Source organism: Varibaculum vaginae (assembly GCF_900604285.1).
Classification (GTDB): Bacteria; Actinomycetota; Actinomycetes; order Actinomycetales; family Actinomycetaceae; genus Varibaculum; species Varibaculum vaginae.
The window spans coordinates 1,094,589-1,209,931 of the sequence record NZ_UWNY01000001.1; the positions used below are offsets into that span (position 1 = coordinate 1,094,589).

A 115,343-nucleotide genomic window follows, 5' to 3' on the forward strand; every position below is an offset into this window, starting at 1 on the left:
GCATCTACCAGGGCAACATATGCACCGGTAATCGAGGTAGTGCGGGTACCGCCGTCAGCACTGAGCACATCACAGTCCAGCACGATGGTGTTTTCTCCCAAGGCGCTCATATCTACAATCGAGCGCAGCGAGCGGCCGATTAACCGGGAGATTTCGTGCGTTCGGCCTCCGATTTTTCCGCGTACAGATTCGCGTCCTGAACGGGTTGCGGTGGCACGCGGGAGCATCGCATACTCGGCAGTCACCCATCCTAGACCGGAATCTTGCCGCCAACGGGGCACTCCCTGAGTTAGGGAAGCATTGCAGAGTACACGGGTATTTCCGCAGTCAATCAACACAGAGCCTTCGGCCTGCTGTGCCCAGTTACGGGTGATTTTTAACGGGCGCATCTGGTCAAAAGCGCGTCCATCGGCGCGCACAAATTTTTCACTACTCACGATGCCGATTATATGATGAGGCTCAACTTAGGCGACATTTAAGCACGTAAATCAACCTTCGCCGCAAATTTTGCCGCCTCCTTTTATTAATTTGTTTATACGCTAAGTTAAAGGGGTTTATCAGGGAAAATAACATTTGGATGGTTAGGTAAAAATGAATATGGATGCTACCGAGGCCTAAAGCCGATAGGTTAGAGGACATGGATACTCCTGCGCTTTCCCGTTTTCGCCTCGATCTGGATACTGGGTGTCGCCAGTTTGTAAACGTCCCCAGTCTCTTACGCGAGGGCGCCACGGAAGTAGTTGCGGTCGCTGATCGTCGCCGGGTGTTGCTGCCGCTTACGAAGGGAGTTAGTGCGGGGCCCGAAATGGCTGCTTCGCGTTCTCATGTAGATGCCCCCGCAGGTAGCGGACGTCTTTATCGCCTGGGCAGCGCGGAACGACAAATGTTAGGACAAATTGAGTCCTGGGACGAGCGCTATCAAGCAGGTAAAGCCTGGTATCTGGGCAGAGATGGCGCTACTAGCCGGGTTGCCCTATTTGTTAGTGACCATGAACTGGCGGGAATCGCCGAACATACCACCACCTCTCTGGGTTTAATCCCGCTGCGTCAAGTAGGGGCATTTCTAGGGGGAGAGGATGCAGCTATCGCCACCCATGCGGTTTGCCTCGCGGTCTGGCATGGTGATACCAGCTATTGTTCCCGTTGTGCCACCCCACTCAGTGTCGCTGCCAGCGGTTGGGAGCTGCATTGCCCAGAATGCTCGAATATCTTCTACCCGCGTCAAGACCCCTCGGTTATCGTGGCTATCAGGGATGACTCTGATCGTTTGTTATTGGCGCACAACACTGCTTGGGAGAGTAATTTTTACTCCTTGATTGCCGGATATCTGGAAGTCGGGGAGTCTTTAGAGGCAGCTGTACAGCGCGAAATTGCGGAAGAAGTCGGACTGGAAGTCGAGGAAGTGCGTTACCTGACCTCCCAGCCATGGCCGTATCCTCGTTCGTTAATGCTGGGTTTTTTTGCTCGTTCTCACAGCCCTTATTTTATATTGGATGAAACCGAGATTGACCGTGCTATGTGGGTAACGAGAACCGAGTTTATGCAGCTAGTGGTGGGAAAAGAAATTAGTCCTCCCGGGCCGGCCACTATTGCCGCCAATCTGATCGAAAGGTGGCTGGGACAGCCAATCGTTCGTCCCGAAGACCGTAACCTTTAAGGTAAGTAATGTGGAGCAGGCAGAAGAATTACTGAAATATTTAGATCCTGATCAGGCCAGTGCTGCGCAGGCTTTGCGTGGACCGGTATGTATCAGAGCGGGGGCAGGTACTGGCAAAACCCGGGCAATTACCTATCGCATTGCCTATGGGGTGCGCAGTGGTATCTATATACCTACTTCGGTATTGGCAGTTACTTTCACTGTCAGGGCGGCCTCGGAAATGGCGGCAAGGCTACGCATCCTGGGAGTCGAAGGAGTGCAGGCACGCACCTTCCACTCGGCAGCTTTACGTCAACTGAGATATTTTTGGCCCACTGCCATCGGGGGCGAGTTACCAAAAATCATGAAAACAAAATCTTCCCTGATAGCGGCGGTAGCTTCGCGTCTGGGATTGCCTCATGATCGAGCCGCTTTACGCGACTATGCGGCAGCTATCGAAATGGCCGCGGTGAGCATGGTTGAACCCGACAACTATGGTAAGTGGGCAAAAGGAGGCGGTCAGCAACCTCCAGCGGGAATATCAACTTATGATATGGCAGATATTATGCGCGGATACGCCGAGGCTAAACGGGAACGTTCTGTTATAGATTTTGAGGATGTGCTCGCTTTGACCTGCGGGATGATTGAGGAACGTCCGGATATAGCCGGACAGATTCGCTCTCAATATCGTTTCTTTGTAGTTGATGAGTATCAAGATATTTCTCCCCTGCAAAAGCATCTGCTAGACCTGTGGCTGGGGCCGGGGAATCGGGATCTTTGCGTAGTCGGGGACGCGGCACAAACCATTTATTCTTTTGCGGGAGCGAGCCCTCAGTATTTAAGCAACTTTGCCCAGGAGTATCCCGGGGCGCAGGTGGTGACCCTTTCTCGGGATTATCGTTCTACTCCACAGATAGTGTCTTTAGCTAATGGCATCGTTACCCGCGATAAAGAAACCAAGAAGCAGTCAGTACGACTCACTTCCATGCGTGAATCCGGGAAAGCGGTGCATTTTGCTCGCTACCCAGATGATGAGGCCGAAGCATGTGCGATTGCAAAAATGATTAAAGAACGAATTGCGGCTGGTACCCGCCCTAGCGAAATCGCGGTACTGTTTCGCACTAATGCGCAATCTAGCCAATTCGAGGCAGCGTTGGCGCATCTGGAAGTGAAATATTGCGTGCGCGGAGCAGAAGGGTTCTTTAAACTTCCTGAAGTTTCTGCCCTGGTAAAACAGGCAAACGCGCTGGCTCAGCGGGGAGCCAAAGGAGATATTGGAGAAATCGTTAGTGAACTAGCCCGTCCTCTGGGGTGGTCAGTACAGCCTCCAGCTACTCAGGGGGCGATCCTAGAACGTTGGGAGTCTCTTAATACCCTGGTAGAACAGGCACAATTGAAACAGGCTGCGGGATTATCCTTAATCTCTTTAGTGCGCGAGTGGCAAGAGTTGGCCGAGGCGCAACTAGACCCTTCGGGTGGGGGAGTTACCTTGGCTTCTATTCATTCGGCAAAAGGCTTGGAATGGAAAACTGTTTTTTTGGCGGGGGTTAGTGAGGGGTTGCTGCCAATTGCCCAAGCTAAATCTCCTAAGGACTTGGCAGAAGAACGCCGTCTTGCCTATGTGGCAATTACCCGAGCTCGTGATGAACTCTTGGTTAGTTATGGGGAGAAACGATCCCTAGATCGTAAAGCTACCCGTACTTGTTCACGGTTCTTCTCTCCATTTTGGCCCCGAAAGTCTGAGGCCGCGAAAACTGCGCGCACCCCCAGCGTGCGCGGGGAAACTAAGCGTTTCTTACTGGAGGCCAGCCGGGAAGAACAAGAACTTTTTGAGTATTTGCGGCACTGGCGACTAGAAGTTGCTAACGGGCTGGATAAACCGGCCTATACGGTGTTTTCGGATACTACTTTGCGCGATATTGCCACCGTAGCTCCCAAAAATCTCAAGCAGCTTTCATTACTGAGAGGGATAGGGCCGGTAAAGCTAGAAAAGTTTGGAGCCGCAATTTTGAGAATCATCGACGGGGCGGATCCGGTACAGGTAGCTGCGGATAACTTGCAGATTTTAGAAAATTAGAGGCTTACGCAACCACATTGGGGATGGGGCTGCCATTGACGCACCTGGGGTAAGGGGTCGGCAGGATTGAAAACCCAAGAGGCTCCCACCAAGGAGACTGGCAGACCAGCTAGGTAGCTTAATATCTCTCGAACTGCAAAAGCAGTGGCGTATTCAGATAAAGAAGTATCTGCCATTACCGGATCGGTGCAGGCCAGTTGGGCAGCAATCTGCGGCCATTCCGGATCGGCATCGCGTTTTGCTAAATGTTGACAGTGTAGGCAGCAGGTGCGTCCCGGAATGAACAGGGGGCCTACCTCGATTTCAGTTTCCCGTTTGATAATTGGAAGGTGGGGAAGTCCCTGCTTGATACAGGCTTTTGTCCAGGTTGGGTTCGTAAGGTAGGAACAGATGGCGATTTCCAAGGTGACCGGCCGGTTAAGTAGCTGCCTATTCACTCCTAGCACCAAGGGGGCAACATCCTGGCGAACTGCTCCTAACTGCTCATCGCTATAGACGCAAAGGTCACGGGTTTTTACTTGCTCCCGATCTCGCAGAATCAAAGATTTTATACCGCAGGCTACTAGTTTACGGGATAAGGTGATTCCTAAAGGACCCAATCCGTTGACTCCGATGAGGGCTTCTTTACGGGCTTTGATCGGCGCATCCGATCCGTATAGGTGGAAGGCACAAGCGCAGTCCCCATCCATTATCTGATGCTTCGCGGTTAAACCCCCATCAGAGAGCATTTTTAGGATATCGTTGATCTCTTTTTTATTGCCGGGGAAACGACGCTCTAGGTGGGAGTTGTACCAACTTTGTTTCTCAAATAACCATTTCAGGATAGCGATATGGGCTGGGCTTAATCCTTTTACGAGGAATCCGTTACGTTCGCCGGTACCAAACTGGGCTTTTCCTCCAGAGCGCAGCAACATTACTGAACCGTTTATTAGTCGCATAAAAATAAGCATCCCAGGGTGTCTCTGGTATCACTAGAGCGATTTTAGATCTGTGGATAACCTATTATAAAAACTTGTTTACCTGCCGCTTTGTTGGGTAATCGTTTCCATTATGGTTCATCTGAGGTAGATGAATCTGGGTTGAAGTCCTCGGGGGGAAATTTCTTTTCTTCACCGTGGTCTTGATTGCCCATCAGTTGATCTCCTTGAGAATCAACTTCTGGCGTTAATCCTTTTGCCCAACCTAAAGTGCCGGAAAGTAAAGAATCTAAATCCTGATCTACCTGGTCTTTTACTGGTTCTTCTCCGCTTTGGGTCGCAAAGTTTTCCGGGTTAGCTAAATCTTGCAAGGTAGGAATCATATCTGGATGTGACCAGAGCAGGTCTCGTTTTCCCATTCCTTGCTGGCTAAGCATTGCTGACCATAGATTTGCAGCCTGCCGAGAATACTTGGGGCTAAGCTCCATTCCAATCAGCGGTTTTAAAACTTTTTCAATTGGGGAAGTAGTTGCGCGCCGCCTGCGCATCAACTCGCGCAACTGTATAACGTGCGCCAGATTGGGCATGCATGCCCTGGTGGAAACTTCATCTACCCAACCTTCAATAAGTGCCAACACGGTTTGTAAATCTTCCATTGCTTGACGCTGGGTAGTAGTTTCGTCAGCGGCAAAAATATTGGCAGATATTCCGATTCCCAGGTTCGAGGGGTCGAAGTTACCGAGCGGGAAACCAATCGCACCTTCTCCCTCTCCAAATTGTTCTTGGAGTCGATCTTGTAGATTTCTTACCGAACGATCAATAGCCTCCCCATCGACACGAATCTCTTGTGCATAGCGACCAATAAGCTGCGACAACTTGTGGCGTAGCCAAGGTACAGAGTGGAATAAGCGCGCATGAGCCGCCTCCCGCACCGCAAGATATTGACTGACCTCGGATGCAGAAATATCTAAATCCTTAGCAAAGGCTGTGATATTTACCGGCACTAACCCCATGATTTTTTCTTTCGCCAGGGGAATCCCAATATCGGTTGAGCCAAAAGCCGCTTGTGCTATTTGTCCCATGGCCTGTCCGATCTGTACCGCGAATAGTCCAGCTGCCAAATTTTTTAATAAAGAATCGGGATCCATGGGGCCGATAATCTGCCCGATGCCCGGGATGGCGGCAGAAGCCTTCATCTCTTCACGATCAATGCCCTGGCGTTCGAGCTGTTCCCCAAGAGCCTCGGTAAATGCGCGCACTACGTTAGTAATCACCGGCTCGGTAAGGCGTTGCCATGCTGGTAACGTTGCCTGAATCCATTCTTTAGGGGTCCAGGCAACTCGAGTGGTGGCAGTCGGGCTCAAAGTTGTAACCGTGTCAAGCCATAAATCTGCCACTGAAAGTTGTTCGCGAATCCTTTGGGCTTGGGCGGCGCTGGTGGGGATACTACTGGGGAGACGAGAATAAGCCACTTCCATAGCTGCCTGCCAGTTTACGGCACCTTCCCGAGGGGAAAAGAAATGCTTTAGCTGGTTGACAGGATTGGAGGTACCAGTGAAGAAGGGAAATGGAATAGTACCTCCCGCAAGTTTTTCGGGGTCGATGCCCTGATTTTGTAGTTGGCGATAGGCGTCCTCTGCAGCCTCTTCTCCCAGCATCTGCTTAAGCAGCTGGAACCATTCCGGTCGCTGCTCGTCACCGCGGTGTTCCTCCAAGTGCTGCACACCCCCTGAAAATTGACTACTGTCTTTAAGGGTATCGGTATTGCTGGCTGAGGACTAGGTGGCAGTGCGAGTTTCGCCTTGGGCGGAGCATAATTGAGACCTAAAGAAGGAGAATTTGTGGCCAGGAAGCAGTCAAAAAAATCTCGCCTACAGGGAAAAATCGGAACAGCCCTGATGGCTTTATCTTTGCTTGGTTTCCTGATTCTTGGTTTCGCTATTCGTGCCCCCTTCATAATCGAATCCCCTGGCCCAACCTTTGATGTTCTCGGTTCCCAGTCGGGGCAAGGGCAGATTATCAAAGTCGAGGGGGCGAAAACCTATCCCACCAAAGGTCAACTGCGGATGGTGACGGTTTCGATGCGGGGAGGCCCGGGAACCCATGTGAGCTACGTGGAAGTGTTGCTGGCAAAAATGCGTTCTTTTACCGAGGTTTTACCAGAATCTGCGGTTTATCCGAAAGGGGCGACTGAGAAACAGGTAGAACAGGTTTCTCAAGCGCAGATGGAGGACTCACAGCTTAGTGCGAAAGTGGCGGCACTTAGCGAACTGGGGTACAAGGTTCCGGCAAGATTCAAAGTAACCGGGATAGCTGAGGACTCCGATTTCTCGGGCAAATTGAAAGAAAATGACGTGTTACAGACGGTCACTTACCGAGGGAAAACTCGGCAACTAAACCTGGCTAACTCACTTTTTGATGTTTTAGAACAGGCTCCGCCGGGAAGCTCGCTGACCTTCAGCGTTCGCCGGGCAGGCCAAAATCTCTCTATCAGTGGGAAAACCCGCAAACCTAATGATGGCCGTCAGGGATCCCAATTGGGAATTTTCTTGAACCCCCAGGCGAAACTGCCGGTAGATATCAAAATCGCGTTGCAGGAAGTGGGAGGGCCGTCGGCGGGAACTATGTTTGCCCTGGGAATTATTGACCGCATGAGCGAGTCCTCTTTGACTGGCGGGAAAGAGATAGCGGGAACTGGAGCTATTTCCTACGGGGGACAGGTGCTGGAGATTTCCGGAATTCCCCAAAAAATGGCGGGTGCCAAGAAGGATGGCGCACACTGGTTTTTATTGCCTAAAGCGAATTGTTATGAGGTGCAACCCATGTCGGGAATCCGAGCGGTTCCGGTGGAAAATCTGCATCAGGCGCGCCAGGTAAGTGCGCAAATCGCCGCTAATCAGCTGGAGAAGCTTCCGTGTTGTCCGGCTCGCTAGCCAGTTCCGCTAATTCCGCGTCACTGACCAGCATGGCTTTTAGTACCTCTAAAAGCTCGGGGACAATCTTTTCCCCTTGCGCCACCATCTCATCGCTATCTTCGGCACGGGCACGGCTCGCGCACCAGGTGTTGCCATCGCGGGTAGCCCCGGCCACGATTCGTACATCCTGGCGGGAGGGATGAGAAAGCAAAAACTTTTCACGCTCGCTGGGGTCTGTAGGGGCTTCAGAGTCAGCTTGTGGAGAAACCAGGAAACGTTCCATAGAGACCGCGACTCCCGCCACATCCTCGCCAAAAACTAAATGTCCTAAAGTGTCCATTAAATCGCTTGGGGGCAGGTGATCTTGGAGGACTGCAGTGAGGTGGAGTGGGTTTTCGGATAATGCTGCCTGCAGTTGCTTAGCTTGGGTCGGTTCCATTTCCGCTTCTAGCTGCGGGAAAATCGACTGGGTGTAAACCAAGGCGAAAAGGCTAGGGGTCTTATCCCATCCCAGTTGAGCTACGTCTTTTTCTAAAGAGGAAACCGCTAGTCGCAGCGATAGCTGTGCGGCAGATAAATCCGGTGAAGTACTCATGGTGTTATGTTGCCATCTTCTGCAGAGTAGCGGCTAGTTTAACTCTTTGGGGGTGAGTAAAAACCCTAAACGTGAAAGAATGCCTAGAGGCAGATATAGAGAAAAACCCGGAGGGGCTCGTGAGTAACGATCTATTTGGAAATCTTGGCTTTGGCGGCGGTAAAGGCGGTGGCTTCCGCGGCTTTCCTGGCGGATTCGGAGCCGGTAGGGGCGGCGGAAATAGCCGTGGCGGCTCTACCGGAAGCGAGGGCGAGGGGCGTGTGCCCTTGCCGCAAATTAAGTTGAAGAAACCGGGGCCGCTGGCTATCGCTATTGGCGTAATCGTGGCGCTAGTGATTTTATTACTGGTGGCTTCACGAGTATGGACGGAGATTCTCTGGTATCGCCAGACCGGCTATTTGCGGGTACTGCTTACTCAGTGGATTGCGGCGGGGGGCATGTTTGTTGCATCTTTCCTTCTCGCCTGGGTGATTGTGGCGTTAAACTTGCAGATTGCGTACCGTAATCGGCCGGAGATGGGTACTATCACAGCCTCTATTCGGTCGTATCGCACCACTCTTACCCGGCGTCGTCGGGGAATCCTTTGGGGGATTCCTGCCTTAATCGCTTTATTCCTGGCAACGGGAATGGCGGCTAGTTGGCGTCAGGTGCTGGTAGCGATTACCGGAGGCTCCTTCGGGAAAAAAGACCCTCAGTTTGGTTTCGATGTTTCTTTCTTTGTGTTCCGTCTGCCGCTAATCGATATGGCGGTAACTTTCCTGCTTACTTTGTTGGGAATTTCTTTGGTGGCCTGCTTGATTGCATACTACCTACTGGGTTCGATGACAGTAACTCCCAAAGCGAAAGCTACTAAGCCCGCGCGTATTCATATGGGTATCTTGTTGGCGATTTCTTCGGTGATGGTAGGGGTTACCTATTTCGTTGACCGCTGGACCATGGTTTATGGGCAAAATTCGCCTACTGATGGAGCCATGTATACCGATGTGCACGCGATTATTCCGGCTCGCACGATTTTGGCGGTTATTGCTCTGATAGTGGCAGCACTATTCGTATTTGCATCCTTTAGAGGTGGCTGGTATTTGCCGGCAGCGGGCATTGCGGTAACCGTGGTTTCTGCCCTGGTGATTGGGGCGGGCTACCCGTTTATTATTCAACAGTTCCGGGTACGTCCTAATGAGCGAGAATTAGAAAGCCAATATATTGACCGGAACATTAAGGCTACTTTGGATGCGTTCGGAATGAAGGATTTGGATCTGATTTCCTATGATCAGGTTACTAATGAAGCCAGTGCTAATCAGCTGCGTCAGGATGCAGATTCCACCCAACAGATTCGTTTATTAGATCCCGAGGTAATATCTCCCGCGGTGCGGCAGATGAAACAGTCACGTCCTTACTATTCATTCCCAGATCAGTTCGCGGTTGACCGCTATAACTTTCCAGATAAAGACGGGAAGATGGAAAAGCGGGACACCGTGATTGCGGTGCGCGATATTAACTTGAACGGTTTGGCTAATTCCCAACGTAACTGGGTAAATGACCATACGGTTTACACTCACGGTTTCGGGGTAGTGGCTGCCTACGGTAATCAGGTAACTTCCGAGGGTTTGCCTTCCTATTGGGAATCTTCCCTGTCAGCTAAGGAATATGGAGAAATTGGCGATTACGAGAAACGGATCTACTTCTCGCAGGCCTCCCCACTGTATTCCATTGTGGGTGCCCCCAAGGGCTCGGATCCTAAAGAACTGGATTACCAGGATGCTAAGAATAACCAGCAGGTTTATACCACTTTCGATGGTAATGGTGGTCCCCAAGTTGGAAACTTCTTGAACAAGGTGCTCTATGCCTTGAAATTCCGCTCTACTGACCTGTTCTTCTCTGACCAGATCAACGCTAACTCCCAGATTCTCTATGACCGTGATCCAGCGCTGCGGGTAGCCAAAGTAGCTCCCTATCTAACCCTGGATTCGCGGGTTTATCCTGCGATTGTGGACATGGATGGCAAGAAGGGCGCCAAGAAACGGCTGGTGTGGATCGTGGATGCCTATACCACTACCGATTCCTATCCCTATTCCCAGCACATTAACCTCACGGATGCCACCGCAGATACCGCAACCGCTAAAACCGCCCAGTTCGCGGTGCAAAATAATGTTAACTATATGCGCAACTCGGTTAAAGCCGTGGTGGATGCATATGACGGTTCGGTTCAGCTGTATCAGTGGGACAAACAGGACCCGATTTTACAAGCCTGGCAAAAAATTTACCCCGGTCAGATCAAACCACTTTCAGAGATTAGCGGGGATCTGATGAGTCACTTGCGCTACCCCGAGGACTACTTCAAAGCCCAGCGCTCGTTGCTAGCTAACTATCACGTCACCAACCCTTCCGAGTTCTATACTGGCGGTGACCAGTGGAAACTTTCTGAAGATCCCACAGCTACCTCGCGTGATTTGGAGGGCTCAGGTAAGCTGCAGCCTCCCTATTACCTGACGATGAAGATGCCTACCGGTAAGAACACCGATCAGGGGAGTGCCGAGTTCTCCTTGACTTCGGTGTTTATTCCTGGTGGCGAGGGCCGGCGCGCAGCTATGGCCGGCTTCCTGGCGGTGGATTCCGAAACTGGCAATGAGAAAGGTAAAGTCCGGAAAGGCTACGGCAAGATGAGGCTTTTAGCCTTGCCTTCGGACACCACTGTTCCCGGTCCTGGGCAGGTGCAAAACACCTTCAACTCGGATCCGGAGGTCAACCGGGAGCTAAACTTGCAAGACCAGCAAGGATCCCGAGTTATTCGCGGTAACCTGCTGACTTTGCCAGTAGGGGGCGGGCTACTCTACGTACAACCGGTTTATGTACAATCTACCGGTACCACCCAGTATCCGCAGTTGAGAAGCGTATTGGTTGGCTTTGGTGACAAGGTCGGGTTCGCACCTACCCTTAAAGAAGCCTTGGATCAGGTCTTTGGGGGAGATTCCGGGGCGGTTACTGCCTCCAATGATGGCAATAAGAATGCCTCAGAGAGTAACGATAAGCATGCCAAGGGAGCAGAAAAGGCTCCTAATGCGCAAGAGAAACTAAACTCTGCACTGCAGGATGCTAAGAAAGCAATGGCGGATGCGAATGCCGCGATGAAGGCAGGGGACTGGACGAAGTACGGTGAAGCTCAAAAGTCCCTAGATGACGCGATTTCTCGGGCGGTTTCCGCCCAAGATGAGGGCGCCAAGACGGCGAAGTAACCGTTAGCAGTGTAAACGCCATAGCTTAGGGGCTAGGACGCCAGGTAAAACTGGCAGCCTAGCCTCTAAGTATTGGGTTTCGGTAGCTGCGGAGCTACTCCTCGCTAGCGGTTATCTATCGCAAGCTGGCTGTAACTACACCAAAATCTTGAATATCTGCGAGGAAGGATCTATCTCTTGCACCTGCAGGGGAGAGGCCGCCATCCGACGCCGCAGCCCCTTAATGTCGGTGGGATCTGGGAGTTCAATCCCCACCAAAGCCGGTCCGGTGTCCCGGTTATTCTTCTTGGTGTACTGGAAGTAAATAATGTCTTCACCTTCGCTAAGCACATCATTTAGGAATGAACGCAAAGCCCCTGGCTCCTGGTTGAAAGTCACCAAAAAATAGTGACGCAAACCTTCGTAACGTCCGGATCGCTCGGTTACTTCCGCGTAGCGCGACAGATCATTATTTCCACCCGAAACCAGGCAGACCACGGAGCCATTGGGGATTTGCGGCAAGAAGTTACGTGCCGCCGCCGAAGCTAAGGCTCCGGCAGGCTCGGCAATTACTCCCTCGGAATGGTAGAGGTCGAGCATCTCGGTACAAACCGCGCCCTCGGGAACTACCACAATGTCATCGACCAGGTCCCGCACAATCTGATAGGTCAAATCCCCAGCTCTGCCGACAGCAGTACCATCTACGAAGGAATCTACCCGATCCAGGGAAACCGGATTCCCGGCCTCCAATGCTGCTTTCATTGAGGCTGCGCCGGCAGATTCCACCCCCACGATCCGGATTCCGGGGCGATGAGCTTTGAGCCAAGTGGCCATGCCAGCGATCAATCCGCCGCCACCCACCGGAATCAAAATCATATCGGTATCTTCTGGCAGCTGGGAATCTAAATCCACTGCGATACTGCCTTGACCAGCAATTGTGTAGGGGTCATCATAGGGGTGTACATAGACTTTTCCCCCATCTTTAGCCGCCTCCCCGGCCACCCGATTGGCTTCATCAAAGTCCCCAGCTACGATCACCGGCTCTACCCATTCACCGCCGATAGTGGCGATGCGTTTGCGTTTTTGCCGCGGAGTGGAGGCTGGTAAGAAAATCGTGCCCTTTATTCCTAGGTGTGCACAGGCATAGGCGACTCCCTGGGCGTGGTTACCCGCCGAAGCACATACCACCCCGGCCGCGCGCTCGTCCTCATCCATAGCTGCCATGCGCACATAGGCGCCCCGTACTTTAAAGGAGCGGCAAATCTGTAGATCTTCACGTTTTAAATAAACCGGACGTCCAACTTCCTGGCTTAAACGCTCACTTTTTTGTAGCGGAGTTTTCGTAGCTACCTTGGCTAGTACCCCGGCAGCTACCTCTATATCTTTTGCGGTAACTGTGGTCATTGCTCCTCCTAAAATCGATAGTTAATAACCTATCGGGATTTTTCTGACGGGTGCGTCGCCCTTTCGGTATCTGGTATCTAAAGCTTGATGGATTAGGCTAAAGGTATGACGAATAACCTGAAAGATCCGTTAGTGTGGATCGATTGCGAAATGACTGGCCTGGATTTAGAGCAGGATTGCCTGGTAGAGGTGTCAGTGATTATCACCGATGGGCAAACCAATATCGTAGACGAGGGGATCGATCTGCTGATTAAACCTAAAGCGGGCGCCCTAGAACACATGGGGGATTTTGTGCGGCAGATGCACACCAAGTCCGGTTTGCTGAAAGAACTGGAATCTCCGGAGGCACTCGATTTGGCAGAGGCCGAAAAACAGGTTTTGGAATATATCAAACGGTTTGTGCCAGGGCAGGGACAGGCGCTTTTAGCCGGTAACTCGGTAGGTACTGATAAGCAGTTCCTGGAAAAGGAAATGCCACAGGTAATCTCACATTTACATTACCGTATAGTGGATGTTTCTTCTGTGAAAGAACTGGCAAAACGTTGGTATCCACGCGCCTTCTACCATGCGCCCGAAAAGCATGGGGGACACCGCGCCCTCGCCGATATTCGCGAATCCATCCAAGAGTTGCGTTATTACCGCAAGGTGCTCTGGCCGGCCGGGGAAGGACCTTCTAGCGAGGAATGTGAGGCAGCCGCAAAAGAGATTCTGGCGCAAGGACTGGGTGCCTAGCCGAATTCGGGGCTAAGTATCTTAAATACTGGACACTTGTAAGCTTTAAAAATCCAGGATTTAACTGCCACAAATTTTGCAGGTAAACCATGTTTACCTGTATCTTGGCGCCCCCGACAGGAATCGAACCTGCAACCTCGGGATTAGAAGGCCCTTGCTCTATCCTTTGAGCTACGGGGGCTGGTTGTCCCTCAAGTTTATCGAGAAATCCCCCGGGTGCTAATTCCTTGTCCCCAGGGGCAGATAATCCTCCTTTTCCCTGGTGGCATGGATTTATTTTTAGAAAATCCTGCTATTGCTTTGCAACATGGTGAGGTAAGCAACACTAGGAGGAATCATGAGCAAAGCAAATATCGAGGTTACCTTTACCGGCTGGGTAGCAACTGCCCCTACTTTTCACCGTCCCGACCCGACTAAACCCGAAAAGGCGCTCAGTACCTTCCGGGTTATGCATACCCCTTTTTCCCGCGATAATCAGGGTAATTGGCAAAAAGGTGAGTCGCTCGCGGTTCGGGTAAAAGTTTGGGGGTGGGGTGCGCACTATGTGTCCCGCTCGATTCGGGTGGGGGATCCGATTATCGCTTGTGGACGTTTGATCCGCTCTAAATGGCAGGATAAAGAGCAGGTTACTCACTATGGGTTAGAGCTAACGACCTCTTCTCTGGGGCATGACCTGACTATGGGGGAGTCTAACTTTGTGCGGATGGTAGGTGCGCTGCCTAAAAGGGGAAATTACACTTCCCCGGGAAATGAAAGTACCACTTCACTAACTGATCCCGAAGGTGAGTTTGAGACCTCTCCGACAACAGAGTCTGCGCAGGCCTCACCGGTGGGGGTAGAGGGTAAAGTGGTAACTGATCCTTCCACCGGCGAAATCATTCCTGCCGAGGCAAAAAGCGTCCTGGGGAATAACGTATCTACCTCCTCGGAAGAAAATGCTACAGAGCCTATCCTCGACCCGGAAGGGGAATATATTTTAGAGACCACTTTTAGCGGAGAAGCCCTCTAGTCGCGCGGGGGTTCGCTTTGCGTTTTTAACTCCACTATTCTGGGTATTAGAACAATACCGTCTGGCAGAAAGTGGCAGCAGTGGCAGAATTCATTTACCAAATGATCCACACCCGCAAGTCTCTAGGTGACAAGGTCATTTTGGATGATGTAACTATGGCTTTTCTCCCGGGAGCCAAAATCGGCATGGTCGGCCCTAATGGTGCCGGTAAGTCCTCGATCCTCAAAATTATGGCCGGTCTTGATGAGCCCTCCAACGGGGAGGCGCGGCTTTCGCCCGGCTATACCGTAGGAATCTTGATGCAAGAGCCGGAATTAGACGATAACCTCACGGTCAAGGAGAACGTAGAGCAAGGGGTCGGTCCGTTAAAGGCAAAACTTGACCGCTTCAACGAGATCTCCGCGCAAATGGCGGATCCGGATGCGGACTTTGATGCTCTAATGGAGGAAATGGGGACTCTGCAGGCAGAGATTGACGCTGCCGATGGCTGGGACGTTGATTCGCAACTAGAACAGGCGATGGACGCCTTGCGCTGCCCGCCCCCGGAAACTCCGGTGTCGGTGCTTTCTGGTGGGGAGCGTCGTCGCGTCGCCCTCTGCCAGCTGCTGCTAAAAGCCCCTGACCTGTTGCTACTGGATGAGCCTACTAACCATTTGGATGCGGAATCTATCCTCTGGTTGGAAAAGCATCTACATACCTATAAGGGAGCGGTTATCGCCATTACCCACGACCGTTATTTCTTGGATCATGTGGCGGAATGGATTGCGGAAGTCGATCGTGGGCGTTTGTACCCTTACGAGGGCAACTATTCAACGTATCTGGAAAAGAAACGGGAACGCCTGGAAATCCAGGGACGCAAGGACGCAAAACTAGCCAAGCGCTTGAAAGAAGAACTGCAATGGGTGCGTTCGTCAGCAAAGGGACGGCAAGCTAAATCTAAGGCTCGTTTGCAGCGCTACGAAGAAATGCAGGCAGAGGCAAAACGCGCCAAGAAATTGGACTTTGAAGAAATCCAGATTCCGCCCGGGCCCCGTCTGGGAACTGTGGTGTTGCGTGCCGAGAACCTTTGTAAAGGGTTTGGTGATCGTGAACTGATCAAGGATCTTTCCTTCAATCTACCTCCGAACGGAATCGTGGGGATTATTGGCCCCAACGGGGTCGGGAAAACCACTTTGTTCAAGACGATCGTGGGGCTAGAGGAACTAGATTCGGGCACTCTCGATATTGGGGAGACCGTAAAAGTCAGCTATGTAGATCAAAACCGGGCTGGCATTGATCCCCATAAGACCCTTTGGGAAGTGGTATCCGACGGTCTGGACTTCTTGGACGTGGGGGGAGTAACGATTCCTTCGCGTGCCTATGTGGCTTCCTTTGGTTTTAAAGGTCCGGATCAGCAAAAACCGGCCGGAGTGCTCTCTGGTGGGGAGCGCAACCGTTTGAACCTGGCGCTGACCTTAAAGCAGGGCGGAAACTTATTACTGCTGGACGAGCCCACGAACGACCTCGACGTAGAAACCTTGGCCAGCCTGGAAAATGCGCTCCTAGAATTCCCAGGTTGCGCCGTGGTAATTACCCACGATCGCTGGTTCCTTGACCGGGTTGCCACCCATATTCTGGCCTGGGAGGGAACTGAAGAAAATCCGGCGAACTGGTATTGGTTCGAGGGTAACTTCGAATCCTACGAAAAGAATAAAGTTGATCGCTTGGGTGCGGAGGCTGCGCGTCCGCACCGGGTAACTCACCGCCGTTTACGCCGCTCTTAGCGGATGCAAAACCGTCGATAAAAGGCCTACAAGAACAGGGGTAGCAAATGAGCGAGAGCCAAGATCAGTTGCAAGAACTGGCAAGCGCCTATGGGGTTGCCATTGACTACTGGGATTATTCCGGGGTGCACCGTATAGTTTCCGATGAAACTTTGCGTGCAGTCCTCAGAGCTATGGATATCGACGCCGATACGCCAGCGCAGGTAGCAGCCTCGCTAAAAATGGTTGAGGAGCGTCCCTGGCGGCGGGTGCTGCCCGAATGTGTCGTTACCCGCAATGATGATAATTATTGGGTGCGGGTACACGTACCGCACGGTAAATCCGTAAGCGTGACTATGCATTTTGAGGAGGGCGGCTCCTGGGATTTGCCCCAACTAGATGTGTTGGTGGCTCCCCGCGAAATTAACGGGGTACTAACCGGGGAGGCAACTTTCAATATTCCCCCGGGGCAACCTTTGGGCTGGCACCGATTGACTGCCCAGGTCGAGGGGGATGAACGCCCCTATACCTGCCCGGTAGCGGTTACTCCGGCTCGGTTGGGGATGCCTAATTTGCGTGATGGGCGTGCCTGGGGGGCAATGAGCCAGTTCTATGCGAACCCTTCGCGGGAGTCCTGGGGGATTGGGGATGCGGCAGATTTGGCTACTATCTGTAAGTGGACGGCCTCCAAGGGGGCAGATTTTTTACTGATCAACCCGGTGCATGCGTCGCAGGTATCTTTCCCCTTGGAAAACTCTCCTTACTTACCCTGTTCGCGTCGTTTTTGGAATCCGATCTATATTCGTCCCGAAGCGATTTTAGAGTACAAGAGACTTTCAGATAGGAAACGTAGAAAAATTGCGGAACTACGGGGTAAAGCGCAGTCATCGCTCAGGGAAGCAGTTTCGGCTGATCATCCGGGAGTTTCCGGGGCTGGTGCCCAATTTTTTAGTGGTGATTTAATTAAACGCGACCCCGTGTGGAAGCATAAACTGCGCGCTTTAGAAATCATTTATCAGGTTCCCCGCTCGCAGGAACGTGAAGCCGACTACCAGCAGTTTCTGGAAGAACAGGGATCGGCTTTGGAACAGTTTGCCACCTGGTGCGCTTTAACCGAAAAATACGGTTTAGAGCTGCCTGAAAAATGGCAAACCCCAGATAGCCCTCAGTTTGAAAAATCCGGCGGCAAACTGCGGCAGCGGCGCGATTTCTTTAAATGGTTGCAATGGCTCTGCTACCGGCAGCTGCGGCAGGCACAACAGGTAGCCCTGGATGCGGGCATGAAGATTGGGGTCATGCACGACTTGGCGGTGGGGGTACACCAATTGGGAGCTGACCACTGGAGCAACCCGGAAGTTTATGCACACGGGATTTCGGTGGGTGCCCCTGCAGATATGTATAACCAGTTGGGGCAGAATTGGACGCAGCCACCCTGGCGTCCGGATCGCCTGGAACAGCAGGCCTATGAGCCCCTGCGGCGTACGGTAGCAGCGGCCGCTAAAATGGGGGGCGCGCTGCGCATCGACCATATTATGGGGCTGTTGCGTCTGTGGTGGATTCCCGAAGGAATGCTGCCGAAAGATGGCACCTATGTGCGCTACAACCACCAAGCGATGGTGGGGGTGCTGCTGCTAGAGGCATACCGGAACAACCTGGTGGTAGTGGGCGAAGATTTAGGTACCGTGGAGCCTTGGGTGCGCGACTACCTACGTTATCGGGGGATTCTGGGTACCGGGGTGCTGTTCTTTGAATTCGATGCGCCTGACCATTTAGTGCCGCCCGCAGATTATCGAAGCGAACAACTGGCAGCGGTTAATACCCATGATATGCCGCCAGTGGCTGGCTATCTTACCGGCGAGGACCTGCGGATACGCGAATCGTTGGATCTTTTGGATTCTACTCCTGAGGAAGCGGAGGGTAATCAGGAACGGGTTTTTGGGGCAGTGCGTCGCGCGCTGATTGAACATGCGGGTCTAGCTGAGGATGAACGCGATATGGGCGAGATTATCCGCGCTCTGTATCGTTATGTAGCTGCTACCCCGGCCCAGCTGGTGGTGTTGACCCTGGCAGATGCGGTACAAGAACAGCTCACCGAAAATCAGCCGGGTACCGAGTTTGAATACCCGAATTGGTGTGTTCCTTTGCGTGATCAAGAGGGAAACACCCGCTTCTTAGAGGATGTTACCGCTGACCAGTTCGCTAATCAGCTTTTGGAGATGCTAGAGGAAGCAGTTCACCCCGCCTAGGGTATTCCGGCTATGTGCTCCGGCAGTTAGCAGGCGTTTTCTTCGCAAAGATAGGGCAGTAGTTCTTGCAAACTGTCGGCGACCAGGTCGGCTCCTGCTTCCGCTAGTGCCGCGCGTTTTTGGCTGGTGGTAACCGCGTAGATTCTGCCGGCTCCAGCCTTGCGCGCCGAGATAACTCCACTGGTGGTATCTTCGATGACGATGCAGGAGGACGCAGGTAGACCCAGGGTTTTCGCTCCCACCAGGTAGGGTTCCGGTGCGGGTTTGCCGGCACGGATGTCTTCTTGGCTAATCACTTTTAGACTAGCCGGGGCGTCTAGTAGCTGGGCGGACAACTGCGCCCACTGTCTCCACGCGGAAGTAACTAAACATTTCGGCATCTTTAGCTGCATGATTTCGCGGGCTCCAGCAAAAATACGTGGGGGATCGCGGCGAATATCAACATAAGAGCGAGCTTCTAACCCCAGTTTTTCGGGGTCGAGGCCGGACCAGGGACCGGGTTCGCTTTGGAATACTTCCGGTCCGGGGCGCCCCTTAAAGATCTCCATCTCGGATGCTGCTACCTGCCATCCTTTGGCGGTAAACATTCTGCGGTAGGCGGCTAGGTGCGTGTGTTCGGAGTCGATTAGGGTGCCGTCCAGATCCAGCAGTAGACCTTTGAATATGCTTTGAGGTCGCTGTTTCGGGGTGAGGGTGCTGTAGCAGGTTTTTATGGTCATCTTGTTGTTTTTGGTGTTATCGTATTTTGTGTTTTTGCGTGCGGCAGGTATCTACATTTGGCTGCGGTAGTGGGCGTGAAAATTGCTCGGTAGTGCTTTTGCCGGGCAGGGAACCGGAATAGCAGCTAACGCAGCTTTTCTATGTCAGCTGCAAGTTCATCGGCGACCGGCCCCACCACTACTTGAATGCAGCGGCCGGTTTTTACTACCCCAAAGGCTCCGCCAGCAGCTAGCACTTCCTCGTCTACCTTTAGCGGGTCTTTTACCTCTACCCGCAGACGGGTAATACAGGGTTCAATCTCAGTGATATTTTCGGTTCCCCCCAGCCCTACTAGCAACTGTTTTACCTGTTCCAAGCGATCCTCCCGCACAAAAACTTCTAAGAATAACCGTCAATAGTGAGATTACCATCAATCTGCAAAAGCTTAGAGTAAAGCCTGGTGGGGTGGTTTAAATCATGGTGATTGGGAAAAAAAGTCCCTAGGGCGTTCTACAGCATTGATGATAGGATCATTAAGTAAAAGTCATGAGTAACAGCAAGTTACGGGAAGGCCTTATGCTTAACTTAAATAATAAACCGGGAACTTTGTTAGCGGTGGAATCTGGCGGAGCGGTGCGCAAGACTGTCAGTTTCCTCAAAAGAGCGGTGGTTATCGCCTTGTTTTGCGCGCTGGGATTTACCCTATCTGCCCCCACGCTAGTGCAGGCAGAGGATCTGCAGGAGGGGACGCTGGCGGGGCAACCAAGCACTAATGTGCAGCCAGTCAACACCGCAGACCCTGCAGAGCTTAAAACCAGCGCAGCATTGGAAAATAAAGCAGCTACTAAGGCGAATACCCGTTCAAGTGATGGCCTAGAGATCAGCCCGGAGTATGTTGAGCGGGCTGTAGGTGCCGGAGAAGTAAAAGCACCGACAATTAACAAAGTGTTTTACGATGCCACAACTATTTCCGGCGGTAAGGTACACAAAGTTAGAGTTAAAGTTGGTAAAAATTGGGTAACTGAAATAGCAACAGTTCATGTAACATTAAAAGCTAAAGACGGCACTGTTAAAGCCAATCTTTCCGTTACCCCTAAAAGTGGAAACACCTGGAAAGTAGATCTACCTGCTGGAAAAAAAGTTGAAGAAGGAGATACAGTTACTGTTTATCAACAACTAGGTGAAGATACATCACCGGAAGTAACTGCAAATGCTCAGCCATCAAAAGCATTAGAGAATAAAGACAAATTGCAGATGCCCTCCGGTGAAATCTGGATTGAACTAACGAGCTCCAGCCTTGTAACTGAAGATGAGCAAGCAGAAGCTATTGAAATGTTTAAGAAGGTAAACACAGAAATAGCTGGGGATATTGAATCCGTTAAGTTTTCTATCAATGGCACTGAACATGCTTACTATGAAGTGACCTATACCGATAAATCAACCTCCGGAAAAATTGAAGCTACGAAACTTAAAATCAAAGAGGTAAAGGAATACTCTGCTGCTCCGACAATACAAAAAGTCCAGGTAACAGACGGACAGATCATCGTTACACTTGAAAAAGAGGTTTCCTCAGGTACGAAGTATTATTTTATCAGTGATTTTAAGGATGGGGAGGACAAGAATTTTAACCCAGGTGGAAAATGTAAAGTGGACAAATCTACTGTAAAAGAGATGTCTCAAGCAGTATCCGTTGACGGCACAAAAGTTACTTTCTCAATCAAGGATAACGATTTAAAACTCGCAAGAGAGTTCGGTATCACCGTCAAAGAGCCACATAAATTCCGTTCTTGCGCGAAGTCTGATCCGGTACCAACAGTCCCCGCCAAAGTTGAGGTAAGAGATCCTCACAAATTAACGAAGGCGGATAAGACTGCCATCGATAAAGCTATTAGAGAAGCCAATACAAAGAACGGCGTATCTAAACTCCCCGATGGAACTGGACTTAGTGTTGGAGGCGTGCCTGCAATTATTGAATTTGATAACGCTGGAAACGTTACAATAATAAGCCCTAATGATGTGGAGGGTTCTCGGGTAAATGGCAAGTGGGTATTAGCACAGAATGACGATGGAACTTATAAAGTAAAGAGTGGATCCAAAGTTTTTAAAATCCCTGCCAAAGATCTGGTGAAAAATATTGCACCGAAATCTCCTGCGATTGCGGTAGATACGGGTAAGGGTGAAGTAACTATTACCCCGCCAGCTTATGAAAATCCCGGTGATGATACCGACTTGGCGTCCTACACCTTTACCTATACGGACGCTTCTGGTGCTAAGCAAACTGGCATGGTTACAAGGACTGTGGATGGTGTCGGCAAAACCACATGGTCATCAGATGACGCAACCGTTGATGCAAATACTGGTGTGATTACTCTGAAAGTTGAGGACATCGAAGTCGGTGGCACCGTTAAAGCAACCGCAAAAGATAATGGCGGATTAATTCCTGAAGAAAAACCGCTTGATTCAGAGCCGGCTAACAAGAAGCTCGAAACTGCCACTGTTAGCTACGACCGCAACGGCGGCAAAGGCGAAATGACGGGTAAGACCGTAAATAAAGGCGCTGAATATGAGATTCTAGCCAATGCTTTTACGGCTCCGGAAAACGAGAAATTTAAGACCTGGCAGATTGGCACTACCGAACATAAGGCCAAAGATAAAATCAGAGTTAAGGAAAACACCACTATCAAAGCCATTTGGCAAGACATCGAGGTGAAGGTTTCCTATAGCCCTAATGGTGGCAGTGGCAATATGGATTCTGCGACCATGAAAAAGGGTAGTAAGTACACGGTGTTGCCTAACGGTTTTACTGCTCCTGATGACACTCAAGAGTTTGATACCTGGGAAATCGATGGCAATAAAGTTGCCGCGGGTAAAGAAATCGTTGTCACCAAGGATACGGTCGTGAAGGCTGTTTGGAAGAAGATTCCGGTGAAGGTTTCTTACGACGGTAATGGTGGTAAGGGGACTATGGAGGGCAAGACCCTGGACAAGGGCAGTAAATATACCCTGCTTGAAAGTAGCTTCAAGGCTCCGGATGACACTCAAGAGTTTGATACCTGGGAAATCGATGGCAATAAAGTTGCCGCGGGTAAAGAAATCGTTGTTAACAAAGACACCGTGGTGAAGGCTGTTTGGAAGAAGATTCAGGTGAAGGTTTCTTACGACGGTAATGGTGGTAAGGGGACTATGGAGGGTAAGACCCTGGACAAGGGCAGTAAATATACCCTGCTTGAAAGTAGCTTCAAGGCTCCGGATGACACTCAAGAGTTTGATACCTGGGAAATCGATGGCAATAAAGTTGCCGCGGGTAAAGAAATCGTTGTCACCAAGGATACGGTCGTGAAGGCTGTTTGGAAGAAGATTCAGGTGAAGGTTTCTTACGACGGTAATGGTGGTAAGGGGACTATGGAGACTAAGACTGTTGATAAGGGTAGTACTTATAAACTGTTAGCTAGTGCTTTTACTGCTCCTGAGAATAAAGAATTCTCCGGATGGGAAGTAAACGGGCACACCTACAAAGTGGGCGACAGTATCACCGTTAATGGTGACGTAACGGTTAAAGCCCTCTGGAAGAACAAGCCGGCCCCTTCGTCGACAACTCCGGGGAATCAAAAACCTGGAAACCAGGCGAAACCACAGCCGAAACCGCAAGCACAGAACCCAGCTGCAGCCGGGAAGCTGTCACAGACCGGTGCCGATGGAATTTATTCCCTATATGCCTCGCTGTTGCTGCTAGCAACCGGTGGGCTATTTGTAATCAGTCGTCGGCAGCGTAATCAGCGCTAATCCCAGCGAAACTAAATAACTAAATACCTAAAGGCCGTTCATAAGCATCCCCTGCTTATGAGCGGCCTTTAGTTCTCCCCTAGGTATTATCGAGGAGTAGAAAAAGCAAAGTTTTTCGAGCGAGTATGATAAAAATACGTAGCTCAACATGGTCGACTATCTAACCGTCTCTAACTATGGACGAGTTAAATTCATATTTCTTGACGGGAGCATACTGAAAATAGACGGGAAAATAACGAATACTGCAGGCCTGATTGATAGCATTGTGGCGTTGGGTATTTTTTTAAACAATTTCTTAAATCCACAAAAAATTTTTTAACCTTCTACAAGAAGAAAAAAGATGAAATCATTAGTAAAAAAGACAACTAATCTATTGATAGCCACATTAATAACATTTGGCTTAATGACTGGCACTACCCAGTGCTTTTGCTGATGATACCGTCGCAACAGATCAAAATGCTGCACTAGAGAAAAATAATAAAACCGCCACGAAAGTCGATGATGAGTTAACAACAAATATTTCCCTGTCATTCCCAGGTAAGGAAGACGTAATGGCCCAGGATGTAGTATTTGTGCTGGATAAGAGTGGCGCAAGTTATGCTACTGGAATAGATGCTAAAGCACAACAGTTTTTAACTGATATCAAGCAGCAGGCAGACGAAAAAGGTTTAAACATCAAAGTAGGTATTGTTAATTTTTATTATGCCGGCAAAGTTCATCAAGAGCTTACTGATGTGGTGAAAAACTATGATGATATACAGAATAAATTAAAAGAGTCTGTACTTGGATTTGGTACAAATATGCATGCTGGTCTTTGGCAGCGAAGAAAATGCTGGATGAAGATGCCACGGTTACTGCTAAGAACAAACATATAATTTTAATTAGTGATGGGGCTACGTATCTTTATTCAAAAAATAATGATTATAAAACAGCATACACACGTTCCTTTAATCCGAACAAGCAAAAAGATCCAAGTAAATATGGTGATAAGCGAGATTTTCAAGGTGGTATTTGGGAATATCAAAGCCGCGAATACAATCTGAAAAATGACTGGAAAAAGTTTGAAGGTACTGATGTGAACTTCATCTTCTCATATGCTATGGGTGATGCTTGGCCGTGGGATACCAATAAACCGGAAAACCAGGATAAACCTAAGCCAAATATTAACTACCTTGGACAATACCTCGATTACTATCGTGAGTAAGAGAAGGATCCTGTGGCGAATTGGGCACAATATGACTATGCTTATAATTCCTTTTCTCGTAGAAAAGGCGGCGGAACAAAAGGTATAGTTGTGCCGATTGAACATAATGCTCCAGCAAATATCGACATTGCGTTCATTAAAGCTGATGACGTTTTCCAGGAGATGGTAAACGCTGGATACCAAATGAACGTGTAGTACAAGAACAAGGCAGACTTTGATGGCTCTCTATTCCTGAAGTACCTCGCGCGTAAATCCAATAATGGTGAACTTAATACCGATTTTGAGCAGCTTAAGAAGGAAGTACTCGAAAAAGTAGCAACTGGCTCAACGGTTGTCGACTATATAGGAAAAGATTTTGACTTCGTCAATAACGATAAAGAATTGAGCCTCAAGGTTGCTAATGACACCTTAAACGCTGAAAAAATTACTGACACAACTCTTGGTAAAGACGATGCTCACTTTGGTTTTGGCAAAAAGACCGGCGGCACCTATCGCTTTGAGCTGATCTACAAGAAGGCAGATGCTCAAGATAGCAACAAAGAAAAGCTCATCTTGAAGATCAACGAGACGGTGTATCCAAAAATGGCGGTAGCGCTCAACTACCAGGAAGAGCTGGTAAACGTGCCTGCCCAAGCTGGTACTCACATCCTTAATACCAACGAGAGTGCAACTTTGAAGCCAGTGGATGCCAATGGTAAAGAGGGTGATGCAGTATCATTCCCAGTTCCCCAAGTGGAATACGTTGCAAAGGATACGAACAGCACGGTCACCTTCATGAACAGCGCGGAGAAATATGCATTCGTTAAGGTCGAGACTGGTAAGGCTATTGATACCGATGCCTTGACTGACCAATCCATGCCGCACGATCCAATGAAGGCTGGTTCTGCCTTCAAAGAGTGGAATACAAGGGAAGATGGTACGGGTACCGCATTTACCGGGGATACTACCGTAAATAGTGATATCACTGTATATGCTATTTACACGAATAACCCTAAGTCGGTACCGGGAAAAGAGATTCCAAATGCTCCTGTAAAGAAGTCTGCTGCACTTCCTAAGACAGGTGCATCACTCACGCTTCCGGTATCGCTAACTGCATTAGGACTTGTGATTACAGGTCTGGGAATCCTCATGAAAAAGAGGGCGAGGGAAGAAAACAATAAGTAGGAAGTATTTGCTTTTAAGCGAAGTCTCCCAGGCATTGCGGACGTATTGCGTCGCCGCCGATTTTGCCGGAGTTTTCTCCTAGGTATCCCTGCAAGATTTATTGAGGGGTAGCGAAAAATGCGAAAGTAAGGACATACTTTCGCATAATTGTGTCAAAATCAGGACATAACCGCTAAGGGTACACTTTTTGCGTCTCTATGGTTTTAGAAAAAGACTATTTAGACCGGCATGGAGCACTTTTCGGGCAGTTAAGCGAGTGCGTTAGGAGGGGGTTTGCGGAAGCAGGATGCGGATACCTATATCCACTTCTATGATTCCCCGCTGGGCGAGCTGGTAATGTCCAGCGATGGCAGCGCGCTGATTGGGTTAGGTCTAGTATCACAGCAGGCTGCGGGCACCCGCCCTCAGGAAAAATCTTTGCCGATATTCCAAGAAACCGTGTGCTGGTTAGATACGTATTTTCGAGGACGCGCACCCTCGTTTACCCCAAAGCTAAAGCTCTCGGGCTCGGACTTTCAGAAACGGGTTTGCGAAATCATGCTTACCATCCCGTTTGGGGAAACCGTTACCTATGGGGAAATCGCTGCCCGGATCGCGTGGGAGCGAGGGATTCCACGCATGTCCGCGCAGGCAGTTGGGGGAGCAGTAGGGGCGAATCCGATTCTGTTAATTGTTCCTTGTCACCGGGTAATTGGTGCAGGCGGCAACCTCACCGGCTATGGTGCCGGAATGGAGAGAAAAATCCAGCTGCTGAAACTAGAAAAAGTCGATATGACGAATCTGGTCATGCCAAAGAAAAAGTCGGGACCAATGAAACAGCCGTTACCAAGGAAGCTGCATCCTTATTCCTAAGCTAAATAGGTGTTGAGTAATTTTAATGAACTTGTTAGGGTGGCCTTTGTTAGTTAGTCCTTACTGAAAATAAGCGAGTTGTAGTGAAACAAGAACTTAACCCCGTACGGAAAGTATTGGCCCTGTTGCTGACATTCTTCCTGGTGTTTGCAGGGGCGATTATGGATGGCGCTAAGGCATCTGCATTAGAAAGTTCCTCGCAGATAACAATAAAAGCAAAAAATAAAATAGATTCAACAATTGCTGCCAACCAAGATGGATTAGTGGACGTTTTAGTTACGTTCCAAGATGATGCCCCGGATAGAAGGCTGGGGGAAGCCAAACGCTTGTTAGGCTCCGAAGCTTCTCCGGCGGCTATCTCGTTAAAAGCAGCACAGCTGCGTGCGCAAGCAGCGCAAAAATCAGCACAGGCGTTCTTAGCCGATAATCCTAAAGTTAAAAAATATGAGTCTTTAGAGATAGCCAATACTATCCGGGTAGTAGGTAAACAAGAAATATTGCAAGGGCTAGCAAAGCTCTCACCGGTGGTGAGCATCACTCCAAATAGAATGGCGCAAATGATTGTGCCGGCTAAAACCAGTCAAGCCGTAGGAGGGAGTTCTCGTAGTGCGGACATTAACCCAGAAGAAGAAATAGAAGCCAATTTACGGGCCATTCGCGTTAATAAAGTTTGGACAGAAAAAAACATTACCGGTTCCGGAATTACTGTTGGTCTAATTGATCAAGGGGTCGATTATCAACATCCCGCATTGCGCAGTCACTTTCGCGGCTTCGATGCCAAGACAGGAAAGTTTATTTTAAAGGGAAACTACATAGATTTTGTAGGCAGCGGAAAAACAGACAGTCATGGGACTCACGTTGCGGGAATCATGGTGGGATCCGAGACGCGTAAAACGGGTAATGAAACAGTTGAAGTGAATCGAATCGGAGTAGCTCCTGGGGCAAAATTTATTGCTGCCCGTGCTTTCCGTGATGGGGTAGGTGGAAGTAACGCCAATATTATCAAGGCGTGCCAGTGGATGCTTGCGCCGGGAGGGGACAGCGCGAAAGCCCCTCGGATTATTAATCAAAGCTGGTCGGATGGAAGTAATAAAGCGGATCCATGGCTGGAAGAAGTATCTAAAACTATTCGTGAAGCTGGGATTTTGAATGTTTTTAGTGCTGGAAATAACGGGGCAGTAAAAGCGGCTCCTGGTTCGGTAGATAATCCTGGTTCTATGCCGGGGGTGCTAAGCGTGGGAGCCGTTAATAACACTGGGATACTGGCAGACTTTTCCCGTCGCGGGCCAAGCCAATGGAAAAATGCGGGAATAAAACCCGATTTGGTTGCTCCTGGGGTGCAGATTCGCTCGGCTTTACCGGGAGGAAAATATGCCTCCTGGGATGGCACCAGCGGAGCTGCTCCCCACGTATCGGGTTTAGCAGCCTTGGTTTTACAAGCTAATCCCCAGCTATCGGTAAATGAGTTAGAAGCTATTTTGAAATCTAATACTCGTAAGGGAACTGATGATGAATATCCACAAACCCCAAACTATGGGTATGGGTATGGAGTGATAGATGCGTATGATGCTGTGCAATCAGCTCTACAAAAAGCAGGAAAAATTCCGGCCGGCGAAAAACTTGGGAGCCTCAGTGGTACGGTGAGTGCCGCAACTACAGTAAATACCAAGCTACCGGCGATAATACAGCTACCTAAACGGGCGTATATAAGTCGAAAACTACCCGTGTTAGTCAATCTGCAAGAGCCAAATAAATGTAGAAGTATTTCGTTATTACTCATCAAAGACGGAGAAGAAGTAGCTCAAGAAAAACTGGCTATAAGCAGTACTAACAATGAAAAATCCTACGAAATTTCCCTACCTGCGGAAAAAATAACAGCACCGGGAAATTACGAAGTTAAAGTTCAAGTAGAGACTACCAGCAATAAAATTTATGAAACCTCCAAAGCCTCGGTGCAGGTGCAGGCGGCAATCCTTCCGGGTAGCTACTTTAATGATTTTGAAAAGTTATCGACTGGAATAGATATGGAAGGAGATTTCCGGGTATCCACCGTAAATTTGCAGACAGATCCCCGTCCGGTCACCGGAGAAAGAATTTTGGGGCTTAATCCCAATCAGCATGGTATGGGTACAGCGGAACAGTCAACCTTCCAACTGCCCAGAATTGATCTAACTAAGGTAGTGCCCAGCGATAAGGTGGAGCTAGTCTTCCAAGAAAATGCTAGTTGGGCTGGCGGGGTAATTGGTTTCCAAGCTGTTAGTGTCCCTAAAGCACCTGGCGAAAAAGCAGAAGGGGTATTTAACTATCCCACCGAGCTAAAACAAGAAGGATGGGTAGAGCGGCGTGTCGATCTTTCAAAATTTGCGGGTAAAACCATCGATTTATTTGCTTTCAGCCTTAATAAGGGGGGAGTAAGTGGAGACGGTTGGTCGATTGACAACCTTTCTTTGCTTTTAAATGGGAAAGGAGAAAGTGCTAATACCGATCCCGTTCCACACACAGATTTACAGTTGAATCTGAAAGGTGAAGATTCTTCGGGATACGAAGCACTCGCAGCAGCAATTGAAATACCGCAGCTAGGGTTAAAACTTTTAGCAGATGAAAAAAGCGGAAAATATAGTATCCCTAAGATTCCTGCCGGAACATATGATGTCTATATTGGGCATTCAGGATACGCAACGCAAAAACATTCGGTCAAGGTGCATCCGGATAAAGATCTCAAACTAGATGTGATTCTTGAAAAAGAAAAACCTGGTGGCGCGGAAGAACCGGAAATAGAAAATTCGCAAAATTCAGTTCCTCCCGCAGACAAACAAGTTGGTCGCCGGGAGGTAGCATATGACAATAATAATCCGTTAGCCGGAGGGATCTTACATTCAAAGGTAGGTCGAGGAGTCGCGATAGATGTTAACGGAGGAGAGCGCACTCAGCTGCGAAAAGTTCACATTTTTGGAGCGGGAAATAATCCTTACCTGCAAGCAGGGCAAATGAGATTATCTGTAAAATCAATCAATTCGCTTGGCCGCGTAATTGATGTGGTTAAACCGCGCCTAATAAACATAGTTCCTGGAAAATGGAATGAAATAAATCTTCTTTCAGATAAAATCGCGGGAAACCGCCAGCTGTATATTACGGTAGAACAAGTTTCCCCCAGCGGAAAGACTCCTGCTGTGGCTTTGGATTCTTCAGTGAGGCCAAAAACCGGGGCAGTTCAACATGCTTATTTGTACACTGGGGAATTCCTGCCTTTAATAAGCGGTGGTTACTTTGGGGTACCAATGATTAGAGCAGAATTTGGTACAACCGACCCTAACGATAAAGCTGTTAGTCCGGTTCAGCCCAAATTTGCCTCAGAGGTGAACTTAACCCCAGTAGCTGATGCGTTAGTCTCCGATGAACAGAAACCAAAGGATCTGCTAACTATTGGTGACTGGGAAATTAGCCCCTCTCGCGGCATGATTACTAAATGGCTCAAATTAAAAGAGTTCTTAGAAAAGCCCTCTGACCAGCAAAATCTAGAGATTCCCGAAGTGATCGGCGGAGTAAAAATCACTAGTATTGGAGCTGGAGTTTTCAAGAATCCTACTTGGGGGATAAAAAACGTAGCTAAAGTACAAATTCCTGAAGGGGTTACTGAAGTTAACTCTGAGGCATTCTATAACCTAGGAATTAAAGAACTTAAGTTACCGAGTAGTCTGGAACGGATATATAGTAGCGCCTTTCAAAACCTGCGTGTTACTCAGTTGGAACTGCCAGATAATTTGCGCCATATCGGGGATAACGCCTTTGCCTATTGTCGTAAACTTAAAGAATTGAAAATACCTAATAGCGTGGAATATCTGGGCAGGGCAGCATTCGAAGAAGCTGAAAGCTTAACGCTATTGAAATTGCCGAATAATCCTAAGTTTACGGAAATAGCTACGATGGCCTTCCAAAATGCCGAAAAGCTTAAGCAGGTAGAAATACCGGATTCGGTGAAAATAATTAAACCAAATGCCTTTGCACGACCTTTCGCATTTGATCGCGGGGGAATTGAGAATCTGAAATTGCCTGAAGGCCTAGAATCTATTGAAAATAACGCTTTCATCGGCAATTCTCTCAGTCAATTGAGAATTCCAGATTCAGTGCAGGAAGTGGCGGAATCTGCTTTTGAAGGAAACCAAATAGAGACCTTAATCTTTGGGGCGGAATTGAAAAAACTTGGCGCAAGTTCCTTCGAAGGTAACTTGTTAAAGAAAGTAGTATTCACCGAACAAATTCAGACAGTGGGGAGACGGGCATTCGCCGACAACCCACTCGAAATGGTTCGTTTGAATCGTAGGATTAAGCCTTATGATAAAAACCAGAAAATAGGTTTGCGTGAATATGCTTTACCGAATGCCATCGGAAGCTTGGAAATCTATCGCGATGACCAGGTTAATAAGCAGATTAAGGAATCCTTGACTCGCGATGATGACACATTGCCTGAAATTAAAGTTGTGTCGGATGCAGAAAAACAGTTTGAAGATAAAACTAATAAAATAGTCGGAAAAATTATTGCTCTTAATGCTGGTAAAGCCTCCCAGATAAAGGCGGAACAACTACCCCAGATGGAATCGACAGTAGCTTCTCTTAATAGGCAACTGCTTGACAATCCTTATCAAAAGTTGGAGGTTAAACAGCTACTGCAAGTTGATTTGCTAGACGATGAGAAAGAATCTGTCCCGTGGCTAGGTACCTTGAAAGTGAAGTTACCTTTGGAAGAAGATAGCTCAGTTTCAATCTACACCCGACCGTTGGGTAACAAAGGGAACTGGACCTTACGTACGGGTGATTATTCTCAGACAGGTTTTGCTGTCATAGATCTCTCAACTGCGAGTGAAATAGCGGTGGTGAAATTTGCTCTTAAGGTACTGGATCTACCGGGAATAGTAGACTACGGTTTCTTGGCTCCCTGGATGGCTCCTTATCGGGCGCCACTGCCGATAGATCCACACCCGGGTGCCTCTAATAATGAGGATGAAAATAATGCTAGTTCCGGCAATGACGGTACTTTAGAAAAAGTGGAGCCCAAAGAAGGTTCTACTGGGGAAAACAACAGAAATAAACGAGAAACTAGTAATAAACGAGGTAATAGTTTAGTTAATACCGGTATATCTACCGATTTGTTGGCATTGTCGTTGGGGAGCATGTTGTGCTTTATCGCGGGTGGAGCGTTACTTATGAGACGAAGGGAGAAAAGCCTCCGCTAATTTGTCCCCTCTGTTACAAACGGTAGGCAGTTGCAGTGATAAATACCCCGCATTTGCGCCTGATGGTTCATACATCTTGTGAACTCGGGCGTAAGTGGTAAGGGGAGACTGCCAGCTGGAACGACTGGTTGTGACCAGCGTTGGCTAATAGATGGAGAGGACTTGCTATTAATGCTGGCAAAATAGATTTAGGAATCTAATCATTCTGAAAACCGCGCCCTCACCCCGGGCAACAAGATATGCTTGACCGGCTAGTTGATTCTGTTAATTACACTAGAATTGCCTGGTAACTGGGGTGAGGGCGTGGTCGCGAATTACCATGCTCTCTAATGTAGGTGCGTTAAATGTGTGCCTCGAGATCCGGGAGAGGGGGCAGTTAACCTTTAGCGGGGCTGGAGGGCAAGGTCGAAACCTTGGCTGCGCACCGCATTTAGCATTCCGCGGCGTAAGGGCGCATCTCGCAGCATAATCCGGGTGAGGCTATCGGTGAAAGAATCCGCGCGTTTTCCATGTGCCCGAGTGTCATAGTAGGAAGTCATTTCCTGGTCATAATCCGCGAAGATTTCCAGGTAGGAACCCTCAAAACAGTTATAGGAGTCCTCAAACATGCGCAGCTCCATCGGCATTCGCGGCTTGAGCTGCGGCTGCTGCCCCGGGTAACCAAACATTACCCCCAGGGCGGGGAAAGTCAGTTTCGGGAGCTGCAAAATCTCAATGAGTCGGGTTGGGTCATTCAAGATTGAGCCTAAGAAACAGGTTCCCAACCCCAGGGATTCAGCGGCATTCACCAAGTTTTGCGCCATTAATACTGCATCGGTGAATCCCTGGAAAAACCCGTCCATACCGCGCACGCTAGCTTTATCCTCTCCTTTTTCCTCCACGATTCGGTAGGAACGGTATAGGTCGGTAAGGAAAATCCAGAGCTGCGGAGCCTCAGCAATATAGTCTTGTTGACAAACCTGGGAAATCTCCTGTTTCTTTTCTGGATCTCTCACCTGAATAATCGAAGCCATTTGCACCCCGCAAGAGGTCGCAGTGCGCCTGGTAGCCTCTTTCAGCTGTGCTAACACTTCTCGCGAGATTGGTTGAGTATCAAAAGACCGTACCGAGCGGTGTGCCAACTGGTTTTCAATAGTTTCAGACATAACAGCTCTCCTAAGATCCTCGCCTACCTTCACCACCGGGACTGCCGGTTCCTTGTCGTTAAGTTTAACCTACCTGCTGGTTAACTCGCAGAGGTGACCAGGTGGGTAATATAGCCGAGGACGCTAAACGGGGGAAGTCATGATTAGACCGATACGAAACTTTCAAAGAGCCGCGATTGACCATCCCCATGCCCAAAGCCTGGCCGGTCCCCGGGGGCATTTTTCCGTGTCCGATACCTGGTCGCTATCGCAACATTTACTGCTATACCTGAAAGAACGGGGGGTAGTGAGGGGAGATCGGGTAGCGATTTGCGGCGCTAACAGCGAATATCACCTGTTGCTTTGGATCGCTTGCGACCAGATGGGAGCAGTATTTGTTCCCCTGGCTAAAGCCGCCGCGCCTGCCGATTTACGAGCGATGGTGGCCGACTCTGCCCCGCGCCTGCTCTTTAGCGATCAGGAGGGGGAGCTGCCGCTAGCTAGTGTCGCCTCCGCTGCCGCAGAGTCCGCGTCCTCCCAGGGGGGCGCCCTCGGAAAACCGCAGGTTATAAACCTGGATCTGCTGCATGAACAGCTCCTAACTGCCCACAGAGAGCAACCTTTTTCTCCCGGGGAACTAGCCGGTGAGATTGCTCCGGTAGCCGAGGGGGAGCTGTCAGCAATCATTTATACCTCCGGGACTTCTGGGCGCCCCCTGGGGGTGGAGCATTCCCGCGAAACCATGTATTGGGCGTGGGCGAACTATCGTGACGCTTTCGATTACCGCAACTCGGATACCGGGTTGGCACTCGCGCCCTTGTCCCATATCGGCGGGTTTAACGGCACCACCAACGATATTTTCTGTCACGGCGGAAAAATAGTAGTGATTGCGGGATTTTCTCCGCTTACCGCTGCCCGGATTATTCACCAAGAACAAGTCACCATCGGGTTCGCGGTTCCCACCATGTTCACCGGAATGTTGGATGCTCTGGAGAAAGATGCGGGGGAGGAACTCACGGAAAATCCCTTCCCGTATTGGCGCCGTCCCCTGATTGGAGGCGCGCCTCTATCGGCAGCTTTAGCGCGGCGGATGGAAAAACTTGAGCTGCGTCCGATCCAAGTCTGGGGAATGACCGAAACCGGAGGTGCCGGCTGCTACCTGGGAATAAACGAATCTTTGCAGCATCCGGAGGCGGCTGGGCGTCCCTTTACCTATTCTCAAGTGGCGGTGCGCGACGCGGACGGGAAAGCGCTGCCGGCAGGCACTCAGGGACAAATCACTATCGGCGGCCCGCAGGTATGTAAAACCAACTATCCGGGCAGAGCCATCAGTGCTATTGACGGGCAGATTGAAACCGGAGATATCGGGTTTATCGGTGAAGACGGCTTGCTGCGCCTGAGCGGACGGGCAAGTGACGTAATTATTAGCGGCGGGGAACACGTTTTTCCCGCACAAGTAGAGGACGCGCTCTCAACTTTCCCCGGTATCGGACAGGTCGCGGTAATCGGCCTAGAGGACGAGTATTGGGGGCAGAGGGTTTGTGCGGTAATCACCGGAACCGCCACCCTCTGGGCCCTGAAACAGTTCCTAGCAGGCAAACTAGCCGCCTATAAAATCCCCAAACAAATAATTCAAGTAAGCGCGCTACCCCTAAACAGTGCCGGAAAAATATCCCGCCAAACCCTGAAAGAATTCCTTTCCTAAGACTGATCTCGCAGTTCGCGGGGAGTAAGTTTTTCCTCCCACCCAAGAATTCGGAAAAAGACCGCAGGTATTTTCCGAATTCTTATGCGCACCGCGCCCACTCGGATAAAACTCACTCCCGGCGATACTCAGGTATTCAGCCCGGATTTCGGGGCGTGAGGTAAAAACTGCCCCATTGTTCCTTTCGTCTTTCCAAACGTTATTTAAGTCCCAAGAAAACTGTGGTGGTTAAGGATAGCTGCTGTAAATCTAATAGCTACTAATGTTTGACTAAGGTTTATCTTGGTTATTAGGGTTTTAGTATGGAAAATACATCTTCTTTGCCACAATCTGATCGTTCAACCAGTACTGCTGCCGGATATTGGGTGCTCGCTCGTGCTGGTAAGCGGGTGCTTCGCCCTGGCGGGTTGAAGTTGACGAAACAGATGTTAACTGCCGCCGATATGCAGGGAAAGCAAATCGTCGAGTTCGCTCCAGGGCTAGGTCGTACTGCCCAATTGCTCGTCACCGAAGGCGTAGCCTCCTATGTTGGTGTTGATCAGGATCCGGCGGCAGTAGCACGGGTGGAAGCCATAGTCAAACCCCACGGCGGAACAGTCATTAATGCTAAAGCGCAAGACACCGGGTTGAGTGGCGAAAGCGCCGAGGTAGTGGTTGGTGAAGCGATGCTAACCATGCAAGGCGAAAAAGCTAGAGCCGAAATCGTTGCCGAGGCATTTCGTCTCCTCAAACCAGGGGGTCGTTACGCCATCCACGAGCTAGGACTCACCCCAAATGATATTGACCCAAAGCTGGCTGACGGGTTACGCCAGCAATTAGCCCGGACGATTCGAGCTAACGCGCGCCCGCTGACCGAAAATGAATGGCGTGCGGTGCTAACTAATGCTGGCTTTGAGGTGGAATGGATTAGTTTTGCACCGATGGCGTCACTATCAGTCAGGCGTAATCTGGCTGATGAAGGTATCTTGGGGGTTGCGCGGATTATCCGTAACCTAATCCGGGATAAAGACCTCCGAGCCCGGGTTCTTCAGATGCGATCCACTTTCAACAAATACCGCGACCACCTGACCGGCATTGCGATAGTAGCTAAGAAACCGTCCAAGTAATTTATCTCCCTAATCACCTGAACGGTCACCGTCATGAGCGCTGAAACTCCAACACCTCCCGCCCTAGGATTTATCAACAATCTAGCTAATGAAATCGAGTACGCGGCAGGCTCAACTGTCTCAAAAACCTTGCTGCGCGCAGAGGGCGTCAACGTCGTGCTATTTTCTTTCGATGCTGGCGAGGAACTTTCTGAGCATACGGCTGCGATGCCGGTGCTTGCTGAAACCTTAGAAGGTGAGCTCGAAATCACCGCCGAGGGTAAAACCGTGACTCTGCTACCTGGTGGTTTAGTGCATTTCACTACCCGATTACCGCATGCCGTTAAAGCTATCAAGCCATCAAAAATGGTGCTTTACATGCTGGCAAGACCAAAAAACTAACCTCGGCGGATAAGAATCGCAGGGAGTAAGTTTTTCCTCCCGCCCAAGAATTTGGAAAAAGACCGCAGGTATTTTCCGAATTTTTATGCCCACCGCGCCCACTCGGATAAAACTTACTCCCCGCGACCACCAAAGCACGCGTACCTGAAAAACAGTCCTCACATAGCAAGCGCTCAACCCCAAAGGAACGGCTAGTCAAAAGAACGATCACCTATTTTACTTTTATCTTTCTGGCCGGGAAACGCCTCGCTAAAGTAGCTGCAACGTAAGCGTGCAAAGGAGTTATCGCTGAGGCAAGGATATAAGAAAGTATCCGCCCAGCAGGATAGGGCTCAGTACAATAACTCTTCTGGGAGCGTGCGAGCTGTGATGGCGAACAGGGGCTGGGAGAATAGGTTTTATCCGAGTAGGTTAGGTGGGCATAAGTCGGGTTAAATCTCTAGGATTTAACCCGACTTGGGCAGGAGGGAAAACCTATTCTCACAGCTCTATTGCGTGGAACGGGACGCTAATAGCGCAGAGGCTTCTTGGCGCGCGGTACCTTCCTCCGCTAGTTGCGCCAGATTAGCGGGGAGCTCGCGGCCTTTCGTCTGCATGGCGCGTGCCCACAGCCTGCCTGCCCGGTAGGAAGACCGCACCAGGGGGCCGGCCATTACTGCCGAAAAACCCAGGCTATAGGCGTATTTTGACAGTTCTACAAACTCGGTGGGTTTGACCCAGCGGTCAATGGGATGATGCAGGGGAGAGGGACGCAAGTATTGGGTGATGGTCATAATATCGACTTTGGCATCCCTGAGGGCGCGCAAGGCAGCCTCGATTTCCTCGCGGGTCTCACCCATTCCCAAAATTAGGTTCGATTTGGTAATTAAACCGGCATCTGAGGCGGCCTCTAATACCTGTAGGGAACGTTCATAACGGAAGGCGGGGCGGATCTGCCGGAAAATCCGGGGTACGGTTTCCAGGTTGTGACCGAATACTTCCGGGCGCGCCGAGAACACTTCCTCGAGGGCGCCCTGGTGCCCCCGAAAGTCGTCTACCAGCAGTTCTACCCCGGTATTGGGGGATTTAGCGTGAATCTGGCGAGCAGTTTCCGCATATAGCCAGGAGGCTCCATCGGGTAGGTCATCGCGGGAAACTCCAGTTACCGTGGCGTACCGCAGCCCTAGTTCGGCGACCGATTCTGCGACTCGGCTCGGTTCCTCGCGGTCATATTCACCGGGGCGTCCGGTGGCGATATCGCAAAAGTCGCAGCGCCGGGTGCAGACTGCGCCACCTATCAGGAAGGTGGCTTCCCGATCCTGCCAACACTCATAGATATTGGGACAATTGGCTTCCGCACACACGGTGTTTAACCCGGAGCGGTGTACCAGGTGCCGCATATCCATATAGTTTTTACCGGAAACTACTTTGGTTTTTATCCACTCGGGTTTGTTTTCGATGGGGCTGAGGGCGTTCCTGGCCTCTACCCGTAATAGTTTGCGTTCGCCCACCTCAGGGAGTGTAGACATTTGCACCCTCCTGACTTTGCTGTTCGCCTCGAAAGTAAGGGGTGTCTAAGTTGCGGTGCAACCCGGCGATTACCGGGGCACGCATAGAGTCCACGGTTTCCTGGCATCCTTGTTCGCTCATGGAAGTTACCCAGGCATCGGTGAGACCGCAGGGGATTATCCGGGCGAAATCACTAAAAGTGGGATTCACATTGAGAGCGAAACCATGCATAGAAGCACCCCGCGCGGTATGGATCCCGATGGCGGCAATCTTTTTATCGATTTCCCCCGGTTTCAGTACCCAGGCACCTGCCCGTCCCTTTATCCGCTGCGCGTCAATCCCATAGGGCGCTAAGGTATCGATTACTACCTGTTCCACGGCGCGAATAAAGCGGATAACATCTAGAGGCTGCGGCAGTTTCACTATCGGGTAGCAAACCAGCTGTCCCGGGCCGTGCCAAGTAACCGAACCGCCCCGGTTTACCTCGATTACCGGTACATCTTTATTAGGTACATCTTCTGGTTTGGTATTGCGCCCCACTGTGAAAGTGGGGGAGTACTGCACCAGGAGGGTTGTGTTTTCCCGTGTTCCCGCTGCTACCTCGGAATGTACCTGTTTATGCAATTTATCCAGGGTGCGATAGTCCTGCAGCTGCCCGGTTAAATCCATTATTTGCACGCCCTCCAGCCTACCTGCTTTAACCCACTTAACCGCTATTTAGTGGGCGTGAACGATGACTATAAGCCAGCAACGAAATCCGCCAAAATTTTTTCTACCTGCCGGGTTTCCACCAAGAAACCGTCATGACCGGAGGAGGAAGTAACTTGCCGGTACCTGGCACCAGGAATCTGGCGTGCCAGTTCCGCGCATTCTTCCACCGGGAATAAGCGGTCAGAATCCACTCCAATCACCAAAGTGAGTGCAGAGATGGAGCCGGCGGCGCGGCGGGTGCCGCCGCGTCCGCGCCCGATATCGTGCGTTATCATCGCGCGAGTTAGCGTCCGATAAGATCCGGGATCAAAACGCCTGGTCAGTTTCTTCCCGTGATAATCCAGGTAGGACTCCACGGCATAGCGTCCCCCTGCCAAGGGATTTTCATCGCCTTGCGGGTCATGTCCAAACCGGGTGTTTAGCTCGCCGGAAGTGCGATAGGTGGCGTGTGCGATTTGTCGAGCTAGCGCCAGTCCGGCATTACCTGCTTCTTTATCGCCCGATAAGTAATAGTTTCCTCCGGCAAAGCTGTTATCTAACTCTTGGGCACACACCTGCATATGTGCCCAACCGGTCTGGTCGGCGGTGGTCGCTCCGGCGGTCGCGACCACCGCCAAAGCCCGTACCCGCTGCGGATAGAGGCACGCCCACTCCAGGGCGCGAAAGCCTCCTGCTGAAGGTCCAACTACCAAGGCCCAAGACAATATTCCTAGGTACCTGCGCAATTGATTTTCCGCGCGTACCTGGTCACGGGTAGTGATTTCCGGAAAACGTGAACCCCAAGGTAGGCCATCGGGAGCCGGCCAGGCCGGTCCGGTAGAGCCCTGGCATCCCCCTAGACAGTTAGGTGCCACCACAAAGTAACGATCCGTATCAATCGGTTTTCCCGGGCCAACTACCCGCTCCCACCAACCGGCAGTGGGGTGTGCGGGGCTTTGCAACCCAATTACATGAGAATCCCCGGTAAGGGCGTGTTCAATCAATATCGCATTGGAGGCATCCGCGTTTAGTTTCCCCCAAGTTTCATACGCCAGGTAGCCACTTGGCAGGGAGCCTCCATTTTCTAAAGGTAGTTCCCCTAGAGAAACAAACTGGCGGTTACCGGGATCATCGCCGGGCAGCCAAGCCGGATTGTTTGCCCAATTAGTGCCGGGATATTGCTGGCGGGGGTTAACACTAACGCCTTGCGCTCTATCTTTTAGTGCCGTTCGCATTTTGGTTCTTCCTTCAGGTTCTATCTGCTGCGGGTAAGAGTGTTACTTGCTGATCGCCGCAAAACCGGCCTTTAGATCAGCGATAATGTCCGCCACGTCCTCTAACCCGACTGAGACCCGGATAGTGGATTGGGTGATACCCGCCGCCGCCAACTCTTCTTCATTTGCCTGTGAATGAGTGGTAGAGGCTGGGTGAATTACCTGGGAACGCAAATCTCCCAGGTTAGCCACATTAGTTAGTAGCCTCAAAGCATCAACGAAAGCTTCCCCAGCTGCCCGGTCGCCTTTAAGGTCAAAAGCCAAAACTGCACCGGCACCGCCGGGAGCGTATTTTTGCTGCAAATCATGGGTGGGAGACGACTTCAGCCCCGAATAGTTAACTGAGCGCACCTGCGGGTGCGCCTCCAAGAACTCTGCTACTTTTTGGGCGTTCTCCACATGGCGTTGCACTCGCAGTGAGAGGGTTTCAATCCCGATATTTACTAGGAAAGAGTTAAAGGGGCTGGCAGCAAAACCAAAGTCACGTAATCCTTGTACCCGGGCTTTAGTAATGAAAGCAGACTCACCTAGGTCTTTATAAACCAGGCCATGATAGGAAGGATCTGGCTGGTTGAACTGGGGGAAACGCTGCGGATCAGCACCCCAATCGAAAGTGCCGCCGTCGACAATCACCCCTTGAATAGAGTTGCCATGTCCGCACAGGTATTTCGAGGCTGAATGCACCACAATATCGGCTCCCCACTCAAAGGGGCGAGTTAAATAGGGGGTGGCCACCGTGTTATCAACGATAAAGGGCACCCCGACTCGGTGAGCCGCCTGGGCGACGGCCTCGATGTCTAGAAAATCGTTCTTCGGATTGGGAATAGTTTCCCCAAAGAAAGCGATAGTGTGCTCATTAGCGGCTGCCTCCCACTGCGCTGCATCCGTAGGGTCAGCCACGAAAGTGGTAGTGATGCCATAACGTGGCAGGTTATTAGCCAGGAAGGCGATGGTGCCGCCATATAGGGAAGGTGAAGCCACAATATTGTCTCCCGCTTCGGCTATTGTCAAAATAGTCAGCGCAATCGCAGCGGCTCCGGAGGATGTTGATAGCGCCCCTACTCCGCCCTCTAGTGAGTTAACCCGCTCCTCGAAAACCTCGTTAGTGGGATTATTTAGGCGAGTGTAGATAGGGCCCGGTTCTTTTAACGCGAAGCGATCCGCGCCTTGTTTCGCATCCTTAAAAACGTAACCATTGGTTTGATAAAGCGGAGGCACCGGGGATCCGGTTTCTTTATCAGGACGGTATCCGGCGTGAATCTGGCGAGTGTTGAAACCCCAGTTTTGCTTAGTCATTTTCATTTATCCTTTTCAAAGTAGATTTGGGTTTTTTTAAACGTTTGCCAATAGTCCACTTCGGATAAACAAAATGCCCGGCAAGGCAGTCCAAAGGGACCTTCTTTGCACGGGCAAACGCGTCGCCGCCTAGGGGCGGACTAGATAGAGCTGACCGTGCGGGTCAGCTGAACATTCGACGTGTCATGTCCCCAAGATAACCCGCTGTGCCCCCGCAAAAGCAAGCCAGTATTAAACTCTGAGAACTAAGTCACTATTTCGGTATGGGGAAATTTTGAGATTCTAAGCTGTCTAATAGCTGAAAAACCGCCCCTCAGCGGTTAATCTGGAAGAAAGGATAATCCTAAAAGGAGAAAACATGAGCCAAGACAGCCTGCCCAGTGTGGATACCCCAGCCGACCCGGTAGTTTCCTGGACTGTTCAAGAGGGAGCAATGGTAGCTGCCAAGCTTGATCCTGCTGCGGTTTGTCGGTTTTTCCAGGAACAAAATATTGTGGCTGAGGCTGATTGGTTTCCTGACACCCCTAACTTGCTAGGGGTAAATATGCTCCGCAACCAAGCTGATGGTCTAGCCTCCCTGGACGAAGCGGATCAGCCGCTGCGGGTTGGGGCAGCGCTTCCAGAAGTAGTAGAAAAATTGGCGGAAAAGTTTGCGGCCGATGTACTAATCGGCGAATATCAAGCAAATAAGCTCCCTGCTGACACACCTGTTCCTTCCCGCAACGCCGATTCCACTCAGCGGGTGCGGGTAGTGGAAATTTCGCAGATGCCGGTCACTTCGGTTCCTTTTTGCGCTGCGTCGGAGGGGAAAACTCTAGGCTGCATTACCCTTCCGCAGGGGCGGGTTGCGCTATTCTATGAAACTATTCGAGCCGAGGTAGTGGAAGGTTCCCTGATTTCTCGAATCCCAGCTCTCGGACTCTATGTTTCTGACCATGACCAGCGGATAGTAGCAGTTACCTCCGACGAAAATGCCGACCCAGAGAAACTAGCAATTCACTCCTGGTCGCTGAAGAACCAAGTAGTTCCCGGAGCGGTTGAAAATCCAGATTCGTTGCTGCTAGAGAAAATGCGCGAGTACCTCGGGCATTCATCTTCCCCTAAACGTATTGCCGAAACTGCTGGCTGCGATGCTGAACAATTAGCTGAAACCTTCAAAATGCCAGGCCAAGATGGCATGGTGCGGGCAATCGAAGTCTTGGGGTTACCGGCGGAAGCCGCTGCTTTCCTCTATGGGCGGCTAGAGTTAGAGGACGTGCCCGGCATCGAGATTTTTCACGAACCAGGCTGGGCAGCTGCCATGGGGCAAAGCGTAGATATGCGGATATTGCAGTCTGCTGAGGACGAGAAAACTCTTTTCGGAATTTTACGGAAACTGGAGATAGAACACCCGATCCTGATGAAAGTGGCAAATATTTCCCAGTTAGCAGTGGGAATTGGTTTGTTGGGGGCAGGACTGGTAGGGATCGCCGGAAAGCGGCGTTTCTCAAAATTATCCTTGCTCGGGGGAATAATGTTGGCCTTAGACAGCGGCTTGCGTTCCTCGGTGGTTTATCATATTAAAAATCGGACTATCGGGAATTAATTCCGACAGTACTGCGGTATTATCTGTGTTTTTAGACGATAGTTAAGCGTCTGAAATACGTCCGTGCTCTAGCGAGGGTCACGCCGAGAGTCTTTGAGGGAGCGTAAGAACGCTATCCGCTTTTCTTGTCGGTTAATCAAACGGTCGATATAAGCGGAAACTTTTCCTTGCCACGGTTTACCGCTTTCACTTGCCAACCGTGAGCGCCACTTTTTTCCCCGTCCTAAAGATGAGGCAGCCGGAAAATCTATTTCCGCAGGTACGTTCAGATCCACCATGCCGCTCAAGCGATGGTGTGGCCAATCCAAAGTCAAGGGTGCAGACAGGGAAACGTAGTTAGGGGTTTCGCTACCATGCACGTCCTCTGCTTCGCTAACTTTGAGAGTTTTGGGAGGATTTGCAGTAAACGAGCAGCAGATCAGCATTACTCTCGAAAGCAAATTAATCCACAGCAGTAAAGTGATAATAGCGGCGAATGAGGCCAGTAAAGGATTATTAACTGAGCCGACTACCGAGGTTCCCAGGGAACGTATCAGGGTAGAAACCGTGCCAAAAATTGCTAATCCCCAGAGTAGATCGTTTCTGGGGGCCCGAATCAAGGCTACGAATCGAATTAAAACCCAAAGGACTAATCCATCAATCGCAGCGCTGATAATAAAAGATCCGATGCGAATAGCTGTGGAGGTAATCTCCGATTCCAGACCGATAGATAACAAGAGATGCCTACCGATAATAGAGTTTGCCAGAGTTAGAATTCCGGTGGCGCCCACTCCCAAAGAAATAGTTACGAACCCCAACAGGTCACGCAGTTTTTCCATTGCCACCCCGGCAGGTACTTGATCAATTCCGAACATGGCGCGGATAGAGGACTTCATAGCGCGCATAACTGAGGTAGCAGAAAATAGTAGCACCACTACCGCCACCATTCCGGTTAACGAAAAGGAAGTAGTAAGTATCAGGTCGGCAGGGTTAAGGATCCCGGAAGATCCTTTCCATTGCAGTACTCCCGGCAACGAATTTGCCAGGGAAGAAAATATGGCATCCTGTAGGCGCGGGCGACGTCCCAGGATTCCCAACAAAACCGTTACCCCTATGGTTAGGGCGGCTGCCAGAGAAAAAATAGCAGAATAAGCAATTCCTCCCGCAAGTAGGGCTCCCCGGCCGTTGCTATAACGCATAAAGGAACGCATGATCCGGGTACGTTGAATCCACAAAATAAACTTCTTAGCTTTTGCTATTATTCCTTTCTGTGCTTTCACCTCGGAAAAGGTAGGTGAAAATTGTTCACGATGGCGAACACGCACCGATAGCTGCGCTGAAGCTGAGGTTTGTTGCATAGCTTCAATCTAGCGGTTTCAACCAGCGAAAGCACCCCGGAAACGAACAAAAACGCGCGAAGAAAAAGACAATTAGCAACATTTGGGGTAATCTAAGGGAAAGGTTCTCTCGAACATGGAGTAGCTCATGTTAGCGCACCAGCGGCACGACGAAATATTGCGACAAGTAAATCAAAATGGATCAGTGCGAGTAACTGACCTAGTAACACAACTGGACGTATCGGAAATGACGGTGCGACGGGATATTCAAGTTTTAGCTACTAAGGGTCTACTCGAACGAGTACATGGCGGTGCGGTACGGATTGCGGGGGCTTCAGAAGAAGGAAATCTAGCTACCAGTGCTCCTAGCGGGGAAGAAAAAATACTTGCCCAAGCTGCGCTCGAAACTATTCGCCCTGGCTCTAGCGTGTTTATTGGAGGCGGCGGTTGCGGACCCATTCTGGCTAAATTAATAACCGAGAGCGATTTTTTCTCTTCGCTTACAGTAGCGACTAACTGTTTGCCGGTAGCTAAGCTGTTAGACCGTGCCCAACAGGAACAACGTAATCAAGGTAGGGTGCCCGCTCAAGTAATTATCTTCGGAGGACAGCCGGAAGGGCATGAAAACTTAGGCCCGCTAACCCTGGCGAATGCCCATAACTTTTATTTCCATTCAGTATTTATTGAAGCGGAAGGAATGGATAAAGAAACTGGTTTAAGCTGTGGAAATCTTGATAAAGCAGCTCTGAAACAAGTCTTGATCCGCAATTGTGAGTTCGCCACGGTGATGGTGCCGGCTCGCAGTTGGGGGCGTACCGCGCTAAATGTAGTTTGCCCTCTGAAACAACTATCACGGGTTATATCGGCGACGGAGCCTCCTACGGAAATAGCCGAAGCTTTGACCCAGTCGCAAATAATGCTGGATATACGCCAGCTGGATTCAAACCGATAAACCATAATTTCAAATCATGAGCCTGCACCTAATTATTCCCGCCGGGGGCCCAGGAAGTCGCCTATGGCCGCTGTCACGGGCAGCGCAACCAAAATTTCTACTCGACCTGCTGGGGCAGGGATGCAGCCTTCTGCAAGCAACTGTGGATCGTCTCCGCCCCCTCACGGCATCCTTAACCGTGGTAACCGGAGCTAGTCACGGCGAGGCCGTAGCCTCGCAAAACCTGGCCGACCGTTTAGACCCTGAGGTAAAAAGTAAATATGCGATGCTACTGGAGCCCAGTCGGAAAAATTCGCTCGGGGCGATTGCCTGGGCGGCTGCGCGGCTGCAAGCAAAATATGGGCCCGTAATAGCTGGATCTTTTGCGGCTGACCATGCCATCAAAGATGTTCCCGCGTTTCGCAGAGCCGTAACTACAGCAATTAAAGCTGCCGAAAGCGGAAAAATCGTCACTATTGGGATAGCTCCTTCTCGCCCTGCTACTGCCTACGGTTATATCTGCGCCTCCGAAATGCTTGTGAGAGCCGAAAAGCAGTATCCGCCCGTTCTGCTAGCTAGAAGTTTTAAAGAAAAACCATCCGAGTCTGAGGCCAAAAGTTATTTGCAATCCGGAGGGTACTTTTGGAATGCGGGAATGTTCATTTTCAACACCAGCATTCTACTTTCTCACTTGCAAAGACTGCTTCCTGATTACTTTGAAACTATTCAGGAAATGCTTCATTACCAGCAGGGGAGTGCCCAGTTCGTAGAACTATGGAACTCGCTTTGTTCCTATCCCATTGATACTGCAATAGCGGAACCGGTAGCTGCAGTCGGGGGAGTAGCTGTTGTTTCAGCCGCGGATTTCGGTTGGTCAGATGTGGGAGATTTTGATTCCCTACACGAAGTGCTCGCCGGAAATAATCTGCTAAACCCAATTGTGAGGGGAAACGGGGCAACTCAGGTTATAGCTAGCCCGGGAGCTTTTATAGACCATCAGGGAAAAGAAAAGCTGGTAGTACTGGGGATTCCCAATGCGGTGGTGATTCGCCGCGGGGACGTAACTTTGGTAACTACCAGTGAGTGTGCTCAACAAATAGGGGATGTGGCTAGCGAGCAGGGGGAATTGGCTTGAAGCTCTTGGGACAAGCGATAGTACTTTTGGTCTCGGCTTTAGTACTTGCAGGTTGCGCGGGAACTAATGTAGCTCCCGCAGGTTATATAAATGCCGCGGATTTTCGCACTTGTCTGCTGACCATGGGTAAAGGCGAGGCTGGATCTATTAATGCCAGTGCGATCAGTGCTTTAAATGACGGTAAAAAACGGCTAGGAGTGGCGGAGCATCGTCGCACGGTTGAATCCCCAGCTAAGATAGATAAAGCTATAGCTCATGATATTTCCATTAATTGTTCCTTGATTATTGGGGTGGGGGAGGCATTTGTCGAACCCTTGATGGAACAGGCGAAATATCACCGCGCTCGGCATTTCGCGTTATTGTTGCCACCGGGTACTACTGCCCAAGCAACCCGCGAGAACCTAGCTGTTATTACCTACGATTTGAGCCAGCCTGCCTATGTGGCTGGGTTTATAGCCGCCGGGACCTCCGCAAGTGGACAGGTAGCAGTAATAGCAGGGGAGAAAAATCCGACTAATCAAACATTGCTGACTGCTTTTGCTAAGGGAGTTGCCCGTTATAACACCGAGCAAAACACAAAAAATTCTTCGGCGGTGAAAGCGAATGTTAAACCTGGTGGCAAGGGGCTGTATTTAGGGAAGAAACCTCCGGTATCCCAAATAAAAAGCCGAGTGGAAGGGCTGGTGAAACAGGGGGCAGATGTGATTTTCTTTGCAGAGGGCGTGCAAAGCCCGGCTGGTTTAGCGGTGATTGCTAAGGCGAATCAAGATAGGGAAAAAGCGTTTGAAGCTACTGAGGAAGGCACTAAAAACGTGGAACCTGATAGCGGAGATTTGAAGCTGAGTCCCTCCGAGAGCAACGAAAAAACTATTGCTTCGCCTACGGTGACTGAAAGGCCGCAGGAAAATGACGCCGTAGGATCTATTACCGCGATTTGGTATCTAACTGATGGTCACGAGACGCAAGCAAATTCGTTGGGGCAAAATCCTCCTGTTTTAACTTCGGTCGTTCCCGATCTTTCACAGGCAATGATTTCCTTGATAGAACAGGCACGTAAAGATCGCTTTGCCTCGAACTCTACTCAAATTTTAGGAACCTACAAGAACGGTTGGGTGAGGCTTGCGCCGTTTTATGAATACGACTCTACAGTGCCTAATGAAGTCAAGAAAAAGTCACAAATAATTGAGGAAGAATTCCGGCAAGGAACCTTGAAAATTTAGCGCTATTTTTCCTGCCGGGCAGAAACTAGAGATAAAAAATCGCTAAGTCCCTTAACTTAGGCGGGGTAGAGGTAATCTACATTTTAGGTTTCGTCGGGATAGAGATGGTGGATAGCTATTGCTAAATCAATAACTTCTTTCTTGCTCATCTCGATAACCAGGCGTCCGCCCCCTAAAGCCGGCAGACGCAACACGACCTCCCGACCTTCTTCCGTGCGTGCCCCGTCCTCGGCCACTTCTAACGGACCATCTCCGGTTCGCGGTTTCATTGCTGCCATGCTGACCCCCCAGAGAGCTTAATATGTAGGATTAAAATTAATAGAGACTTCGCCAATTATAGCAGATAAACACTGCTAAATAAGCTGGAATATGGGGTTACAGTAGCTAGGTAACCCGGTTTATTTCTATTTGAGTCCCGAAGCTGGAGTCTGGCGAAATTAGTTATTTCGACATTAATTGGAATCGCTTATTTCAACTATTTTCATTTTCTGTCTGATAATGAGTCATTACATTATTTCAGTTTCGCAGCATCAGTTGATCTTTGAAGCAGGCATCGGTTATAAGTGCGGAGATTTTAGGAATCTTCAGAAGCTTTCCCGATAATTTCTAAAGCTTGGGCAGGGGTATCGACTAGTTGCACCGCCGCTAGCTCCGCCTCAGTAATCATTCCTGAGCCTAGTAATTGATCTTTGAGCCAGGAAATTAGCCCACTCCAATAGCTATGCCCTACCAAGACAACCGGGAAAGACTTGATTTTCCCGGTTTCAGCTAAGGTTACGGCTTCAAAAAGTTCATCCAAAGTACCGAATCCGCCTGGTAACACAATGAAGCCTTGAGCATATTTAACAAACATGGTTTTGCGGGCAAAAAAATACCGGAAATAAATGCCGAGGGAAACCCAGTCATTGAACATCTGCTCATGTGGTAGCTCGATTCCTAGGCCTACCGAAATCCCTCCAGCCTCGGTACAACCTTTGCAAGTGGCCTCCATTTGTCCCGGGCCTCCACCGGTAATCACCGACCAACCGGATTCAGCTAAGAGTCTTCCAGTTTCTTCCCCCAGGGCATATTCGGGGCTATTTCGGGGAGTGCGAGCCGAACCGAAAACTGAGATTGCTGGCCCCAATTCTGCTAAGGCTCCGAAACCTTCAATAAATTCGCTTTGAATCCGCAACACCCTCCAGGTGTCGTCGTGTAGCCAATCAGTATCTTTTTGCGGACCTAACAAACGTTGCTCGGAAGTCTCCTTGGGATGCAAGGGACTGCGCATCTGAATGGGGCCACTCCGATAAACGCCTTTATTCTTAAAACTCCTCACTTGCGCAGCATACCAGGATGCGGCTTAAGGGCGAGCTAACCTCGCCGAAACTTTAGGTAGCATAGCGCGGAAATACAGACAAAAGCACAGGTAATATGGGAATAAAAGCGAATGAACACCTGTGGTAAAGTTCGAAAAACTTTATCGGGCTATTCTTGCGGGCAGTAAATGCCAACTGCTAACCCATCCCCACAGGTAAGAATATTGGCAATGAATCGCTCGTCCTTTAACAGGGAAGTGACCGCTTGCCGCATATGGGTAGTTTCCATTTCCCTACGGGCGGGGTCTCCAACTTGATCCATCCAGAGGGCGTGCACGATTGCAACCATGCCTCCGGGACGTAGAATTCGAGTAGCCTGTTCGATATAGCTAGCAATTTCCCGGACATCCCCGTCAATCACTACTAAATCATAGGCAGCACCCGCCATCCGAGGCAGTACTTCCAGGGCATGACCGTTAATCAAGCGGGTACGATTTGGCCGGTGGGTAGCGGCTCGAAAAGCACTACGGGCGGTCGCCTGGAACTCTGATTCGGAATCGATAGTGGTAAGCACTCCGTTTTCAGACATTCCCGCCAGCAGATAGAGTCCTGATACTCCCGCTCCGGTACCAATCTCAAAAATTGCTTTAGCTCCGCATGCGGCCGATAACATCCGTAGCGCTGCCCCAGTTGCGGGAGAAACCGGCGCAGCTCCCATTTCTACGGCGGCGGCGCGTGCTGCCGCCGTGACTTCGTCTTCTGCCACCTGAGACTCTGTCCAGTCCCAACTTAAAGCCTTGTTGTTGTTCATAACGACTTCCTTAGCTAGCGGATTTACGCTTTTATCCAGTTTATGAAACCTGAAAACCCGCTTACAGCGGTTTGACCCCGAGGTTGCGTCCTGCTAGAGAGCGGGTGCGTTTAGTGAGCGCCCGCGCAACCTCTTTAATAGCTTGGGAAGCAGGAGAATCCGGATGCATGGCTACCACTGGAGTTCCCTGGTCAGAGCCTTCCCTCAGAGCAATATCTAGCGGTACCTGCGCTAAAACCGGAACTTGATATCCAAGTTGCGTGCTCAGACGGCCGGCCACCATGTCCCCGCCACCGCTGCCAAACAGGTTTAGCTTGCTGCCGTCCGGTTGCGATAGGTAAGACATATTTTCGATTACGCCAATTACCCGCTGTTCGGTTTGCGCTCCGATAATCCCGGCGCGTTCAGCAACTTCAGCTGCTGCTACCTGCGGAGTGGTCACCACTAAAATTTCTGACCTGGGCAATAACTGGGAAATAGAAATTGCTACATCGCCGGTTCCTGGGGGAAGATCCAGCAGTAAAACATCTAGGTCACCCCAGTAAACATCAGCTAAGAATTGTTGAAGGGCGCGATGGAGCATCGGTCCGCGCCAAACTACCGGCTGCCCATCAGGCACAAACATTCCGATAGAAATCACTTTCACTCCGCCAGCAACCGGCGGAACAATCATGCCATCAATAACAGTGGGGTCTTCCGCTACCCCCAGCATTCGAGGAATTGAAAAACCATAAATATCAGCGTCTAGTACCCCAACCTTGAGGCCTTCGGTTGCTAGAGCCAGTGCCAAGTTCGCGGTCATCGAGGATTTACCGACTCCACCCTTACCAGAAGTAATCGCATACACGCGAGTCAACGAATCGGGTTGGGCGAAAGGAATAATATTTTGTGGTCCGGAAAGTTTCTCTTTTAAGGCAGCGCGCTGGGCTTCATCCATCACACCCATCTGTACTGTGACCGTGCTTACCCCCGGAACCTGAGAAACCTGTTCCTGCACATCTTTTTCAATCACTGATTGCAGGGGACAACCAGCGATGGTCAAATCCACACTGACCTTGACCGCACCGTCCTCACTGATAGAAATTTCCCGCACCATGTCCAGGTCGGTGATTGCCCTTCCCAGTTCGGGGTCGATTACCCGCGAAAGTGCCTGCCTAATTGCGTCCTCGTTTAACTGACTCATATTCCCTATCCTATAGGGTGAGCGTTCCGACCTCACTTTCCGGCAGTGACCGTTGGCGAGCTAGGGGTCGAATTTTTACTACCTTTTTATGAAACTAACGAGGTGGCGTCGGGGAATTGTCATCTCGGTGTGCAGATTTATTCAGCTCAGGTGGATTATTTTCTTCCTCTAATTCCCGACGTGCTCTTTGGTATTCCACGTCCCGAAGCTCGTCTAAGAGATCGCGGAGTTCGCCACGAACAAAGTCTCGGGTGGCCACCTCAGACATCGACAGACGCAAGGAAGCAATTTCGCGGGTTAGGTACTCGATCTCGGCATGGTTCTTTTCTGCTCGCCGACGGTCTTGTTCCGCGGAAACTCGGTCACGGTCATCCTGCCGGTTCTGCGCCAACAAGATTAGGGGAGAAGCGTAAGAAGCCTGCAACGAAAGCATCAAAGTTAAGGCAGTAAAGCCTAGAGCGGAACTGTCAAAACGCCAAGCATCGGGAGCCCAAGAGTTCCAGCCTAGCCACAAAATTACGAACACCGTCAGGTAGACCAAAAATTGAGGAGTCCCCTGAAAGCGGGCAAAAGATTCTGAAACCCGTCCCACGCCCTCGGACTGTAAATTTATGCGAGGAAGACGAAAACGACGCCTTCTTTCCCGAGGGGTATCAAGCCTGTCCGCCATCTTCGCTCCTTTCTCTTTCCATCGCTAAATCGGTTTCGTCCTCGTCTGCATCTCGCCAATCTGCAGGTAAGAGGTGATCGAGGACGTCATCAACCGAGACTGCCCCCAGTAAGTGACGATTCTTATCCACAACTGGTACTGCAGTTAGATTGTAAGTAGCCAGTAGGCGGGTTACCGTGCCGATTCCAGCAGTAGGATCCACCCCTTTAAGGTCATCGTCAAGGATTTGCCCCAGCAGGGTTTGGGGCGGTTCGCGCAGGGCTTTCTGGATATGAACTGCCCCTAAGAAACGACCGGTAGGAGTTTCGGTCGGAGGACGACAAACACATACCAAAGCAGCCAGGGCGGGAGGGATGTCTTGCCGACGAACATGAGCTAACAGAGTGGCAACATCGGCATCGGGGGGCAAAATTACCGGGGTGGTGGTCATCAAACCACCGGCGGTGCGTTCCCCGTATACCATCAGACGTCGGACATCCGCGGCCTCCTCTGGTTCCATCTCTGCGAGCAGAATTTGAGCCTGTTTTTCCGGTAGTTCTTTTACCAAGTCGGTAGCGTCATCAGGTTGCATTACATCGAGCACATCGGCTGCGCGTGCAATATCCAGGGACGTAAGGATGGCAACGCGATCTTCTTGTCCCAGCTCTTCTAATACGTCTGCTAAACGCTCATCTCCCAGTTGGGCTGCTACTTCAAGGCGGCGTTTTTCCGGCAGGTCGGCCAGGACATCTGCCACATCCGCGGCTTTCGCATCCTCTAACTGGGCGAGTAGGGTAGTGGCCTCTTGTGGAAGTACTGATTTACGCAAGTGCGTTACCTCTGCCGGGTCAATCAGCATAGTTTCCCCGCGGCTAAGAGCTAACGCAGAAGTTACCCGTTGGACATAAAGTTTGGTGATATACCAGTCGCGGCGGTCATCCTGCTCCATGCACATGTCTTGGATTTTCACATCCCCGGAACCATCACGCATGGACAGTACCCGATCCATCAGCTCACCCATTACCATGGTTTCTGCTACTCGCTGCTGGAATTGGCGAATATTAACCAATCCGGTGGTGATTACTTGCCCCGGTTGAATAGCCACAATTCGGGTTACCGGTACGAATACTCTTCGGTGACCGGCAACTTCAACCACCAAGCCCACCACCGTGGGTAACCCGGTAAAACGCAAAACGATAATTACGTCGGTTACTTGACCGATCTCATCTCCTACCGGATCAAATACCCGAGTCCCCGCCAATTTTCCTATGAAAACGCGGGAACCTATGGGTTTGATTGAGTGCTTAGCGTGCTCCATAGCTCTAACCTTACGTGAATATTGGTGCTATTGAACCTCTGGCTTTCTTGAAAGCGGATCTTCGTTAGAATTTAAAGCTTTCGAGGACGCGGCTAGGGAAGAAAATAGATTCGCCAGAGGCTAAATCGCCAGATTTACCGGATATCATTTTGCATTGCCAACAGGTAACATACAGACTTAAGTTATGGCTTTATTCCAAAATCACCCGGATACCTCCGCCCCTAGCGGGCAGGATTTAGCGACCTTTTCTTCCAAAGAGAGCGCGGAAGGAGCCATTAATTATTTAAATTCCAAAGAGTTTCCGGTACAGCAACTTTTAGTGCAAGAGCGTGGTTTGACCCGCTCCAATCAGGTGGTCGGAGTGGTTACCTGGCCAAGAGCCGTGCTAGCGGGTTTTACCCGTGGCTTGATGATGGGACTCTTCTTATCTTTGCTTTTCGTACTGTGGAAACCAGCCTGGGCAGTTCTTGCACCCCTAATAATCGGAGGCTTCGCTATTCTTAGAGCTATCGAACGCCTAGTTGCCTGGGCGATTCGTAGTTCCGCTGCGGGTTATCCCATAGCTTTTTCCTCTGCCCTTACCGCCGAAAAACACGTCTTAATGACCACCGATGATTACTATACTGCCCGGCGGTTACTCCTAGACGACTCCCGTTTTCAATCAGCAGTAGTGGAACAGGATCCCCCCGCCAGCATTAGCACTGGGCCTACCGAGTTTGGCTCAGGTATAGATGAAAAGCCACGCTACGGGGTACGACTGAGCTCGGAGGCACGGCGTCAATTGCGTTCCCAACAGGAAAAGCTACAAAATGAAACTTCCATGGCTGTTACCTCCACTCCGGAAGTCGCGGTTTCGCGGTTCCTAGAAGATAACCAGAAATACTCTTCGGAATCTAAAAACATGGGGGATTCCAGTGAGGGAGCATCCCTAAACAGTGACCAAAATGACGCTCGTTAGCACTGGTAGCGACGTCAGGGGTATATTTGAGAAAGTTCCGGCGCGGCGACCTTAATCCCGCCGGTTTTTTCATGCCCGAGTAAACACTTGGAACGGTATAAGGAGGCGCGAATGAAGGTTCGCCAGAATTTGCGAAATGTGGCAATCGTTGCTCACGTAGACCACGGGAAAACTACCTTAGTAGATAAAATGCTCTGGGAATCGGGAGCCTTTGGTGATCATGCCAGCGTAGAAAAAACCGGCGAACGGGTGATGGATTCTGGCGACTTGGAACGCGAAAAAGGGATCACTATCCTGGCGAAAAACACCGCCGTCCATTACGCGGGGAAAGCAGCCCAAAACGTAGGGGTCAGTGAGGGCATCACTATTAACGTAATTGATACCCCGGGGCACGCTGATTTCGGAGGAGAAGTAGAGCGTGCCCTCTCTATGGTTGACGGGGTTGTACTGCTAGTGGATGCGGCCGAAGGGCCGCTACCCCAAACTCGCTTCGTGCTGCGCAAAGCGCTAGCGGCACGCCTACCGGTGATTGTGGTTATAAATAAAGTTGACCGCCCAGATTCGCGGATAGAAGAAGTAGAAGCTGAAACCGTGGATCTGCTCTTGTCCTTGGCGCAAGACCTGGTTGATGAGGGTGAAGAAGTAGATCTAGATTCTTTGCTTGACGTTCCAGTGCTTTATTGCTCTGCAAAGGCCGGATGCTGCTCCTGGAAAAAACCGGCTCACGGTCAGCTCCCCGGCAGCGACCTCCACGACCTTTTTGATGCGATTATTAATCGGATTCCCGGACCTCAATATGACCCGGATGCCCCCTTGGCAGCTCACGTAACCAATTTGGATTCCTCTCCATTCCTGGGGCGCCTGGCTTTACTGCGCATCCACAACGGTACTTTACGGCAAGGAGAACACGTAGGTTGGGCACGTCATGACGGTTCGATTACTGACGTGAAACTCACCGAACTGCTGGCCACCTTCGGCTTAGAACGTAAAAGCGTAGAGGAAGCCCATGCTGGCGATATTGTGGCCGTGGCCGGTATCCCGGAAATCACTATCGGGGAATCCCTGGTGGATCTAAATGATCCCCACCCCTTGCCACTAATTACAGTAGATGACCCCGCTATCTCTATGACCATTGGAACTAACACTTCTCCGTTGGCTGGCAGGATAAAGGGACATAAACTTACAGCGCGGCAAGTTAAAGACCGCTTAGATCGCGAACTTATCGGGAACGTGTCCTTGAAGGTACTGCCCACCGAACGTCCGGATGCCTGGGAGGTACAGGGGCGTGGGGAACTGGCGCTGGCAATTTTGATCGAGCAGATGCGCCGGGAGGGTTTTGAGCTAACTGCCGGAAAACCTCAGGTAGTGACGAAAGAGATTGATGGGAAAACCTATGAGCCGATGGAGCAAATGACCATCGATGTTCCCGAAGATTACCTAGGGAAAGTCACCGAGTTGATGGCGGCCCGCAAAGGAAAATTGCAGACCATGTCGAATCATGGCACCGGTTGGGTGCGCTTAATTTTCCGAGTACCGGCACGTGGGCTGATTTCTTTCCGTTCGAAGTTCCTAACTGAAACTCGCGGTTCAGGAATCGCTTCTTCTATTGCGGATGGTTATGCCCCTTGGCAGGGCACGATTACCCGTCGCCAAAGCGGATCTTTAGTGTCGGATCGCGCCGGGAAATCAACCCCCTATGCCCTGATACAACTGCAGGAAAGGGGGAGTTTCATTATTCAGCCAGGTAGCGAAGTCTACGAAGGGCAAGTAGTAGCGGAAAATCCTCGCGGGGAAGACATGGATGTCAATATCACCCGGGAAAAGAAGCAAACCAATATGCGTTCTTCTACTGCTGACGCATTTGAAGGGCTAGTTCCTCCTCGGGTACTTACTTTGGAAGAATCCCTAGAATTCGCGGCAGAGGACGAGTGCGTAGAAGTTACCCCCGAAGAGATTCGAATTCGTAAAGTGGTATTAAGTGCGCAAGAGCGTTTCAAAATTGCCTCTCGCCGCCGCCGTCAAGAACGCGGGGAATAAGTGATTTTTGTAGCGCCTGCAGCGGTTAGATTTTTGGTGGGGGAGGCACTCTTTTCCCGGTGACCATCTTTTCTGCCGGTACTGTAACCGGACCTTTGCGGGTCAAAATAGTGACGCTAGCAGGGCTTACCGCTAATACTTCCCCGAGGGCGTCGTAGAGACCGTCGGCTTCCCGGCGGCGTAAGACTACCCGTTCGCCTACTCTCCATGACAGCCAAGGAAGACGCGGCGGCGGTTTCTGATTGCCCACAGACTTCATAGTGAGATACTAGCAATATCAAGACCAAGGAGAATCTATGACTTACGTAATCGCACAACCTTGCGTAGATGTTAAGGATCGAGCCTGCGTCGATGAATGCCCAGTGGATTGTATTTACGAGGGTAAACGCACGCTTTATATTCACCCCGAAGAATGCGTAGACTGCGGAGCCTGCGAACCGGTCTGCCCCACAGAAGCCATCTTTTACGAAGACGATCTGCCCGAAGAGTGGTCGGACTATTATCGTGCCAACACCGATTTCTTTGAGCTTAAAGGTTTGGGTTCACCTGGGGGAGCCTCCAGCGTTGGGCCAACCGGCTATGACGACCCCATGATCGAAAAATTACCTCCTCGCGAGGATTAATCTGCAGTGCGTATTTCCCCGATTCGCTACTTTAGGGAAGGCGGGATCTGTCACGCTGCTGTCTTAGGGAGAACACATGAAGAACAGTGAAATACCGCGTCCGTTACGCCTGCCGGTTTTTCCCTGGGACTTACTTGCCTCCTACCGGGAGACAGCGGCAGCTGTTAGCGGAGGAGTCATTGATTTATCCATTGGCACCCCGATTGATGACTGTCCACAGATTGCACAGGCTGCTTTGCAATCGGCGGCAAACAGTCCCGGTTATCCGATGGTGGTTGGCAGTTCCCAGTTGCGCCATGCCATGCTCACTTGGGCAGTGGGGCGGGGAATTACTTGCCTGAATGAGGACTCCTTCCTGCCAACTGTGGGCTCAAAAGAGTTGGTAGCGAACCTGGGATGGCAGCTGGGAATTGGTGCTGGAGATAAAATTCTTTTTCCCGAAATTGCCTATCCCACTTACGATATTTGCGCGCGGCTAGCAGGTGCTCAGGGGGTACCGGTATCCAATGACATTTCAACTTGGCCTCGTGATGCCAAGTTAGTTTGGATAAATACTCCCGCTAACCCTACTGGCAGGGTAGCGGCTAAGGGATGGTTACAGAACGTGGTTTCTTGGGCGCGGGAAGTGGGAGCCGTGGTAGCCAGCGACGAATGTTACGGTGAACTTACCTACGAGGGGGCGGAGCCGGCGCCTTCTCTACTGCAGGAGGACGTTTGCGGGCAGAGTGCGGAAAATCTGTTGCTAGTGTATTCAGTTTCTAAAGAATCTAATTTGGCGGGCTACCGGGCGGCTTTCGTAGCTGGAGATTCGCAGCTAATCTCCGCATTGGTGGCGGTGCGTAAACATAGCGGGCAAATGATGCCGGCACCAGTACAGGCAGCGCTGGCGGCGGTGCTTTTAGATCGTTCCCATGTGGGTAAACAGGTGGCGCGGTATGCTCGGCGGAGAAAAATTCTTTCGGCAGCGCTCACTAAAGCGGGTCTTACAATTGCTAAGGAATGTCAAGCGGGTCTTTACCTTTGGGTTTTTGACCGGAAGGATCGAGCTGACGTGGAAAAAATTGAATTCGATAGCGGTGCCGACTGGCGTTTATTAAAGAGATTTGCTCAGGTTGGAATGATAGTTGCTCCAGAAAGTTTTTATAACTCCTGTCCTGGTTCACATGTGCGAATAGCGCTTTGTGTCAGTGATCAGGAAATAGAAAAAGCTGCTAATCGTTTAGAAAAATTTGCCTAAGAATGGTGAACTCTTTAAGAAAATGTTATATTCTTAAGGGTGGCGAGTGGTAGATGGTAATCAGGGGATGACACTAAGTCACCTCTTTTTTGGGAAGGTTGTCGAAATGGTTCAGGATCTTCAAAATACTTCAAAACCAGATAGTTTCGGCCGCCAACCAGGAGTATTGCAAGTTGATGGTAAAACCATTCAATTTCCTCCTGTGCCGGCAACCTGTGGTGACCAAGGGATTGATGTTTCTAGACTCCGTAATCAAACCGGTTTAGTGGCTCTAGATCCCGGTTTTTCTACCACTGCCTCTTGTACTTCCAAAGTTACTTTCATTGATGGCGGTAAGGGGATTTTACGCTATCGCGGTTATCCAATTGATCAGCTCGCTAACCATTCTAGTTTCCTAGAAGTTGCGTATTTACTGATTAAGGGAGAATTGCCCACTCCTTCCCAATTAGATGATTTTGTACGCCGGGTAAAGCGTCAACGGCTCTTGCACGAAGATTTTAGGGCGTTTTTTACCGCCTTTCCTTCTGACGGTCACCCCATGGCAATTTTGCAAGGTGGTATTGCGGGAATGGCTACCTATTACGAGGAAACTTTTGCTAATGTGCATGATCCACAGTTGCAAGATCTTCAGGCGGTGCAGCTACTGGCCAAAGTTCCGACCATGATTTCCTATATTGCTAAACGGGCTGCCGGCCTGCCACTGCTCTATCCAGATAACGAGCGCTCCTATGTAGAGGACTTTATTCGCCTAACCTTTGGTTTGCCCTATCAGTCTTACGATATTGATCCCGCGATTGTGCGTGCTTTGGAAGTGCTATTTATTTTGCATGCTGACCACGAGCAAAACTGTTCCACCTCCACAGTTCGTTTAGTGGGATCCTCTAACGCCAATATGTACGCATCAATTGCCGCCGGAGTGGGTGCCTTGTCGGGGCCGCTGCATGGGGGTGCTAATGAGGCAGTGTTACGGATGTTGATTAACATTCGCGACACCAAGATGTCGATTAAAGACTTCGTGCAGAAAGTCAAAAATAAGGAAAAGGGGGTTAAGCTTATGGGGTTCGGCCATCGCGTCTATAAGAACTATGACCCGCGAGCAGCGATTGTGCGAGAACAAGCACACAAGGTTCTCGACCGCATGGGGAAGAATAACGACTTGTTCGCTCTAGCTATGGAGCTAGAACAGGTGGCACTGTCCGATGATTACTTTATTGAACGCAAGCTCTACCCGAATGTTGACTTCTATACTGGTCTGATTTATTCAGCAATGGGTTTCCCCACCAAAATGTTCACCCCGTTATTTGCCCTGGGACGCCTGCCGGGGTGGATTTCTCAATATATTGAAATGCTTCATGATCCCATGACCCGCATTGGTCGTCCGCGCCAGGTTTATCAGGGTGCTCCGCAACGCGACTATGTGCCACTGCGACTGCGGGAAGCAAGATAATTATCGGTAATCGCCAGGGTGCGGCTGAGATTACCTCGCGTCCTCGCCCGTTTAATTGCTGGCAATATGCTAGGTTATGGACAGGTATTTTCCATTACAGGGGGGAAGAATGCGAGACAATCAGGAAGGCTTACTTGCAGGTGAACTAGCCTTTAATGCCGATCCCCTTTCTCCGCCTCCGGCGATGCGTTCCGGGCATATTCCTTGCCTTTCTAGTGCCGGAATCATTTTATTTTCGCTATTGGGAATGGTAGCTTCTTGGCAGTTGTGGCGTACCGAAATGTTTCATCGTGCCCAGCCTGATCGGGGACTCGGCTGTTCTTTGAATAACGTGGTTGATTGTCGGGGAGCCATGGAATCTGCATCAGGTCACCTGATTTTAGGGATTCCAAACTCGATTTTCGGGATGATAGCCTTCGGTGCACTCTCGGTAATGGGAATCTATCTACTATTCGGTGGGCTTATTCCTAAATGGGGACTATGGCTCTTTGCTATCGGAACCAGTGGAGGCCTAATAGCAGTAGTTTTCTTCTTCACAACCTCGGTATTTCAGTTGCACTCCCTGTGTCCCTATTGCTTCTTAACCTGGGTGGCAACTATTTTTCTAGCCTGGCTATCCTATGCGCTGTGGGTGCGAGCTGCGGCCAGACCAACACATCCGCTAAAGGGGATTCGGCGCGTGCTGGTTGGTTATTGGTGGTTGGGAGCCATTTTTAGCGTAACGCTTGTTGTGGCGGTATTATTTACAGTTTTCGGGCTGGAGATTTTTCGCCTTTAACTTATAAGGGGTGGCTAATACGATGAAGAAGAGGGAAATGATTGGTCAGGCAGACTCTGATGGCGCTACCTCTCGGGTAGTGCAGGATTATTTAAAGCACCTTTTAGGGGCTACTGAATGGGGAGGTAGTTCCCTTTCTGTATCGGGACTGGCTCAAAGAATGGGGGTAGCGGTCTCCACCGCCTCTGAAAATGTGCGTCGTCTCGACAAGTTGGGGCTGATTACCCATGTTCCCTACCGGGGGATCACTCTGACTACAGAGGGCAAAAAGTTAGCTTTGAAGATGGTGCGTAAACATCGCATCCTGGAAACCTATCTGCATCAAAAGTTGGGGTATCCGTGGGATCAAGTCCATAGCGAGGCCGATGTACTAGAGCACGCTGCCTCCGATAAATTAATTGCTGCTATGGATCAGGCGCTGGGAACTCCGAAGGTAGATCCCCATGGGGATCCGATTCCCACCGCGGATGGTAACTTTCCGAAAGTTTCCACTTTGCCCCTAGCTAAGGCTCCTTTAAATACCCTTGCTACGGTGGCGCGGATAAAAGACTCCAATGCCCAACTGCTGCGTTTCTTAGAATCAGTAGGGATCGTTCCTGGCTGTTCCCTATCACCCTTAGAAAACATCCCGGAAGCTGGAATTATGCGGATAGAGGTAGCCGGGAAGGAAGTTACCCTTGGTAAACCGGCAGTAGCGGCCATATGGGTAACCGCCTAGATCTGCTTGAGTGGTAACTACTGATATTTTAAGTGGATCAGCTAATTGCCAGTGATTTTGAGAGTAGATCCCCGTCCCTTACTCGCAATCACTTCAATCTGGTCAGAAATTTCACTACGCAATGAAACTACGTGGCTAATTAGCCCAACGCTTCTGCCCGAAGCGGAGGTTTTCTTTAACGCCTGCATAACCTGAGTTCGTTTGGTGTCATCAAGAGTCCCAAAGCCTTCATCAATAAACATAGAGGAGATTTCTACTCCACCGGCCTCGGCGGTTACCACTTCCGATAATCCCAAAGCTAAAGATAATGAACAATAAAATAGTTCCCCACCTGAAAGCGCAGAAATCTCGCGTGCTTTATCGGAAAAGTTATCGGTTACCGCTAAAGATAAAGCTTGGTTGCGACGGCGGGAAGACTCGCTATCGGTGTGTGAAAGCTGGTAGCGTCCACCGGAAATACCCATTAAATAGGGATTGGCGGCATTTAGCACTTCCTCGAAACGATCAAGCAAAACCCAGGTAGCCAGGGGAGCTTTTAGCGCGGAACCTTCTTCCCCCTTTGCTAGATTAGCGAAGGTAATCAACAGAGAAGTATCGCAGATAGACTCCAAATATCGGGCAGTATCTGTCTGCAGGTCACTTACGGTTATCTCTACCGTCTTTAGCTGTTCCTTAACCTTGGCTAGCTCCTCCTGATACTTTTGGAGAATTTTTGCTTCCTCCCTCACCTTGCTCTCTAAAATCTCTAAATCTGGTAGTACAAATTCCTGTTGTCGCACCCGTTGAATCCGGTCAGAGTTCAGCTTTACCTGGTTGGTTTTATACTCGTCATCCCAGGTTTGTACCTCACGCTTTAGTTCTTGGAATTTCTGATCTTCCAAGAGGGCGGCCTGTGCCGTCGGGGGATCAGGGAACTGTTCTTCGCGTAAGGATTGCTCGAAACGGGCGCGCGCTTGGGCTAGGTTACTATGGGCATCCTTGACTTCCTGCAACGCTTTAAACAGGCTGGAGAGCTTGCCTTGCTCCCGCTTGAGCGATTGCTGTCGAGCCCCCAGATCACTTGATTGCCCAGATGCTGCAATCTCTGTTGTTATTTCCCGGATTTGCTCTAGGGTCATGTTGACCGAGTTTTTTTCGAGTTTCGCCGCATTAGTCGAGTTTTGTATCGAATCCCGATACTTTTGAGCCTGTTTCTTTCGCTCTATCAGTTGTTTCTGTAGTTTTTTAAGTTCTTCTGCTTGCTTCTGTAAATAGGCGACATTTCGGTCAATGGCCTGCGCATTTCCCGGACACTTTGCTCGCAGCTGCTTTATCTCGCCTAGCAGCCGGTTTCGCTCGCTTATGACCTGCTCTTGTGTTTTCATTAGGCTAGTCTTTGCCCTGGTGAGCTGGTTTCTTAATTGGGTTAACTGGCTGAGGGAGTGCTCCCCGCTAACAGTCCCGAGCGCCGGGTGGGGGTGAGAGGAGGAACCACAAACCGGGCAGGGGGAGTCAGGTTCCAGATGGGAAGCTAAAAGAATCGAAGAATCCACAAAAAACTCGCGTTCGTATGCGGAGACTGCCGCTCGCGTCCTCGCCACCTCTTTTTTTAGAATTGGAAGTTTAGCAACCTGGGCTTGAAACCGTTTGAAATCCTGCAAGAAATGTTGGCGTTCTCCCTGATATTGACGCAACTGCAGTTGTTTTTGTTGCGCGGACTCAAAACAAAGTTGACCTTTTTCTAGGTGCATCTGCCGTCTTAGCAACGTTTTAATCTCTGGCACTAACAGTACAAACTTTTTTGCCTCCTGGGCTGCAGCTCGGGAATGTTCGATATATTTCTGGCGGGATTTTTGCGCGTGTTTTTTCAGAAGGTCTAGTTTTTTCTGTCGTTCGATTAGAGGGGTTAACGCCCCCAGGTCTTTATCGTTTTTCCTCTGTTGCCTGGTTATTTTTTCTTCTAGGTCAGCTAGCGAGATTCCATCCTGTGGTAGTTTCCAGGTGGCAAAGGGCGCGGGAGAAACTTGTAGTTTTTCTGTTAGCTTCGCCTGGGCGGCATGCAAGTTCTCTTGGTAATGCTGTTGGGCTGTTAATTCCACGTTTACTCGCTGAGCACGTTCATGAAGTAGCATTTGTTCCCGAGCGTTTTGAATTTTCTCTTGGCTTGCTAAAAGTTGTTTTTCAACTGCTAATAAGCGGGTTAATTCCTGGAAATCATGGGTTAATGCCTTTGCTTTTTCCTTATTTTCCAAGGCGATCTGGTAGCGTTTTGCAGTTGCTTTTACCTGCTGAGTGTACTCAGTTATCCATTCGTGAGCCTGGGCGGTGGGCAAGTGGTAGTAGGGTTCCCACGATTTGATCAGATCTTCATCTAAAACTGTAGGTAAAGAGGTTTGAATGGCACGTAAAGTTTCTATTTCAGTGCGAGAGCCAGCAACAGAATTTGCCAAGTTACTCCAGTTCTCAATAAATAGTTTCAGCTGACTGGATAACATTTGCGACTCTGTTTGGGCGCTAGCTTGTGCTGTCCGGGCGCGCTCAATGAATTCGTTTTGCATCCGCTCGTAAATCTGAGTACCAAAAATCTGTTGCAAGATCTCTTGACGCTCATCCGAGGAGGCTCTTAAAAAACGGGAAAATGCGCCTTGCGGCAAAATTACCGTTTGTAAGAACTGTGATTTTGTCAAGGGGAGGATTCTGGTAACTAACTCTTCATTGACAGTTCGAGGTTGGGAGGCAATCGCATCGCCAGGATCAGCATCCTCGCTGTTTAGTCGCCAAAGAGAAGCTTCCGCTGCCTGGGAAGTGGTGCCGGAACCACGACGTTTGGGGCGGACATATTTCGGGGTGCGCCACACGCGATAAAGTTGTCCCCGCGCCTCAAAATCTAGTTGCACCCAGCTGATTTGATCGTCACCAGCATAGTCAGATCGTAAACGGCTTTTCGAAGAGTTAGATTCTAAAGCCACATCGTTATAGAGGGCGAAGACAATCGCATCTAGGATAGTAGATTTCCCAGAACCGGTGGGTCCGTGAATCAAAAACACCCCGGATCCGGTACCAAGTTTGGTGAAATCAATAGTTTCTTTGCCGCCAAAAGACCCCACGGCCTCGAAGCTAAGTTTTAAAATCCGCATTTAGCTCTCCCCGCGCACCTGCTCGTAAACCTGCTCTATCAGTCGGTTTTCTTCTTCATTTAGTTCTTTACCCTGGCGTGCCTGGCGAAAAAAGTCTTTGGCTAGTGCCTGAGGGCGGCAGCGATTGGTTCGCAGTGCCTGGCGTTGATTTTCCCAGCTGATGGAGGTGACCTCATGTAGTATTGCTAAGGCTTTCGGGAAGCGCTGTTTTAACTTACTGACCATAAAATTGGGGCGCTGGGGATCTGTGACCGTGATTTCCAACCAATATTGGGTGTACTCCTCGTATTTGGGATTAGAAATTAGGTTAGCGAAAGAATCCTTGATGCGTCCTACTGGCCGATAAACCGGGGTGGGTATTAGCTGAGGATCCAGATTAGGATCCCTGGTCTCTAAAAGCACCACGGATTTAGGGGTATGGCATTCCGAAAATGAGAAAGTTATCGGCGAACCACTATAGCGTCCTACAGAATGCTGGGTATGCAGTTTTTGTGGTACATGTAAATGCCCCAGTGCCAAATAGTCTGGAGCCGACAGATCAGAGGATAGCTCTGAATCAGGCTTTCCGTAGCTTTCAAATACCCGCAGAGGAACTGATTGCACTGTACCGACGGTGATATCCCGTTCACTATCACTGGCTGTACCTCCCACTGCGAAAGCGTGTGCCATAACCATAGTGCGGTCAACTGGTCGCAGGCGATGCTGTGCTTTGCCCACTCGGCGCATAGCTGCCGCTACTACCGCTTCATGAGAACGTGGCAACTGCATAGGCGCATCTCCATCCTCAATATTCGCTCGCGATTCTGGGTTATTGGCAGAAAATAATCCATCATAAAGGCTGGTACGCACCATGTCGGGGTTGAGATAAGGTAATCCCCAAATCCGCAAGGTTTCGCTGGGTGTGGAGATTTCTACCGGAGAAGAAATATCGGCTATTGAGGTGCGCAAATGTAGGTTTCCACGGACATAGGGGGATAGGAAGCCCAGTCTTTCCGCGGAATCATGATTGCCGGGGGTTAAAATCACTGCGGTCAACGCGGTTAGTTCTGTTAAAGCCTGGGAAACAATTTCTAAAGATTCCAGCGAGGGAATCGCGCGATCGAAAATATCTCCAGACACCATTACTGCCTGCACGTGCTCATCGCGCACTAGTTGGGTAAGGAAAGAAAAAAATTGGCGATGCGCCGCAGATAGATCTTCCCCATAGAGAGTACGCCCCACATGCCAATCGGAGGTGTGGATTAACTTCATAGCCCCATGTTACTTAGCTGTGCCAGGCGCGGGGGTTCTTGGGTGCGATATGTTGGAGACAGTAACATTCCTAGGAGGCAAACCGATGGAACCAGGTTCGTTGTTTTCTCCGGGACGGCCGGCACTAATCGTCCCCCTGACCGGAACCAATGAGGTCGAGGTACGGGGACAGATTTCTCGGATCCCCCGGAAAGTTGACGTAGTAGAGTGGCGTCTAGATCTACTACGTGAATACCGCAATCCCGGCTACCTGCGGAAAATTGTAGGTAAGTTGGCTCCAACTATAAAACTCCCTTGGCTAGCTACCTGCCGTAGCATCCACCAAGGAGGGAGTTCACGGATGGTTCCCATCCACCAGTTTGAAACTATGAAAATGCTGGTGAATGCGGGAGCCAGTGCACTTGATATCGAAGATGATTTTCTCTTTGCTAAGGAAGCTTTGGAATATGCCCATAATCACGGGGTAGTGAGCGTGCTGTCCCGTCACTATTTTGCAGCTGAAGAAGCTGAAAAAATGGATTGTGAAAGCATCTACAATTGGCTTTCTACCGCTCATGAACGCGGGGCCCAGGTGGCCAAACTGGCTCTCACGATTACCAACCGCCAGCATTTGTTGGCAGTTTTTACCGCCATGGAAAACTATTATCGTGATACCGCTGGTCGGCGACTGTTTTTGATAGCCGGAATGGGGGCGCTTGGAACTGCTAGCCGTCTGGTAGGGGGAGTGTTCGGTAACTGTGCCACCTTCGCGGCGCTTCCGGGATCGACACCCAGTGCTCCGGGGCAAGTTAGGGCGGCTTTGCAGGCAGAGGTGTTATCTGCCCTCGGAAAGGAATAATCATAAAATGAGAAATTTCGATGAGGACGTAACGCTACTGCTGGAAATTAGCGACCAAGTAGACCGGTATACGTTAGCTCATTTTAACCAGCGTGATTATCAGGTGTACGAGAAAGCTGATCTGACCCCGGTATCTGATATTGATCGCGGTGCGGAGCAGATGATTCGCCAGGCTCTGGCCTCTGCTCGTCCCGATGATCTGATCTATGGGGAAGAATACGGGGGTAAGGGCAGTGAAGCTGGCTATGCGCGGTGGATAATTGACCCTATTGACGGCACCAAAAATTTTGTGCGCGGGGTACCTGTCTGGGCAACCCTAATCGGTCTGGAAGTTGCCGGAGAAATGGTAGCTTCGGTAGTTAGCGCTCCGGCTTTAGCGCGCCGTTGGTGGGCGGGGCGCGGTCTGGGATCGTGGCGTGCTTTTAACGGTGGGAATCCACAAGCTAATCAAGTATCAAAAATATCGGAACTAAAAAATGCTTCTTTGAGCTATTCTTCCCTGTCAGGATGGGAAGAACGTGGCAAATTGCCGGCATTCTTGGAGTTGACGCGAAAAGTTTGGCGCACCCGCGCCTACGGGGATTTTTATTCCTATATGTTGGTGGCTGAGGGCGTGGTTGACGCCGCGGCGGAACCGGAACTTGAAATCTACGATATGGCGGCACTGGTACCGATTGTAGAAGAAGCCGGCGGATATTTTACCTCCTTGCAGGGTGAAAGAGGATGTCAGGGAGGTAACGCACTAGCTACCAACTCTCACCTACATAGGCGAATTTTGGCTCTGTTGGGAAGCTAGCAGACGGCGGAAAGATTCCACTCTCCGCAGTTGCGCAGGATTACTGTCCTCTAAGGCGCTCAGCTGACAACCTGGTGAAGACGCTAAGTGGCTACAGAGTTTCGGGCAGTCGGTGGTTACCTCCGCCAAATCTGGGAAAGCTGCCAGCAGATCATGTTCGCCAATGTGAGCTAGCCCGAAAGAACGAATCCCGGGAGTATCAATTAACCAGCCTTCCCGGAAGGGGAGCGCCATTACTGAGGTAGATGTGTGGCGACCACGTCCGGTTACTTGGTTAACTCTCCCAATGTTGCGCTCGGCCTGGGGAATAAGTTCATTCATTAGCGATGATTTTCCAACTCCCGAATGACCTACCAGTACGCTGACTTTTCCGGCTAACAGTCCGGCTACCTCAGCGATTCCTTCTCCGGTTTCGATGCTGGTTATTACGCTACGAACTTGCAGTGGTCTAAAAAGTTCCAATAGCGGCTCGGGGGAAGTAAGATCGGATTTAGTAACCAGCAGCAAAGGCTCGATTCCGGCGCAATAAGCGGCTACCAAAAGGCGGTCAATCATTCCTGGACGGGGCGCAGGGTCAGCGCAGGCGGTGCAAATTGCCATTTGGTCAGCGTTAGCCACCATCGGTTTTTCTTTTGCTCCCGGACTATCTTCCGCGGAACGAGTTAGTTCAGTTTTGCGTGGTAGAACCTCCACAATTCGCGCCAGGGATCCGCTGTTGCCACTTAAATCTCCGGTAACGCGCACCTGGTCACCAACAATAATTCCGCGCCGCCCTAGTGCCCGGGCTTTTACCCCTACTAATTTAGTTTTCCCCATTTGTACGTGGATGCGACCACGATCTATTGCAAACACGAAACCGGTGGGACTAGCAGAGTAATCTACCTGCTTTTTTGAGCGACGAGGTTTGGAACGAGCGGGACGAACTCTTACCCGAGGATCGTCAGTTCCGATATCACGCCGTGCCATTTGCACCGGCCAACATGGTTTCCCAAGTTGCAGTAAAGCTTGGGAAGGTTTTACTGACGCACTCGATATCTGCAATCTGTACCCCGGGAACCCGTAATCCGATTAGGGCAGCGAACATCGCCATCCGGTGGTCACCATAGGTTTCCACTAAATCACCGTGCAAAGGTGACGGAAATATTTCCAGGTAATTTTCCCGAGCATGTGCCTTTCCACCCAAGCGGTTAATCTCGGTTTCGAGGGCGTTTAAGCGATCCGTTTCGTGTCCGCGTAAATGCCCGATACCTGTCAGTTTTGAAGGGTCGACCGCCAAGGCACATAGCGCCGCCAAGGTGGGGGTAAGTTCGCCGAGTGCCTCCAAATCACTGCGGATCCCCCCGATGATTCCGTTTCCTTGACAAACCAAGCCCCCGTTCCGGGTGCGATAGATACGCGCCCCCATGGGGGTAAGGAGTTGTCGCCAAGCATCCCCAGCCTGGAAAGTTTTCGCTGGCCAATCGGGGATATTGACTTGCCCGCCGCAAATCATGGCCGCGGCCAGGAAAGGCCCAGCATTAGTTAAATCTGGTTCGATGCTGCGTTTACCCCCACGCAATGACGCGGGTTTACAACGCCAAAGATGATGAAGCTGGCGCGTATTCCAATCGCCGGATTCTCCACCGATGTTTTCAACTGCCCCACCGCAGGCGTTGACCTCTGCGACAGTCATTTCTACGTGACGAATAGAAGGCAAAGTCGAATTTACTTCTATTTGCAGTTCAAAGGGGAGTGCGGGAGAGATCAATAGCAGTGCTGATACGAATTGGGAAGAGGAAGCAGCGTCAAGATTTACTTTTTGCAGCTGGTCGCTGGGAGTTAGTTTCCCCTCGATAGTGAATGGCAGGTGACCAGGGGAGGGCATATCAGTAATTTTGGCACCCAACTGGGTGAGCGCGTCTAAGAGACCTTGCATGGGACGATCACCCGCAGCTGCGTCTCCTTGGAAATGTATGGGGTGTCCGCTAAGCAGAGCTACCGGTGCCAAAAAACGCATCACCGTTCCTGCCAAACCACACTCGATAACCCCGGTTTGGGGATTTAGACTGTCCGGTGGGGTGATTAGGATTCCCCCGGATTGTTCTTGAACCCGGGCTCCAAATTCTTTGATACCGGCAAGCATCAAATCTGTATCTCGGCACTGCAGCGGATTAGTTATGAAAGTGGGCTCCTTGGCTAACAAGGATAAAACCAAGGCGCGGGCAGTTAAGGATTTAGAGGGGGGGAGGGAAATTTCCGCATTTATAGGTTTGTGTCCGACGGGAGCATTCCAAATAGTCACAAGTTACTCCTGCTTGCGGGGAAAAATCTCGGAAATTAGACCGGCATGGAGGGCTAGCCCTTGCGCGATTCTAAAAGTATCAATTTTATCTCGCTGCCAACCATTGACAATCGTGGCTGCACCATTGGCCAAAATGAGAGCACAGGTAGCTAGAGGAGAGCGACGAGTGGTCGCCATTCTTAGAGCTAGCAGGGTTACAGTCACCCCGCACACCTTCGCCATGGTTTTCACATCGCTCATCGTTAAGGGAGGAAAACCGTTTTTCTCTATAACTTCCAGGTGATATTGGGCAAGTTGTGCGTGTTTATCGCTGTTACGCACCGCATCGATTCCTTCGATAAATAAAGGCGCAGCAACCAGTGCGCGCGAAAACGAATACCCATTAGCCATATTTCTATTCTTACCCATTGTCGGGGTTTATTGCTAGCTTGCAAGATTTTCTTGATCAAAGTAGCAGGGTGGGAACTGGAGTAGAATAGAAAGCAATGAACACCGATACCTTAGCTGTGGAACTGGCAGATGTTCCCGCGCCTGCTGGAAAAGGAGGTTTTTCCCGGGATGTGGTGGCGGGTAAGAAAAATGTTCCAGGTGCTGTTGCAGAAGGGCAGGCAGAAAAAGAAGAAAAATCTCTTTTGGCGGAACGTTTTACCGCCGAGGCTTTGCCGCTACTAGATCAGCTCTATGCGGGGGCGCTGCGCCTTACTCGTAAACCGGCTGATGCCGAAGATTTAGTGCAAGAAACCTATATGCAGGCTTTCCGTAAGTTTAACCAGTATCGTCCGGGCACAAACCTCAAAGCCTGGATGTACCGGATTATGACGAATACTTTACTTAACCAGTACCGTTCTAAAAGTCGTAGACCTCAAGAGGACGGAACTGGAGAAATCTCTGATCAAGCTCAGGTTGCGCAGTCTTTGCATCATCAGGTAGGAATGCCCTCAGCGGAAACCATAGCCCTCGAGCTGGTGCCGAATGAAACTATCCAGGCGGCCTTTGATCAGCTTTCAGATGAAAACCGTACTGTGGTGTATTTAGCGGATGTAGAGCAGTTCAGCTACAAGGAAATATCGCAGATTCTGGAGATTCCCCTGGGTACAGTAATGTCTAGGCTTCATCGCGGACGTAGCCAATTACGAGAAGAACTAGCTGAATATGCTAGCGAATATGGAATCGGGGTGAAACGATGAGCGAGCGATTATGTCAGCGCGACCCTTTCCGGCGTGCCGCGGAAGAATCCCGCGAATTGAGCGAAGAAGAGGCTTGTCACATCGCTCATTGTCCCTGTTGTCAAAAACTATTAGAGGGGGAGGCTATCGCTATCTCCTCATCTTTGCGGCGTTGTCTTTGTCACGATACTGCAGCTCCGGCAACTTTGCGCACACGGATTGTGCAGAGCCTAGAGGTTTATATGCAAACAGATGGAATGCAGGTGTCTTATAGGCAAGAACGTTTTAGCGAAGACCTATAAACGTTGCATTAACTGTCTTACCGAGGGGAGGGGAAGGCATCTTGCTAAGTCTTGGTTTTCGGCGTCAGTTTCCAAAAACATGGGGTGGTGTGTAAAACTAGGGACGTTGATTTTTATTTGGGAAGGTGCAAAAGATGTCTAAACGTGGACGTAAACGTAAAACTCGCCGTACCAGTGCCGCCAATCACGGCAAACGGCCTAACTGCTAAGAAAAGTATTTAGCTACCGCTTAATAGTAGCGGTTAAAACTTTGGGGGATTGGAAGACTATCGGTCTTCCAATCCCCCAAAGTTTTCAGTACCCGACTAAGAGAAAGCCTTCTCCATTAACTCGGCGTTCTCAGCTTTGTGTAACTTGGCATTGCCGGCTGCGGGGGAGGCAGCTTCAGCACGCGATACTACCTGCAGATTACGGGCGATTGCTTTCGGAAGATGCATAGCCATGAACGGCCAGGCGCCCTGATTTTCTGGCTCATCTTGCACCCAGGTCAACGGCAAATCGCCCCAGGATTCCAAAACCTGCTGTAGTTCAGTTACCGGCAACGGATACAGCTGTTCTAGGCGGATAATTGCGGTATTGAAACTTTCCCGTTTTACCCGCTCTTTAACCAGGTCATAATAGATGCGCCCGGTGCATAGCAGCACCCTTGACGGTTGGGTAACTCGTTCGTCAACCTCGCCAATAACCGGAAGGAAATGACCGGAGATGAACTCCTCGACTGGAGAGGCAGCGGCCGCCAGGCGCAGCAATTGTTTCGGTTCGAAGGCGATTAAGGGTTTACGTGGTCGCTGATAGGCCTGTGTGCGTAGCATGTGGAAGTTATTGGCTGGATTAGAGGGCTGACACACCCACATATTTTCTTGGGCACACAGTTGCAAGTAACGTTCAATCCGAGCCGAGGAATGGTCGGGGCCTTGCCCCTCGTACCCGTGTGGCAGCAGCATTACCACGCCGGAGCGTTCATTCCACTTTTGGAAAGATGAAGAAACGAACTCATCGATAACTGTCTGCGCGCAGTTGGCAAAATCCCCAAACTGCGCCTCCCAAAGCACCAAGGTTTCCGGAGACTCTACCGAATAGCCATACTCGAAAGCCAGGGGAGCATACTCGGAAAGCGGAGAATTATTGACCCAAAAAGTTGCCTGATCTTCAGTGAGAAAATTTAGTGGTGTCCATTCGCGACCATTGCGGTAATCATGAATCACTGCATGACGGTGTGAGAAGGTGCCTCGCCGGGAATCTTGCCCTCCCAGGCGCACATTTGTCCCCTCCATTAGCAAAGACCCGTAGGCTAGCATCTCACCCATACCCCAGTCGATTTTGCCTTCCCGGGACATGATTTCCCGTTTTTGCAGCACCTTCATGATTTTAGGGTGGGGAGTAAAACTTGCCGGTACCCGCACCTGGGATTGGCCAATGCGTTCAACCTCTTCACGGGTAATGGCCGAGTTCCAACCAATCATCATGCCTTGGCCGGGTTGCTGTGAGGAAGGCATTACCCAGCGAGTATCGCCGCCCGGGTTAGTGGTGTCGTCGTGCTCTGCCGCGTCAAACTCTTTCTTTTCCCTGGTTTCCTGGAAAATCTTATTCAAATCGTCATGATATTCCTGCAGTGCCTCCTGGGCTTTTTCCTCACTCAAGTCCCCGCGTCCAATCAAATTGCGGGTATAGACCTCGCGGGTAGTTGGTAGCCGATCGATTAAGGAATAAAGTACCGGCTGAGTCATCGAAGGATCGTCGCCCTCGTTGTGTCCGCGCCGGCGGTAACAGACCATGTCGATGATTACATCTTTATGGAACTCTTGCCTAAATTCGAAGGCCAGCTTGGCCACTTTCACTACGTCCTGAGGGAAATCCCCGTTAACGTGGAAAATTGGAACCTGCAGTCCCTTAGCCAAATCAGTACAGTAGCGGGTGGATCGTCCAGAAGTGGGGCCGGTAGTAAACCCAATCTGGTTATTGACGATAATATGAATGGTTCCGCCGGTGCGATAGCCGCGCAGTTGGGACATATTCAGAGTCTCTTGTACTACGCCCTCGCCGATAAAGGCAGCATCACCGTGGATTAGAATTGGCATTACCAGGCTTTCCGCCTCTTTGCCTCCTCCCAAGCGGTCCTGTTTGGCACGTGTGATTCCTTCACTTACCCCATTAGCGGCCTCCAGATGAGAGGGGTTAGCGGTGAGTGACACTAACACGCCTTCTCCCTCTGCAGCGGAATAAATCCCCTCAGTGCCCAGGTGATATTTCACGTCCCCAGAACCCTGGGTAGAATTAGGATCCAGGTACCCCTCAAATTCGGAGAAAATCTGACCATAGGATTTGCCTGCCACATTAGAGAGTACGTTTAAGCGTCCGCGATGAGCCATTCCGATAGTGATATCTTTCAGACCTGCACGGGACGCGTTAAAAAGCATGTTGTCTAGCAGTGGAATCAGGGATTCTGCGCCCTCTAGAGAGAAACGTTTTTGCCCCACATACTTGGTTTGTAGAAAAGTCTCAAAGGCTTCGGCATGGTTCAGCATGCTGAGCACGTGCATTTGTTCTTCTCTCGAGAGTTTCTTCGTAGGTTTCTCGATACGGTTTTGAACCCAACGCCGTTGGACAGGATCTTGAATATGCATGTATTCAATCCCGATTGCCTGAGTGTAGGTAGCGCGTAATTGTGCTAGTAGGTCGCGCAAGTTCATAGTGTCACGGCCGGCAAAACCTCCCGTGGGAAAGATTCTGTCCAAATCCCACACGCTCAGCCCATAGGAACCGATAGATAAATCGGGGTGGCGACGGAGAATCTGCTGTAGGGGATCGGTATTGGCGGCCAAATGCCCGCGGGAACGATAGGCGTGAATTAGTTCCGCTATCCGGGCGGGCTTCCCTTTCTCAGTTACCGCGTCATAGCTGAAGTCTCGTTCCCACTGATAGGGTTCGTGGGCGACCCCTAAAGTGGAAAATACTCGTTCAAAGAAACCGTCGTGCCCAGTTAGTTTTTGCTCAACAATTCGCAAAAATTCCCCGGAGCCTGCACCTTGAATTACCCGGTGGTCATAGGTGGAAGTCATAGTCATAATTTGACCGACACCCGCATTAGCAAGTTGCGAGGGGGAAGCTCCAGCCCATTCTGCGGGGAAGGAGGTAGCGCCCACTCCAATAATCGCGCCTTGACCAGCCATTAATCTGGGGACCGAATGTTTAGTTCCCAAAGTACCAGGATTGGTTAAAGTAACGGTTCCCCCCGCAAAATCAGCAGGTTTTAGGGCGCCCGCGCGTGCTCGCTTAACTAGATCTTCGTAGGCGGAAATGAACTGCTTAAAGTTCAAAGTGTCAGCATCGTGAACCACCGGTACCATCAAAGAGCGGGAGCCGTCCTCCTTGGGAAGGTCAATGGCTAGCCCAAACCCCACGTGAGCGAATTTACGGATACAATCGTGTCCCTCCTCGTCCTGTTCAAACCGAACGTTCATGGAGGGCATTTCCACCAGTGCCTCTACAATCGCGTAACCAATTAGATGGGTGAAAGACACTTTACCGCCCGTGGTGGCTGCCAAATGAGAGTTAATTACTTTGCGATTTTCGATTAGCAACTTGGCTGGAATCTCGCGGGCAGAGGTGGCAGTAGGAATCCGGAGAGATGCATCCATGTTTTTGACCACTGCTTTAGCCACTCCGCGTAGCCGTTCAATTTGGTCTTCCTCCGCTCCGGAACCTCCCGGTCCTAAGTCAAGAGCGGTTTGCCGGGCAACGTAGGGGGAAGTAGGTTCCGAAGCTGCGACTGGGGGAGCTGGAGGTAAATCGGAGCGGGTAACATCGCGGCCATTGACTGTAGATCCGCTAGTAGTGACGCGGTTAGGTTCAAGTTGTTCGGATTCTGGCTGCTTTATTTGTGCATTCCGAGCCTCTAGGGCGGCGAAATATTCTCGCCAGTCCTCGGGAACCGTTAGGGGGTTTGCACAGTATTTGTCATAGAGTTCATCTATGATTTCTTGGTTGATTGGGCTTACAGATTGATCTATTTGATCTTCCGAATTGGGCATGGCGATTCCTTTTCTGGGTGGCGGCAGAGTGTCCACTAAGATATTAAGCCCAATTAGTTCTAAAGTCCTAGCGTATCTCTTGGCGGCAAGAGAGTTTATTTTAGCTTTACTATGATTGTTGTATAGCTATTAAAATAGTTTAGGAATTGCCTAAGTGAAGAGGTGTTTGTTGTGCGCCCTAGCCCCCAATATCGGGTAATGGTGGTGTAGTTGCCTGCGAGTATTTACTACCTGCTAATGATGCTATTGGGAGTGGTGCTTACCATCGGTACCGCCCTATTCGTGGCGGCCGAATTCTCGATGGTGGCCTTAGATCCAGCCCAGGTTGAGGGGCGAGCCAAGCGCAAAGAAAAAGGCGCTATTGGGGTCTTAAAATCGCTACGGCATCTATCGACTCAGCTTTCAGGGGCGCAAGTTGGAATCACCCTTACCACTATCCTTTTGGGGTATACCACTCAAAATGCGCTTACTTCGTTATTTGTTAAGTTTTTGCAGGATATAAGACTTGCGGCTTCGCTGGCCACCGCAATCGCCGTGGTGGTTGCGTTGGTGCTGGTTAATGCCTTTTCGATGGTGTTCGGGGAGTTGTTCCCCAAGAATCTGGCGCTAGCGAAACCTTTCGAAGTGGCGCGGATGGTTACTCCGCTCCAGCGTGCTTTTACCCTGCTGTTTAAACCGATAATTACGGTTTTGAATGGGCTCTCTAATCGGGTTGTGCGGTCTTTGGGGGTGGAGCCTTTAGAGCAGCTCTCCTCTGCTCGTTCCGCTTCGGAACTAGCAGCTATGGTTCGTCATAGCGCCGAAGCCGGTACCTTGGATTTATCTACCGCCACAATTTTTACCCGCTCCGTGGGGCTGGGCAAACTATGTGCCCGCGACGTGATGACCGATCGGCGCCGGATGGACTCGTTAGAGGAGGGGCAAAGCGCCGAGGATGTAGTAGAACTTTCCCGGCGAACGGGGCATTCGCGTTTTCCGGTTTTAGGGGAGGACGCAGACGATATCCTCGGTTTGGTGCATTTGCGTCGAGCCGTAGCGGTACCTTTTGCTAAACGAAAGAATGTTCCAGTTACTGCCCAATCCTTGCTGGTAGAGGCGTTGCGTGTGCCAGAGACTGTGCGGTTGGCGCCGCTTTTGGTACAGCTGCGAGCCGCTAATCTGCAAATGGCGGTGGTAGTCGATGAATATGGCGGTACCTGTGGAATCGTTAGCTTAGAGGACGTTGTGGAAGAAATCGTGGGGGAAGTAGCGGACGAACATGACCTTAGGCGGCGCGGAATCAGGCTGGAAGGGAAGAATAAATGGCTGGTTGACGGAGATCTGCGTCCTGATGAAATTGCTGATCGCATTGATGTGGCGCTGCCAGATGATGGCCCTTATGAAACCGTAGCCGGGTTAATGCTGGTGATTTTGGGGAAGATCCCTAAAGAGGGGGATAGTGTCAAGGTACGGTCGCACACTTTGACAGTGGCCAGAATGGAGGGGCGGCGCATAGAAAAAGTTTTGATTGCAGCTGGCGGGTCAGAGAAAGCTCGTACTGCAGCTAAAGATCAACAAAACCAGCCTGGCAAAGGTGGTGGCAGCCATGTCTGATTGGGTGGCTTTATTGGTGGCTATGATCTTGCTGGCCGCTAATGCCTTCTTTGTTGCCGGCGAATTTTCAGTTACTTCTGCGCGGCGCTCGCAAATCGAGCCACTGGTTGTGCAAGGAAAACGGGGTGCAAAGGCGGCGCTGTGGGCGGTAGAGCACGTTTCGTTAGTACTGGCCGTCACCCAGTTGGGGATTACTTTGGCATCTACAGGACTCGGGGCAGTTGCTGAACCGGCGCTTGCGCATTTGATTTTGCGACCTTTGAATTTCTTTGGAGTATCCCCCGCGCTTGCACATCCCATTGCCTTTGTATTTGCACTGGTGTTCGTGGTTTTTCTCCACATTTTATTAGGGGAAATGATTCCAAAGAATCTAACAGTGGCGGCGGCGGTCCGGGTTTGTCTGGTGATTTCCCCTCATCTAGTGCGGATTGCTCGCGCGGTGCGCCCGATTGTGCACGCGCTGGATTCCACTGCTAACTGGTTTGTGAAACTGGTGGGAGTTACTCCCCGTTCAGAAGTGGCGCAGTCTTTTACGATTGAAGAGGTAGCCACGATTGTCGCGAAGTCTACTGCGGCAGGGACCTTGCGCGATGATCTAGGACTGTTGTCTGGCACTCTGGAGTTTTCCAGAGAAGATGTTCGTTCAGCTATGATTCCTCTCAGTCGCTTAGTGACTTTGACATGGCCGCTTTCTCCGGCTGATTTTGAGGCCGAGGTAGCGAAAACTGGTTTCTCTCGTTTTCCAATCACTGATGAATCTGGGAATCTACAGGGTTATTTGCACATCAAGGATGTGATTTTTGCTGATTCTACTGCTGTGCGCGAAGCACCGCTTGAATCTTGGCGGATTCGGGTGCTACCCGAGGTTTCACCTGATGAAGAGGTGGAGGATGCCCTGAGGCTAATGCAGAAAACCGGGGTTCACTTGGCGAAGGTGACTGAAAATGGTCAAACTTTAGGGGCTATTTTTCTAGAAGACATCTTGGAGGAACTGGTGGGGGAAGTTCGCGACATTATGCAGCGAAAAGAGGACTAGGGGATAGAGGGAAGTCTTTTCAAATTAAGTAGATAACTTTCCTTGGTTATAACCGGTAACCGTATTGTTTAGTCCCGTTAGAAAAGTTTGGGACAGTGGAGTGGAATCCAGGATATCTGTATGCTGCTGGGGTCTGTTATCACCGGTACGGTTATTTCCTTTGCAGGAAGAATTATTCTATTCATGCTAACTATAGGGATGGTGTCGTCAGTTGGTGTTAACTAGAAAATATGTTTCGGGAACAACTAAACACAGATTCCTTGGATAAATTGTTACAAATTCGTTATCATTTCAGGGTTGGCTAATTTTCCGGAGGGAGCACGTATGGAACAATCGCTTGCGTCTAGACGTTCTCGCCGTGATGAACGCATACGTCGACGGCGCCTGCATCGTTTTGCTGCTATTCCGCGTGCCTTCGTGATATTAGGGCTGGCAACTGTCACTATTGTCGCTCCTCTTACCGGGTTTGTGCAGGCTAATAAGCCAGGGTCTATGACTGCCCACATTCTTTCTTTGCAAGGTGCCGGCCATAGTTGGGCGGGCAGCTCCAACGCTTTAGCTGCTCGGGACTCCGGAGAAGGATTAATTCCTGTTCCTGCGGCTGGTACCCGTGCCCGGATTCTAAATTCTGATCCCCAGTGCCAGTTCTCTAACGTTGGATCCGGTAACAAGGGGTCCGAAATTATGTCTACTGAGGGAGCGATTCTTTTTCCGCTGGAGCGAGGAGTTTTTCAGCAGACCTCACCCTTTGGGGATAGGGTTCATCCGATTTCGGGAATTCGATCCCGCCACACGGGAACCGATTTTGCAGCTCCAGGGGGTACCCCGATTCATGCTTTAACCGATGGGGAAGTAGTGTTCGTCGGTCCTTTAGGCGGGGGAGGCAATGCGGTACGGGTGAAACACAATATTGATGGGCAAACTGTTTTTTCGCAGTACAAGCATATGCTAGATGGTTCTTTTGCGGTTAAAGTTGGTCAGCATGTCAAAGCGGGAGACCAGCTGGGAGCAGTAGGATCGACCGGGGATTCCACCGGAAATCACCTGCACTTCGAGATAATGCCAGACCGGGAGGAAAACTTCGTTGATCCGGTTCCCTGGCTGGAAGCCCATCATTTCCGCTACCTAGGACAAAAATGCAATTAAAACCGCAGATAATCGCGCACCGGGGTGGCGGGGGAGAGACAGTCGAGAACACCCGGGAATCGATTCTTTATGCGCTTTCGCTCAAAGTTAGTCGGTTTGAAACCGATGTGCGCACCCTCAAAGATGGAACTGTGGTGCTTCAACATGACGCGCAGCTACAAAACCCTTGGGGGGATTGGCGCAAGGTAGGGGAGCTTACCTCTCAGGAATATTTTGCTCTTCGTGGTCCACAAGGTCAATGTCCGATTTCGCTGAAAAGCGCTCTGGAGGACTTCCCTAATCTTGCCTATAACATCGACATTAAAGAACCCCGGGCTCTCCAAGGAGCCCTGCAAGCAGTTAATGATGCGGATGCTTGGGAACGGGTAGTGTTCTCCTCGTTTTCCCCTAAGACTCTGTGTGAAATAAGGAACCGGCACCCTCATGCACAAATTTGCTTATCAACGCATGAAGTTTTGAAGGCGGTGGTTGCTGCCCGTACCGGAAATACCTATCTATTTCAAACTTCGGGAGGTTTTGCACAGGTTCCCTTGCGTTGGTGGGGAGTAACTATCGTTGATCGGGAATTCGTTGCTTGGAATCATTGCCGGGGAATCCGGGTTGAGCCCTGGACTGTAAATGATGAGCCAGCAATGCGGGAACTAGCTCGTCTAGGTGTAGATGCAATTATGACCGACTATCCAGCGCGTCTAAAAAAGGTGCTTGCCACGCTGTGAATTGCTGCTAACTGGTAGAGTTGAGGCATGAGAATTCACGTTGCCTGCGATCATGCAGCATTTGACCTAAAACAAGCATTGGTGGCTCATCTTGAAGATCAAGGTCTTGAGGTAGTTGACCATGGAGCTAAAGAATATGACGCCCAAGATGATTATCCCAATACCTGTATTCCTTGTGCGCAAGCCGTCCTAGCTGACGAAGGTTCTCTAGGGGTAGTGCTTGGGGGATCGGGTAATGGTGAACAGATGGCCGCAAACTGCGTCAAGGGAATCCGAGCAGCTTTGGCCTGGAGTCTGGAAACCGCTAAGCTAGCTCGCGAACATAATAATGCCCAGGTTGTGGCGGTGGGGGCGCGTATGCATGAAACTTCCCAGGCATTAGCCATAATCGATGCTTTCATTGCCGAGCCCTTTTCAGAGGGAGAGCGCCATCAGAGACGCATTGATTTAATGACCCAATATGAACAGGAAAAATAATTCCTCATTCAAGCATATTGAAGTTCCTAGGGTGCGCCTGAGCGAGGTTAGCTACCCTGGGGATGAAGCTGGGCAACCATTGCTGGCGGGGGTATCGCTCACAGTTAGGCCGGGCGAGATGTTGGCAATAGTTGCCTCAGCTTCCATTAATCGTGTTTTGCTAGACCTAATTTCTGGCCTGGAAGAACCCTGCGCGGGCAGTATTGAACTCGAAGGGCAAGACCTTAGAGAAATGAGTGCTCAGCAGCGCGCTTGGTTGCGGCGGGAAAAGATTGGGATAGTGATGCCCGCAGCGAACTTGGTTGATGACTTAACCGCAGCCGAGAATATCGCGTTAGTTTATGAACTTTCGGGTATTAGTCACCAGCAGGCACTTTCTCGAGCCGGGGTAGCTTTAGCTAATGTGCGTGCTTCTGAATTCGGCGACCGATATCCGCAGCAGCTAGATCTTTTCAATCAGCAAAAAATCGCAATAACCAGAGCCGGACTAGGGGGAGCGAAGTTAATACTAGCTTTCGATCCTGTGACAGAACTGGATGTAGCCCAGGGAAAACAGATTTTGCATATGCTGCGCACGCAAGTTGAAAACGGCAATTCTTGCTTACTGTTTTCCACTCGAGAATCTCTGGCAGACTTTGCTGACCGCTCCTTGAAAATTCAACCAGTAGCTTCCAGCTGTAGGGGAGTAGAAAGATGACTAGAACGGGCTTAATCTGGAGATTAGCCTACCGAGGAATTACCCGCAATTCTCGTTACTCCTTGCTGGTGTTTGCCCTGGTTGCACTAGCATCTTGCCTGATGACAATAGTAACAATCTCGCAGGTGACCCGCGATCCGGTGGCAGCTGCTCCGCAAGAAGCAGTTTTCCCCGCAGCGAGCGCCGCCATAGAGTATCGTCCCGGGCTTACATGGCAAGAACTGGATGGTATCGAGTTTTTAACCACCGACGGAAAGCGGCATTGGAGAATTGGGGAGGGGGCAAGTCCTTTTATTCCTGGAAGCCAAGATATATCAAAAATTCTTGGGAAAACCCGACTGATACCCCTGATTTTTACCTCTGGAAGTTTTTTATCTACCAGTTCTGAGGCCGAGAGGGGGGATCTTTCGGGGCTGACGGCCAACTGGCAGTTGTTAGATCCTCTTGCAGATACGGTAATAAAAGGGAAAAATCCGACTAAAATCGATGAAATTTCCGTGAGTCACAAAACAGCCAAGCAGTTGTCCTTACAAAGTGGGGGAAAAAATTCACGGCAGCAAAATCTGCTCAGCGAACACTTGTTTAAAGGATAGAACATATCGGGTTGTGGGGCTTTTTCGGGCGCCTCACAGCTCCTGGCAACAGTTCCGCCTGGCGCCCAACGCGCAAAATATTTTTCTCAGATCCTCTGCAAACTTGCAAAATCAGGAAATTAGCATCATCTGGCCATTCAATAAACTTTCCGAACAGGAAAAGAAATATCCTTACTTCATTTACTCTTTTCAGGTCTTAGCGAATACTGATATTTCTGCGCACCAACGAAGCCAGCTGAACAATTCACAGCTGCGGGTGATTGCGATAGATGATCGGCCATATTGGGATTTTGAAGCGATTACTTTCGCCCAACGCACGCTGCTATTCTTACCGGCGATTGCAGTCTATCTGCTGGCATTATTTTTGCTTAATCTGCCGTTCATGACGCGTTTGCTGCTTAGACAGCGCGATAATTTTCGGGTGATGCAGCGTGTTGGTGCTCCCCCTCGTCTGATTCCCCAGATATTGGCAGTACAGGCGATATTGATGGGTACAGGGGGAAGTATTGTGGGAGTTATAGTCGGCTATGCTTTACAACAAATCATTATTAGTCCCGACACCGGAGCGCCCCATATCGTATTATTTTTCCTAGCTTTAGCGGCTTGCCTCGGGGTTTGGTGCTGCGGGCTGGCAATGTCTTGGGCAAGGAAAAATACCTGCAAGCACCAGCATCCGGCAAAAGTATCTTCAAACTAAACTGGGGTTAGTATTCCGATAACTGGCACCAATTAAAAAGATGGCGGGGATAGGACGTGTCCTATCCCCGCCATTTATAGCAACTATATTTTTCCGCTAGGAGTTAACTATCGAATGAACCTGTTGAGCGATGGCTAACTCTTCATTAGTTGGGACTACTAGTACTTTTACGGAAGAATCAGGGGTCGAAATAATTGCTTCGTCATTCGCGTGCCCTTCATTAAGCTCCGGATCAATTTTTATGCCCATAAAGGCGAGCTCCTGACAGAGTTTGGCGCGAATCCTAAAATCATTTTCACCGACTCCGGCAGTGAAGGTCAGAGCGTCTAGTCCGCCCATTACCGCCCAATAGGCACCAACATACTTCACCAGGCGATGTAAATAAATTTGCATCGCCATTTCAGCCTGTTCATCTCCTTCTTCGATTAGCTTCCAGTTCTCACGCATATCATTATGCCCAGTCAGGCCTTTCATGCCGGAGCGCCGGTTGAGAAGCTCATCGATTTCATCGATGCTCATATGGCCTTCCCGGTACAGATGGAACACAGCTGCCGGATCGATATCGCCGGTGCGTCCCCCCATAACCAGTCCCTCTAGCGGGGTTAGTCCCATGGAGGTTTCTACGGGATGGTGCCTAACAATTGCAGAGGCGGAGGCGCCATTTCCAAGGTGTAAAACAATCTGTTTAAGATCAGAGGTTCCCAATATGGATCGTACCCGATGAGCAACATATTGGTGAGACGTACCGTGGGCACCATAACGACGAATCCGGTATTTTTCGGCGACAGAACGTTTCAGTGCATAGGTATAGGCCTTTTCGGGGAGATGATTAAAGAAGGCCGTATCGAATACCGCCACGTGCGGAACCTTCGGCAGGATCCGTTTAGCGGCATCGATGCCTTTCAAGTGGGCAGGGTTGTGTAAGGGGGCGAGAGGGCAAAGTTCCTCAATCAAGGAGTGTACTGTCTCGTCAATTAGAGCCGGTCCAGAAAAATATGGACCTCCTTGTACAATGCGGTGACCTACCCCGACCACGTGGGAGTCTTCAAGTGCAGGACCGATGTTTTCGAAGAGTTCTTCTACAACCGACATCCCCTCGAGATGATCCCTAACTGGGCGCTGCATTTCATGCTCTTCATCCTGGTATACGTGTTTGATGCGACTGCATTTCTCGCCAATCTGTTCGACAATTCCAGATGCTATTTCTTTTTCGCTCTCCGGGTTAATCAGCTTGTATTTAATCGATGACGAACCGGAGTTAATTACCAGAATGGTATCGTTTTCCATGCTTTCCTCTTCCTTTTAGGGATTATCCCTGTGCCTGAATCGCAGTAATGATAATGGTATTAACCATATCGGCAACCAACGCTCCGCGCGATAGGTCATTGACCGGTTTATTTAATCCCTGCAAAATCGGGCCGACAGCGACAGCTCCAGCGGTGCGCTGCACCGCCTTGTATACGCAGTTTCCCACGTCGAGATGATTAAAAACAAATACGTTTGCCTGTCCGGCTACCGGTGAATCGGGGCGCTTGGTAGCGGCTACCTTCTGGTCGATTGCAGCATCAAATTGCAACGGGCCGTCCACTGTTAGCTCGGGGTGGTTTTCCTTCACCAATTTTAGGGCTTCTGCCACTTTAGTGACGGTTTCCCCACTTCCGGAATCCCCGGTGGAATAGGAAATAAGAGCTACTTTGGGGTCAATTCCGAATTGGGCTGCGGTTTTTGCGCTAGAGGCGGCAATGTCCGCCAACTGGCTGCAATCTGGATTGATTGAAACCGCACAATCGGCATATAGATCCGCGTGATCAGAAAAGAGCATGAGGAAAGCTCCGGATACGGTCGAAACCTCGGGCTTGGTCTTAATAATTTGGAGGGCGGGACGAATAGTATTTGCAGTGGTGTGACAGGCTCCAGAGACCATGCCGTCGGCGTCGCTACATTCAATCATCATGGTGCCGAAGTAGGCGGAGTCTTTTAGCATCTCCCGCGCCTTCTCCGGGGTTACTCCCTTGTGAGCTCTCAGTTCGCTCAGACGCTGACTGTAGCGCGCGATGAGTTTTTCATCGCGCAAGGAAACTACCTTAGCGTCGCTCAAATCCAGCTTGAGCTCTTGAGCGCGGGTCGTGACCTCAGATTCTTCCCCTAGCAGGATTATTTTTGCCGCCGACAGCTTTAGAATCTGAGCCGCAGCTTGTAGTACCCGATCATCCTCTGATTCGGGTAAAACAATAGTACGCGGTAAGGCTTTAGCCCGTTCGGTCAATATCCCCTGATAGGCCAACGGGGGGATAGCGACCTGCGGTGGGTTTTCCAAAACCGGGCGGAGCTGCGCAAGATCGCCAGCGCTTACTTTAGAACCACTTATCGTGGCTACTGGGGCATGTTCAAGACTTACCGAGGGGGTGAAAGCGGCATTTATTAGGATAGTTCCCGCCGGAGTGCCTCCGTTGCGGGAAGCAGTTAGTGCCATAATATGGCTGGCCTTGATAGCGGCATCTTCATCCATCCCGGAAGCATCGATTAACAAGATCATGGGAGCCAGCAGGTGGGCGGCTACGCGGGCATGAACCGCGGTGATATCTAAACTGGCAGGTGCGGATGAGTAGGAACCATCATAGATGGCAGCCGGGGAGTGGGAAAAAGCATCTATAACTTGCTGTGCCGATTGCTCAGATTTGAGAATCCAATCTTCTAGCGAGGGTGATCCCTTTTGAAAAACTGGCTGTATCGGGGAGTTCTCTAGCAGCTGTGCCAGAGACTCAACAATAGACTTGGTATCAATATCTGCCTGTAGAGGAGCTAGATAATAGGATTTTTTCATAGATAATATTCCTTTTCCGGTACTTTCAAGTATCCCTAATATAACCAGGCTACCAGGTAAAGTAGTTGCAAATCATCAGGATATAAAATAGCTTTCGAATTTCTCGATAATGCTCAGGTCGCTTGGAGAAAGACCCCACTCATAAAAAATCCCGGTATGCTGGGATATGTGAATGAATCAAGTCCTGATTGGGTACGTCCTGTCCTTGTTTTCGATATGGGTGCGCAAACCGCCCAACTGATTGCGCGGCGGGTGCGGGAAGCCCATATCTATTCTGAAATTGTGTCTCCGAAACTATCTGCCGAGCAGATTTTGGCGAGAAAACCCCTGGCATTAATAGTTTCCGGGGGGCCGAACTCCGCATACGCAGAGGGTTCTCCCCATATCGACCCGCAGCTTCTAGACAGCGGAGTACCAATATTGGGAATCTGCTACGGATTCCAGATGCTCACCCAGATGCTGGGGGGTAAGGTTGCGAGCGCGGGGCGCCAAGAATACGGCAAGGCTGAAGCGAAAGTCGCTACCGACTGTCCTTTGTTCGCGGATACACCAGCTGAGCAAGTGGTTTGGATGTCGCACAATGACGAGGCCAAAGCGCTCCCGGAGGGCGCAAAAGTGGTGGCCAGCTCGCCCGGGGCCGAGATTGCCGCTTTCGAAATTGAGGGGCGTCCCATTTGGGGAGTGCAATGGCATCCCGAAGTGCGTCATAGTGAATACGGCAGTCAGCTAATTAAAAATTTCCTGTACAAGGCGGCAGGACTGGAGCCTAACTGGGATTCGCACTCGATTACCGAACATCAGATTCACCAGATTCGCGAGCGGGTTGGCAATGCTCGAGTGATTTGTGGGCTTTCCGGGGGAGTTGACTCCTCAGTTGCTGCTGCCCTGGTACATCGGGCAGTAGGTGATCAGCTTACCTGTATTTTTGTAGATCACGGTTTGCTGCGTGCGGGTGAGCGGGAACAGGTTGAACGCGACTACGCGGCCTCCAGCGGGGTAAAGATCGTGACCGTGGATGAATCTGAACGCTTTCTGAATGCTCTTGCCGGGGTGAAAGAGCCGGAGCAAAAGCGTAAGATCATCGGCCGAGAATTTATTCGGGCTTTCGAGGACGCGCAGCGTGCCCTGGTGAAAGAAGCCGGAGAAGCCGGAGAAGAAATTAAGTTCCTGGTGCAAGGAACTTTGTATCCGGATGTTGTGGAATCTGGCGGGGGAGAAGGCGCTGCCAATATCAAGTCTCACCATAACGTTGGGGGGCTGCCCGACGATCTTTCCTTTGAGCTTATTGAACCGCTACGTAGCCTATTTAAGGATGAGGTACGCGCTCTAGGAATAGAACTGGGATTGCCCGAAAATCTGGTGTGGCGTCAGCCGTTCCCCGGTCCCGGCTTAGGGGTGCGGATTCTGGGCGAGCTTACTAAAAAGAATCTAGATATTTTACGTGCTGCTGACCTTATAGTTCGCGAGGAATTAACTACTGCCGGGCTTGACCGCCAGATTTGGCAATGCCCGGTGGTATTGCTGGCAGATGTTCGCAGCGTGGGAGTACAGGGTGATGCCCGTACCTATGGGCATCCGATAGTGATTCGTCCTGTCGTGACCGAGGATGCAATGACCGCCGACTGGTTCCGGTTGCCTTACGAGGTGTTAGAGAGGATTTCTAACCGCATCACCGGGGATGTTCCCGAGATTAACCGGGTAGTGCTGGATTGCACCTCGAAGCCCCCGGGGACCATCGAGTGGGAGTAGGCTGATAGGGTTCTGACCTGCATTTTTGAGTGCCGCACTGTGCCGCTGAGTTTCGTTTCGTACGAGAGTCATGGCAAAGCCGCCAGCGATGTTGGTGAGTAAATACGATAACCGAGCCTCCGTTCCCGCGTTGGGACGGAGGCTTTTTCTTTGTCGTTTTACTCCCTTTCACCTGCGATTTCGCAATTTACTCCCCCGTGTTTCAAGACGGCAAGGCACGGTGCGGCATTCGGAGGAACGGGAGTAAGGATTCATCCCAAGTGAGTAGACGCGCGATTTTTGTCTCCGAGAGCCAAACGGGGCCGTTTCGGGGCCTGTGAAACTCAAATCGAACTCAATAGGCTTTTCGGCGGTCTTCTCACAGCGTTTTCCCAGGTGGTTAATGGGGAGTAAAGAATCTCGCCGCCTCAATGAAAACGGGAGTAACCAGGGGAAATGCCGCGGCGTACTGCCGCGTGCCGCCGTGTAAGCCACCGCGTCATTTACTCCCCAGGTGCGCCGGAAATGCCTTGGCATGCAATGGGGAGTAAAAACTCAGCTTACGCAGGCCCGAGCGGCGCTCGCCGCCTGGTCCACCGTCCTGATTCGGTTGCGTTGATCGCGAAATGCGGAGAGCCGCTACAGCGAGGCTTTCCAGTCCTCGTATTCGTCGGCGTCGATCTTGCCGTTTTCGAGCTGCGCGCGCTTCTCTGCCCACAGTTCGATCGCCATCGCGGCTTTGGGCGCGTGCGGCGCCTTGGGGTTCAGGGAGAGGCCCGTGCCGTCGGCTGCGGGCACGATGCCGAAGGAGTCCTCGAGCCGCACGAGCAGCGACATGAGGTCGCCCGCAGTCTCGACGCCGTAATCCTTGAGGGCGTTGACGGACACGCCGAGCGCCGCGGAGATGGACTCGAGCAGCTCGGGCTTCACGGCGCGGATGCCGCTCTCGTAGTGGCGCACGGCCCCCTCGGTCAGGCCGACCGCCTCGGCGAGCTGCGCCTGCGTCATGCCGCGCGACTTGCGGTACCGCCTTATGTTCTCGCCTACGGACATGAGCCCTCCTCCTGGAATTACGTACCAGCACATCTTATCAGCGTACGCAAATGTACGCAATTCTATTGACAGTACAGATATGTACGTTTACTCTGAATCTGTGAACCGTACGTATCCGTACGCCATTGATTGGAGGAGCCATGGACGAGAAGGTGGCGAAGACGCCGAGGCCGCACATGCTGGACGCCGACGAGGTCGCGGAGCTGCTGAGGATCAAGAAAGGCAGCGCCTACGAGGTGATCAGGAAGATAAACGCCGAGCAGGAGGCGCGCGGGCGCGTGGTCATCCGCGGGCGCGTTCGAAGCGACGTCTTCGACGCCCTGTACTTCCCGGAGGTGGACTGACATGCCCGTGTACAAGGACGACGGCAACGGCACGTTCTACGTGCAGTGCTACTACCGCGACGCCCGCGGCTCGAAGCGCCACAAGACGAAGCGCGGCTTCTCCTCCGAGGTGGAGGCCGCAGTGTGGGAGAGCCAGTTCAAGAGCCTTAACGGCGGGGCCATGGACATGACGTTCTCCGAGTTCGTCGAGGTGTACGCCTCCGAGGTGAAGCCGCGCATACGCGAGCACACGTGGATCACCAAGGAGTACATCATCAACGACAAGCTCGTGCCGTTCTTCGGGGACATGCGCATGTGCGACGTGAGGCCGATCGACGTCATCAGGTGGCAAAACGAGCTCACCGAGCACCGGGACGCCGACGGGAAGCCCTGGGCACCGACGTACCTGCGCACAGTGAACAACCAGCTCAACGCCATCTTCAACCACGCCGAGCGCTACTACGGCCTCAGCGACAACCCGGTGCGCAGGGTCGACAAGATAGGCTCGAAGAAGGGCGGCGAGATGCAGTTCTGGACCAAGGACGAGTACCTGAGGTTCAGCGAGGCCGTCATGGACAAGCCTCTCTCATTCCACGCCTTCGAGCTGCTTTACTGGACGGGCATACGCTGCGGCGAGCTCCTGGCGCTCACGCCGTCCGACTTCATGCTGGAGAGCTCGCGGCTGCGCATCAACAAGTCGTACCAGAGCCTCAACGGCGTTGACACCGTGACCGACCCCAAGACGCCCAAGTCCGTGCGCACGATCGTCATGCCCGCCTTCCTGCGCGACGAGATGGCGGACTTCATCGAGATGCGCGACGACGTCGCCCCCGACGAGCGCCTGTTCGCCGTGACCAAGCACTTCCTGGCCCACGAGATGGAGCGCGGGTGCAAGGCGTCGGGCGTGAAGCGCATCCGCATACACGACATACGCCACAGCCATGTGAGCCTGCTGATAGAGATGGGCTTCTCCGCGCTGGCCATCGCCGAGCGCATGGGCCACGAGGCGGTGGACATCACCTACCGCTACGCGCACCTGTTCCCCACGAAGCAGGACGAGATGGCCGCCGCGCTCGACGGGGCGAGGGGGTAAGAAGGATGCCGTGCGAGAACAGCGCCCGCAAGCGCAGCAAGACGATGGCGTTCCGCTGCACGCCCGAGGAGCGCAAGCTCATATGCGAGATGGCAGCCTGGAGCGGCATGAACAGGCAGGACTACATCATCGCCAAGCTCACCGATACCCAGGTCGAGGTGAGGCCCTCCGTGAGCGTGCAGAAGGCACTGAGGGACTCGATGGCGGAATTGGCCAAGGAGGTGCGGCTGGCGGCCTCCTACGGCGAGCTGAGCGAGTCCCTGCAACAGAGAATTGAGCACGTGATGAGGTTCTTCCTAGCGCTCGGCGAGCCTGTTGACGCGCCGACGGAAGAGACATCGCCACGAACTACGTTTTTGGAAGAGCCGGTTCCATCCGTCATCGATGCGGGTTCCGACACCGCAAGCATCTTCGAGATGGGACGCAGGTAGGGCCTAGCGCCAGACCTCCAACGCCTTGTCCGCAAGCCATTCGGCGCGATCGGCGATATCGCCCTCGTTCCAAGACTCCTTCTCTAGGGCGCCGGCCATGGTCGCAAGGCCGGCGGCGCAGAGGGCAAGGCCGTCCTTGTATCCCTTTCCCTGCTTCTTGGTGGGCCAATCGGCATCGCGGATGGAGGCGTTGAGCGAATGCGTGATGATGGCGAGGTTGCCGAGCGTGAGGAGCTTCCGGTCCCTTCGCGTGGCAGCCTCATCGTCGAGGGCTCCCCATTTGTTGCGCCACTTCTTGGGCATCATGTGCTCGAGGGTGTACTGGTTGAACCCGAGCAGGGCCGTGCTGCTCATGCCCGGACGAATGGCGCTTTCCAGCAGATAGAGGACGCCCTTGGACTGGAGGTTGTACAGACACGATTCCTCGAATGCCGCTCGAACCTCGGCGTCGCCGGGCATGTACGTCGTCGCCTCGTCATTGGCTTCGAGAGCCTTCCTCAGCGCCTCCGCGTCCTTCACCTCGTTCAAGATCAGCGAGGTGAACAGCCTGTTGTAGTTCTTCGTGGTCGCCTGAACCAGCATTCGGCGGACGATGTAGCTCTCAAGCAGGGCGTAGATCTTAGATTCCTCGCTCGAAGACTCCGCGTTCTTTCGAACGTAGAGCACGTACGGGATGAGCGTCGAGTTCTTGAGGCCGAATATCAGCACGTTCAGGCGCTCGACGCCGGGGGCGGAGGGGATGTCCGCGTCGCAGCAGCTTGGGTCAAACGTGGACTCGAACACCTTGGCATACGCCTTCATGCTGCTGAGGATCTCGTCCTTGTCTCCGTTGCAGTACCTGCCGATGAAATCCTTGTAGGACTGGAAGAGGTTCGAAGTACGCGAATAGAAGAGCTTGTCCTCGGTCGTGACGCCACGCCTCTTGTCCTGGACCAGAATCTGGAGGAACGCGTCGAAGAAGAGGTCGACGAGCGTGCGCTTGATGCGCCCGGTAACGATCTCCTGCTCCCAATACTCCCTCTTCTCAGCCGTGGGCTCGAAGACGTCTTCCCAGCACTCCTTGAACGCCTGCTCGTTCTCGCGGTTGAAGAAGTAGTTCTTAAGGAGCTCCGCCGTCGTCAGGCGCACCCCGAGCGAGTTGATGGTGTCGAATATCTGCTGCTCGTCCTCGCCCTCGGTAAGATCGATGCAGACGAACTGGACGTTCGACTTGATCGTGTTCCTGTCGACCTTCTCCGGGTCGATATTCTTGAGGAAGTAGTTGTAGGCAAGGACGATGGCCGAGGAGCCCTCGAGGGGTTCGCAGCCCGTGGCGCTGACGACCTTTTCGAAATCCTGCCGGTCGTACTTGCCGTGCCGCAAGGCGACATCGCCGGTCTCCAGGACGAAATCTCGCTCAAACAAATTGTTGGTGCCGTTTTTTGCACAGAGTGCCTTGAAGAAGATGACCATGGTCGTGAGTCGCTGCTGGCCGTCGATGACGGTGCGAACCTCGGAGACCTCGGACCAGGTGTTGCCGGAGGAGGCCTGCTTCAGGATGATGGAGCCCAGGAAATAGGGCCGCTTCGAGGCCGTGACGAACTCCATGTCGCCGAGGAAACGCTCCCATTGCTCTTCTCCCCAGACGTACGCCCTTTGGTAAAAAGGTATTTCGAGCAGGCGCGATCCGTTGAACACGCCGCTTATCGTTGCTTTTCCTGCATCCATCCTTAAAGCCCTATCTATCCTTTGCGGTTATTGCTGGCGGGGTCAATTTTATCAATACGCTGCTTGACCCTTTAATGTTCCCGGTCCTTGCCGTCTTCTCCCCAGAAGGTGCTCGAAGATGATGCGCAGGTCCTCGTCATCAAGGCAGCCGCCCTCGAGGCAGCCACGGTCGATGGTATCGATCATCGTCTGCCCCTTCTTCTTCGAGCGGTCGTAGATCACTATGTCGAGGGATAGCTCCCTGCCGTCGCGCGTGAACATCTCGTGCATGAATTCGGCACTGTTCGCTTGACTCCAATCGCGTACCGCGTGCTCGAGCGGGCCGCTTCCCCTCGATATGGCGACATCCCAATGCTCGCAGTTAAGCAGAAGAAGTCGGTTCATGAACTCGACGCCCGAAAAACCGAGTCTCGCAAACGGCGGAAATAGAGGGTCATCTGAAAAGACCGCAGCATACTCACTGCTCAACGGCATATACGCGAGATGAAAATCGTACGAGTCGTCCTCGGGCCCGATGATGAACATAGGCATCGACGTCGTAACGAACCCTGAGCCGACGGGTGCCCTAAGGATGGAGAAGCTCTTCTCAAAAAAAGCCTTTCGAATACGGTTAACTGGCACAATATCATCGTTGGAGAAGAGCATGGTTGCGGCGGCGGCAAGCTCGACCACCGCTTGGGAATCCCCGCGCCAATCCGACCAATCGAGCAAGCCGAGCTCATAGGGTGTCAGATGAACGTTTCTGAGCAGCTCTTCGGCAGTCTCGCGTGACCATTTCTTGTCGACGCGCATACTGATAGGGTGCCGGACGATGATATTTGCCGCCAGCTCGCAAACGGCGGCTTTCCCATCAGAATACCCTTCGTCTTCGCACTGGTCTTCTTTCTGGCGTTCCAAAAAGCGATCGTAAAGCGGCGCGATGCGGCTCTCGAGCTCAGATAGCTTAACCTCGATGAGGTTCTGCGCATAGAATCTGTCTGTCGCATCGCCTGTCGCATCGGCATGCTCGACCTCATAAAGATCGCGCATGCTGCAAAGGTTCTCGCAATTCGTGCGGAAGAAGGAGCCCTTCTGTCTGCTGTAGGCATGAAGCTGCCCGGAGGAATCCGCGAAATGGCGCAGGTAGAACCGCGGCACCCAGTGCTGCTTTCGCGTCATCTTTCCGGGCAGCTTCGACATCCTAAGCCTTCACCGCCTCGTATTGGTAGGTCGTGCGCACGTTGTAATGGAAGTCGTTTCCGAGGTCCAGCGCCTCGAAGTGCTTCTTGGCGCAGCCGATCTTGATCTTCTCCGCGTCGCGCAGGGCGGGCTCGCCGTTCTTGCCGCCCTTGGTCTCGGTCACGAAGTACACGCGGCGCTCGCCGTCGGCCTCCTCGACGTACGCCCAGTCGGGGTTGTAACTGCCGAGCGGCGTGTCGATCTTGAACGCCGAGGGCAATTTCGCGAACACGAGAACCTCCTCCTGCTTGTCTAGAGCCTCGGCAAAGGAGCGCTCGACCCCCGCCGAGTCGTAGACCACGTAGTTGTACAGGCTCTTGCTCGTCATGTCCGGCTTCCACGCGTTCTGCCCAAGGTAGGCCGTGTAGTCGTCAAGCTCGAGGTCGCGCATGGTGTACCACTCGTCCTCGGGAAGGCGCACGTACTTGATGCCCTGGGCGATGAGGTCGTTCTTCACGCGGTTGATCTTGTCGCCGACCTGCGCGAGGAAGGTCGCGGGGTCGATCTCGAACTCGTCGAGGCGGCTGCAGCCCTCGAGGATCGCCTTGATGGTGCCGCGGGTGAGCCCGACGGCGTCCTGCAGCTCTGCGATCGGGTCGGGAAGGTCGTATTTCACCTTTCCCGAAACGGACACCACGGAGGTGCCCGTGCCCTCGGCGCTCACGCCCGCGTCGTCGATGCCCAGCGAGGCACGCTCGCTCGTCACCTGGGGCGGGCGCACGGCGAGCATGCCGTCGACAGCTTCGATGGCATGCTCGATGAGCTTGCCGGAGTCGACCTCGACCTGGAAGCGCGTGCGCTGGCGGATGCGGTCCCACAGGGCCTGGAACGCAGGGTCGAGCGTGACGTCCTTCTGCAGCTCGACCGAGACCTCCTTGGCCTTGTCACGGATCTGGACCCTCTGGGACTTGTGGATGATGATCGCCTCGACCTGCTCCTTGGCAGGCTCGAGCTCGGCGGGGAGCTCGACCTTGCCCTCCTCGGCGGCCGCCTTCAGCTCGGGCGTCACCGCGCCCTTGCCGTCGACCATGCCGGTCGCGACGAGGTGGTCGTAGACCTGCTTGGACTTCTCGTAGCCCAGGCGCTCCTCGACGCCATCATCGCCCTTGACCGTGACCTTCGTGAAGCTCTCCGGAGTGATGACGCCGAACTTGAAGTCCTCAGCCTCAAGCTCCTTCTGCAGGCCGTTGGCGAAGTCGTCGTAGCTCTCGTTCGCGATGACGGTGAGCACGTTCGCCTCTGGGTCGTACAGGCGCTCGCCATCCTGGTTCACGCACAGGCGCAGACCGCGGCCGATCTTCTGGCGCTTGGTCAGGTTGTCCTTTGTCTCGACGAGCGTGCAGATCTGGAACACGTTGGGGTTGTCCCAGCCCTCCTTGAGCGCGGAGTGGCTGAAGACGAAAGAGACGTCCTTGTCCGCGTCCTTGCCGTCCGGGAAGGAGATGAGCGTCTCCTTCTTCTGCATGATGAGCTCGAAGGCCCCGGCGTCGTCGGCGGTGCCGGCGGCTCCCTTGGAGTCCTTGAACTTGCCCTTCTTGTCCTTGGCGAAGTATCCCTGGTGCACGGCGTGGGGGTCGCGCACCAGCGGGGCGCCGACGGCTTCGTAGCACTCGAGCCACGTGCCCTTGCCGATCCCCGCCGCCTTTGCGATGCGACGAGGCGCCTTCGAGTTCAGGGCACCTGCGTACTCCTCCTCAAACATCAGGGCGTACAGGCCGCCGTGGACTTCGGGCTCGTAGACGCGGTATCGGTCGACGCGGTCGATGAAGAAGAGCGAGAGCACCTTCACGCCGCGCGGCCACAGCTCGAACTGGCGGGCCAGGTGGTCCTCGATGGTGCGGCGGATCTGCGCGCGCTTGACGACCTCCTCGTTGACGTCGCCCAGCGCCTCGCCGAGCTCGAGCACCTCGCCGTTCTGGAACTCTATGAACTCGTCGCCCACTGCGGCGCCGATGTTGTTGACCACCCAGCCGCTCTCGTAGTCGCTGTTCTCGCCGCTCTTCTGGTAGAGGTCGTTGCCGGTCTTCACCGTGACGGCCTTGCGCTTCTGCGTGCCGTCGGCCTGGCGCACGTCGATGGACACCTTGGCGGAGAACGGGTCGGACTTGACGGACTCGAGCCTCACGTACGCGCCGTTGAGGTTCGCCTCGGCCTTGATCGAGTCCACGCAGATGCCCTTCACCAGGTGGCGCTCGAAGGCGTCGACCGGCGTGAGGCGGTAGATCATGTTGTAGGCCTGCTTGTGCGTGGCCGAGTAGCGCAGCACGAACAGCGGGTTCAGGCTCTTGATGGCGGCCTTGGCCTGCTTGGTGTTGTCGACGCTCTGGGGCTCGTCGATGATGACGACGGGCTTGCAGGCGCTCACGAGCTCGCGAGGGCTGAAGCCGCCGGTGAGCTTCTCGCTGGGACGGTGGAAGAGGTTGCCCTCCTTCGCGGTGCCATCCTTCTCGAGGCCCTTGTTGAACGCGTCGATGTTGATGACCATGACCTGGATGGAGCTCGACGTGGCGAAGTTACCCACCGGCCCCATGTCCTTCGAGTCGTACACGAAGTAGTCGAGCGGCGTGCGGTCGTAGAGCGTCTCGAAGTGCCTGCGGGTGGTCTGGAGGCTCTTGAGGACGCCCTCGCGGATGGCCACGCTCGGCACGACGATAACGAACTTGGTGATGCCGTAGCGGCGGTTTAGCTCGTAGATGGAGCGGATGTAGACGTAGGTCTTGCCGGTGCCGGTCTCCATCTCGACGGTGAAGTCTCGCAGGCGCCCATCGGTGAGGACGTCGGTTGCCGGGAGGCAGCCCTCCTCCTGCACGGCGTGCAGGTTGTCGAGGAGCTGGCCCGGCGCCACGCGAAGCTCGTTGCCGTGGCCGACCATGAGCTCGCCGATTGCCGTCTGGCCTTTGCGGCCGGAATCGGCGGAGAATACGCTGCCAATAAATTGTTGTCCGCGGAACAGGTCGCAGGTTGCTTCGATGGCCTCCAGCTGGTGCTGCTGGTCGGATGAGAACTTGAACTCGAGCGCCGCCATGCTAGACCGTCCTCAATTCGATCTCACAGCCCATGCGCTCGCCGGCGTGCTTGAAGATCTGCACGGCGTTGAGCTTGAGGGTGTCGTCGAGGACGGAATCGAGGATGAGAACGCGCCTGGGCTCCATGTCGGCGATGGCCTCGAGCGCCTCAATGGTGAGGCCTCGGGACATGCAGCAGACGAGCTCGTCGCAAGCGACGGACCAGATGGGATAGCCCGCGGCTTCAGACTTCTCGACGGGCAGCGTGAGCTCGAGGCCCCATTTGAGCATCATCTCGAAGACGATATCCATATCGGAGCGATCGGGCTTGACCACGTCGAAGAGGAGCTGACCGGGCTCGGGCTTCTCAATGCCGGACTCATCGAGCTCGAACACACGGAAGCCGATGTCGGGAAGCTGCTTGGGTCCCTCGCCAAGCTTGAGTTGACGGTTGGATTCCTCGAGCTCGGTTTTGATTTTGTCGCCTGCGCGGCGAATGCGTCCTTCGCCTATGTCGCAGAGAGTCTCATACCCGTCCTTGTAGGCGTCGCGTTTCGGGTCACAAGGCTCTGGAAGCTGGACAAGGATAAACTGATAGCGATCATCTTTTCCGAGCTCCTGCAGGAACATGGCATGGGCGGTCGATGCTGAGCCTGAGAAAAAATCAAGCACAATATCACCCGTGCTTAGATGCTCATGTACGGTAAGGAAGCAAGCAACCGAAAACAAGAGATAGACCGCCAGCACTACACTATTCCGAACCAAAGACCAAAAGATAAGCATTGTGGGAAAATCTAAACTTTTGGATTTTCCTACAATGCCAACTACGGCGGAATCCCTCCCACTCCTTATATCTTTCTGTATACATTGAATTTGTATTTAGTAAAATGCAGACAACACCACGGATCGGCTTTTGGCTGGACAATTCCAACCAAACACCGCAGCAGACAGTAGAAACCATTCTGAACGTTAGGAAGCCGGTATGATTGTTACATATAAGGGGAAGAAAAATTTCTTTTAGATACTTGTTTTCCTAAAACTGATGTGTAATAATTCAATTCCAGAAAAGGAGTAAAAAATATGCGGCAAGGTATTCTTAAATAAAACTATAATCAAATAGTGGGAACAAAGGATTATGATAGTACCTTTTGTAGGGGCTTAGTTTTTTGTACCCAATTTAAGAATACTTTTGCCTTATCAATTTTGACATATCCCCAAAAACAGCACTCACAAACAGGTGTATGTCCGCAAATTATCATCCCCAGTGGTAAAAGTATTTTACTGCTGGGGATTTTTATGCCCTTCGGGGCAGTAAAGGGAGGACAATCACATGAAAATAATCAATATTGGAATTCTTGCCCATGTAGACGCTGGAAAGACGACCTTGACGGAGAGCCTGCTATATGCCAGCGGAGCCATTTCAGAACCGGGGAGCGTCGAAAAAGGGACAACGAGGACGGACACCATGTTTTTGGAGCGGCAGCGTGGGATTACCATTCAAGCGGCAGTCACTTCCTTCCAGTGGCACAGATGTAAAGTCAACATTGTGGATACGCCCGGCCACATGGATTTTTTGGCGGAGGTGTACCGCTCTTTGGCTGTTTTAGATGGGGCCATCTTGGTGATCTCCGCTAAAGATGGCGTGCAGGCCCAGACCCGTATTCTGTTCCATGCCCTGCGGAAAATGAACATTCCCACCGTTATCTTTATCAACAAGATCGACCAGGCTGGCGTTGATTTGCAGAGCGTGGTTCAGTCTGTTCGGGATAAGCTCTCCGCCGATATTATCATCAAGCAGACGGTGTCGCTGTCCCCGGAAATAGTCCTGGAGGAAAATACCGACATAGAAGCATGGGATGCGGTCATCGAAAATAACGATAAATTATTGGAAAAGTATATCGCAGGAGAACCAATCAGCCGGGAAAAACTTGTGCGGGAGGAACAGCGGCGGGTTCAAGACGCCTCCCTGTTCCCGGTCTATTATGGCAGCGCCAAAAAGGGCCTTGGCATTCAACCGTTGATGGATGCGGTGACAGGGCTGTTCCAACCGATTGGGGAACAGGGGAGCGCCGCCCTATGCGGCAGCGTTTTCAAGGTGGAGTATACAGATTGCGGCCAGCGGCGTGTCTATCTACGGCTATACAGCGGAACGCTGCGCCTGCGGGATACGGTGGCCCTGGCCGGGAGAGAAAAGCTGAAAATCACAGAGATGCGTATTCCATCCAAAGGGGAAATTGTTCGGACAGACACCGCTTATCCGGGTGAAATTGTTATCCTTCCCAGCGACAGCGTGAGGTTAAACGATGTATTAGGGGACCCAACCCGGCTCCCTCGTAAAAGGTGGCGTGAGGACCCCCTCCCCATGCTGCGGACGTCGATTGCGCCGAAAACGGCAGCGCAAAGAGAACGGCTGCTGGACGCTCTTACGCAACTTGCGGATACTGACCCGCTTTTGCGCTGCGAGGTGGATTCCATCACCCATGAGATCATTCTTTCTTTTTTGGGCCGGGTGCAGTTGGAGGTTGTTTCCGCTTTGCTGTCGGAAAAATACAAGCTTGAAACAGTGGTAAAGGAACCCACCGTCATTTATATGGAGCGGCCGCTCAAAGCAGCCAGCCACACCATCCATATCGAGGTGCCGCCCAACCCGTTTTGGGCATCCATCGGACTGTCTGTTACACCACTCCCGCTTGGCTCCGGTGTACAATACGAGAGCCGGGTTTCGCTGGGATACTTGAACCAGAGTTTTCAAAACGCTGTCAGGGATGGTATCCGTTACGGGCTGGAGCAGGGCTTGTTCGGCTGGAACGTAACGGACTGTAAGATTTGCTTTGAATACGGGCTTTATTACAGTCCGGTCAGCACGCCGGCGGACTTCCGCTCATTGGCCCCGATTGTATTGGAACAGGCATTGAAGGAATCAGGGACGCAACTGCTGGAACCTTATCTCTCCTTCACCCTCTATGCGCCCCGGGAATATCTTTCCAGGGCTTATCATGATGCACCGAAATACTGTGCCACCATCGAAACGGCCCAGGTAAAAAAGGATGAAGTTGTCTTTACTGGCGAGATTCCCGCCCGCTGTATACAGGCATACCGTACTGATCTGGCCTTTTACACCAACGGGCGGAGCGTATGCCTTACAGAGCTGAAAGGATATCAGGCCGCTGTCGGTCAGCCGGTCATCCAGCCCCGCCGTCCAAACAGCCGCCTGGACAAGGTGCGCCATATGTTTCAGAAGGTAATGTAAAGATACATAATCGTCAAGACGGCAACAATCAGAAGTTATGGAGGGTAACAATGGAATATAGTAAGGAAGATTTAATGGAAGCAAAAAAGCAATTCGCAAGGGTTATCAGGCGCTGAAGTAGTTTCGTCGGTTTCGGTCCATCGAAATAGCCCTTTCCGTCAAATAGAGATACGAGCTCCTTGGCGCCTTCCTGGCTGTGACCCACTTCTTTGTAAAACATGATTGAAGTTGGAGCCATTCCATCATATTTGAGCTCTGTTAGGAAACGCTTGATGCAAGGGACGCTGTCGCCGTTTGGGCCAAACCAAATGCGGTTATCCTGGAGTCTCTCGCGAAACGCGTTTCGCGAGAGACTCCAGCAGCGTCCTGCTGGAGGCTCTACAACACGCCCCGAGGGCGTTGTGATTGGATAGTCGGAATCTGGGCTGTAAGTCTTTACACTGAGGTCGCTTGGCTTCCAAACGCCTCGAGGGTCGTTGTCTGGATTCTTGTAGCGGGCGTTTGCCTCGTCTGTTCTCGGCAGGCGTCCAATCACAAAGCGCTCAATGGATTTGGCGTATACGAGAACATAATCATGGCTATTTGAAACGTATTTGGCGTCATTCTTGGGCGAGTAAGCTCGTTCCCAGATTAGCTGAGAAACGAAATTTGCCTCTCCGAACACCTCGTCACAGAGGATGCGCAAATTGCGGTCTTCGTTATCGTCAATCGAAATGAAAATGACGCCATCGTCGGTTAGGAGCTCTCGAGCCAGTCTCAACCTAGGGTACATCATCGAGCACCAGTCGCTATGGTAGCGGCCACTTGTGTCGGCGTTGGACTGGCCGGCGAGTCCCGCCTGCTCCTTATAGTTATCGACAGAGTTGCCGAAATTGTCCTTGTAGACAAAGTCGTGACCCGTGTTGTAGGGTGGGTCGATGTAGATCATCTTGACCTTGCCGTGGTAGCCGCGCTGTAGGAGCTTCAGCACCTCGAGATTGTCGCCTTCGATATAAATGTTGTCCGAGTCGAAGGACCCATCCTCTCCATCGCGGCTGCGGCTTTTCTCGATACGGGGACGCAAAGTAGCAGTGCTGGACATCTGCGACTGGCGGATGGCATCGGCCTTGCCGGGCCACGTGAACGCATAGCGCTCCAGGCCCTCGTCTACCTCGTCGCCAAGCTCCAGCCGCAGTTTGTCGAAGTCGATTCCGCTCTCGGAGAACACTTCGGGCATCAGCTCCTTGAGCTTATTCAGGCGGTCGTCAATAAGACTCTCCGATTCAAGAGTCATCTTTTCTATCTCGCTCATGAGGTCTCCTCCTAGGAAAGTTGAGATTTGATTAGTTGAACTATGTAGGGCATGGCGGCAATAAAAACGTCGGTGCCCTTGCCGGCAAGCCAGCTCAGGAGTTTGTCAAGCTTGCTGCCCCGTTTGCTTTTATCTTTTGTGTTGAGATCGCCCATCATCCCTTTGAGCAGCGTCTTCTCGTCATCGGAAAGCGTTGTCTCTGGCAATTTGTCAATCTGTTCAAAGGTTGCCTCTAACGTGACCTGTACGTTGCTCGTGGCGGATGCCGTGAGGCTGACGCTAGCGCCCTGCGCTTCGGCGATTTTCAGCTTACGGAGCTCCTCATCACGGAAATGCTTCAGTTTGTCGATACGTAGTTGCGTCTGTTCATCGTTGAAATCATTGCGATTGGAAGACCCATAGGAATAGGAGGCTAGTCCGTCCGTGTAGGAGTCGTAGCCCCTCGCGTTTGCGTAGACGTAGTCGATTGAGTCGTATACGGCTTTGAGCTCGTCGTCTTTCACGCCCTCTTCAAGAGCTTGCTCCAGTCTCCTGATATGCTGCGTTATAGTTGCGCAGAATGCGGCACCGAACGCTTTGTCGTCTGAGTCTTCCCGCTTTAGGCGCAGCTTCTGGAGAATCATCCCTAGGTCGCTTTTCGAGTAGCGAAATGAGCTTGAGGAATTGATATATTTTAAAGCCTCGGGGTTAGTGTAGTCGAGGTCGAAGACCTGCATGATTTCACGGCAGAGCGCATCAACATCCTCATCTGCAGCATCACTCAAAAGGCGCGCCGCTCGCAAAATATACTCATCTAGAACGGCCATTGCAGATCTCCTTTATCTCATCGGCGACCGCCCTCAGGCGTCGCTCCTCTTCCTTCATTTCCATCCTCAGCTTCGCGGACTCGTTGAGCGTTATGTCCTTCGACCGCCGCTGCTCCTTCAGCCGCTTGACGGAGGCTCCCATCTCATCGTAGCGCGACGTGAGGGCGATCAGCTTTTCCCGGTCTCGAGCGGGGCATACGGGGTAGAACCCCAGGCCGCCAATCGCGCGGGACAGCGCTACGGTGCGCGACAGGTCGACCAGGTACTCCCAGAGGTCGCCCTGCGAGAGCCGCCCGAATGCCAGCGCGCCTAGGAAGTCCGCGTATTCTGAACGGCCAGGATCGAACGCGCCCGTCGACTCGACTCGGTCGACGACCGTCGCGCCCTGCTCGGCCTGGCTCCTCCGCGTGAGGGCGACCGATATGCACGCGCAGCCGCCCGCCTCGACCAGGAGCACCGTCGGGTTCGGGAAGCACTTGTGCACGAGCTCCGCCACCTCGGCCACCGCCATGGTCCCGGCTGTCATCTCGCAACGGAGGAAGACGACGCTCTGCACGTTACGCTCGTCGTCCTCGTACGGCGGGATGCGCGTCGTGGACTTCTGGACCGTGGCGAAGTGCTCGAGGCGCGCGACCTTGTCGAGCCTCTTCTGCTCGGTCTTGGTGAGCATGGCCTGCTTGACGAGCACCGTCTTGGGAATGCGGCGGCATCCCGCGAGCGCCGCTTCGGGCAGGCGCAGGATTCCGTTCCAGTCGATGCCGCTCATCGCAGCACCGCGAAACATACCAACGAGTAGTCGTTGAAGCCCATGACGGTGCCGCTGCCGACCTCTCCCAGGCTGAACAGGCTCTCGATGCCTTTGTCCTGCTGCGTTCCGGTGATGGCCGCAACGACATCGTCAAGCAGGTCGGTGTAGGCGTCCATCCTCGTCCCGTCGCGGGTCTCGCGGTTGAACTCGCGGCACAGCTTAGCGATGGGCTCGGGATGCCCAGAGCAGACGGCGCGCATGATGTCGAGCGCCGGCTTGGGCTGGGTGTGCTTCGTCATGACCTCGCCGTCGGCCGACACGTACACCACGTAGTACGGGAAGACAGGGTTCGTGTCCCTGGGATCGTTGCCCTCGTCGTTCTGCTTGAGGCAGAAGACCACGCCTGGCTTCACGTCGCTGCGAAGCTCGTCGGGGATGGGGGCCACGGCGTGCAGTCCCGCCGGCGAGTTCTCCAACGCGCCGGGATGCTCCTTGGCGTAGCGCTGGAGCTCCACGCGGAAGTCGTCGAAGGCGAAATCCGTGATCGAGATGCCGCCCGAGATGTCCTCGAGGTCGAGCACCTCGCTCTTGAGCTGCTGGAGCTGCCGGCGACGGTACTTGAGGTCGTTCATCTCTCCATTGCCCTTGGCCTCCAGCACGTTCTCCTCGCCGGTTGCCGACGCGTCGAGCAGCGCCATGCGCCCCTTCACGCGGCCCTCGAGCTGGATGTACTCGTCGAGCGCGATGTCCGGCCAGAAGTTGACCAGCTGGATCTGGGAGTTCTTCGATCCCAGGCGGTCGATGCGGCCGAAGCGCTGGATGATACGCACGGGGTTCCAGTGGATGTCGTAGTTCACCAGGCAGTCGCAGTCCTGCAGGTTCTGGCCCTCGGAGATGCAGTCCGTCGCGAAGACGACGTCGATCTCGCCGAGCTCCCGCTGGCTCTCCGGCAGCTCCTTTGAGACGGGAGAGAACCTCGCGAGGATGTTCTCGAAGGTGGCCCTGGGAAGCTTCAGCGAGTAGGTCCGGTTGGAGCTGCCCGCCACCTCGGCGCACTCGATTCCGAGCTCGCGCTTCAGCCAGGGCGCCAGCTGCTCGAAAAGGTACGCCGTCGTGTCGGCGAACGCGCTGAACACCAGCACCTTGCGGTTGCCGGGGTTGTACGGCTCGCTGACCTTGCCCGCGATGAAGTCGCGCAGCTTCACGAGCTTGGCGTCGCGCTCGGGCGTCACCGCGTCGGCATAGGTTAGCAGGGCCCGGAGCACCTGGATGTCGAAGTCGAGGTCCTGGCCCAGGCGCAGGGCGTCGACGTCTCGCAGGTCGACTCGCACCTTGCCGCCGGCCTCGAACTCCTCGGCATCGTCGTCGTCGAACCCGTCCTCGAGGCCCTCGGTGCCGTAGGCGACCCCCGACGCGTCGGCGTCGAGCCTCGCGCGCAGGTCGACGCAGCCGTCGAGGATTCGTCGCAGCGTGATGCGGAAGCTGTTCACGGAGGACTCCATGCGCTTGAGGACGTTGACGCGCATGAGGTTGGCCACCGCCGTCGTGCGGTGGACCTGGCTCTCGAAGTCCTTGCCCCACGTGTCCCCGTAGCGGTCCTCGTACTTGCGGCGCTGGTCGGCGCGCACGTAGGAGAGCACCTGGTACTGGGCGAACGTGAGCTGGGCGATCATGTCGTTGAGCACGGCAATCGGCGGCAGCTCGCCTTCTAGGTCAATGGGCGTCTGAAACGACAGGGGCGGCCGGCGCGCCGGGAAGGTACCGCTCGCGGCGCCGTAGTACTTCGTGATGTGCTTGCGGCTGCGCGCGATGGTCAGCACGTCGAGCAGCTTGAAGTAGTCGGCGTTCACCGCGTTCACGAAGCTCTCGGTCGTGCGCTCGGAGTCGGAGAGCTTGCTCCACTCGTTGAACCTCTGCTGGGCGACGCGCGTCACGTGGGTGATCGACGGGATGCCATCGGTATCGGCGAGGTACGCGTCGTCTCCCTCGGTGATGAGCTCGATCTGGTTTCGCAGGTCGAGCAGGCGGTTGTTCACCGGGGTGGCAGAGAGCATGAGCACCTTCGTGCGCTGGCCCGACTTGATGACGTCCTCGATGAGGCGCGTGTAGCGGTCGGTCTTGTCCGCGTCGGTGCTCTTGTTCCTGAAGTTGTGGCTCTCGTCGATGACGAGGAGGTCGAAGTGGCCCCAGCGCAGGTGCTCGAGGTCCACCTCGCCGCTCATGCCGTGGTAGCGCGACAGGTCGGTGTGGTTGAGCACCGTGTAGCTGAAGCGGTCGTCGGCCAGCGGGTTGCGGTCGTCGTTGTCCTGCGTCCACAGGGTCCAGTTGTCCCGCAGGCGCTTCGGGCACAGCACGAGGATGCGGTCGTTGCGCTCCTGGTAGTACTTCATGACGGCGAGCGCCTCGTAGGTCTTGCCCAGGCCCACCGAGTCGGCGATGATGCAGCCCTTGTACTTCTCCAGCTTGCGGATGGCGCCCACGACGGCGTCCTTCTGGAAGTCGTAGAGCTTGCTCCAGACCACGGACTCCTCGAACTTGAGGCCGGGGCGGATGCCGTTGTCCTCGTCGTCCTCCATGAAGTCGCGGAACAGGTGGTACAGGGTCAGGAAATAGATGAACTCGGGCGGGTTCTCGCGGTAGAGCGTCTCGACCTGGGCGGCCACCTGCGCGGTGACCTCCTCGACCATGGCAGGGTTGTCCCAGACCGACTCGAACATCATCTTGAGGCCGACGGCCTCGGTCGCGTTCTCGAAATGGCTCACGCAGGTCACGGTTCCCGGACGGCGCTCGTAGCCGAGGCCCTCCTGCGTGAAGTTCGCGGCGGCGCCCATGAAGGCGTGGTCGTCGCCGGATGGGTTCTCCACCACGTAGGTGCCGCCCGGCTGAATGGCGCCGGACGTCTTGGCGGACTTGAAGACGCCCTTCTCGCGGATCCACTCGGCGCATTCGCGGGCGAGCGCGCGTTGGTTTAGGTTGTTGCGCAGCGTGAGCTCGAGCCCCGAGCCGCCGACGCCGACCTCGCGCGCGCGGCGGGCTACCTCGAACTCGCGCGGCTCCTTCGAGTCGGCCATGCGCTTGATGAAGGTGGGCTCGCTGAACAGGAAGCGCACCTCGTCGACCTTGGAGAGCTCCTCTTTGAGCTCCCCGTAGGCGAACACGGTGAAATACGAGCTGATTATCGACAACTTCGCGCCGTCGTCGATGGATTCGCCGAGGGCGTCTCCCAGGCGCTCCGCGCCGACGTTGCTTAGCGACTTCACGCCTCTATGCCCCCTTTTTCGCGAGCTCTTCGATCATGCAGGTGCGCACGAAGGCGGAGAAGCTCATGCCCCGCAGGGCCGCCTCCTCCTTCGCCGCGTCGCGCAGGGTGTCGGGGATGCGCAGGGTCACGGAGACCTGGTCGCCGTCCACCAGGAAGCTTCTGATCTCGGTCTCGTCGGGATTGCTCTTGATGAGCTCCTTGTAGCTGTCGGGCATCTGCGCTCCCATCGCTCGAAATGCAATACAAATGCGTTTGCAGCATTATAACGCGACGGCACGCGGCGGCACTGGGAATGCGAGGACAGCCGATGTCCAGGCTTTATATGAGCGCGGACGGCGATGGACGCCCTGATCGGGCTTGGATGGCCGCTTTCGTTCGGGTCCTCATCTCTCGTTTTCGCGAGGTTTGGCGTTTGCCCATTCCTCGGCGTAGAGAACCTCGTTCTGAGCCTCCAAGATTCGCGCGGCGTCGCCGATGCGCTCGGCGCACCTCTCACTTATCGACTTCAGGGCCAGAATCCCCTCGACGTCGAGCGGGTCCAGCTGGTCGGCATGCGCCAGGGACTCGAGCAGCTGGTCCAGGCCCCTCGCCAGCCTCCCGGCATCGCACACGGCATCGATGAGCTCGATGCGCTCCAACTTCTCTTCGTGGCTCAACATCAGCTCGCCTCCTTCTCTCAACGGACGTGTCGCGCAGCACCGTAGCCGTTCCATGCGGAGAACCATCTCGCCGCCCGCGGTCCCGTGCGCATATCGGCCGCAAGCGGCACGGGAAAGCCGTCCGTCCCGACTCATGCCGCGGCGCCGCGACTCGGGAACCCGCCTCCGTCCCCGCCACGACGTCGTCGTCAATCCCCGCGGGAGCCCAGCAACCGCCGATGGGCCGCATCCCATGCCCGGAGGGTCTCGGCGCCCACGCCGGATTCCATGCCGCACGCCTGCGCCCCTTTGATCCGAATACCCGCCCCGGCGCTCCTTGGACGCGCAGGGTCGCACGCCGGCAGGCGGCCAGCAAGGGCCGCGACACTTTTTCGGGTTCTTCGCCCCATGCGCTCCGCGCGCGAACAACGCGAAAAACTGCCGTCGGGAGACTTCTATTTCCATGCCCGACTTCGCTTCCTCCCTTGCAGGCACGCCCGCGCTGCATGCGACTCACGCGGCGCAAGGCACGCCACAGGGGCGGGCCTCAGAGTCTAAGGAGCAAGACATGAACGACATGAAGGAAAAGGCGATGGGCGCGGTCAAGGCCTTCCTCGAGCGCAAGGGCTACGAGATCGTCGACGAGGCCTGGCAGGGACCCGAGGGCATCGGCGGGATCGACCTCGTGGCGGTGGACGAGGACGGGACCCTGGTCTTCGTCGACGCCACGGTCCGGATCGGGACGGACGGCTTCCCCGAGGCCCACAGGGCGCGCGGGCTGCGCGAGGCGCTGGCGGCGAGGTGGCTCGCCGGCAACGGCGACGACTACGCCGACACCCCGGTCCGCTTCGACGAGGTGGCGATGATGGTCGTCAAGGAGAACCGCGCACTCCTTCGCCACCACATCAACTGCTTCGGCGAGATGGAGCCGCTCTCCTAGGCGGCGCGCCCGGCCCCGGGCTCCCGGGGCCGGGCTTTCCCCCGAAACCGGCCCCTGTACCACTAAAACGTACATATACGTACGTTTTCGTGGTACACTCCGCTTGTCGGACAAATCCGTACGGTTTTGTCCCGACGCTCCGAGACTCGGGGCGCGCCGGACCGGATGCGGCGAGGCGCGCCCCACGCTAGAGAGGACGCGACCCATGCGCACGATAGCCATTTCCAACTACAAGGGCGGCGTCGGCAAGACGACGACCGCCGTCAACCTGGCGGCCATCTTCGCCGCCAGGGGCCTTCGGACCCTGCTCGTCGACCTCGACCCGCAGGCGTCTGCCACCGACTTCTTCGGCCTCTACGACCGCGCCGCCTCCGAGCGCCGCACCTCGGTCGAGCTGCTCTACGGCGGCGCGCCCGTGGAAGAGGTCGCTTACGCCGCCGGGGAGGGCCTCGACGTGGTGGCCTCGACCATCGACCTCGTCGACCAGAACGAGATGCTCCTGCGCGAGCAGCGCCTCAAGTTCGCCCTCGACGACGCCTCGGGCTCCTACGACGTCTGCCTCATCGACTGCAGCCCCGTGATGCGCAGGCTCGCCTTCAACGCCTACCTCGCCGCAACGGAGGGCGGCATGGTCGTCATCCCCGTGAAGCTCGACTCCACCGTGATGCGCGGCACGGCGCTCACCGTGGAGGCGACGCGCTCCATCGCGGACGCTCTGCGCATGCCCACGCCCAGATGGAAGATACTGCGCACCTGCGTGCCCGGCCGCATGACCAACGCCGAGGCCACGGGCGCGGCCGTGCTCGACGGGTTCTTCCCGGGCGAGCAGTTCGAGACGGTCATCCACGCGAGCAGCAAGGTCTGCGAGGGCAGCTGGCAATGGAAGCCGGTGGCGGCCTTCGAGCCGGGGAGCCGCCCCGCACGCGACTACGAAGCTCTCGCCGACGAGGTGTCCCGTGAGCTCGCCTAGCCAGGTGGCCGCGGGCTTCACCATCACGGGGCTTCTCGACGGCGCGTCGCGCACCCGCGGGCGCTACCCGGTGTCCGAGATAGCGGTGGCCGACATCGCCGACCACCCGGCGAACGCCGCCTACTCCATGGACCCAACGGGGATAGCCGAGCTCGCCGAGTCCATACGCGAGGACGGCCTCACCGACCTGCCGCTCGTGCGCAAGGTCGGCGACGGCTCGTGGCAGATGGTCTCCGGGCACCGGCGCAAGGCCGCCTACGCGCTGCTCGCCAAGGACGACCCCGCCTACGAGAAGATGCCCTGCCGCGTGATAGAGGGCATCGACGACGAGCGGGCGGTGACGCTGCTCCACGCCGCGAACTACTTCACCCGCGCGCTCACCGTGACCGAGCGCGCCGCAGCGACCGAGGCGCTCAGGGGCGACGCCGTGCGCCTGCGCTCCGAGGACCCGTCGCTTTCCGGCATGCGCGTCGACGACGTGAAGGCCGCCATCATCGAGCGGCAGACGGGCCGCAAGGTCTCCGGCAAGACCATCGCGCGCGAGGAGAGGCTTGCCCGCCGCATCGCCGAGGACCTCTCGCCCGAGTGGGCCGCCGAGGCCGACCGCGGCAACCTCAGCGCCGAGGCGGTGCGCACGCTCGCGGGCATGCCGAAGGAGCGCCAGGCGGAGATGCACGCCGCGATGGAGCCCTGGCGGCGCACCAAGCGCGAGCTCTCCGACTACGTGAGGAGCGAGGGCAAGACGCAGGCAGGCCCCGACGGCCGCATCGCGAAGGCCGCGAGGCTCGTCGCCGACTTCCTGGAGAGCCCGCCCGAGAGCCCGAGCCCGGCCGACCTCTCGCTGCTGCGGGAGATGGCGCTCATGACCGCGCCCTACACGGATGCGGGCACCGATGCCCGAAAGCGCCGCAGAAGGGCCTCAGGCCCGAAATCCAGCAAGTAGCCTATGGCGTCCGACATCGCGTCGGGCGTCCATAGCACTTGGGGACCGGGCGGCCTCGGACCCGTCATGCCGCGGGCCGTTCGGGAGCCCGCTTTCGCGAGGCCCGGTCCCAGAGGCGGCGCCCGAGCCGGGCCGCCGCCTGCGGGGGATCCCCCGCACCCCTAGAGAGACGCGCCCGCCGCGCGGCGGGCCCGAGGAAAGGAATCCGCCATGGAAGAGGAAGCCGGCGCCGCCAAAGGCAAGGAGCGCCGCGTCACGTTCCGCATGGAGGGAGGCGACTACGACGCGCTCTGCGAGCGGTGCGAGCGTGCCGGCCTCAGCAAGTCGGAGTACCTGCGCTACCTCGTTCGCATACCGCTGTCGACGGAGGCCAACGCGGGAGACGAGCACCGCATACTCGTGGACCGCAGAGCCCTGTGGGCGATGTCGCGAGAGCTCACGAAGTGGGGCTACCACTACAACCAGGCCGTGCACGCGATGAACCTCATCAACTTCCACGCCCGCCACGGGCACGTCGACCGCGACCTCGTCGCGGATAGCATCCCGACGATCGAGCGCGAGCTCGCCGACGTGAACGCCGCGGCCCGAGAGATGGCGGCGGAGCTCGGTCGCATCGGCGCCGACTCGCTCGTGGAGGGCTCGCCATGCCGATCCTGAAGCCGATAAGCGGCCACGGCTCGACGGGCGGCATCCGCCGCTACCTCGAGAAGGGAGGCCGCGCCCTGGCGCGCGACCTGTTCAACCTGAGCTACGACGAGCGCGACGCCGGCGCGCTGGGGGAAGACGCCAAGGAGGCCTGCGCCTGGGACGCCGAGATGGACGCCACGCGCGCCGCGTTCGGCACGGACGCACCCTGGAGGGGCAAGCCCGCGCGCACGTTCAAGCACTTCGTGCTCTCGCCGGACCCCGGCGACGACATCGACCTGGCGACGCTGCGCGAGCTCGCGTGCTCGTGGGCGCTCAGGCACTTCGACGACCACGAGATCGCCATCGTCTACCACGACGACAACGCCCGCGGCATACCGCACGCGCACATCGTCGTGAACAACGCCAACCTCCGCACCGGCTACCGCATGCAGACCCAGCACCCCGAGGACCTCAACCGAGACCTGCAGGACATGGCGCGCGAGCGCGGGCTGTCGGGGCTCTCCAACGACCGGGCGCCCGAATCTCCGTCGAAGGCGCGCGGGCGGGCAGGTGCGGGCGGGCCCAGGAGCCGCAGGAGCGTCTACCTGGGCCGGGCCGAGAAGGAGATCATGCGCTCGGGCGGCTACTCGTGGGTCGGCGACATCCGCGCCCGCGTCGCGCTCGCCAAGACCGCGGCGCGCGACGAGGCGGAGTTCTTCGGCATCCTCGACGCCCTGGGCGTGCACGTCGCCGACAACTCGGCCAAGGCGCGGCGGGACGACTGGGTGTTCAGCCTGGCGGAGGAACCGTCCAAGAAGGTAACCGGCGAGCGCCTGGGGTTCGTCTACGGCAAGGAGATGCTGCGCCGGCGCTTCGAGCGCGAAGGCGCCTACCGCCCCACGGACGCGAGCGCCGCGCGGATCCGCGAGGCCGCCGAGCGAGCCCTCGAGCTCAACGACCTCTCGGAGCTGAGCAGGCTCTCCTCGGCGCTCGAGACGTGCGCGAAGTTCGACGTCGAGTCCATCGAGGAGTTCGGGCTCAGGATGGCGACGCTCGAGCGGCGCGGCCAGGCGGGCGGCGAGGGATACCGTCGCCTCGAGGCCGCCCGCGCCTACATGGCCGAGAACGGGCTCATGCCGCTCAAGACCCGCTACGGGGACGGTGAAGGGCGCGACGATGCCAGCGGCAATTCGCGCCAGTGCCACCGAGCGGACGAGCAACAGCGCATCCTCGCCGCCGAGCGGCAGCGGGCCCAGCAGGACCAGCGCAGGGAGAGGGGCCGGAGATGATGGTGAGGATAGAGTACGAGGGCGGCAGGACGACGCTGTTCGACACGCTCTCGTTCACGGAGGGGTCGCCGTTCTCCGGCGCGAACATGCTCACGGAGTTCGAGCTCGAGATGCGGGAGGAGCCCGAGAAGGGGCTCTGGCTCACGGCGAACTGGCACCAGGTGCGCGACGACTGGCGCGCCGACGCGCCCGCGGACGGGATACCGGCCGCGCGCAGGTCCCGTGGCTGGCGCTTCATGCTGGCCTCGGAGGCCGAGCTGGGGCGAGCCCGCCGCGTCCTGCTCGACGGCGACGAGGCGTTCGCCCGGGTGCGGGGCTTCCTGTGCGACGCGGCCGCGATCGGCGCCTGCTACCGCGAGCACGTGGGCCCTCCCTCAAAACCGCTGAAATCGCAGATAAGGGACCTGCAGCGCGCTCTGGGGAGGGCAGAGGTCCCGGGCGTGCCCGACGAGCTGGCGAGGCTGCTCGCGCAAGAGAAGGAGGAGGGCGCCGACGAGGGCGCCCGCAAGGTCAAGGAAGATTGGGGTGACGTCGATGAAGAGGCTTGGTAGGTTCCTCATGGCGGCGCTTAAGGTCACGCTGGGCTTTTTCGTCTGGCTGTTCCGTGCCGTGTTCAAGTGGGTGATGTGAGAAGAGGCGGGCAATTGCCCGCCTCTTTCCGTTGTGCGATTTCGATTTCCCACGGCTAGTCCCGGTCGTCGTCGCCGGCTGCGCAGCAGGCGTAGGCCGTGAGCGTGAGGAGCCCCATGAGGAGCCCTATTCCGAAGGGCGCGAATCCCATCCTTCCACCTCCTTCGCGTAGACGACGGTGCGCGAGTTGCTCGTCTGGTAGCTGCACGTCACGAAGGCCCAGGCCTGCGCGATGTCCGCCGGCTCTTCCAGGACGACCTCGCACCGGGACAATTTGTCCCCGAGGTAGGCGGCGAGCTCCGCCGCGTCGGCGAAGTCGGTCCGCTTGCCCTCCGAGCTCGCGTCGACCACGTCGGCCGCGAAGACCTTGAGCTCGATCGCCTTCTCGCGGGTGTAGACCCGGATGGTGCGGTGCCCCTCGGCGAAGTCGCGCGACGAGTACTGCGCGAGCGGCGCGAACATGGTGCCGTCGGACATGTGGTGCCCGTAGACGATGACGAGCGGGCTCTCGGCACCCTGCGCGCACCCGGCATCTATGTAGGGAGCGCCCCACGCGGATCTTTCGCCGCCGGCGTCGTGCGTGAGGTAGAAGTCGGGCGATTCGGGCCGGCCCTGGACGATCGGGTAGTCGACGGTCGTGCCCGGCACGCGCACCCAAGCGACGACGGAGGCGGGAAGGGCGTCCCAGTCGATGCCGCCTCCCGTCTCTTGAGCCTCCATTGTCGCGTCCTCTTCCGCAGTAGGCACCTCGTGCACCTCGTAAGGGTTCCTCTCGGACAGCGGCAGGACGGCGAGCGCCCCCATCGCCAGCAACGCCACGGCAATGGCGAGCGCCGTGGCGGCTTTCCCTTTGTTCATGTCCTCCCCCGTTCGCAGGGGAGGCCCCGGGCGAGCGCCCAGGGCCTCCGGTTCGGTATCGATGCGGCGCCGCTACTCTTCCGGCTCTTCGTCTGCCGCGTCCTTGCTTGCGCCGGCCGTCTTGCGCTTGCGGTACGCGAGCGCCCCGCCCGCACCCGCCGCAGCTGCCAGAGCGATGCCCGCGGCCACGGCGTAGCCGGTGCCGTCGGGGGCGTCGGCCCCGGTCTTGGCGTAGGGCTCCTCGGGGACCTCGGGCGTGCCGGGGTTGTCCACGACGACGCTCTGCTCGGCGGAGTCGATGTCCTCGTGGGCCGCCACGACGTTGCCGGCGGAGTCCAGGACCTTCTCGAAGACGACGAGCTCGTCTCCCTCGGCCAGGCCCTCGGTGTCGAACTCGAAGGTCACCTCGACGGTGCCGGAGGGTGCCTCGGGCTCGAAGGGCGTGCGCGCGGTCACCTCGTTGCCGTCCTTGTCGAGGAACGGCTCTCCGGTGCCCTTGTCCATGAGCGTGCCCACGGCGATGTAGGTCTCGCCGGGGACGAGGCCCTTGTAGGCCACCGTGTCGATGACCTTGGCCTTGCCGGCCTCGATGACCTGGTCGCCGTCGGGGGCGTCGGCCGCCTGCGTGCCCACCTCGACGGCGACGTGGACTGTCTGGCCCTCGTCGGAGAGGTCCGCGTGCGACGCCACCTCGGCCTCGTCCTTGCGTAGGCTCTCGAACGCGACCAGGTCGCGGCCGCCGAGCAGGCTCGCGTCGAAGGCGATCTCGACGTCCTGGCTGCCGGTCGAGAGCGCGGGGGCGAACTCGGCCTTGGCCTCCACGGGCACGCCCGAGGCGTCGGCCACGGGCTCGCCGGTCGCCTTGTCGACGAGGGTGGCCGAGAGCTCGTACTCCTCGCCGGCCTTCAGGCCCTCGTAGGCGACGGTGTCGACGACCTTGGCCTCGGCGTCGGCCGAGACGTCCTTGTCGCCGTCCGCCCCGTCCTTTGCCGTGGTGGAGATGCGCGGGCCCTCCTGGTCGTCGAGGCCCATCCACACGGCCTTCGCGACCGTCGAGTCGCGATCGACCCAGAAGCTCCTCGTGATGAGCTCGAGGCCCTCGTTGGCATCGCAGCGCAGCTCGGTCATGGTGTAGGCGCCGTACGGCAGGGCCGCCAGCGAGTCGTCGACCGGCGCCGAGGAGCCGTCCTCGCCGAGCGAGAACCAGATGCCGGCCTTCGGGTCCATTTCGGCGGGCTCGATCGGACCCTCATGGCCGAGCAGGGCGTCGTTGGCGTTGGTGTCCCTCGAGTGCCTGTTCCAGCTGCTCGCGGTCGACGCGTCGCCGTTGCGGTCCGTGACCAGCACGTGAGTCTCGCCGGTGGCCGCGTTCTCGATGGCGAACGGGACCATGAGGCCGGCGTTGTCGGACTCGCTCTTCTTGGAGAGCTCGAGGTCGTTGCGCACCACCTGGTCGCGGAACTCGAGCGCGGCGCCGTCCGCGGAGGCGCTCACGATCTCGCCGCCGGTGCGGACCTCGAAGGTGCGGGGCTCGCCGTCGGTCAGCAGGTAGCTCCCGTTCGTCGCCGTCTCCCGCACGTCGTAGGTCCCGTACGGCAGTGCGTCGGCCGCGGTCTGCGCGGTGTAGGCGCCGGCCTCGTCGTTCCATGCGGTGGTCAGCGTGGCCACGGCTTCGCCCGGCTCGCGCCATTCGCCGTCAACGAGGACCTTGTGCGCCGAGCGGTTCGTGACGGTGAACTCGATCCCGTCGAGGCCGGGGTGCTCGCCAGGCGCCTCCTTGTGGCCGCTGCCCGCGAGCGCCTCGGACGCCTGCAGCTCCTTGTCGGACTTGGTCACCTGCACGCCGCCGCGGAAGACCTCGTCGGTCACGGGGTCGCCCGTGAGGTCGCGCATCTCGTCGGCCTTCACGGTGAACGTGACGGAGGCGTCGCTGGCGTCGTAGCCCTCGGGCGCGCCGGACTCGACGATGCGGTAATTGCCCGCGGGGAGGGTGTCGGCGCCGGTCGCGGCGACGTGCGACCCGTCCTCGGGCGCGGTCTTTATCGTGGCGCATACCTCGCCGTCGGCGTAGTACTTGCCGCCGACCAGCACGTAGCGGCCGGTCTCGTTAACGACGGAGAAGCTCGCGCCGTCGAGCGAGGCGTCGCCCTGGGGCTCCGCGCCCGCCTCGGAGTCCGTTTTGGCGACCTTGACTCCGCCCGTGGACCAGCTGAAGCTCACGAGCGTCTGAGAGCCGCCGCCGGTCCTGACGCAGAATGCCTCGAACCCGGCGGATACCTTGCCGGCGCCCGCCTTCATCTTGGCGAAGGTCCCGCCGATCAGCTCGGATTTCGCCCAGGAGGCGAACTCGGCGCTCGTGCCGTGCGTGGCAGCCGACTCGGACCCAGAGTAGGCGTAGGCGATGAGCACGTGGCTCGCCGCGGCGTACTTCGCGTCGTCCCAGCCGCCGCCGTCGTACCAGCTGCCCGGGAACATCGACGCGTCGAAGCCGGGAGAGCCGAACGAGTACCAGATCGCCGCTGTCACGTCGCCGCTCGGCACGGGGCTCGTCGAGTAGGAGCCCGGCGCGGGCGTCGGGGACGAGGGCTCGGCGCAGTAGGCGATGTTCCCGTCGGCGCTCATCCACGTGGTGGCGAAGCCGCCGTAGGGGATCTTGCCGCCGATGGACACGTCTACCGTGCTCGGCGCGGCGTAGGCGGGCGAGGCCGCCACGGAGGCGAGCAGCGCCCCCGCCGCCAGGATGAGCGCCATGGCGCATCGGAGGAGCTTTTCCTGCAGGGTGCAGTCTTTCGCTGCGTTCATCTTTCCGCCTCCCTATCTCTCGACGCTTCGCTGTGCGCGGGGCGCCTCGTGCTCGGCGGCGCGGCTCGCCTGGCGGGCGTGCTCGGCGCGCTCCGCGAGGTAGCGCGAGCGCCCTGCGTCAACGGCCTCCTTGAGCTGCGCGGGCATGACCTTCACGGTGTCCTTGACCGCGCGGCCGTCCTCGTCGAGCTCGGGCTGGCCGTCCGGGCCCATCACCGTCTTCCTCAGCCACACCTCGCGGTTCGCGAGCAGCGGTATGTCCCGGAAGTCGGCCCCCTTGAAGCGGCTCTCGTTCACGAACATGGGGCTGAACTCGTAGCCTCCCACGTCCACGCCGTCGACGACGGTGCCCTTGGGAAGGGTCGCCGAGTTGAAGGTCCTGGTCTCGCCGGTCGCGCGGTCGGTGTACTCGATGCCCTCGCGCACGAAGCTCTTGTGCAGCGAGAGGTACACGTTCTTCCTCTCTTCCATGTCTTTCCTCCTTTTCGTTTTCAATCGGTCCTTGTCTTCATCCGCCGGGACGCGTGCCCCGGCGCGGTGCCCCTATCTCATGGCGACCGCCCCCTTCCTCGCTTTTCCGCTAGAAGCCGCTCACGATGTCGCGCGCCCAGGAGCCGCTCTTCACGAGGGCCAGGATGAGCAGCACGCACATGGCCAGGTACTGCAGCGCGTAGGTGAGCCCGTTTGCGACCGCGTCGGCCGGGGTGCCCGTCCCGGGGTTCGCCCCGGTGAGCCCGCCGAGCACGAGCGGGAACGATATGAGCAGCACGAGGATGATGACGCCGGCGATGCAGACCGCCCCGAAGCTCTTCAGGTAGCCAAGGCCTATCTGGCGCGTGGCGTCCATGCCGAGGAACGCCAGCGGGATCGGGGCGAACGCGGCCATGATGTAGAGCTGGAGCGCGCGGGCCCAGCAGACCACGAGGGCGACGACGTAGGCCGCCAGCACCACGACCCAGCTGATGAGGCTCACGACGAGCATGGCGATGAGCGACGGGATGTCGTCGTCGGTGGTGACGACGGACGCCTCGGGCAGGTCGAGCGCGCCTCCGGCGCCGAAGAGCGCCTCGACTCGGTCGATGGCGAGCCCGCAGACCTCGTAGATCGACGCCATCAGGTCGAAGCTGTTCTGTATGAGGAACAGGAACACGGCGAAGAACACGAGGAGGAAAACGACCTCCTTGACGCCGGGAAGGCTCTGGCTGCCGTCCATGCGCTGGGAGATCTCGATGAGCTTCAGGGTGAAGACCAGGCCGAGCACCCCGCACCCGATCGGCAGGATGGCAACCTGCCATACGCCCCGGGCGACGTCGTGCATGGTCAGGTCGCTCGAGCTCGTGAGCATGTGCGCGAAGTCGGCCGAGAGGATCCCGTTCGCGCCGATCGACCCGAGCACGCCCGTCTGAGCCTTGAACATCCAGTTGCAGCAGTCTCGCAGGAGGCCGCACAGCCAATCGTTGACGTCCCCGGCTATGTCGGCGTATGCCGGCTGCGCGGGGACGAGCAGGAGCGCGCAGAGGGCGAACGCCGCCGCGGCGGAGATGGCGAACGCCCTGCGGCGCTGCGCCTTGAGCGCCCGCACGGCTACATCGCCTCCAGCGAGCCGCCGCGCGAGACCACGGTGACCACCGTCGAGGCGGGGTCGTCGAGCGTGAAGGTCGTCGACGCGACGTTCCCGGCGTAGTCGAGCCACACCTCCTTGTCCCAGGTGGCTCCCGCCGCCTGCGGGGACACCTCCGCCGCCTTCCCGGCGACGGCCTCCTCGATGGCGGCGGCATCCGCGCCCAGCGCCTCGGAGAGGCGGTCGTCGGTGCCGGTCACGGAGAACGCTCCGTCTTGCGCCTTCTGGAGCGCGTAGGCCTGCGTCAGGAGGTCGCATGCCAGGGTGCGGGCGTCCCCGTCGCCCGAGACCTGGATGAGCGAGAGCCCTCCCGCCTTGTCGCCGGTTCCCTTGACCTCGATGGGCACGCTGAGCACGCCGCCGGCCTCGGAGGGCTCCTCGGCCGAGAAGAACCAGGCGCGCTCGGTGCCGCCCGCGCTCTCCACCATGGCGCCCTCGACGATCCGCAGCGTGGCTGTCGGGTCGTCGGCGCCCGTCCATGCGGTGTTCCAGAGCGCCTCGGCGCCCGAGGCGGCCTTCCCGGTTGCCGCGTCGGCGCCTGCAGCCGCGGGCTGCTCTTGCTCCTGGGGACTATCCTGCGCGCCTTCCTGCGGGGCGATGGCGCAGCGCGCCGCGCCCGCGCCGAGCGCCACGGTGAGCGCGCCTGCCGCGACGGCGGCCATGACCCTTGACTTTCCCTGCATTGGTTTCTCCTATCTCGCGGTGAGCGCGCAGCTGAAGCTGCCGATGCCGCTCGCTATGCGGCACACGTCGCCCGTTCGCGGCTCGTGTATGTACCTGTCGTCGCCGATGTAGATGGCCACGTGGCCCGAGCGGTAGAGGATGTC

The 115,343-nt window shown here is 53.9% G+C and carries 97 protein-coding genes and 1 tRNA gene (2 of these 98 cut by a window edge); 52 read left to right on the forward strand and 46 right to left on the reverse strand.

The genetic code is table 11. The features are described 5' to 3' along the window. Positions 1 to 437, reverse strand: partial view of a ribonuclease PH gene (rph, locus tag EFB02_RS04690; RefSeq protein WP_327395219.1) — the 5' portion only. 298 nt of this gene lie to the left of the window's left edge; only the first 437 of its 735 coding nucleotides appear in the window; the start codon lies at positions 435 to 437; the stop codon falls past the left edge of the window. A 164-nt stretch (positions 438 to 601) separates the two neighbouring features. Here rph and nudC point away from each other — a divergent pair, with 164 nt between their 5' ends. Both nudC and EFB02_RS04700 read left to right on the forward strand, forming a co-directional pair. Next, complete coding sequence (gene nudC / locus EFB02_RS04695) at positions 602 to 1,657, forward strand: NAD(+) diphosphatase (RefSeq protein ID WP_122820403.1); 1,056 nt, start codon at positions 602 to 604, stop codon at positions 1,655 to 1,657. Positions 1,658 to 1,667: 10 nt separating this feature from the next. Beyond that, positions 1,668 to 3,713 (forward strand): ATP-dependent DNA helicase UvrD2, encoded by a 2,046-nt coding sequence (locus tag EFB02_RS04700; protein WP_122820404.1) that lies wholly within the window; start codon positions 1,668 to 1,670, stop codon positions 3,711 to 3,713. Here EFB02_RS04700 and EFB02_RS04705 read toward each other — a convergent pair. Together EFB02_RS04705 and EFB02_RS04710 are read right to left on the reverse strand one after the other, a co-directional pair. Then, positions 3,710 to 4,651, reverse strand: a complete 942-nt coding sequence (locus EFB02_RS04705) for a hypothetical protein (RefSeq protein ID WP_122820405.1) — start codon at positions 4,649 to 4,651, stop codon at positions 3,710 to 3,712. The two genes, EFB02_RS04700 and EFB02_RS04705, sit on opposite strands and share 4 nt — an antisense overlap. A 110-nt stretch (positions 4,652 to 4,761) precedes the next feature. Next, positions 4,762 to 6,354 carry a zinc-dependent metalloprotease gene (locus EFB02_RS04710; RefSeq protein WP_122820406.1) on the reverse strand — a complete coding sequence of 531 codons (1,593 nt, stop codon included), beginning with the start codon at positions 6,352 to 6,354 and terminating at the stop codon, positions 4,762 to 4,764. Positions 6,355 to 6,471: 117 nt separating this feature from the next. Between EFB02_RS04710 and EFB02_RS04715 the strand changes: the two genes are divergently transcribed. Next, the gene (locus EFB02_RS04715; protein WP_122820407.1) at positions 6,472 to 7,563 is read left to right on the forward strand and encodes a YlbL family protein; all 1,092 of its coding nucleotides are present in this window, start codon (positions 6,472 to 6,474) and stop codon (positions 7,561 to 7,563) included. On the opposite strand, the gene EFB02_RS04720 is transcribed toward EFB02_RS04715, so the two are convergent. Then, positions 7,523 to 8,140, reverse strand: a complete 618-nt coding sequence (locus EFB02_RS04720; RefSeq protein ID WP_122820408.1) for a PPA1309 family protein — start codon at positions 8,138 to 8,140, stop codon at positions 7,523 to 7,525. The genes EFB02_RS04715 and EFB02_RS04720 overlap by 41 nt on opposite strands. Positions 8,141 to 8,259: 119 nt before the next feature. Between EFB02_RS04720 and EFB02_RS04725 the strand changes: the two genes are divergently transcribed. Beyond that, on the forward strand, positions 8,260 to 11,370 hold the full coding sequence (locus EFB02_RS04725) for a UPF0182 family membrane protein (RefSeq protein ID WP_234992735.1): 3,111 nt from the start codon (positions 8,260 to 8,262) through the stop codon (positions 11,368 to 11,370). Between the two features lie 135 nt (positions 11,371 to 11,505). Here EFB02_RS04725 and ilvA read toward each other — a convergent pair whose 3' ends face one another. Next, positions 11,506 to 12,753, reverse strand: a complete 1,248-nt coding sequence (gene ilvA, locus EFB02_RS04730) for a threonine ammonia-lyase IlvA (protein ID WP_122820409.1) — start codon at positions 12,751 to 12,753, stop codon at positions 11,506 to 11,508. A 105-nt stretch (positions 12,754 to 12,858) separates the two neighbouring features. Here ilvA and orn point away from each other — a divergent pair, with 105 nt between their 5' ends. Beyond that, on the forward strand, positions 12,859 to 13,485 hold the full coding sequence (orn, locus tag EFB02_RS04735; protein ID WP_122820410.1) for an oligoribonuclease: 627 nt from the start codon (positions 12,859 to 12,861) through the stop codon (positions 13,483 to 13,485). Between the two features lie 105 nt (positions 13,486 to 13,590). Here the strand turns inward: orn and EFB02_RS04740 are convergent. Further along, positions 13,591 to 13,666, reverse strand: a tRNA-Arg gene (locus EFB02_RS04740). A 156-nt stretch (positions 13,667 to 13,822) separates the two neighbouring features. On the opposite strand from EFB02_RS04740, the gene EFB02_RS04745 reads away from it, so the two are divergent. The 3 genes from EFB02_RS04745 (at position 13,823) to malQ (ending at position 18,482) form a co-directional block, all read left to right on the forward strand. Next, the gene (locus EFB02_RS04745) at positions 13,823 to 14,494 is read left to right on the forward strand and encodes a single-stranded DNA-binding protein (protein ID WP_122820411.1); all 672 of its coding nucleotides are present in this window, start codon (positions 13,823 to 13,825) and stop codon (positions 14,492 to 14,494) included. Between the two features lie 80 nt (positions 14,495 to 14,574). Beyond that, on the forward strand, positions 14,575 to 16,257 hold the full coding sequence (ettA, locus tag EFB02_RS04750) for an energy-dependent translational throttle protein EttA (RefSeq protein WP_122820665.1): 1,683 nt from the start codon (positions 14,575 to 14,577) through the stop codon (positions 16,255 to 16,257). A 47-nt stretch (positions 16,258 to 16,304) separates the two neighbouring features. Further along, a complete protein-coding gene (malQ, locus tag EFB02_RS04755; RefSeq protein ID WP_122820412.1) occupies positions 16,305 to 18,482 on the forward strand; it encodes a 4-alpha-glucanotransferase in 2,178 nt (725 codons plus the stop codon). Positions 18,483 to 18,508: 26 nt separating this feature from the next. Here malQ and EFB02_RS04760 read toward each other — a convergent pair whose 3' ends face one another. Together EFB02_RS04760 and EFB02_RS04765 are read right to left on the reverse strand one after the other, a co-directional pair. Continuing rightward, positions 18,509 to 19,201, reverse strand: coding sequence for an HAD family hydrolase (locus EFB02_RS04760; RefSeq protein ID WP_122820413.1), 693 nt, complete (start codon positions 19,199 to 19,201; stop codon positions 18,509 to 18,511). 125 nt (positions 19,202 to 19,326) lie between these two features. Next, a complete protein-coding gene (locus tag EFB02_RS04765; RefSeq protein ID WP_122820414.1) occupies positions 19,327 to 19,557 on the reverse strand; it encodes a PTS sugar transporter subunit IIB in 231 nt (76 codons plus the stop codon). A 170-nt stretch (positions 19,558 to 19,727) separates the two neighbouring features. Here EFB02_RS04765 and EFB02_RS04770 point away from each other — a divergent pair, with 170 nt between their 5' ends. From EFB02_RS04770 to EFB02_RS04800, 6 genes are all read left to right on the forward strand, one after another. Next, positions 19,728 to 22,964 (forward strand): InlB B-repeat-containing protein, encoded by a 3,237-nt coding sequence (locus EFB02_RS04770; protein WP_147471031.1) that lies wholly within the window; start codon positions 19,728 to 19,730, stop codon positions 22,962 to 22,964. 551 nt (positions 22,965 to 23,515) lie between these two features. Continuing rightward, entirely contained in the window at positions 23,516 to 23,839 is a 324-nt protein-coding gene (locus EFB02_RS04775; RefSeq protein WP_122820416.1) for a vWA domain-containing protein, read from the forward strand. Then, positions 23,794 to 24,168, forward strand: coding sequence for a hypothetical protein (locus EFB02_RS04780; protein ID WP_122820417.1), 375 nt, complete (start codon positions 23,794 to 23,796; stop codon positions 24,166 to 24,168). Before EFB02_RS04775 ends, EFB02_RS04780 begins: the two co-directional genes overlap by 46 nt. Before the next feature lie 231 nt (positions 24,169 to 24,399). Next, positions 24,400 to 25,332, forward strand: coding sequence for an InlB B-repeat-containing protein (locus EFB02_RS04790; protein ID WP_438947136.1), 933 nt, complete (start codon positions 24,400 to 24,402; stop codon positions 25,330 to 25,332). 273 nt (positions 25,333 to 25,605) lie between these two features. Beyond that, complete coding sequence (locus EFB02_RS04795) at positions 25,606 to 26,184, forward strand: methylated-DNA--[protein]-cysteine S-methyltransferase (protein ID WP_234992737.1); 579 nt, start codon at positions 25,606 to 25,608, stop codon at positions 26,182 to 26,184. A gap of 83 nt (positions 26,185 to 26,267) precedes the next feature. Further along, entirely contained in the window at positions 26,268 to 31,415 is a 5,148-nt protein-coding gene (locus EFB02_RS04800) for a S8 family serine peptidase (RefSeq protein WP_122820419.1), read from the forward strand. Between the two features lie 383 nt (positions 31,416 to 31,798). Here EFB02_RS04800 and EFB02_RS04805 read toward each other — a convergent pair whose 3' ends face one another. Next, on the reverse strand, positions 31,799 to 32,560 hold the full coding sequence (locus EFB02_RS04805) for an NADPH-dependent oxidoreductase (protein WP_122820420.1): 762 nt from the start codon (positions 32,558 to 32,560) through the stop codon (positions 31,799 to 31,801). Between the two features lie 139 nt (positions 32,561 to 32,699). On the opposite strand from EFB02_RS04805, the gene EFB02_RS04810 reads away from it, so the two are divergent. The 3 genes from EFB02_RS04810 to EFB02_RS04820 all read left to right on the forward strand — a co-directional run bounded on the left by EFB02_RS04810 (position 32,700) and on the right by EFB02_RS04820 (position 35,731). Continuing rightward, positions 32,700 to 34,244, forward strand: a complete 1,545-nt coding sequence (locus tag EFB02_RS04810; protein WP_122820421.1) for a class I adenylate-forming enzyme family protein — start codon at positions 32,700 to 32,702, stop codon at positions 34,242 to 34,244. 302 nt (positions 34,245 to 34,546) lie between these two features. After that, a complete protein-coding gene (locus EFB02_RS04815) occupies positions 34,547 to 35,350 on the forward strand; it encodes a class I SAM-dependent methyltransferase (RefSeq protein ID WP_122820422.1) in 804 nt (267 codons plus the stop codon). A gap of 33 nt (positions 35,351 to 35,383) precedes the next feature. Beyond that, on the forward strand, positions 35,384 to 35,731 hold the full coding sequence (locus EFB02_RS04820; RefSeq protein ID WP_122820423.1) for a cupin domain-containing protein: 348 nt from the start codon (positions 35,384 to 35,386) through the stop codon (positions 35,729 to 35,731). Positions 35,732 to 36,219: 488 nt separating this feature from the next. On the opposite strand, the gene lipA is transcribed toward EFB02_RS04820, so the two are convergent. From lipA to EFB02_RS04840, 4 genes are all read right to left on the reverse strand, one after another. After that, positions 36,220 to 37,239 (reverse strand): lipoyl synthase, encoded by a 1,020-nt coding sequence (gene lipA, locus EFB02_RS04825; protein ID WP_122820424.1) that lies wholly within the window; start codon positions 37,237 to 37,239, stop codon positions 36,220 to 36,222. Beyond that, on the reverse strand, positions 37,223 to 37,888 hold the full coding sequence (lipB, locus tag EFB02_RS04830; protein ID WP_122820425.1) for a lipoyl(octanoyl) transferase LipB: 666 nt from the start codon (positions 37,886 to 37,888) through the stop codon (positions 37,223 to 37,225). Before lipB ends, lipA begins: the two co-directional genes overlap by 17 nt. A 68-nt stretch (positions 37,889 to 37,956) precedes the next feature. Continuing rightward, entirely contained in the window at positions 37,957 to 39,144 is a 1,188-nt protein-coding gene (metX, locus tag EFB02_RS04835; protein WP_122820426.1) for a homoserine O-acetyltransferase MetX, read from the reverse strand. 42 nt (positions 39,145 to 39,186) lie between these two features. Then, on the reverse strand, positions 39,187 to 40,479 hold the full coding sequence (locus tag EFB02_RS04840) for an O-acetylhomoserine aminocarboxypropyltransferase/cysteine synthase family protein (RefSeq protein ID WP_122820668.1): 1,293 nt from the start codon (positions 40,477 to 40,479) through the stop codon (positions 39,187 to 39,189). A gap of 358 nt (positions 40,480 to 40,837) precedes the next feature. Here EFB02_RS04840 and EFB02_RS04845 point away from each other — a divergent pair, with 358 nt between their 5' ends. Further along, entirely contained in the window at positions 40,838 to 42,064 is a 1,227-nt protein-coding gene (locus EFB02_RS04845; RefSeq protein WP_122820427.1) for a hypothetical protein, read from the forward strand. Positions 42,065 to 42,132: 68 nt separating this feature from the next. Here the strand turns inward: EFB02_RS04845 and EFB02_RS04850 are convergent, their stop codons facing one another. Beyond that, positions 42,133 to 43,401, reverse strand: a complete 1,269-nt coding sequence (locus tag EFB02_RS04850) for a YihY/virulence factor BrkB family protein (RefSeq protein ID WP_122820428.1) — start codon at positions 43,399 to 43,401, stop codon at positions 42,133 to 42,135. 127 nt (positions 43,402 to 43,528) lie between these two features. Here EFB02_RS04850 and EFB02_RS04855 point away from each other — a divergent pair, with 127 nt between their 5' ends. Genes EFB02_RS04855 through EFB02_RS04865 form a run of 3 tightly spaced genes read left to right on the forward strand, consistent with a single transcriptional unit; the run spans position 43,529 to position 46,666 of the window. Further along, the gene (locus EFB02_RS04855; RefSeq protein WP_122820429.1) at positions 43,529 to 44,332 is read left to right on the forward strand and encodes a DeoR/GlpR family DNA-binding transcription regulator; all 804 of its coding nucleotides are present in this window, start codon (positions 43,529 to 43,531) and stop codon (positions 44,330 to 44,332) included. A 16-nt stretch (positions 44,333 to 44,348) separates the two neighbouring features. Then, complete coding sequence (locus tag EFB02_RS04860; RefSeq protein WP_122820430.1) at positions 44,349 to 45,446, forward strand: mannose-1-phosphate guanylyltransferase; 1,098 nt, start codon at positions 44,349 to 44,351, stop codon at positions 45,444 to 45,446. After that, positions 45,443 to 46,666 carry a BMP family lipoprotein gene (locus tag EFB02_RS04865; protein ID WP_122820431.1) on the forward strand — a complete coding sequence of 408 codons (1,224 nt, stop codon included), beginning with the start codon at positions 45,443 to 45,445 and terminating at the stop codon, positions 46,664 to 46,666. Before EFB02_RS04860 ends, EFB02_RS04865 begins: the two co-directional genes overlap by 4 nt. Positions 46,667 to 46,749: 83 nt before the next feature. On the opposite strand, the gene EFB02_RS04870 is transcribed toward EFB02_RS04865, so the two are convergent. The 6 genes from EFB02_RS04870 to EFB02_RS04895 all read right to left on the reverse strand — a co-directional run bounded on the left by EFB02_RS04870 (position 46,750) and on the right by EFB02_RS04895 (position 51,925). Beyond that, positions 46,750 to 46,944 (reverse strand): DUF3117 domain-containing protein, encoded by a 195-nt coding sequence (locus tag EFB02_RS04870; RefSeq protein WP_122820432.1) that lies wholly within the window; start codon positions 46,942 to 46,944, stop codon positions 46,750 to 46,752. Positions 46,945 to 47,240: 296 nt separating this feature from the next. Then, on the reverse strand, positions 47,241 to 47,936 hold the full coding sequence (locus EFB02_RS04875) for an LOG family protein (RefSeq protein WP_122820433.1): 696 nt from the start codon (positions 47,934 to 47,936) through the stop codon (positions 47,241 to 47,243). Between the two features lie 197 nt (positions 47,937 to 48,133). After that, positions 48,134 to 48,775, reverse strand: a complete 642-nt coding sequence (locus EFB02_RS04880; protein ID WP_122820434.1) for an O-methyltransferase — start codon at positions 48,773 to 48,775, stop codon at positions 48,134 to 48,136. Between the two features lie 61 nt (positions 48,776 to 48,836). After that, positions 48,837 to 49,958 (reverse strand): Mrp/NBP35 family ATP-binding protein, encoded by a 1,122-nt coding sequence (locus EFB02_RS04885; RefSeq protein WP_122820435.1) that lies wholly within the window; start codon positions 49,956 to 49,958, stop codon positions 48,837 to 48,839. A gap of 94 nt (positions 49,959 to 50,052) precedes the next feature. After that, a complete protein-coding gene (locus EFB02_RS04890) occupies positions 50,053 to 50,628 on the reverse strand; it encodes a DUF1003 domain-containing protein (RefSeq protein WP_122820436.1) in 576 nt (191 codons plus the stop codon). Then, the gene (locus EFB02_RS04895) at positions 50,612 to 51,925 is read right to left on the reverse strand and encodes a magnesium transporter MgtE N-terminal domain-containing protein (protein WP_122820437.1); all 1,314 of its coding nucleotides are present in this window, start codon (positions 51,923 to 51,925) and stop codon (positions 50,612 to 50,614) included. The genes EFB02_RS04890 and EFB02_RS04895 overlap by 17 nt, the downstream gene beginning before the upstream one ends. 184 nt (positions 51,926 to 52,109) lie before the next feature. On the opposite strand from EFB02_RS04895, the gene EFB02_RS04900 reads away from it, so the two are divergent. Further along, positions 52,110 to 52,883, forward strand: coding sequence for a general stress protein (locus tag EFB02_RS04900; RefSeq protein ID WP_122820438.1), 774 nt, complete (start codon positions 52,110 to 52,112; stop codon positions 52,881 to 52,883). Between the two features lie 111 nt (positions 52,884 to 52,994). Next, a complete protein-coding gene (typA, locus tag EFB02_RS04905; protein ID WP_122820439.1) occupies positions 52,995 to 54,920 on the forward strand; it encodes a translational GTPase TypA in 1,926 nt (641 codons plus the stop codon). A 25-nt stretch (positions 54,921 to 54,945) separates the two neighbouring features. On the opposite strand, the gene EFB02_RS04910 is transcribed toward typA, so the two are convergent. Continuing rightward, complete coding sequence (locus tag EFB02_RS04910; protein ID WP_122820440.1) at positions 54,946 to 55,179, reverse strand: hypothetical protein; 234 nt, start codon at positions 55,177 to 55,179, stop codon at positions 54,946 to 54,948. A gap of 37 nt (positions 55,180 to 55,216) precedes the next feature. Between EFB02_RS04910 and fdxA the strand changes: the two genes are divergently transcribed. The 5 genes from fdxA to EFB02_RS04935 all read left to right on the forward strand — a co-directional run bounded on the left by fdxA (position 55,217) and on the right by EFB02_RS04935 (position 59,723). Then, entirely contained in the window at positions 55,217 to 55,543 is a 327-nt protein-coding gene (fdxA, locus tag EFB02_RS04915; RefSeq protein WP_122820441.1) for a ferredoxin, read from the forward strand. A 76-nt stretch (positions 55,544 to 55,619) separates the two neighbouring features. Beyond that, complete coding sequence (gene dapC, locus EFB02_RS04920) at positions 55,620 to 56,780, forward strand: succinyldiaminopimelate transaminase (RefSeq protein WP_122820442.1); 1,161 nt, start codon at positions 55,620 to 55,622, stop codon at positions 56,778 to 56,780. 106 nt (positions 56,781 to 56,886) lie between these two features. Beyond that, positions 56,887 to 58,227 carry a citrate synthase gene (locus EFB02_RS04925; RefSeq protein ID WP_122820443.1) on the forward strand — a complete coding sequence of 447 codons (1,341 nt, stop codon included), beginning with the start codon at positions 56,887 to 56,889 and terminating at the stop codon, positions 58,225 to 58,227. Between the two features lie 109 nt (positions 58,228 to 58,336). Further along, on the forward strand, positions 58,337 to 59,005 hold the full coding sequence (locus EFB02_RS04930) for a vitamin K epoxide reductase family protein (protein WP_160115373.1): 669 nt from the start codon (positions 58,337 to 58,339) through the stop codon (positions 59,003 to 59,005). A 22-nt stretch (positions 59,006 to 59,027) separates the two neighbouring features. Next, positions 59,028 to 59,723: a metal-dependent transcriptional regulator gene (locus EFB02_RS04935; protein ID WP_122820445.1), complete on the forward strand. Its 696-nt coding sequence runs from the start codon at positions 59,028 to 59,030 to the stop codon at positions 59,721 to 59,723. Between the two features lie 41 nt (positions 59,724 to 59,764). Here EFB02_RS04935 and EFB02_RS04940 read toward each other — a convergent pair whose 3' ends face one another. Then, complete coding sequence (locus EFB02_RS04940) at positions 59,765 to 62,839, reverse strand: SbcC/MukB-like Walker B domain-containing protein (protein WP_122820446.1); 3,075 nt, start codon at positions 62,837 to 62,839, stop codon at positions 59,765 to 59,767. Then, the gene (locus EFB02_RS04945; protein WP_122820447.1) at positions 62,840 to 64,090 is read right to left on the reverse strand and encodes an exonuclease SbcCD subunit D; all 1,251 of its coding nucleotides are present in this window, start codon (positions 64,088 to 64,090) and stop codon (positions 62,840 to 62,842) included. A gap of 85 nt (positions 64,091 to 64,175) precedes the next feature. Between EFB02_RS04945 and EFB02_RS04950 the strand changes: the two genes are divergently transcribed. Both EFB02_RS04950 and hisN read left to right on the forward strand, forming a co-directional pair. After that, positions 64,176 to 64,928, forward strand: coding sequence for a type I 3-dehydroquinate dehydratase (locus tag EFB02_RS04950; protein WP_160115374.1), 753 nt, complete (start codon positions 64,176 to 64,178; stop codon positions 64,926 to 64,928). 7 nt (positions 64,929 to 64,935) lie between these two features. Beyond that, positions 64,936 to 65,724: a histidinol-phosphatase gene (gene hisN, locus EFB02_RS04955; protein WP_122820449.1), complete on the forward strand. Its 789-nt coding sequence runs from the start codon at positions 64,936 to 64,938 to the stop codon at positions 65,722 to 65,724. Here hisN and rsgA read toward each other — a convergent pair. From rsgA to EFB02_RS04970, 3 genes are read right to left on the reverse strand one after another with little or no spacing between them, the layout of a single operon-like run. Beyond that, positions 65,689 to 66,690 (reverse strand): ribosome small subunit-dependent GTPase A, encoded by a 1,002-nt coding sequence (rsgA, locus tag EFB02_RS04960; RefSeq protein ID WP_122820450.1) that lies wholly within the window; start codon positions 66,688 to 66,690, stop codon positions 65,689 to 65,691. The genes hisN and rsgA overlap by 36 nt on opposite strands. Beyond that, entirely contained in the window at positions 66,677 to 68,005 is a 1,329-nt protein-coding gene (gene aroA / locus EFB02_RS04965) for a 3-phosphoshikimate 1-carboxyvinyltransferase (protein WP_122820451.1), read from the reverse strand. The genes rsgA and aroA overlap by 14 nt, the downstream gene beginning before the upstream one ends. Positions 68,006 to 68,008: 3 nt before the next feature. Continuing rightward, positions 68,009 to 68,413 (reverse strand): hypothetical protein, encoded by a 405-nt coding sequence (locus EFB02_RS04970; protein ID WP_147471033.1) that lies wholly within the window; start codon positions 68,411 to 68,413, stop codon positions 68,009 to 68,011. A 77-nt stretch (positions 68,414 to 68,490) separates the two neighbouring features. Between EFB02_RS04970 and EFB02_RS04975 the strand changes: the two genes are divergently transcribed. From EFB02_RS04975 to EFB02_RS08940, 3 genes are all read left to right on the forward strand, one after another. After that, positions 68,491 to 69,192 carry a sigma-70 family RNA polymerase sigma factor gene (locus tag EFB02_RS04975; RefSeq protein WP_122820453.1) on the forward strand — a complete coding sequence of 234 codons (702 nt, stop codon included), beginning with the start codon at positions 68,491 to 68,493 and terminating at the stop codon, positions 69,190 to 69,192. Beyond that, positions 69,189 to 69,473, forward strand: coding sequence for a hypothetical protein (locus EFB02_RS04980; protein WP_122820454.1), 285 nt, complete (start codon positions 69,189 to 69,191; stop codon positions 69,471 to 69,473). The genes EFB02_RS04975 and EFB02_RS04980 overlap by 4 nt, the downstream gene beginning before the upstream one ends. A gap of 134 nt (positions 69,474 to 69,607) precedes the next feature. Then, on the forward strand, positions 69,608 to 69,682 hold the full coding sequence (locus EFB02_RS08940; protein ID WP_408648196.1) for a 50S ribosomal protein bL37: 75 nt from the start codon (positions 69,608 to 69,610) through the stop codon (positions 69,680 to 69,682). A 96-nt stretch (positions 69,683 to 69,778) separates the two neighbouring features. Here the strand turns inward: EFB02_RS08940 and EFB02_RS04985 are convergent, their stop codons facing one another. Beyond that, positions 69,779 to 73,504, reverse strand: a complete 3,726-nt coding sequence (locus EFB02_RS04985) for a multifunctional oxoglutarate decarboxylase/oxoglutarate dehydrogenase thiamine pyrophosphate-binding subunit/dihydrolipoyllysine-residue succinyltransferase subunit (protein WP_122820455.1) — start codon at positions 73,502 to 73,504, stop codon at positions 69,779 to 69,781. A 237-nt stretch (positions 73,505 to 73,741) separates the two neighbouring features. Here EFB02_RS04985 and EFB02_RS04990 point away from each other — a divergent pair, with 237 nt between their 5' ends. From EFB02_RS04990 to EFB02_RS05025, 8 genes are all read left to right on the forward strand, one after another. After that, complete coding sequence (locus EFB02_RS04990) at positions 73,742 to 75,097, forward strand: hemolysin family protein (protein WP_122820456.1); 1,356 nt, start codon at positions 73,742 to 73,744, stop codon at positions 75,095 to 75,097. Then, positions 75,090 to 76,133, forward strand: a complete 1,044-nt coding sequence (locus EFB02_RS04995; protein ID WP_122820457.1) for a hemolysin family protein — start codon at positions 75,090 to 75,092, stop codon at positions 76,131 to 76,133. The genes EFB02_RS04990 and EFB02_RS04995 overlap by 8 nt, the downstream gene beginning before the upstream one ends. A gap of 324 nt (positions 76,134 to 76,457) precedes the next feature. Then, positions 76,458 to 77,279, forward strand: coding sequence for a M23 family metallopeptidase (locus tag EFB02_RS05000; RefSeq protein ID WP_122820458.1), 822 nt, complete (start codon positions 76,458 to 76,460; stop codon positions 77,277 to 77,279). Then, positions 77,270 to 77,995 carry a glycerophosphodiester phosphodiesterase family protein gene (locus EFB02_RS05005; RefSeq protein WP_122820459.1) on the forward strand — a complete coding sequence of 242 codons (726 nt, stop codon included), beginning with the start codon at positions 77,270 to 77,272 and terminating at the stop codon, positions 77,993 to 77,995. The genes EFB02_RS05000 and EFB02_RS05005 overlap by 10 nt, the downstream gene beginning before the upstream one ends. 27 nt (positions 77,996 to 78,022) lie before the next feature. After that, positions 78,023 to 78,472, forward strand: coding sequence for a ribose-5-phosphate isomerase (locus EFB02_RS05010; RefSeq protein WP_122820460.1), 450 nt, complete (start codon positions 78,023 to 78,025; stop codon positions 78,470 to 78,472). Beyond that, the gene (locus EFB02_RS05015) at positions 78,456 to 79,169 is read left to right on the forward strand and encodes an ATP-binding cassette domain-containing protein (RefSeq protein ID WP_122820461.1); all 714 of its coding nucleotides are present in this window, start codon (positions 78,456 to 78,458) and stop codon (positions 79,167 to 79,169) included. The genes EFB02_RS05010 and EFB02_RS05015 overlap by 17 nt, the downstream gene beginning before the upstream one ends. Beyond that, on the forward strand, positions 79,166 to 79,762 hold the full coding sequence (locus EFB02_RS05020; protein ID WP_122820462.1) for a hypothetical protein: 597 nt from the start codon (positions 79,166 to 79,168) through the stop codon (positions 79,760 to 79,762). The genes EFB02_RS05015 and EFB02_RS05020 overlap by 4 nt, the downstream gene beginning before the upstream one ends. 103 nt (positions 79,763 to 79,865) lie before the next feature. Further along, positions 79,866 to 80,459 carry an FtsX-like permease family protein gene (locus EFB02_RS05025; protein ID WP_147471034.1) on the forward strand — a complete coding sequence of 198 codons (594 nt, stop codon included), beginning with the start codon at positions 79,866 to 79,868 and terminating at the stop codon, positions 80,457 to 80,459. Positions 80,460 to 80,555: 96 nt separating this feature from the next. On the opposite strand, the gene EFB02_RS05030 is transcribed toward EFB02_RS05025, so the two are convergent. After that, complete coding sequence (locus EFB02_RS05030; RefSeq protein ID WP_122820464.1) at positions 80,556 to 81,746, reverse strand: acetate/propionate family kinase; 1,191 nt, start codon at positions 81,744 to 81,746, stop codon at positions 80,556 to 80,558. A 22-nt stretch (positions 81,747 to 81,768) separates the two neighbouring features. After that, complete coding sequence (gene pta / locus EFB02_RS05035) at positions 81,769 to 83,283, reverse strand: phosphate acetyltransferase (RefSeq protein WP_234992739.1); 1,515 nt, start codon at positions 83,281 to 83,283, stop codon at positions 81,769 to 81,771. Positions 83,284 to 83,439: 156 nt separating this feature from the next. On the opposite strand from pta, the gene guaA reads away from it, so the two are divergent. After that, positions 83,440 to 85,032 carry a glutamine-hydrolyzing GMP synthase gene (gene guaA / locus EFB02_RS05040; protein WP_122820465.1) on the forward strand — a complete coding sequence of 531 codons (1,593 nt, stop codon included), beginning with the start codon at positions 83,440 to 83,442 and terminating at the stop codon, positions 85,030 to 85,032. Between the two features lie 618 nt (positions 85,033 to 85,650). Here the strand turns inward: guaA and EFB02_RS05045 are convergent. Beyond that, positions 85,651 to 86,097 carry a helix-turn-helix domain-containing protein gene (locus EFB02_RS05045; RefSeq protein ID WP_233502603.1) on the reverse strand — a complete coding sequence of 149 codons (447 nt, stop codon included), beginning with the start codon at positions 86,095 to 86,097 and terminating at the stop codon, positions 85,651 to 85,653. Positions 86,098 to 86,204: 107 nt separating this feature from the next. Between EFB02_RS05045 and EFB02_RS05050 the strand changes: the two genes are divergently transcribed. Genes EFB02_RS05050 through EFB02_RS05060 form a run of 3 tightly spaced genes read left to right on the forward strand, consistent with a single transcriptional unit; the run spans position 86,205 to position 87,911 of the window. Next, positions 86,205 to 86,408, forward strand: a complete 204-nt coding sequence (locus EFB02_RS05050; protein ID WP_006681531.1) for a hypothetical protein — start codon at positions 86,205 to 86,207, stop codon at positions 86,406 to 86,408. A gap of 1 nt (position 86,409) precedes the next feature. Next, the gene (locus EFB02_RS05055) at positions 86,410 to 87,480 is read left to right on the forward strand and encodes a site-specific integrase (RefSeq protein ID WP_022349660.1); all 1,071 of its coding nucleotides are present in this window, start codon (positions 86,410 to 86,412) and stop codon (positions 87,478 to 87,480) included. 5 nt (positions 87,481 to 87,485) lie between these two features. Further along, the gene (locus tag EFB02_RS05060) at positions 87,486 to 87,911 is read left to right on the forward strand and encodes a plasmid mobilization protein (RefSeq protein WP_032746262.1); all 426 of its coding nucleotides are present in this window, start codon (positions 87,486 to 87,488) and stop codon (positions 87,909 to 87,911) included. Positions 87,912 to 87,914: 3 nt separating this feature from the next. Here EFB02_RS05060 and EFB02_RS05065 read toward each other — a convergent pair whose 3' ends face one another. The 4 genes from EFB02_RS05065 to EFB02_RS05080 are packed head-to-tail and all read right to left on the reverse strand — an operon-like array spanning position 87,915 to position 94,588. Further along, positions 87,915 to 89,618, reverse strand: coding sequence for a DUF262 domain-containing protein (locus EFB02_RS05065; protein ID WP_122820466.1), 1,704 nt, complete (start codon positions 89,616 to 89,618; stop codon positions 87,915 to 87,917). Between the two features lie 51 nt (positions 89,619 to 89,669). Beyond that, entirely contained in the window at positions 89,670 to 90,797 is a 1,128-nt protein-coding gene (locus tag EFB02_RS05070) for a DUF4238 domain-containing protein (protein WP_122820467.1), read from the reverse strand. A 1-nt stretch (position 90,798) separates the two neighbouring features. Then, positions 90,799 to 93,861, reverse strand: coding sequence for a type III restriction-modification system endonuclease (locus tag EFB02_RS05075; RefSeq protein WP_032746259.1), 3,063 nt, complete (start codon positions 93,859 to 93,861; stop codon positions 90,799 to 90,801). Between the two features lies 1 nt (position 93,862). Further along, complete coding sequence (locus tag EFB02_RS05080; RefSeq protein ID WP_200799569.1) at positions 93,863 to 94,588, reverse strand: hypothetical protein; 726 nt, start codon at positions 94,586 to 94,588, stop codon at positions 93,863 to 93,865. Between the two features lie 583 nt (positions 94,589 to 95,171). On the opposite strand from EFB02_RS05080, the gene tet(W) reads away from it, so the two are divergent. Beyond that, positions 95,172 to 97,091 carry a tetracycline resistance ribosomal protection protein Tet(W) gene (tet(W), locus tag EFB02_RS05090; protein ID WP_122820468.1) on the forward strand — a complete coding sequence of 640 codons (1,920 nt, stop codon included), beginning with the start codon at positions 95,172 to 95,174 and terminating at the stop codon, positions 97,089 to 97,091. A gap of 28 nt (positions 97,092 to 97,119) precedes the next feature. Here tet(W) and EFB02_RS05095 read toward each other — a convergent pair whose 3' ends face one another. The 6 genes from EFB02_RS05095 to EFB02_RS05120 form a co-directional block, all read right to left on the reverse strand. After that, on the reverse strand, positions 97,120 to 98,382 hold the full coding sequence (locus tag EFB02_RS05095; RefSeq protein WP_200831539.1) for a site-specific DNA-methyltransferase: 1,263 nt from the start codon (positions 98,380 to 98,382) through the stop codon (positions 97,120 to 97,122). An 11-nt stretch (positions 98,383 to 98,393) separates the two neighbouring features. Further along, entirely contained in the window at positions 98,394 to 99,188 is a 795-nt protein-coding gene (locus EFB02_RS05100; RefSeq protein ID WP_033499420.1) for a hypothetical protein, read from the reverse strand. After that, positions 99,172 to 99,954 (reverse strand): DUF4391 domain-containing protein, encoded by a 783-nt coding sequence (locus EFB02_RS05105; protein WP_033499419.1) that lies wholly within the window; start codon positions 99,952 to 99,954, stop codon positions 99,172 to 99,174. The genes EFB02_RS05100 and EFB02_RS05105 overlap by 17 nt, the downstream gene beginning before the upstream one ends. Beyond that, the gene (locus EFB02_RS05110) at positions 99,951 to 103,196 is read right to left on the reverse strand and encodes a helicase-related protein (protein WP_122820469.1); all 3,246 of its coding nucleotides are present in this window, start codon (positions 103,194 to 103,196) and stop codon (positions 99,951 to 99,953) included. Before EFB02_RS05110 ends, EFB02_RS05105 begins: the two co-directional genes overlap by 4 nt. Before the next feature lie 4 nt (positions 103,197 to 103,200). Continuing rightward, positions 103,201 to 103,413 (reverse strand): YlcI/YnfO family protein, encoded by a 213-nt coding sequence (locus EFB02_RS05115; RefSeq protein WP_227561562.1) that lies wholly within the window; start codon positions 103,411 to 103,413, stop codon positions 103,201 to 103,203. A 168-nt stretch (positions 103,414 to 103,581) separates the two neighbouring features. Then, positions 103,582 to 103,857 carry a hypothetical protein gene (locus EFB02_RS05120; protein ID WP_052118776.1) on the reverse strand — a complete coding sequence of 92 codons (276 nt, stop codon included), beginning with the start codon at positions 103,855 to 103,857 and terminating at the stop codon, positions 103,582 to 103,584. A 547-nt stretch (positions 103,858 to 104,404) separates the two neighbouring features. Here EFB02_RS05120 and EFB02_RS05125 point away from each other — a divergent pair. The 6 genes from EFB02_RS05125 to EFB02_RS05150 all read left to right on the forward strand — a co-directional run bounded on the left by EFB02_RS05125 (position 104,405) and on the right by EFB02_RS05150 (position 109,156). Next, positions 104,405 to 104,776, forward strand: a complete 372-nt coding sequence (locus EFB02_RS05125) for a YraN family protein (protein WP_096227021.1) — start codon at positions 104,405 to 104,407, stop codon at positions 104,774 to 104,776. A 205-nt stretch (positions 104,777 to 104,981) separates the two neighbouring features. Continuing rightward, positions 104,982 to 105,746: a ParA family protein gene (locus EFB02_RS05130; protein WP_033499416.1), complete on the forward strand. Its 765-nt coding sequence runs from the start codon at positions 104,982 to 104,984 to the stop codon at positions 105,744 to 105,746. 4 nt (positions 105,747 to 105,750) lie between these two features. Then, positions 105,751 to 106,689 carry a ParB/RepB/Spo0J family partition protein gene (locus EFB02_RS05135; RefSeq protein WP_234992741.1) on the forward strand — a complete coding sequence of 313 codons (939 nt, stop codon included), beginning with the start codon at positions 105,751 to 105,753 and terminating at the stop codon, positions 106,687 to 106,689. Between the two features lie 210 nt (positions 106,690 to 106,899). Beyond that, a complete protein-coding gene (locus tag EFB02_RS05140; protein WP_015540324.1) occupies positions 106,900 to 107,346 on the forward strand; it encodes a CopG family transcriptional regulator in 447 nt (148 codons plus the stop codon). Further along, positions 107,334 to 108,605 (forward strand): relaxase/mobilization nuclease domain-containing protein, encoded by a 1,272-nt coding sequence (locus EFB02_RS05145; RefSeq protein WP_122820470.1) that lies wholly within the window; start codon positions 107,334 to 107,336, stop codon positions 108,603 to 108,605. The genes EFB02_RS05140 and EFB02_RS05145 overlap by 13 nt, the downstream gene beginning before the upstream one ends. Continuing rightward, a complete protein-coding gene (locus EFB02_RS05150) occupies positions 108,602 to 109,156 on the forward strand; it encodes a hypothetical protein (protein ID WP_073293304.1) in 555 nt (184 codons plus the stop codon). Before EFB02_RS05145 ends, EFB02_RS05150 begins: the two co-directional genes overlap by 4 nt. A gap of 205 nt (positions 109,157 to 109,361) precedes the next feature. Here EFB02_RS05150 and EFB02_RS05155 read toward each other — a convergent pair whose 3' ends face one another. From EFB02_RS05155 to EFB02_RS05180, 6 genes are all read right to left on the reverse strand, one after another. Beyond that, positions 109,362 to 110,093: a class B sortase gene (locus EFB02_RS05155; protein ID WP_073293306.1), complete on the reverse strand. Its 732-nt coding sequence runs from the start codon at positions 110,091 to 110,093 to the stop codon at positions 109,362 to 109,364. 72 nt (positions 110,094 to 110,165) lie between these two features. Then, complete coding sequence (locus EFB02_RS05160; RefSeq protein WP_122820471.1) at positions 110,166 to 112,895, reverse strand: VaFE repeat-containing surface-anchored protein; 2,730 nt, start codon at positions 112,893 to 112,895, stop codon at positions 110,166 to 110,168. Between the two features lie 12 nt (positions 112,896 to 112,907). Continuing rightward, entirely contained in the window at positions 112,908 to 113,366 is a 459-nt protein-coding gene (locus EFB02_RS05165) for a DNA gyrase (RefSeq protein WP_073293310.1), read from the reverse strand. A 109-nt stretch (positions 113,367 to 113,475) separates the two neighbouring features. After that, positions 113,476 to 114,477 carry a VirB6/TrbL-like conjugal transfer protein, CD1112 family gene (locus EFB02_RS05170; protein ID WP_200831540.1) on the reverse strand — a complete coding sequence of 334 codons (1,002 nt, stop codon included), beginning with the start codon at positions 114,475 to 114,477 and terminating at the stop codon, positions 113,476 to 113,478. A gap of 2 nt (positions 114,478 to 114,479) precedes the next feature. Next, a complete protein-coding gene (locus EFB02_RS08760) occupies positions 114,480 to 115,178 on the reverse strand; it encodes a hypothetical protein (RefSeq protein ID WP_200831541.1) in 699 nt (232 codons plus the stop codon). A 30-nt stretch (positions 115,179 to 115,208) separates the two neighbouring features. Beyond that, positions 115,209 to 115,343, reverse strand: the final stretch of a protein-coding gene (locus EFB02_RS05180) for an NlpC/P60 family protein (protein WP_200831542.1). The gene runs 1,467 nt beyond the window's last position; the window shows 135 of its 1,602 coding nt (coding positions 1,468-1,602); its start codon lies off the right edge, out of view; it ends in the stop codon at positions 115,209 to 115,211.

What these genes read in the sequence shown, in the direction of transcription:
- nudC (WP_122820403.1), top strand. Translation starts at nt 602, where the DNA reads ATGCTACCGAGGCCTAAAGCCGATAGGTTAGAGGACATGGATACTCCT.
- EFB02_RS04705 (WP_122820405.1), bottom strand. Translation starts at nt 4,651, where the DNA reads ATGCGACTAATAAACGGTTCAGTAATGTTGCTGCGCTCTGGAGGAAAA.
- EFB02_RS04720 (WP_122820408.1), bottom strand. Translation starts at nt 8,140, where the DNA reads ATGAGTACTTCACCGGATTTATCTGCCGCACAGCTATCGCTGCGACTA.
- ilvA (WP_122820409.1), bottom strand. Translation starts at nt 12,753, where the DNA reads ATGACCACAGTTACCGCAAAAGATATAGAGGTAGCTGCCGGGGTACTA.
- orn (WP_122820410.1), top strand. Translation starts at nt 12,859, where the DNA reads ATGACGAATAACCTGAAAGATCCGTTAGTGTGGATCGATTGCGAAATG.
- EFB02_RS04745 (WP_122820411.1), top strand. Translation starts at nt 13,823, where the DNA reads ATGAGCAAAGCAAATATCGAGGTTACCTTTACCGGCTGGGTAGCAACT.
- malQ (WP_122820412.1), top strand. Translation starts at nt 16,305, where the DNA reads ATGAGCGAGAGCCAAGATCAGTTGCAAGAACTGGCAAGCGCCTATGGG.
- EFB02_RS04760 (WP_122820413.1), bottom strand. Translation starts at nt 19,201, where the DNA reads ATGACCATAAAAACCTGCTACAGCACCCTCACCCCGAAACAGCGACCT.
- EFB02_RS04770 (WP_147471031.1), top strand. Translation starts at nt 19,728, where the DNA reads ATGAGTAACAGCAAGTTACGGGAAGGCCTTATGCTTAACTTAAATAAT.
- EFB02_RS04775 (WP_122820416.1), top strand. Translation starts at nt 23,516, where the DNA reads ATGGCCCAGGATGTAGTATTTGTGCTGGATAAGAGTGGCGCAAGTTAT.
- EFB02_RS04780 (WP_122820417.1), top strand. Translation starts at nt 23,794, where the DNA reads ATGCTGGATGAAGATGCCACGGTTACTGCTAAGAACAAACATATAATT.
- EFB02_RS04805 (WP_122820420.1), bottom strand. Translation starts at nt 32,560, where the DNA reads ATGTCTGAAACTATTGAAAACCAGTTGGCACACCGCTCGGTACGGTCT.
- EFB02_RS04810 (WP_122820421.1), top strand. Translation starts at nt 32,700, where the DNA reads ATGATTAGACCGATACGAAACTTTCAAAGAGCCGCGATTGACCATCCC.
- EFB02_RS04815 (WP_122820422.1), top strand. Translation starts at nt 34,547, where the DNA reads ATGGAAAATACATCTTCTTTGCCACAATCTGATCGTTCAACCAGTACT.
- EFB02_RS04820 (WP_122820423.1), top strand. Translation starts at nt 35,384, where the DNA reads ATGAGCGCTGAAACTCCAACACCTCCCGCCCTAGGATTTATCAACAAT.
- lipA (WP_122820424.1), bottom strand. Translation starts at nt 37,239, where the DNA reads ATGTCTACACTCCCTGAGGTGGGCGAACGCAAACTATTACGGGTAGAG.
- lipB (WP_122820425.1), bottom strand. Translation starts at nt 37,888, where the DNA reads ATGGATTTAACCGGGCAGCTGCAGGACTATCGCACCCTGGATAAATTG.
- metX (WP_122820426.1), bottom strand. Translation starts at nt 39,144, where the DNA reads ATGCGAACGGCACTAAAAGATAGAGCGCAAGGCGTTAGTGTTAACCCC.
- EFB02_RS04840 (WP_122820668.1), bottom strand. Translation starts at nt 40,479, where the DNA reads ATGACTAAGCAAAACTGGGGTTTCAACACTCGCCAGATTCACGCCGGA.
- EFB02_RS04845 (WP_122820427.1), top strand. Translation starts at nt 40,838, where the DNA reads ATGAGCCAAGACAGCCTGCCCAGTGTGGATACCCCAGCCGACCCGGTA.
- EFB02_RS04850 (WP_122820428.1), bottom strand. Translation starts at nt 43,401, where the DNA reads ATGCAACAAACCTCAGCTTCAGCGCAGCTATCGGTGCGTGTTCGCCAT.
- EFB02_RS04855 (WP_122820429.1), top strand. Translation starts at nt 43,529, where the DNA reads ATGTTAGCGCACCAGCGGCACGACGAAATATTGCGACAAGTAAATCAA.
- EFB02_RS04860 (WP_122820430.1), top strand. Translation starts at nt 44,349, where the DNA reads ATGAGCCTGCACCTAATTATTCCCGCCGGGGGCCCAGGAAGTCGCCTA.
- EFB02_RS04870 (WP_122820432.1), bottom strand. Translation starts at nt 46,944, where the DNA reads ATGGCAGCAATGAAACCGCGAACCGGAGATGGTCCGTTAGAAGTGGCC.
- EFB02_RS04875 (WP_122820433.1), bottom strand. Translation starts at nt 47,936, where the DNA reads ATGCGCAGTCCCTTGCATCCCAAGGAGACTTCCGAGCAACGTTTGTTA.
- EFB02_RS04880 (WP_122820434.1), bottom strand. Translation starts at nt 48,775, where the DNA reads ATGAACAACAACAAGGCTTTAAGTTGGGACTGGACAGAGTCTCAGGTG.
- EFB02_RS04885 (WP_122820435.1), bottom strand. Translation starts at nt 49,958, where the DNA reads ATGAGTCAGTTAAACGAGGACGCAATTAGGCAGGCACTTTCGCGGGTA.
- EFB02_RS04890 (WP_122820436.1), bottom strand. Translation starts at nt 50,628, where the DNA reads ATGGCGGACAGGCTTGATACCCCTCGGGAAAGAAGGCGTCGTTTTCGT.
- EFB02_RS04895 (WP_122820437.1), bottom strand. Translation starts at nt 51,925, where the DNA reads ATGGAGCACGCTAAGCACTCAATCAAACCCATAGGTTCCCGCGTTTTC.
- EFB02_RS04900 (WP_122820438.1), top strand. Translation starts at nt 52,110, where the DNA reads ATGGCTTTATTCCAAAATCACCCGGATACCTCCGCCCCTAGCGGGCAG.
- typA (WP_122820439.1), top strand. Translation starts at nt 52,995, where the DNA reads ATGAAGGTTCGCCAGAATTTGCGAAATGTGGCAATCGTTGCTCACGTA.
- EFB02_RS04910 (WP_122820440.1), bottom strand. Translation starts at nt 55,179, where the DNA reads ATGAAGTCTGTGGGCAATCAGAAACCGCCGCCGCGTCTTCCTTGGCTG.
- fdxA (WP_122820441.1), top strand. Translation starts at nt 55,217, where the DNA reads ATGACTTACGTAATCGCACAACCTTGCGTAGATGTTAAGGATCGAGCC.
- dapC (WP_122820442.1), top strand. Translation starts at nt 55,620, where the DNA reads ATGAAGAACAGTGAAATACCGCGTCCGTTACGCCTGCCGGTTTTTCCC.
- EFB02_RS04925 (WP_122820443.1), top strand. Translation starts at nt 56,887, where the DNA reads ATGGTTCAGGATCTTCAAAATACTTCAAAACCAGATAGTTTCGGCCGC.
- EFB02_RS04930 (WP_160115373.1), top strand. Translation starts at nt 58,337, where the DNA reads ATGCGAGACAATCAGGAAGGCTTACTTGCAGGTGAACTAGCCTTTAAT.
- EFB02_RS04935 (WP_122820445.1), top strand. Translation starts at nt 59,028, where the DNA reads ATGAAGAAGAGGGAAATGATTGGTCAGGCAGACTCTGATGGCGCTACC.
- EFB02_RS04940 (WP_122820446.1), bottom strand. Translation starts at nt 62,839, where the DNA reads ATGCGGATTTTAAAACTTAGCTTCGAGGCCGTGGGGTCTTTTGGCGGC.
- EFB02_RS04945 (WP_122820447.1), bottom strand. Translation starts at nt 64,090, where the DNA reads ATGAAGTTAATCCACACCTCCGATTGGCATGTGGGGCGTACTCTCTAT.
- EFB02_RS04950 (WP_160115374.1), top strand. Translation starts at nt 64,176, where the DNA reads ATGGAACCAGGTTCGTTGTTTTCTCCGGGACGGCCGGCACTAATCGTC.
- hisN (WP_122820449.1), top strand. Translation starts at nt 64,936, where the DNA reads ATGAGAAATTTCGATGAGGACGTAACGCTACTGCTGGAAATTAGCGAC.
- rsgA (WP_122820450.1), bottom strand. Translation starts at nt 66,690, where the DNA reads ATGGCACGGCGTGATATCGGAACTGACGATCCTCGGGTAAGAGTTCGT.
- EFB02_RS04970 (WP_147471033.1), bottom strand. Translation starts at nt 68,413, where the DNA reads ATGGGTAAGAATAGAAATATGGCTAATGGGTATTCGTTTTCGCGCGCA.
- EFB02_RS04975 (WP_122820453.1), top strand. Translation starts at nt 68,491, where the DNA reads ATGAACACCGATACCTTAGCTGTGGAACTGGCAGATGTTCCCGCGCCT.
- EFB02_RS04980 (WP_122820454.1), top strand. Translation starts at nt 69,189, where the DNA reads ATGAGCGAGCGATTATGTCAGCGCGACCCTTTCCGGCGTGCCGCGGAA.
- EFB02_RS04985 (WP_122820455.1), bottom strand. Translation starts at nt 73,504, where the DNA reads ATGCCCAATTCGGAAGATCAAATAGATCAATCTGTAAGCCCAATCAAC.
- EFB02_RS04990 (WP_122820456.1), top strand. Translation starts at nt 73,742, where the DNA reads ATGATGCTATTGGGAGTGGTGCTTACCATCGGTACCGCCCTATTCGTG.
- EFB02_RS04995 (WP_122820457.1), top strand. Translation starts at nt 75,090, where the DNA reads ATGTCTGATTGGGTGGCTTTATTGGTGGCTATGATCTTGCTGGCCGCT.
- EFB02_RS05000 (WP_122820458.1), top strand. Translation starts at nt 76,458, where the DNA reads ATGGAACAATCGCTTGCGTCTAGACGTTCTCGCCGTGATGAACGCATA.
- EFB02_RS05005 (WP_122820459.1), top strand. Translation starts at nt 77,270, where the DNA reads ATGCAATTAAAACCGCAGATAATCGCGCACCGGGGTGGCGGGGGAGAG.
- EFB02_RS05010 (WP_122820460.1), top strand. Translation starts at nt 78,023, where the DNA reads ATGAGAATTCACGTTGCCTGCGATCATGCAGCATTTGACCTAAAACAA.
- EFB02_RS05015 (WP_122820461.1), top strand. Translation starts at nt 78,456, where the DNA reads ATGAACAGGAAAAATAATTCCTCATTCAAGCATATTGAAGTTCCTAGG.
- EFB02_RS05020 (WP_122820462.1), top strand. Translation starts at nt 79,166, where the DNA reads ATGACTAGAACGGGCTTAATCTGGAGATTAGCCTACCGAGGAATTACC.
- EFB02_RS05030 (WP_122820464.1), bottom strand. Translation starts at nt 81,746, where the DNA reads ATGGAAAACGATACCATTCTGGTAATTAACTCCGGTTCGTCATCGATT.
- pta (WP_234992739.1), bottom strand. Translation starts at nt 83,283, where the DNA reads ATGAAAAAATCCTATTATCTAGCTCCTCTACAGGCAGATATTGATACC.
- guaA (WP_122820465.1), top strand. Translation starts at nt 83,440, where the DNA reads ATGCTGGGATATGTGAATGAATCAAGTCCTGATTGGGTACGTCCTGTC.
- EFB02_RS05045 (WP_233502603.1), bottom strand. Translation starts at nt 86,097, where the DNA reads ATGTGCTGGTACGTAATTCCAGGAGGAGGGCTCATGTCCGTAGGCGAG.
- EFB02_RS05050 (WP_006681531.1), top strand. Translation starts at nt 86,205, where the DNA reads ATGGACGAGAAGGTGGCGAAGACGCCGAGGCCGCACATGCTGGACGCC.
- EFB02_RS05055 (WP_022349660.1), top strand. Translation starts at nt 86,410, where the DNA reads ATGCCCGTGTACAAGGACGACGGCAACGGCACGTTCTACGTGCAGTGC.
- EFB02_RS05060 (WP_032746262.1), top strand. Translation starts at nt 87,486, where the DNA reads ATGCCGTGCGAGAACAGCGCCCGCAAGCGCAGCAAGACGATGGCGTTC.
- EFB02_RS05065 (WP_122820466.1), bottom strand. Translation starts at nt 89,618, where the DNA reads ATGGATGCAGGAAAAGCAACGATAAGCGGCGTGTTCAACGGATCGCGC.
- EFB02_RS05070 (WP_122820467.1), bottom strand. Translation starts at nt 90,797, where the DNA reads ATGTCGAAGCTGCCCGGAAAGATGACGCGAAAGCAGCACTGGGTGCCG.
- EFB02_RS05075 (WP_032746259.1), bottom strand. Translation starts at nt 93,861, where the DNA reads ATGGCGGCGCTCGAGTTCAAGTTCTCATCCGACCAGCAGCACCAGCTG.
- EFB02_RS05095 (WP_200831539.1), bottom strand. Translation starts at nt 98,382, where the DNA reads ATGAGCGAGATAGAAAAGATGACTCTTGAATCGGAGAGTCTTATTGAC.
- EFB02_RS05100 (WP_033499420.1), bottom strand. Translation starts at nt 99,188, where the DNA reads ATGGCCGTTCTAGATGAGTATATTTTGCGAGCGGCGCGCCTTTTGAGT.
- EFB02_RS05105 (WP_033499419.1), bottom strand. Translation starts at nt 99,954, where the DNA reads ATGAGCGGCATCGACTGGAACGGAATCCTGCGCCTGCCCGAAGCGGCG.
- EFB02_RS05115 (WP_227561562.1), bottom strand. Translation starts at nt 103,413, where the DNA reads ATGCCCGACAGCTACAAGGAGCTCATCAAGAGCAATCCCGACGAGACC.
- EFB02_RS05120 (WP_052118776.1), bottom strand. Translation starts at nt 103,857, where the DNA reads ATGTTGAGCCACGAAGAGAAGTTGGAGCGCATCGAGCTCATCGATGCC.
- EFB02_RS05125 (WP_096227021.1), top strand. Translation starts at nt 104,405, where the DNA reads ATGAACGACATGAAGGAAAAGGCGATGGGCGCGGTCAAGGCCTTCCTC.
- EFB02_RS05130 (WP_033499416.1), top strand. Translation starts at nt 104,982, where the DNA reads ATGCGCACGATAGCCATTTCCAACTACAAGGGCGGCGTCGGCAAGACG.
- EFB02_RS05140 (WP_015540324.1), top strand. Translation starts at nt 106,900, where the DNA reads ATGGAAGAGGAAGCCGGCGCCGCCAAAGGCAAGGAGCGCCGCGTCACG.
- EFB02_RS05145 (WP_122820470.1), top strand. Translation starts at nt 107,334, where the DNA reads ATGCCGATCCTGAAGCCGATAAGCGGCCACGGCTCGACGGGCGGCATC.
- EFB02_RS05150 (WP_073293304.1), top strand. Translation starts at nt 108,602, where the DNA reads ATGATGGTGAGGATAGAGTACGAGGGCGGCAGGACGACGCTGTTCGAC.
- EFB02_RS05155 (WP_073293306.1), bottom strand. Translation starts at nt 110,093, where the DNA reads ATGAACAAAGGGAAAGCCGCCACGGCGCTCGCCATTGCCGTGGCGTTG.
- EFB02_RS05160 (WP_122820471.1), bottom strand. Translation starts at nt 112,895, where the DNA reads ATGAACGCAGCGAAAGACTGCACCCTGCAGGAAAAGCTCCTCCGATGC.
- EFB02_RS05165 (WP_073293310.1), bottom strand. Translation starts at nt 113,366, where the DNA reads ATGGAAGAGAGGAAGAACGTGTACCTCTCGCTGCACAAGAGCTTCGTG.
- EFB02_RS08760 (WP_200831541.1), bottom strand. Translation starts at nt 115,178, where the DNA reads ATGGCCGCCGTCGCGGCAGGCGCGCTCACCGTGGCGCTCGGCGCGGGC.